General features: G+C 63.0%; 98 protein-coding genes and 1 tRNA gene. 53 read left to right on the forward strand and 46 right to left on the reverse strand.

All coding sequences use genetic code 11. The annotated features are described in order from the left end of the window. Positions 1 to 116 precede the first annotated feature (116 nt). From AAFH49_RS06090 to AAFH49_RS06120, 7 genes are all read right to left on the reverse strand, one after another. A complete protein-coding gene (locus tag AAFH49_RS06090; RefSeq protein ID WP_342296620.1) occupies positions 117 to 1,046 on the reverse strand; it encodes a methionyl-tRNA formyltransferase in 930 nt (309 codons plus the stop codon). Positions 1,047 to 1,152: 106 nt separating this feature from the next. Continuing rightward, entirely contained in the window at positions 1,153 to 1,695 is a 543-nt protein-coding gene (locus AAFH49_RS06095; RefSeq protein ID WP_342296622.1) for a phage tail protein, read from the reverse strand. A 36-nt stretch (positions 1,696 to 1,731) separates the two neighbouring features. Beyond that, positions 1,732 to 2,274, reverse strand: a complete 543-nt coding sequence (locus AAFH49_RS06100; RefSeq protein WP_342296624.1) for a phage tail protein — start codon at positions 2,272 to 2,274, stop codon at positions 1,732 to 1,734. A gap of 26 nt (positions 2,275 to 2,300) precedes the next feature. Next, positions 2,301 to 2,837 (reverse strand): phage tail protein, encoded by a 537-nt coding sequence (locus AAFH49_RS06105; protein ID WP_342296625.1) that lies wholly within the window; start codon positions 2,835 to 2,837, stop codon positions 2,301 to 2,303. A gap of 169 nt (positions 2,838 to 3,006) precedes the next feature. Next, complete coding sequence (locus AAFH49_RS06110; RefSeq protein ID WP_342296626.1) at positions 3,007 to 3,348, reverse strand: hypothetical protein; 342 nt, start codon at positions 3,346 to 3,348, stop codon at positions 3,007 to 3,009. Between the two features lie 228 nt (positions 3,349 to 3,576). Continuing rightward, positions 3,577 to 4,767 (reverse strand): phosphoglycerate kinase, encoded by a 1,191-nt coding sequence (locus tag AAFH49_RS06115; RefSeq protein ID WP_342296628.1) that lies wholly within the window; start codon positions 4,765 to 4,767, stop codon positions 3,577 to 3,579. A 76-nt stretch (positions 4,768 to 4,843) separates the two neighbouring features. Further along, the gene (locus AAFH49_RS06120; protein ID WP_342296629.1) at positions 4,844 to 5,698 is read right to left on the reverse strand and encodes an N-acetylglucosamine kinase; all 855 of its coding nucleotides are present in this window, start codon (positions 5,696 to 5,698) and stop codon (positions 4,844 to 4,846) included. 69 nt (positions 5,699 to 5,767) lie between these two features. Between AAFH49_RS06120 and AAFH49_RS06125 the strand changes: the two genes are divergently transcribed. From AAFH49_RS06125 to AAFH49_RS06145, 5 genes are all read left to right on the forward strand, one after another. Next, on the forward strand, positions 5,768 to 6,784 hold the full coding sequence (locus tag AAFH49_RS06125) for a glycosylasparaginase (RefSeq protein ID WP_342296630.1): 1,017 nt from the start codon (positions 5,768 to 5,770) through the stop codon (positions 6,782 to 6,784). Continuing rightward, positions 6,781 to 7,479, forward strand: coding sequence for a copper homeostasis protein CutC (locus tag AAFH49_RS06130; RefSeq protein ID WP_342296631.1), 699 nt, complete (start codon positions 6,781 to 6,783; stop codon positions 7,477 to 7,479). Before AAFH49_RS06125 ends, AAFH49_RS06130 begins: the two co-directional genes overlap by 4 nt. Positions 7,480 to 7,567: 88 nt before the next feature. Beyond that, positions 7,568 to 10,264, forward strand: a complete 2,697-nt coding sequence (locus AAFH49_RS06135) for a D-alanine--D-alanine ligase family protein (RefSeq protein WP_342296632.1) — start codon at positions 7,568 to 7,570, stop codon at positions 10,262 to 10,264. Between the two features lie 169 nt (positions 10,265 to 10,433). Further along, positions 10,434 to 11,195, forward strand: coding sequence for a PASTA domain-containing protein (locus AAFH49_RS06140; protein ID WP_342296633.1), 762 nt, complete (start codon positions 10,434 to 10,436; stop codon positions 11,193 to 11,195). A 147-nt stretch (positions 11,196 to 11,342) separates the two neighbouring features. Continuing rightward, positions 11,343 to 13,322 carry a T9SS type A sorting domain-containing protein gene (locus tag AAFH49_RS06145; protein WP_342296634.1) on the forward strand — a complete coding sequence of 660 codons (1,980 nt, stop codon included), beginning with the start codon at positions 11,343 to 11,345 and terminating at the stop codon, positions 13,320 to 13,322. A gap of 83 nt (positions 13,323 to 13,405) precedes the next feature. Here AAFH49_RS06145 and AAFH49_RS06150 read toward each other — a convergent pair whose 3' ends face one another. The 4 genes from AAFH49_RS06150 to AAFH49_RS06165 all read right to left on the reverse strand — a co-directional run bounded on the left by AAFH49_RS06150 (position 13,406) and on the right by AAFH49_RS06165 (position 17,096). After that, the gene (locus AAFH49_RS06150; protein ID WP_425293319.1) at positions 13,406 to 13,912 is read right to left on the reverse strand and encodes a fasciclin domain-containing protein; all 507 of its coding nucleotides are present in this window, start codon (positions 13,910 to 13,912) and stop codon (positions 13,406 to 13,408) included. A 476-nt stretch (positions 13,913 to 14,388) separates the two neighbouring features. Continuing rightward, positions 14,389 to 14,460, reverse strand: a tRNA-Arg gene (locus AAFH49_RS06155). Between the two features lie 161 nt (positions 14,461 to 14,621). Continuing rightward, positions 14,622 to 15,818, reverse strand: coding sequence for an ADP-forming succinate--CoA ligase subunit beta (gene sucC / locus AAFH49_RS06160; protein ID WP_342296636.1), 1,197 nt, complete (start codon positions 15,816 to 15,818; stop codon positions 14,622 to 14,624). A 105-nt stretch (positions 15,819 to 15,923) separates the two neighbouring features. Beyond that, positions 15,924 to 17,096, reverse strand: a complete 1,173-nt coding sequence (locus AAFH49_RS06165; protein ID WP_342296637.1) for a glycoside hydrolase family 113 — start codon at positions 17,094 to 17,096, stop codon at positions 15,924 to 15,926. Between the two features lie 135 nt (positions 17,097 to 17,231). On the opposite strand from AAFH49_RS06165, the gene AAFH49_RS06170 reads away from it, so the two are divergent. After that, entirely contained in the window at positions 17,232 to 17,891 is a 660-nt protein-coding gene (locus AAFH49_RS06170; protein ID WP_342296638.1) for an ABC transporter ATP-binding protein, read from the forward strand. Positions 17,892 to 18,010: 119 nt separating this feature from the next. On the opposite strand, the gene AAFH49_RS06175 is transcribed toward AAFH49_RS06170, so the two are convergent. Next, entirely contained in the window at positions 18,011 to 18,913 is a 903-nt protein-coding gene (locus AAFH49_RS06175; RefSeq protein ID WP_342296639.1) for a COG4315 family predicted lipoprotein, read from the reverse strand. A gap of 550 nt (positions 18,914 to 19,463) precedes the next feature. Here AAFH49_RS06175 and AAFH49_RS06180 point away from each other — a divergent pair. Together AAFH49_RS06180 and AAFH49_RS06185 are read left to right on the forward strand one after the other, a co-directional pair. Next, the gene (locus tag AAFH49_RS06180; RefSeq protein WP_342296640.1) at positions 19,464 to 20,291 is read left to right on the forward strand and encodes a hypothetical protein; all 828 of its coding nucleotides are present in this window, start codon (positions 19,464 to 19,466) and stop codon (positions 20,289 to 20,291) included. 215 nt (positions 20,292 to 20,506) lie between these two features. Next, the gene (locus AAFH49_RS06185; protein WP_342296641.1) at positions 20,507 to 21,292 is read left to right on the forward strand and encodes an MBL fold metallo-hydrolase; all 786 of its coding nucleotides are present in this window, start codon (positions 20,507 to 20,509) and stop codon (positions 21,290 to 21,292) included. An 87-nt stretch (positions 21,293 to 21,379) separates the two neighbouring features. Here AAFH49_RS06185 and AAFH49_RS06190 read toward each other — a convergent pair whose 3' ends face one another. After that, positions 21,380 to 21,772, reverse strand: a complete 393-nt coding sequence (locus AAFH49_RS06190; RefSeq protein ID WP_342296642.1) for a VOC family protein — start codon at positions 21,770 to 21,772, stop codon at positions 21,380 to 21,382. A 128-nt stretch (positions 21,773 to 21,900) separates the two neighbouring features. Between AAFH49_RS06190 and AAFH49_RS06195 the strand changes: the two genes are divergently transcribed. Then, the gene (locus AAFH49_RS06195) at positions 21,901 to 23,838 is read left to right on the forward strand and encodes a RecQ family ATP-dependent DNA helicase (protein WP_342296644.1); all 1,938 of its coding nucleotides are present in this window, start codon (positions 21,901 to 21,903) and stop codon (positions 23,836 to 23,838) included. Positions 23,839 to 23,942: 104 nt separating this feature from the next. Then, on the forward strand, positions 23,943 to 24,836 hold the full coding sequence (locus AAFH49_RS06200) for an alpha/beta hydrolase (RefSeq protein ID WP_342296646.1): 894 nt from the start codon (positions 23,943 to 23,945) through the stop codon (positions 24,834 to 24,836). 91 nt (positions 24,837 to 24,927) lie between these two features. Here AAFH49_RS06200 and AAFH49_RS06205 read toward each other — a convergent pair whose 3' ends face one another. Further along, positions 24,928 to 25,227 carry a rhodanese-like domain-containing protein gene (locus AAFH49_RS06205; protein WP_342296648.1) on the reverse strand — a complete coding sequence of 100 codons (300 nt, stop codon included), beginning with the start codon at positions 25,225 to 25,227 and terminating at the stop codon, positions 24,928 to 24,930. A gap of 173 nt (positions 25,228 to 25,400) precedes the next feature. Here AAFH49_RS06205 and AAFH49_RS06210 point away from each other — a divergent pair, with 173 nt between their 5' ends. Continuing rightward, entirely contained in the window at positions 25,401 to 27,746 is a 2,346-nt protein-coding gene (locus AAFH49_RS06210) for an endonuclease (protein WP_342296650.1), read from the forward strand. A gap of 617 nt (positions 27,747 to 28,363) precedes the next feature. Here AAFH49_RS06210 and AAFH49_RS06215 read toward each other — a convergent pair. Beyond that, positions 28,364 to 28,639 (reverse strand): GNAT family N-acetyltransferase, encoded by a 276-nt coding sequence (locus tag AAFH49_RS06215; RefSeq protein ID WP_342296651.1) that lies wholly within the window; start codon positions 28,637 to 28,639, stop codon positions 28,364 to 28,366. Positions 28,640 to 28,772: 133 nt separating this feature from the next. Here AAFH49_RS06215 and AAFH49_RS06220 point away from each other — a divergent pair, with 133 nt between their 5' ends. The 3 genes from AAFH49_RS06220 (at position 28,773) to AAFH49_RS06230 (ending at position 30,526) form a co-directional block, all read left to right on the forward strand. Next, complete coding sequence (locus AAFH49_RS06220; protein ID WP_342296652.1) at positions 28,773 to 29,219, forward strand: hypothetical protein; 447 nt, start codon at positions 28,773 to 28,775, stop codon at positions 29,217 to 29,219. A 48-nt stretch (positions 29,220 to 29,267) separates the two neighbouring features. Continuing rightward, a complete protein-coding gene (locus AAFH49_RS06225; protein ID WP_342296654.1) occupies positions 29,268 to 29,546 on the forward strand; it encodes a hypothetical protein in 279 nt (92 codons plus the stop codon). 317 nt (positions 29,547 to 29,863) lie between these two features. Beyond that, positions 29,864 to 30,526 (forward strand): hypothetical protein, encoded by a 663-nt coding sequence (locus tag AAFH49_RS06230; RefSeq protein WP_342296655.1) that lies wholly within the window; start codon positions 29,864 to 29,866, stop codon positions 30,524 to 30,526. A gap of 72 nt (positions 30,527 to 30,598) precedes the next feature. Here AAFH49_RS06230 and AAFH49_RS06235 read toward each other — a convergent pair whose 3' ends face one another. Both AAFH49_RS06235 and AAFH49_RS06240 read right to left on the reverse strand, forming a co-directional pair. Continuing rightward, a complete protein-coding gene (locus tag AAFH49_RS06235) occupies positions 30,599 to 32,704 on the reverse strand; it encodes a TonB-dependent receptor family protein (protein WP_342296656.1) in 2,106 nt (701 codons plus the stop codon). Between the two features lie 147 nt (positions 32,705 to 32,851). Next, on the reverse strand, positions 32,852 to 33,175 hold the full coding sequence (locus AAFH49_RS06240; protein WP_342296658.1) for a thioredoxin: 324 nt from the start codon (positions 33,173 to 33,175) through the stop codon (positions 32,852 to 32,854). Between the two features lie 142 nt (positions 33,176 to 33,317). Here AAFH49_RS06240 and AAFH49_RS06245 point away from each other — a divergent pair, with 142 nt between their 5' ends. Both AAFH49_RS06245 and AAFH49_RS06250 read left to right on the forward strand, forming a co-directional pair. Beyond that, positions 33,318 to 34,928 carry a sensor histidine kinase gene (locus AAFH49_RS06245; RefSeq protein WP_342296660.1) on the forward strand — a complete coding sequence of 537 codons (1,611 nt, stop codon included), beginning with the start codon at positions 33,318 to 33,320 and terminating at the stop codon, positions 34,926 to 34,928. Then, on the forward strand, positions 34,906 to 35,961 hold the full coding sequence (locus AAFH49_RS06250) for a response regulator (RefSeq protein WP_342296662.1): 1,056 nt from the start codon (positions 34,906 to 34,908) through the stop codon (positions 35,959 to 35,961). Before AAFH49_RS06245 ends, AAFH49_RS06250 begins: the two co-directional genes overlap by 23 nt. A 23-nt stretch (positions 35,962 to 35,984) precedes the next feature. On the opposite strand, the gene AAFH49_RS06255 is transcribed toward AAFH49_RS06250, so the two are convergent. Continuing rightward, on the reverse strand, positions 35,985 to 36,746 hold the full coding sequence (locus AAFH49_RS06255) for an SDR family NAD(P)-dependent oxidoreductase (protein ID WP_342296663.1): 762 nt from the start codon (positions 36,744 to 36,746) through the stop codon (positions 35,985 to 35,987). A gap of 288 nt (positions 36,747 to 37,034) precedes the next feature. On the opposite strand from AAFH49_RS06255, the gene AAFH49_RS06260 reads away from it, so the two are divergent. The 11 genes from AAFH49_RS06260 to hemF all read left to right on the forward strand — a co-directional run bounded on the left by AAFH49_RS06260 (position 37,035) and on the right by hemF (position 48,404). After that, positions 37,035 to 39,473 carry a heavy metal translocating P-type ATPase gene (locus tag AAFH49_RS06260; RefSeq protein ID WP_342296664.1) on the forward strand — a complete coding sequence of 813 codons (2,439 nt, stop codon included), beginning with the start codon at positions 37,035 to 37,037 and terminating at the stop codon, positions 39,471 to 39,473. A 12-nt stretch (positions 39,474 to 39,485) separates the two neighbouring features. After that, positions 39,486 to 39,662 (forward strand): cbb3-type cytochrome oxidase assembly protein CcoS, encoded by a 177-nt coding sequence (gene ccoS / locus AAFH49_RS06265; protein ID WP_342296665.1) that lies wholly within the window; start codon positions 39,486 to 39,488, stop codon positions 39,660 to 39,662. A 90-nt stretch (positions 39,663 to 39,752) separates the two neighbouring features. Then, positions 39,753 to 41,939 carry a cytochrome-c oxidase, cbb3-type subunit I gene (ccoN, locus tag AAFH49_RS06270; protein ID WP_425293318.1) on the forward strand — a complete coding sequence of 729 codons (2,187 nt, stop codon included), beginning with the start codon at positions 39,753 to 39,755 and terminating at the stop codon, positions 41,937 to 41,939. A gap of 67 nt (positions 41,940 to 42,006) precedes the next feature. Next, the gene (locus tag AAFH49_RS06275) at positions 42,007 to 42,210 is read left to right on the forward strand and encodes a hypothetical protein (protein WP_342296668.1); all 204 of its coding nucleotides are present in this window, start codon (positions 42,007 to 42,009) and stop codon (positions 42,208 to 42,210) included. Next, positions 42,204 to 42,536, forward strand: coding sequence for a hypothetical protein (locus tag AAFH49_RS06280; protein WP_342296669.1), 333 nt, complete (start codon positions 42,204 to 42,206; stop codon positions 42,534 to 42,536). Before AAFH49_RS06275 ends, AAFH49_RS06280 begins: the two co-directional genes overlap by 7 nt. Continuing rightward, complete coding sequence (locus AAFH49_RS06285) at positions 42,533 to 43,405, forward strand: cbb3-type cytochrome c oxidase N-terminal domain-containing protein (protein WP_342296670.1); 873 nt, start codon at positions 42,533 to 42,535, stop codon at positions 43,403 to 43,405. Before AAFH49_RS06280 ends, AAFH49_RS06285 begins: the two co-directional genes overlap by 4 nt. A 170-nt stretch (positions 43,406 to 43,575) precedes the next feature. Further along, entirely contained in the window at positions 43,576 to 44,985 is a 1,410-nt protein-coding gene (gene ccoG, locus AAFH49_RS06290) for a cytochrome c oxidase accessory protein CcoG (RefSeq protein ID WP_342296672.1), read from the forward strand. A gap of 153 nt (positions 44,986 to 45,138) precedes the next feature. Beyond that, positions 45,139 to 45,600: a FixH family protein gene (locus AAFH49_RS06295; RefSeq protein WP_342296673.1), complete on the forward strand. Its 462-nt coding sequence runs from the start codon at positions 45,139 to 45,141 to the stop codon at positions 45,598 to 45,600. A 4-nt stretch (positions 45,601 to 45,604) separates the two neighbouring features. Beyond that, the gene (locus AAFH49_RS06300) at positions 45,605 to 46,330 is read left to right on the forward strand and encodes a sulfite exporter TauE/SafE family protein (RefSeq protein ID WP_342296674.1); all 726 of its coding nucleotides are present in this window, start codon (positions 45,605 to 45,607) and stop codon (positions 46,328 to 46,330) included. A gap of 83 nt (positions 46,331 to 46,413) precedes the next feature. Then, complete coding sequence (locus AAFH49_RS06305; RefSeq protein WP_342296676.1) at positions 46,414 to 47,346, forward strand: universal stress protein; 933 nt, start codon at positions 46,414 to 46,416, stop codon at positions 47,344 to 47,346. Positions 47,347 to 47,441: 95 nt separating this feature from the next. Continuing rightward, on the forward strand, positions 47,442 to 48,404 hold the full coding sequence (gene hemF / locus AAFH49_RS06310; protein WP_342296678.1) for an oxygen-dependent coproporphyrinogen oxidase: 963 nt from the start codon (positions 47,442 to 47,444) through the stop codon (positions 48,402 to 48,404). Here hemF and AAFH49_RS06315 read toward each other — a convergent pair. The 5 genes from AAFH49_RS06315 to AAFH49_RS06335 all read right to left on the reverse strand — a co-directional run bounded on the left by AAFH49_RS06315 (position 48,401) and on the right by AAFH49_RS06335 (position 53,286). Further along, positions 48,401 to 48,565 (reverse strand): hypothetical protein, encoded by a 165-nt coding sequence (locus AAFH49_RS06315; RefSeq protein ID WP_342296680.1) that lies wholly within the window; start codon positions 48,563 to 48,565, stop codon positions 48,401 to 48,403. The two genes, hemF and AAFH49_RS06315, sit on opposite strands and share 4 nt — an antisense overlap. A 254-nt stretch (positions 48,566 to 48,819) precedes the next feature. Continuing rightward, on the reverse strand, positions 48,820 to 49,659 hold the full coding sequence (locus AAFH49_RS06320; protein ID WP_342296682.1) for a universal stress protein: 840 nt from the start codon (positions 49,657 to 49,659) through the stop codon (positions 48,820 to 48,822). 71 nt (positions 49,660 to 49,730) lie between these two features. After that, positions 49,731 to 50,594 (reverse strand): universal stress protein, encoded by an 864-nt coding sequence (locus tag AAFH49_RS06325; protein WP_342296684.1) that lies wholly within the window; start codon positions 50,592 to 50,594, stop codon positions 49,731 to 49,733. Positions 50,595 to 50,646: 52 nt separating this feature from the next. Further along, positions 50,647 to 51,465, reverse strand: coding sequence for a universal stress protein (locus AAFH49_RS06330; protein ID WP_342296686.1), 819 nt, complete (start codon positions 51,463 to 51,465; stop codon positions 50,647 to 50,649). A 351-nt stretch (positions 51,466 to 51,816) separates the two neighbouring features. After that, positions 51,817 to 53,286, reverse strand: coding sequence for a L,D-transpeptidase family protein (locus AAFH49_RS06335; RefSeq protein ID WP_342296687.1), 1,470 nt, complete (start codon positions 53,284 to 53,286; stop codon positions 51,817 to 51,819). A 221-nt stretch (positions 53,287 to 53,507) separates the two neighbouring features. Between AAFH49_RS06335 and AAFH49_RS06340 the strand changes: the two genes are divergently transcribed. Continuing rightward, entirely contained in the window at positions 53,508 to 54,320 is an 813-nt protein-coding gene (locus tag AAFH49_RS06340) for a universal stress protein (protein WP_342296688.1), read from the forward strand. Between the two features lie 70 nt (positions 54,321 to 54,390). Beyond that, positions 54,391 to 54,945, forward strand: a complete 555-nt coding sequence (locus AAFH49_RS06345; RefSeq protein WP_342296689.1) for a hypothetical protein — start codon at positions 54,391 to 54,393, stop codon at positions 54,943 to 54,945. 6 nt (positions 54,946 to 54,951) lie between these two features. Here AAFH49_RS06345 and AAFH49_RS06350 read toward each other — a convergent pair whose 3' ends face one another. Further along, on the reverse strand, positions 54,952 to 55,395 hold the full coding sequence (locus tag AAFH49_RS06350; RefSeq protein ID WP_342296691.1) for an energy transducer TonB: 444 nt from the start codon (positions 55,393 to 55,395) through the stop codon (positions 54,952 to 54,954). A 192-nt stretch (positions 55,396 to 55,587) separates the two neighbouring features. On the opposite strand from AAFH49_RS06350, the gene AAFH49_RS06355 reads away from it, so the two are divergent. The 3 genes from AAFH49_RS06355 to AAFH49_RS06365 all read left to right on the forward strand — a co-directional run bounded on the left by AAFH49_RS06355 (position 55,588) and on the right by AAFH49_RS06365 (position 59,222). Continuing rightward, positions 55,588 to 55,896, forward strand: a complete 309-nt coding sequence (locus AAFH49_RS06355) for a hypothetical protein (RefSeq protein WP_342296692.1) — start codon at positions 55,588 to 55,590, stop codon at positions 55,894 to 55,896. Positions 55,897 to 55,975: 79 nt separating this feature from the next. Continuing rightward, on the forward strand, positions 55,976 to 56,233 hold the full coding sequence (locus AAFH49_RS06360; protein WP_342296694.1) for a hypothetical protein: 258 nt from the start codon (positions 55,976 to 55,978) through the stop codon (positions 56,231 to 56,233). Positions 56,234 to 56,384: 151 nt separating this feature from the next. Then, the gene (locus AAFH49_RS06365; protein ID WP_342296696.1) at positions 56,385 to 59,222 is read left to right on the forward strand and encodes a S8 family peptidase; all 2,838 of its coding nucleotides are present in this window, start codon (positions 56,385 to 56,387) and stop codon (positions 59,220 to 59,222) included. Between the two features lie 81 nt (positions 59,223 to 59,303). On the opposite strand, the gene AAFH49_RS06370 is transcribed toward AAFH49_RS06365, so the two are convergent. Together AAFH49_RS06370 and AAFH49_RS06375 are read right to left on the reverse strand one after the other, a co-directional pair. After that, the gene (locus tag AAFH49_RS06370; protein WP_342296697.1) at positions 59,304 to 60,635 is read right to left on the reverse strand and encodes a Y-family DNA polymerase; all 1,332 of its coding nucleotides are present in this window, start codon (positions 60,633 to 60,635) and stop codon (positions 59,304 to 59,306) included. 108 nt (positions 60,636 to 60,743) lie between these two features. Next, positions 60,744 to 61,205 carry a LexA family protein gene (locus tag AAFH49_RS06375; RefSeq protein ID WP_342296698.1) on the reverse strand — a complete coding sequence of 154 codons (462 nt, stop codon included), beginning with the start codon at positions 61,203 to 61,205 and terminating at the stop codon, positions 60,744 to 60,746. A 232-nt stretch (positions 61,206 to 61,437) separates the two neighbouring features. Here AAFH49_RS06375 and AAFH49_RS06380 point away from each other — a divergent pair, with 232 nt between their 5' ends. Beyond that, the gene (locus tag AAFH49_RS06380; RefSeq protein ID WP_342296699.1) at positions 61,438 to 61,686 is read left to right on the forward strand and encodes a hypothetical protein; all 249 of its coding nucleotides are present in this window, start codon (positions 61,438 to 61,440) and stop codon (positions 61,684 to 61,686) included. A gap of 238 nt (positions 61,687 to 61,924) precedes the next feature. On the opposite strand, the gene AAFH49_RS06385 is transcribed toward AAFH49_RS06380, so the two are convergent. Both AAFH49_RS06385 and yiaA read right to left on the reverse strand, forming a co-directional pair. Further along, positions 61,925 to 62,614 carry a TIGR02117 family protein gene (locus AAFH49_RS06385; RefSeq protein ID WP_342296701.1) on the reverse strand — a complete coding sequence of 230 codons (690 nt, stop codon included), beginning with the start codon at positions 62,612 to 62,614 and terminating at the stop codon, positions 61,925 to 61,927. An 18-nt stretch (positions 62,615 to 62,632) separates the two neighbouring features. After that, the gene (gene yiaA, locus AAFH49_RS06390) at positions 62,633 to 63,037 is read right to left on the reverse strand and encodes an inner membrane protein YiaA (protein ID WP_342296703.1); all 405 of its coding nucleotides are present in this window, start codon (positions 63,035 to 63,037) and stop codon (positions 62,633 to 62,635) included. Positions 63,038 to 63,173: 136 nt separating this feature from the next. Between yiaA and AAFH49_RS06395 the strand changes: the two genes are divergently transcribed. The 4 genes from AAFH49_RS06395 to AAFH49_RS06410 all read left to right on the forward strand — a co-directional run bounded on the left by AAFH49_RS06395 (position 63,174) and on the right by AAFH49_RS06410 (position 66,818). Then, positions 63,174 to 64,757, forward strand: a complete 1,584-nt coding sequence (locus tag AAFH49_RS06395) for a MutS-related protein (protein WP_342296705.1) — start codon at positions 63,174 to 63,176, stop codon at positions 64,755 to 64,757. A gap of 65 nt (positions 64,758 to 64,822) precedes the next feature. After that, entirely contained in the window at positions 64,823 to 65,584 is a 762-nt protein-coding gene (locus AAFH49_RS06400; RefSeq protein ID WP_342296707.1) for a glycosyltransferase family 2 protein, read from the forward strand. 33 nt (positions 65,585 to 65,617) lie between these two features. Continuing rightward, positions 65,618 to 66,040 (forward strand): hypothetical protein, encoded by a 423-nt coding sequence (locus AAFH49_RS06405; protein ID WP_342296709.1) that lies wholly within the window; start codon positions 65,618 to 65,620, stop codon positions 66,038 to 66,040. A gap of 16 nt (positions 66,041 to 66,056) precedes the next feature. Beyond that, positions 66,057 to 66,818, forward strand: coding sequence for an EcsC family protein (locus AAFH49_RS06410; protein WP_342296711.1), 762 nt, complete (start codon positions 66,057 to 66,059; stop codon positions 66,816 to 66,818). Between the two features lie 419 nt (positions 66,819 to 67,237). Here AAFH49_RS06410 and AAFH49_RS06415 read toward each other — a convergent pair whose 3' ends face one another. Next, entirely contained in the window at positions 67,238 to 69,517 is a 2,280-nt protein-coding gene (locus tag AAFH49_RS06415) for an aconitate hydratase (protein WP_342296713.1), read from the reverse strand. Between the two features lie 239 nt (positions 69,518 to 69,756). Here AAFH49_RS06415 and AAFH49_RS06420 point away from each other — a divergent pair, with 239 nt between their 5' ends. Together AAFH49_RS06420 and AAFH49_RS06425 are read left to right on the forward strand one after the other, a co-directional pair. Beyond that, a complete protein-coding gene (locus tag AAFH49_RS06420; protein WP_342296715.1) occupies positions 69,757 to 71,082 on the forward strand; it encodes a peroxiredoxin family protein in 1,326 nt (441 codons plus the stop codon). Between the two features lie 240 nt (positions 71,083 to 71,322). Continuing rightward, positions 71,323 to 72,177, forward strand: a complete 855-nt coding sequence (locus AAFH49_RS06425) for a universal stress protein (RefSeq protein ID WP_342296717.1) — start codon at positions 71,323 to 71,325, stop codon at positions 72,175 to 72,177. A gap of 166 nt (positions 72,178 to 72,343) precedes the next feature. Here AAFH49_RS06425 and AAFH49_RS06430 read toward each other — a convergent pair whose 3' ends face one another. Next, the gene (locus tag AAFH49_RS06430; protein ID WP_342296719.1) at positions 72,344 to 73,759 is read right to left on the reverse strand and encodes a cytochrome P450; all 1,416 of its coding nucleotides are present in this window, start codon (positions 73,757 to 73,759) and stop codon (positions 72,344 to 72,346) included. A 139-nt stretch (positions 73,760 to 73,898) separates the two neighbouring features. Here AAFH49_RS06430 and AAFH49_RS06435 point away from each other — a divergent pair, with 139 nt between their 5' ends. Continuing rightward, positions 73,899 to 74,201, forward strand: coding sequence for a hypothetical protein (locus tag AAFH49_RS06435; RefSeq protein WP_342296720.1), 303 nt, complete (start codon positions 73,899 to 73,901; stop codon positions 74,199 to 74,201). A gap of 185 nt (positions 74,202 to 74,386) precedes the next feature. Here AAFH49_RS06435 and AAFH49_RS06440 read toward each other — a convergent pair whose 3' ends face one another. Beyond that, positions 74,387 to 75,394, reverse strand: coding sequence for a polyprenyl synthetase family protein (locus tag AAFH49_RS06440; RefSeq protein WP_342296721.1), 1,008 nt, complete (start codon positions 75,392 to 75,394; stop codon positions 74,387 to 74,389). A gap of 125 nt (positions 75,395 to 75,519) precedes the next feature. Here AAFH49_RS06440 and AAFH49_RS06445 point away from each other — a divergent pair, with 125 nt between their 5' ends. Both AAFH49_RS06445 and folK read left to right on the forward strand, forming a co-directional pair. Further along, the gene (locus tag AAFH49_RS06445) at positions 75,520 to 76,380 is read left to right on the forward strand and encodes an alpha/beta hydrolase family protein (protein ID WP_342296723.1); all 861 of its coding nucleotides are present in this window, start codon (positions 75,520 to 75,522) and stop codon (positions 76,378 to 76,380) included. Then, positions 76,377 to 76,877, forward strand: coding sequence for a 2-amino-4-hydroxy-6-hydroxymethyldihydropteridine diphosphokinase (folK, locus tag AAFH49_RS06450; RefSeq protein WP_342296724.1), 501 nt, complete (start codon positions 76,377 to 76,379; stop codon positions 76,875 to 76,877). The genes AAFH49_RS06445 and folK overlap by 4 nt, the downstream gene beginning before the upstream one ends. Here folK and AAFH49_RS06455 read toward each other — a convergent pair. The 4 genes from AAFH49_RS06455 to AAFH49_RS06470 form a co-directional block, all read right to left on the reverse strand. After that, positions 76,824 to 78,146, reverse strand: a complete 1,323-nt coding sequence (locus AAFH49_RS06455) for a hypothetical protein (protein WP_342296725.1) — start codon at positions 78,144 to 78,146, stop codon at positions 76,824 to 76,826. The genes folK and AAFH49_RS06455 overlap by 54 nt on opposite strands. 99 nt (positions 78,147 to 78,245) lie before the next feature. Then, complete coding sequence (fabD, locus tag AAFH49_RS06460; RefSeq protein WP_342296726.1) at positions 78,246 to 79,136, reverse strand: ACP S-malonyltransferase; 891 nt, start codon at positions 79,134 to 79,136, stop codon at positions 78,246 to 78,248. 182 nt (positions 79,137 to 79,318) lie between these two features. Next, positions 79,319 to 82,273: a T9SS type B sorting domain-containing protein gene (locus tag AAFH49_RS06465; protein WP_342296727.1), complete on the reverse strand. Its 2,955-nt coding sequence runs from the start codon at positions 82,271 to 82,273 to the stop codon at positions 79,319 to 79,321. Between the two features lie 249 nt (positions 82,274 to 82,522). After that, positions 82,523 to 85,456 carry a T9SS type B sorting domain-containing protein gene (locus tag AAFH49_RS06470; protein ID WP_342296728.1) on the reverse strand — a complete coding sequence of 978 codons (2,934 nt, stop codon included), beginning with the start codon at positions 85,454 to 85,456 and terminating at the stop codon, positions 82,523 to 82,525. 311 nt (positions 85,457 to 85,767) lie between these two features. Here AAFH49_RS06470 and AAFH49_RS06475 point away from each other — a divergent pair, with 311 nt between their 5' ends. The 3 genes from AAFH49_RS06475 (at position 85,768) to AAFH49_RS06485 (ending at position 89,455) form a co-directional block, all read left to right on the forward strand. After that, on the forward strand, positions 85,768 to 86,526 hold the full coding sequence (locus tag AAFH49_RS06475; RefSeq protein ID WP_342296729.1) for a succinate dehydrogenase cytochrome b subunit: 759 nt from the start codon (positions 85,768 to 85,770) through the stop codon (positions 86,524 to 86,526). Between the two features lie 102 nt (positions 86,527 to 86,628). Then, complete coding sequence (locus AAFH49_RS06480) at positions 86,629 to 88,563, forward strand: fumarate reductase/succinate dehydrogenase flavoprotein subunit (protein WP_342296730.1); 1,935 nt, start codon at positions 86,629 to 86,631, stop codon at positions 88,561 to 88,563. Positions 88,564 to 88,699: 136 nt separating this feature from the next. Continuing rightward, on the forward strand, positions 88,700 to 89,455 hold the full coding sequence (locus tag AAFH49_RS06485; protein ID WP_342296732.1) for a succinate dehydrogenase/fumarate reductase iron-sulfur subunit: 756 nt from the start codon (positions 88,700 to 88,702) through the stop codon (positions 89,453 to 89,455). Between the two features lie 93 nt (positions 89,456 to 89,548). Here the strand turns inward: AAFH49_RS06485 and AAFH49_RS06490 are convergent, their stop codons facing one another. Further along, positions 89,549 to 90,427, reverse strand: coding sequence for an aldo/keto reductase (locus tag AAFH49_RS06490; protein WP_342296733.1), 879 nt, complete (start codon positions 90,425 to 90,427; stop codon positions 89,549 to 89,551). A gap of 169 nt (positions 90,428 to 90,596) precedes the next feature. On the opposite strand from AAFH49_RS06490, the gene AAFH49_RS06495 reads away from it, so the two are divergent. Beyond that, the gene (locus AAFH49_RS06495) at positions 90,597 to 91,826 is read left to right on the forward strand and encodes an MFS transporter (RefSeq protein ID WP_342296734.1); all 1,230 of its coding nucleotides are present in this window, start codon (positions 90,597 to 90,599) and stop codon (positions 91,824 to 91,826) included. An 8-nt stretch (positions 91,827 to 91,834) separates the two neighbouring features. Here the strand turns inward: AAFH49_RS06495 and AAFH49_RS06500 are convergent, their stop codons facing one another. Next, positions 91,835 to 92,605 (reverse strand): toll/interleukin-1 receptor domain-containing protein, encoded by a 771-nt coding sequence (locus AAFH49_RS06500; protein WP_342296735.1) that lies wholly within the window; start codon positions 92,603 to 92,605, stop codon positions 91,835 to 91,837. Between the two features lie 120 nt (positions 92,606 to 92,725). Between AAFH49_RS06500 and AAFH49_RS06505 the strand changes: the two genes are divergently transcribed. Then, complete coding sequence (locus AAFH49_RS06505) at positions 92,726 to 93,253, forward strand: NADPH-dependent FMN reductase (RefSeq protein ID WP_342296736.1); 528 nt, start codon at positions 92,726 to 92,728, stop codon at positions 93,251 to 93,253. Positions 93,254 to 93,387: 134 nt separating this feature from the next. Here the strand turns inward: AAFH49_RS06505 and AAFH49_RS06510 are convergent, their stop codons facing one another. Continuing rightward, positions 93,388 to 93,927, reverse strand: coding sequence for a DUF2062 domain-containing protein (locus AAFH49_RS06510; RefSeq protein WP_342296738.1), 540 nt, complete (start codon positions 93,925 to 93,927; stop codon positions 93,388 to 93,390). Positions 93,928 to 94,033: 106 nt separating this feature from the next. Between AAFH49_RS06510 and AAFH49_RS06515 the strand changes: the two genes are divergently transcribed. The 5 genes from AAFH49_RS06515 (at position 94,034) to AAFH49_RS06535 (ending at position 99,560) form a co-directional block, all read left to right on the forward strand. Continuing rightward, on the forward strand, positions 94,034 to 94,969 hold the full coding sequence (locus AAFH49_RS06515; RefSeq protein ID WP_342296739.1) for a YihY/virulence factor BrkB family protein: 936 nt from the start codon (positions 94,034 to 94,036) through the stop codon (positions 94,967 to 94,969). 342 nt (positions 94,970 to 95,311) lie between these two features. Further along, positions 95,312 to 96,763, forward strand: coding sequence for a DEAD/DEAH box helicase (locus AAFH49_RS06520; RefSeq protein ID WP_342296740.1), 1,452 nt, complete (start codon positions 95,312 to 95,314; stop codon positions 96,761 to 96,763). Positions 96,764 to 96,924: 161 nt separating this feature from the next. After that, on the forward strand, positions 96,925 to 97,251 hold the full coding sequence (locus AAFH49_RS06525) for a low molecular weight protein tyrosine phosphatase family protein (protein ID WP_342296741.1): 327 nt from the start codon (positions 96,925 to 96,927) through the stop codon (positions 97,249 to 97,251). Between the two features lie 21 nt (positions 97,252 to 97,272). Next, positions 97,273 to 98,586, forward strand: a complete 1,314-nt coding sequence (locus AAFH49_RS06530) for a hypothetical protein (RefSeq protein ID WP_342296743.1) — start codon at positions 97,273 to 97,275, stop codon at positions 98,584 to 98,586. A 35-nt stretch (positions 98,587 to 98,621) separates the two neighbouring features. Next, on the forward strand, positions 98,622 to 99,560 hold the full coding sequence (locus AAFH49_RS06535) for a zinc-dependent peptidase (RefSeq protein ID WP_342296745.1): 939 nt from the start codon (positions 98,622 to 98,624) through the stop codon (positions 99,558 to 99,560). A gap of 151 nt (positions 99,561 to 99,711) precedes the next feature. Here the strand turns inward: AAFH49_RS06535 and AAFH49_RS06540 are convergent, their stop codons facing one another. After that, on the reverse strand, positions 99,712 to 101,301 hold the full coding sequence (locus AAFH49_RS06540) for an alpha/beta hydrolase (protein ID WP_342296746.1): 1,590 nt from the start codon (positions 101,299 to 101,301) through the stop codon (positions 99,712 to 99,714). A 92-nt stretch (positions 101,302 to 101,393) separates the two neighbouring features. Next, complete coding sequence (locus AAFH49_RS06545; protein ID WP_342296747.1) at positions 101,394 to 102,428, reverse strand: fasciclin domain-containing protein; 1,035 nt, start codon at positions 102,426 to 102,428, stop codon at positions 101,394 to 101,396. Between the two features lie 212 nt (positions 102,429 to 102,640). On the opposite strand from AAFH49_RS06545, the gene AAFH49_RS06550 reads away from it, so the two are divergent. Beyond that, on the forward strand, positions 102,641 to 103,546 hold the full coding sequence (locus tag AAFH49_RS06550) for a hypothetical protein (RefSeq protein WP_342296748.1): 906 nt from the start codon (positions 102,641 to 102,643) through the stop codon (positions 103,544 to 103,546). A gap of 90 nt (positions 103,547 to 103,636) precedes the next feature. On the opposite strand, the gene AAFH49_RS06555 is transcribed toward AAFH49_RS06550, so the two are convergent. From AAFH49_RS06555 to AAFH49_RS06580, 6 genes are all read right to left on the reverse strand, one after another. After that, positions 103,637 to 104,359 carry a pirin family protein gene (locus AAFH49_RS06555; protein ID WP_342296749.1) on the reverse strand — a complete coding sequence of 241 codons (723 nt, stop codon included), beginning with the start codon at positions 104,357 to 104,359 and terminating at the stop codon, positions 103,637 to 103,639. Between the two features lie 132 nt (positions 104,360 to 104,491). Further along, positions 104,492 to 105,325 (reverse strand): helix-turn-helix domain-containing protein, encoded by an 834-nt coding sequence (locus tag AAFH49_RS06560; RefSeq protein ID WP_342296751.1) that lies wholly within the window; start codon positions 105,323 to 105,325, stop codon positions 104,492 to 104,494. Between the two features lie 116 nt (positions 105,326 to 105,441). Continuing rightward, positions 105,442 to 106,185, reverse strand: a complete 744-nt coding sequence (locus tag AAFH49_RS06565; protein ID WP_342296752.1) for a hypothetical protein — start codon at positions 106,183 to 106,185, stop codon at positions 105,442 to 105,444. Between the two features lie 150 nt (positions 106,186 to 106,335). Then, positions 106,336 to 107,229 carry a hypothetical protein gene (locus AAFH49_RS06570; RefSeq protein ID WP_342296753.1) on the reverse strand — a complete coding sequence of 298 codons (894 nt, stop codon included), beginning with the start codon at positions 107,227 to 107,229 and terminating at the stop codon, positions 106,336 to 106,338. Beyond that, positions 107,226 to 107,909: a DUF2306 domain-containing protein gene (locus tag AAFH49_RS06575; RefSeq protein ID WP_342296754.1), complete on the reverse strand. Its 684-nt coding sequence runs from the start codon at positions 107,907 to 107,909 to the stop codon at positions 107,226 to 107,228. The genes AAFH49_RS06570 and AAFH49_RS06575 overlap by 4 nt, the downstream gene beginning before the upstream one ends. 82 nt (positions 107,910 to 107,991) lie before the next feature. Next, positions 107,992 to 108,667 (reverse strand): HRDC domain-containing protein (locus tag AAFH49_RS06580; RefSeq protein ID WP_342296755.1); only part of this gene is annotated, 676 nt, incomplete at its 5' end.

Consider the following 108,667-nt stretch of genomic DNA (forward strand, 5'->3'; position numbering starts at 1 on the left):
GGAGCAGTACCCAGAGGATTATATGTTTTTTCATAAAAAAATATTTGAAAGGATGAAACAAAGGCACTATGTAATGCAGTGATTTACTCGATTTTAGCGTTTCCTTTTTAGGGAAATCAATTCAGTACTTCGCCGACGCCCACCCCAAGCTGCAGGAGCTGCGCCCCGGTGAAATAGCCTTCTTCCAGGGCTACCATGTCAAGGCGCAGGGCTTCATTTTTGCCGCACGCTACCCAGATGCCGGCCGCCGCATCTGCGTGGAGCACCGTACCGGGGGGCACCGGGCCGGTGGCGGCGTTGGGGTGGGGCAGCACGCTCAGCAGGCGCAGCGGCTGGCCGCGCAGGGTGGTGAGCGCGCCCCGGTTCCAGGGGTTGGCAGCGCGCACCAGTCGTTCAATGGCCGCAGCCGGCTCCGTCCAGCGCACCGATACGTCGGCCAGGGCCGGGCGCGGCCAGTAGCGGGCCCGGGCCTCGTCCTGGGGCACGGGCGCCAGGGGCGGCCCCTCGCCGCGCAGGCTGGCCAGCAGGCGCAGGGCCACGGGGGCGGCCTGCAGCGCCAGGCGGGCCCGGTGCAGCCCGTGCGTATCGGCCGGCCCGATGGGTACGGGCTCGGCCAGTAGCACGGGGCCGGTGTCAAAGTCGGCGTCCATGCGGTGCACGGTCACAGCGCCGGCTGGTTCGCCGTTGCGCAGCTGCCAGAACAGGGGCTCGGGACCGCGGTAGCCGGGCAGGGCGGCCAAGTGAAAATTGAGGAAGCCCAGCGGCGGCACCGCCAGCAGCGCCGCCGGAATGCGCCAGGGCAGCGTAAACACCAGCACGGCGGCCGGCTGCAGCTCCTGCAGCCAGGCCGCCAGTTCCGTCGCCAGCCGGGGCCGGGCCAGGCGCACCACGGGCAGGCCCAGCGTGGCGGCCTGCCCCGCCAGCTGCTCGGTGGCATCGAGCGGGGCGCAGCGGGGCACGGCCACGCCCGCCACGGCGCCCTGGGCCGCCAGGGCCTGGAGAGCAGGCCAGCCCAGCTCGTTGCTGATGATAACGGCTACTTGCATGTGGTAGGAAGCAGGAAAGCCCGCCGCCAATAAACCGCGCCGGCCACCGGCAGCAGACGGGCTGCTACCCAGGCCGGCGCGGTTTATTGGCGGCGGAGCCAAAGGATTAGCCGCGCGAAGGGAAGATGCCTGTTATGGCAATGGCGTAGTTCATTGCCATCAGCGGCTGGCGGTTTTCGTGGGGCTGGCTGCCCCCGCTGTTGTCCGTGTTGCCCGTAAACTGCCCGCCCAGGGTCGTGTTGGCCGAGCCATTGGCGTACTGGTTGCCTTGGTTGAGAGGGGGAGCCGGATACGAATTGGATGGGGAGGTGCCGTCGGCCGAGTCCGCTGTCTTCACCGTGCCCGAGAAGGGGTGCACGTGCGCCGGAATCTGGTTGGCGTTCAGCGCTACCGATTCGGTGCCGGCCACTTGGCCCGGCACGTAGTTGGTGCCGCTGGCCGTCGACTGGCCCTGGCCCAGAATCACGCGGCCGCGCAGGTCGGGCAGCTTGAACGTGGTCACGCCGTCGCCGCCGTAGGTGGTGCCGAGCAGCGAAAATAGGGCCTGGTTCTGGCTAACGGGCAATGTCTGGCCCTGGCAGAGCAGCCAGCCTTTCGGAGGAAAAACGAAGCTCATGAGGCGAATCTCGCCGAGGAATATACCGTCCATATGATGGGGAGCTGATACGAGGTGGGAGAGAAGAAACTACTGTTGCGACGGGTAGATGCCGTACAGGGCGATGATGTAGTTCAGCGCCAGCACGGGCTGGATGTTGAGGTGCGGCGCGCTGCTGCCCACCGGGGTGGTTTGGCCGGTCACGGAGCCGGGGGCCAGGGTGGCATTCGCTCCCCCCGCCGGGCTGGCGTATTCACTTGCTCCATTGCTCCCGAACTGGTTGTTGACGGGCGTATTGGCGGGTGTGCCGCCGTTCATCGCGCTGATGGTGCTGCTGACCGGGTGCGTATGCGTCGCCATGTTCAGGGTGGTCAGCGTCACGTTCTCCACGCCCGCACTCATCCCCATCGGGTAATTGGTGCCCGTGGCGGCCACCCCCTGGCCTACCACCACCCGGCTCTGCAGGTTGGGCAGGGCAAAGGTCGTTTGCCCGTCGCCGCCGTAGGTCGTGCCGACCAGCTGAAACAGCGCGGGATTTTCACTGATATTGACCAGGCTGCCGTTGCAAAACGCCCAGCCTTCCGGGGCGAAGTTGCCGGCAAAAACGCGGATTTCACCAACGTAGTTATCCATAAGAAAAGCTGTTTAAATGTCAGGGGTTAGGAACGGGGCGGGAAAACGCCCACCAGGCAGATGATGTAGTTCATGGTCAGGTAGGGCATCATGTTGCTGTGCGCCTGCCCGCCCCCGCCTGGGCCGGAGGTACCCTTGATAATGCCCTGGCCCATCGTTTTGCTGCCGGCTTCTTCCCCGTACTGGCTGACGGAGGTCGTAGCCAGAAAATTATTGTCGGGAGTGCCCTTGTCCGCCAGGCCATCGAAAGCCGGCAGCGTGCCGGTGATGGTGTGGAGGTGGGCCGGAATCTGTGTCATATCCAGCGTGACGCCCTCACTGCCTACGGCCGCGCCCTGCGGGTACACCGATAGCCCCGGGCCCTTGCCCGCGTTGATGATGGCCCGGCCGCAGAGGTTCGGCAGGGCGAAGGTGGTCGTGCCATTGCCGCCGTACGTCGTGCCCAGAATCGAGAACAGGGCCGTATTCGACCGGATTTGCATAATCTGGCCCTGGCATAAGGCCCAGTTCTGCGGCGCGAAATTGAACCCGACGGCACGGATTTCGCCTACGTAAGCTTCCATGTAAGAATGAAGTGAAGAGGGTGAAAAAATGGAATGAAAAGGCTTTTGCCGGGGCAAAAGCAATGAAAGCAACCAAGTGCTGCGTGGCAGCGGCGGACGTATAAGCCAGTGCTGGCCGCACGTGGCCGAAAGCCCTGTCGGTTTTACTAGCCGGTCCTGCCCGCTTCTTTTAGTGCGCACATAAAATCACGCTGTCGATTTTGTGCAAGCTTGCAGCATTCCCGGTTTGATGCCTCATATCATTGGCTTGCCCAGCCACATGGCGCGGCAGGGCAGCCGGTTTCGGCATGATGCCAATGCGGTGGGCAGCGCCGTGGTAGAACGCGTTGAGCGGGGCCAAAGTAGCGGGTAGAATCATCGGGTGGAAATGAGGCGATGAGGAAGGCGGCATAAAGGTACACGCCGGAATCATACTGCAAATAGCTTCGTCATTATTTAATCTTATTCGCTGTTGGTCAAAGCCTTTATGCACCAATTTAGCAGCAAAAAAGAAATTTAGCGTACCAGTCATGGGCGGGGCCAGCATTGGTTTTAGCAAGTTATGTCCTGAAAACATCCAAGTGTTAACAGCCCACAAAGTAAGGCCCGTACCAACCGCCGCAATAGCGTAGAAATACCTGATTTTCCGAGCCGCTCAATTTATTTTTTGCCCGTTCGAAAACAACAAAACACCGAAAAGCCCCGGCCGCTGTGGGGGCCGGGGCTTTTCGGTGTTTTGCGGAAATAGCGGGCGGCAGCCCTAGCCAAGAGCCGTCACGCCGGGCAGTTCTTTGCCTTCCATGTACTCCAGCAGCGCGCCGCCGCCGGTGCTGATGTAGCTCACCTGGTCGCCGAAGCCGAGCTGCTGCACCGCCGCGGCCGAGTCGCCACCGCCGATGAGCGAGTAGGCACCGGCCGCCGTGGCTTCGGCAATGGCTTGGGCCACGTACTCGGTGCCGAGCGAGAAGTTGCTCATTTCGAATACGCCCATCGGGCCGTTCCAGAGGATGGTTTTGCTCTGGCGGATAACTTCGGCGAAGGCCTCGCGCGAGTCGGGGCCGAGGTCGAGGCCCATCCAGCCGTCGGGGATGCTGGTGTTGGCGGCCACGTCCACGTTGGCGTCGTTAGCGAATTTGTCGGCGATGAGCGAGTCGGACGGCAGCATCAGGTTCACGCCCTTGTCTTTGGCTTTCTGGATGAGCTGGCGGGCCAGGTCCACCTTGTCGGCCTCCAGCAGCGAGCTGCCGACGTGGCCGTTTTCGGCCACGGCAAAGGTGTAGGCCATGCCGCCACCAATGAGGAGGTTGTCCACTTTATCGAGCAGCTTTTCGATGATGAGAATCTTGTCCGAAATCTTGGCCCCGCCCATGATGGCGGTGAAGGGCCGCTCGGCATTCTCCAGCACCTTTTTGGCGTTGTCGATTTCGGACTGCAGCAGGTAGCCGCCCACGCGGTCCTGCGGAGCGAAGGAGCTGGCCATGACGGCGGTGGAAGCGTGGGCGCGGTGGGCGGTGCCGAAGGCATCGTTCACGTACACGTTGCCAAGGGCGGCCAGCTTGGCGGCGAAAGCCGGGTCGCCGGCTTCCTCTTCCTTATAGAAGCGCACGTTGTCCATGAGCAGCACCTGGCCGGGCTGCAGCGCGGCGGCTTTCTGGGCAGCCTCGGCCCCCAGCACGTCGCCGCCGAACTGTACTTCGCGGCCATATTCCTGCGAGAGGCGCGCCACGAGGGCTTCGAGGGAGTACTTCTGCTCGTAGCCGCCCTTGGGCCGGCCCAAGTGCGAGAGCAGCACCACGGAGCCGCCGTCGTTCAGGATTTTCATCACCGAGCGGGTGGCCATGCGGATGCGCGTGTCGTCGGTGATGCGCAGGTCCTTGTCGAGCGGCACGTTGAAATCGACGCGCATCACGGCGCGCTTGCCGGCAAAATTATAGGTATCGAGGGTGTTCATGGTGTTTTGGGGACTTGGGGTGATGATGGCGCAAAAGTGCAGCGCTTTCATAGATTTACCTGCTTACCGGCAAAACTCATTCAGGGTTGGGCGTGCGGTGGTAGCGGACCAGCGCTTCAATCGGGGTTTCCAGAATCTGGCCCACGGCCATGCCGTGACGGGTGGCCGCAGCGGCCAGCGCAGCCCTGAAATGGTAGCCGATGGAGCCTACACAGTTGAAGGTATAATTTTGATAATCGGGATAATGCGTGACGATTTGCGCAAAAAAAGAATCGAACGCCTCCCCTACCACTGCCTGACAATAGGGCTCGGCATAATGCTCGCCGGCAAAGCGGGCGAAGCCGGCCAGGAAGCGGTTGGGTGAGGGCTGATTGTAGAGGCGGTCCAGCACTTCGCTGATTTCGCCCAGCTGATAAGTGGCTTTGAACTGGTCGGCCAGGCCCGCAGGCAGACGGCCGCGCAGGTAGTCACGCAGCAATACCCGGCCGATGGATGTGCCCGAGCCTTCATCACCCAACGAGTAGCCCAACGACTCGACCATCTGCGTAATCCGCTGGCCATCATACAAACAGGAATTGGTGCCCGTACCCAGAATGGCTGCGAAGCCCGGCTGCCGGCCCAGCAGCGCCCGCGCCGCCGCCAGCAGGTCTTCGGCCACCTGCACCTGCCGCGCCTGCGGAAACACCTGCCGCAGTGCACCGGCCACTATCTCCGCTTTAGCTGGCGAAAGCACCCCCGAACCGTAATAATAAATGGCGCTGATGGGGGCCTGGCGCACCGCTGCCGGCACGCTCCGCGCCAGCGAGGCGGCAATAGCGGGCGTATCCCAGAAATAGGGATTGTAGCCTTCGGTGCGGAAGTAGATGGGGTTGGCATGGTCCAGCAGGCACCAGCTGCAAGTGGTCGAGCCGCCGTCGGCGAGGAGTAGCATAGTGAAGCGAAAGTACGCGGGAGCTGGCGGCTGGGTGTATCTTTCGCCGTCTCATTTCCCCTCTTTATTATGTCGTCTCGCCGGAAATTTCTGCACACTTCCGCCGCCGGGCTGGCCGGACTAGCGGCAGCCCCACTCGCCGCTGTGGCCCTGCCGGCCGCCCCGGCCCTGGGCAAACCCATCGTGATTTCGACCTGGGACGCGGGCGTGAATGCCAACAAAGGCGCGTGGCGCATCTTGGGGCCCGGCGGCTACGCCCTCGACGCCGTGGAGGCCGGCGTGATGGTGACCGAGGCCGAACAAGGCTGCTGCGTGGGCCTGGGCGGCAACCCCGACCGCGACGGCGTCGTGACGCTCGACGCCTGCATCATGGACGAAAAATTCAACTGCGGCGGCGTGGCGGCCTTGGAGCGCATCAAGCACCCCATCAGCGTGGCGCGGCGCGTGATGGAGCGCACGCCGCACGTGCTGCTGGTGGGCGAGGGTGCGCAGCAGTTTGCTATGGCGCAAGGCTTTCCGCTGGAGCCGCGCAAGCTGAGCGCCGATGCGGAAAAGGCCTACAAAAAGTGGCTCGAGACCAGCCAGTACAAGCCCGTCGTCAACATCGAGAACTCCAAAATCCGCACCAATGGCCCCGTGGGCGGCCCGCAGAACCACGACACCATCGCCATGCTGGCCCTCGATGCGCAGGGCCGCATCTGCGGCAGCTGCACCACCAGCGGCATGGCCTTCAAGATGCGCGGCCGGGTGGGCGACTCGCCCCTCATCGGCTCCGGGCTGTTTGTGGACCCGGCCGTAGGGGCCGCCGCCGCTACCGGCCAGGGCGAGGACGTGGTGCGCATCGCGGGTGCCCACACCGTGGTGGAGCTCATGCGCCAGGGCCGCTCGCCACAGGCCGCCTGCCAGGAGGCGATTGGGCGCATTGCCGCCATCAAAGGCGTGAAGGCGAAGGACATCCAAGTGGCCTTCATCGCCCTCAACAACCAGGGCCAGACGGGAGCATACGCCCTGCAAAAGGGCTTCAATTTCACGGTGAGCACCACTGATGCGCCAGTGCTGCGCGACAGCGAGTTTTTGCTAAAATGACCCGAATCCTGGAAATCTGCGCGGGGTCGCTGGCCTCGGCCCGGGCGTCACAGGCGGGCGGCGCGCACCGCATCGAGCTGTGTCAGAACCTGGAGCAGGGTGGCATCACGCCTTCCTACGGCCTGATTCGGGCGGTGCGGGCGCAGCTTCAGATTCCGGTATTTGTGCTGATTCGGCCCCGGCCGGGCGGCTTCGTGTATGATGCCGAGGAGCTGGCCATCATGCGGGCTGATATTGAAATGTGCCGCCAGCTGGGCTGCGCGGGCGTGGTACTGGGCGCGCTGGATGCTGCCGGCCACGTGGATATGGATGCCTGCCAAGGCCTCATTGAGGTTGCCGGGAATCTGCAAGTCACCTTTCACCGCGCCTTTGACGCCTGCCCCGACCAGTCCCAGGCACTGGAGGATATTATTGCTCTAGGCTGCCAGCGTGTGCTGACTTCGGGCGGGCAGCCCACAGCATTTGCGGGGCAGGAGCAGCTGGCGGCACTGGTAGCGCAGGCGGCCGGGCGCATCAGCGTGATGCCGGGCGCGGGTATCACGGAAGCTAACATTCAGGCGCTTGCCACCCGCACCGGAGCGCGGGAGTTTCATGCCAGCGCCAAGCGGCTGGTGCCGGCCGACCCGGCTGCCGGGTTATTTCAGACCGAACGTTTTGAGACGGATGCGGTTTTGGTGGCCGGGCTTGTGGCGTAGCTGTAGCGCGGACTTTTAGTCCGCGAGCGGCGGTTGTTCACCCGCGGACTAAAAGTCCGCGCTACGGGTTCTTACCTTTGCCACACTTATGAAAATCGGTATTTTTTTCGGAGGCACTTCGCGCGAGCGGGAAATTTCTTTCGCCGGCGGCCGCACCGTGTTTGATAACCTTGACAAGGCGCTGTTTCAGCCCGTGCCCATCTTCGTCGATAGCCTGGGGCAGTTCATTCTGCTCGACTGGCAGTTTATTTACAAAGGCACCATTCGGGACTTTTACCCGCCGGTGAGTTCGCAGCCGCCTTCGCTGCACCATTTGCAGGTCTACATCGAAAGCCTGGGCGAGCTGAGCCACGACGAGAAGTTCGAGGCCATTGCCAAGGTGGGCCGCAAGATTGACGCCGAGCAGCTGCCGCTGCTGATGGATTTCGCCTTCCTGGCCCTGCACGGGCCGGGCGGCGAGGACGGCGCCATTCAGGGCCTGCTGGAGTGGCTGGGCATTCCGTACTCGGGTTCCGGCATTCTGCCTTCGGCGTTTGGCATTGATAAAATCGCGCAGAAAAATCTACTGAAAGCGCTGGGCCGGCCCACGCCCGATTTCCGCGTCATCACGGCCGAGGAATGGGACCGCACCGACCACGCCGCCACCCTCTCCTACCTAGTGCGCGAGCTGGGCCTGCCGTTGGTGCTGAAAGCGCCGCGCCAGGGCTCCAGCATCGGCGTGAGCATTCTGAAAACCGATGAGTTAGCCAAGTTTGAGGCGGCCATTGACAAAAGCCTATTCCGCAAAATCGTGACGCGGGCCGACTGGCAGCGCCTCGGCGAGCAGGACCAGATTGCCTGGGTGCAGCACCTCACGGACATCCGCGAAGGCATCGGCCTACCGGTGGTTCTCGATGACGAAACCGCGCCCATTTACCACCCCGAAACGCTGCTCTTCACCCTAAATGAGCGGCTGGAAACCGCCGAGGAAGTACGCCTGACTAACATCGATGGCGAAACCCAGGTGCTAGTGGAAAGCTTCGTGGCCGGCCGCGAGTTCTCGTGCATCGTGGTGGAAGACCCGGATGGCGCACCACTGGCCCTCCCTCCTACCGAGATTGTGAAGGGCGAGGAGATGTTCGACTACCGCTCGAAATACCTGCCCGGCCTGGCCCGCAAGGTCACACCGATTGACTTGCCGGAGGATAAAATCCAGGAAATCCGCGAAGCCTGCGAGGAGATGTTCCGCACGTTCGGCTTCCAGGTTTATGCGCGGTTGGATGGCTTTGTGGGGCACGATGGCCGGCTGTTTCTCAATGACCCGAACACGACTTCGGGCATGCTGCCGGCTTCGTTCTTCTTCCATCAGGCGGCCGAAATCGGGCTGAACCCGTCGCAGTTTCTCACCTACCTCATTCGCACCTCGCTGGCGGCCCGCCGCCGCGCCGGCCTGCGCCCGGTGAAGCTGGGGACGCTGTTGGAGCAACTGGATACGGCCGTGGCCGGCCGCCAGCACGAGGCCACCGAGCGCATCCGCGTGGCGGTGATAATGGGCGGCTACTCGTCGGAGCGCCACATTTCAGTGGAAAGCGGGCGCAACATTTATGAGAAGCTGAGCTCGTCGGCCAAGTACGCGCCGGTGCCGGTGTTCCTCACCGGCTCGGCCCAGGAGCACAAGCTCTACGTGCTGCCCGTGAACGTGATGCTGAAGGACAACGCCGACGACATCCGCGAGAAAATTGAGCACGCCGAGGCCGGCGAGGCCCCGCATCCCATCCTGGCCCGCATCCGGCAGGAGGCTAGTGTTATCACCAGCACCTACGCCGGGCAGGCGCTGGCCCAGCCGCGCCGCATCTCGTTCGAGGAGTTGGCGGATATGGTCGATGAAGTCTTCATCGCCCTGCACGGCCGGCCCGGCGAGGACGGCGCGCTACAGCAGGAGTTGGAAAGCTTCAACCTGCCCTACAACGGCTCGGGCGTGGCCAGCAGCAGCGTCACCATCAATAAATTCGAAACCAACAAGCGCCTGCGCGAAGCCGGCCTGCTGGTGGCCGAGCACCGCATGGCTACCAAGCTGGAGTGGCAGGCCGACGCCGAAAGCTTCTACCGCTCACTCGAAACGCAGTTTCCCTACCCCTTCATCGCCAAGCCCGCCGACGACGGCTGCTCCTCGGCGGTGAAAAAAATTAAGAACCGCGCGGAGCTCGAAGCTTTCAGCCAACTCATCTTCCGCACCGACGAAGACCTCATGCCCGGCCCGGCCGAAGTGCTGCACCTGGGCTTCAAGGAGGAATTCCCCCGCAAGGATGCCTTCTTGGTCGAAACCCTCATCAGCCGCGACGGGGCGGCGCATTTCCTCGAAATCACGGGTGGCCTGCTCACTTCTTATGATGAGGACGGCCTGCTCGACATCGAAGTTTTTGAGGCCAGCGAGGCCCTGGCCACCGGCGAGGTGCTGAGCCTGGAGGAGAAATTCCTGGCCGGCGAAGGCCAGAACATCACCCCCGCCCGCTACGACGTGGACCCCGTGGAGCGCCAGCGCATCTCGAACGAGGTGAAGGCCGTGCTGCGCCGCGTGGCCGAAGTGCTCGACATCCAGGGCTACGCCCGGATTGACGCCTTCGTGCGCGTGCGCCAGGAGGGCGAGGTGGAGGTGCTCATCATCGAGGTAAACTCACTGCCGGGCATGACGCCGGCCACCTGCATTTTCCACCAGACGGCGCTGGCCGGCTACACGCCCTACCAGTTCATCGACCGGATTCTGGAGTTTGGCAAGGCACGGGCTGAAAAGGCCGTTGCGCAATAAAAGGTCGTCATTGACCGTCATGCAGAGCGCAGCGAAGCATCTTGTCCGCCATCAGTAATTCCTTCAATTGAATTGCGTTGAGCGGTAAAGATGCTTCGCTGCGCTCTGCATGACGGGCGATTATGACGTTCTTTGGACTCCCAATTACAATACCCACGTTACCCATTCAATGGCTTTCCTCACCTCCAATACTCCGCTCGACGTTGTGAAGCACCTCGTGCTCATTGCCGTGGCGGGCCTGCTACTCGTGCTGGGCTTTTTCTACGTGTACCTGCCCGTGAGCACGCACCACGGCGAAACCATCACCGTGCCCAAAGTGACGGGCATGAACGTGGCCGACCTGGAGAAATATCTCGAAGAGCGCAACCTGAACTACTTCGTGGACGACTCCAGCTACAGCCCTAACATCCGCCCCTTCACCGTGCTGGTGCAGGACCCCGCGCCGGGCGAAAAGGTGAAGGAAGGCCGCAAAATCTACCTCCAGGTGAGCATGAAAAACCCGCCGGTGATTAAGATGCCCAAGCTCACCGACGGCTCTTCCAAGAATGCCATGCTCATCCTCAAAAGCTACGACCTCGTGGTGGGCCAGATTCAGTTGGTGCCCGACCTGGCATCCGGCGCGGTGCTGAAGCAACTGGTGAACGGTAAGGAAATCGCGCCCGGCGCGCCCATCGCCAAAGGCACAAAAGTGGACCTCGTGGTGGGCGACGGCCAGGGCAACCAAACCTTCGCCGTGCCCAACCTTATCAATATGCCCGAGGATGAAGCCATTACGCTACTCGTAGGCCAGGGCCTGCAAAAGGGCGAAGTCTTTGAGCAGCCCGCCGAAGAAGGCCAGGTGGCGGGCACCGTGGTGCGCCAGCGCCCCGTGGCTGGCCCCGATGCCACCATCCGCATGGGCCAGCTGGTGGATATCTGGGTAGCGAAGTAAGCTATTAATTTTCAGCGCAAAGCGGTGCTTTGCGTCGCCGCGCCCGTGCAAGTTTTTTCGCCGGCTCGGCGGCGCGGGGCACCGCTTCGTCGTAATGCACTTTTCCGGACGCTTTGGTCGTTAGGCCCTCAAAATCCTACTAATCTTATGATGACACGATTCCACACGTTGTCCCGCCTGCTACTGCCGGCGCTGCTGCTGAGTGCGGGCACGGCCGCCGCCCAACTCTCCCCTTCCGAGCCCCTGCTGGCCGACCCAAGCCGGGCGGCTTACGCGCCTACGGCCGCCGCCCACACCCAGATGTACCGCACCACGGCGCTGGCCCTGCCTTTCTTCGACGACTTTACCACGCCGCTCAACGGAAACCCCAACCCGCTGAAATGGATGCCCACGGGCGGTGCCTTCGTGAGCAACCGCCTGGCCATTCAGCCCCTCACCCGCGGGGCCGCCACCCTCGACGCCCTGCGCGCCGATGGCCAGAACTACAGCGGCCAGGTGAATATTGTGTACGGGGCCCTCGATTCGCTGGTATCGCAACCCATCAACCTGGGCGGCCTCACCATCAACGATAAAGTGGCCCTCAGCTTTGCCTGGCAGGCCGGCAGCGTAGTGAGCGCCCCCGGGGCCAACGGCGGCACCACGCCCGTGCGCCTGGAGCTATTTGTGAGAACCGATGCCAACCTCTGGGAGCGGGTCTGGATGTACAATGCCCAGCGGGTGCGCACCGGCTTCCGGCAGCAGGTGGTGCTGCTGGAACAAGCCAAATACCTGCATGGCAATTTCCAATTCATGTTCATCGCCACCGGCAACAGCTCCGAAAACCGCGACAACTGGAGCGTGGACTACATCCTGCTGGACCGGGGCCGCACCGCCGGCCTGGCCGACACCACGTTTCTGGATTCGGGGGCTGGGGGCGGCCTCACCGGGGGCATTCCGGCGGGCGGCATGCGCAGCCCTTTGCGCCGCTTTTCGTCGATGCCGGTCTGGCAATTCAACGCCGCCACGCCGCCCAGCAGCGAGCTGGCGGCCAACCTCGGCGTGAACTACAGCAACCTGCGCAGCAGCCTGGCCCCCCTCAACGTGAACGTGCTGGGCACCGTGCAGCAGCTACCCACCGGCCCGGTTATCGGCACCTGGCTGCAGCGGAGCCTGCCCCTGAGCACGCTGCCCCGCCTCACGCCCGTGACCGGCGCGGCCAGCGCCGTGCCCCTGCCCACTACCCCCGATGCCAAGCGCCTGCGCTACACCATGGCCCTGAACTCGCAGGAGCAAAACCCGCTCACGCTGCCCAACGACACCATTTTCCGGGACGTGGAGCTGGCCAATTACTACGCCTATGACGACGGCAGCGCCGAAGGCTCTACCTACCTGCCCCCCTTCGCCAGCGGCCCGCCGCTGGCCTTCGCCTACCGCTTCGACCTGAACCAGCCCGACTACGTGCGCGGCCTGCGCCTGTACCCGGTTTACCCCGCCTCCAGCGTGACCAGCGGCACCCGGACCTTCGATTTCGATGCCCGCCCCGTCACCATCAGCGTGTGGCCTGATGCCAACGGCCGCCCCGCCGCCACCGCCCGGGCTTCCAAAACGGCCACCATCCCGGCTTCTTCTGCGGCTAATATTCCGACCGGCGCGCAGTACTATCAGATTGATTTCGACCAGCCCGTGCCGGTATCGGGCATTTTCTACGTGGGCTTTTCGCAGCCCTCCACCTCAGCCGGCCGCTTCCTGCCCTACGCCGTCGACTACAACAACGGCTTCCCGGCCCAGCACCTGCTGGTCCGCGACAACGCCGGCGTGTGGGACACCACCAATTTCATCTCCGGCCGCGGGGCCCTCATGATGCGCCCCGTGATGACCAACAACGTGGCCACCGCCACCACCGCCGGCCACGTCGCCGCAGCCTACAGCCTCTACCCCAACCCCGCTCACGGCACCGTGAGCATTGCCGGACCGGGCTTTGCGCGGGCCGCCCTGCTCGATGCCCTCGGCCGCGTGGTGTGGGAGCAGCCCGCCGCCCAGGCCGGCAATGCCACCCTGCCCCTGCCCGCGCTACCTGCCGGCCTATACACCGTCCGCCTAACCCTGGCCGACGGCCGCACCATCGGCCGCAAGCTGGTGCTGGAATAGCTGCTGCCATTCAATAAATAAAAAAGCCGCCCGGACAATCCGGACGGCTTTTTTATTGGGACAAGGAGTCTGATTTGGCAGAATTACTTGGCCGGCATCAGTACGGTGTCAACTACGTGCGTTACGCCGTTGCTCGACACCACGTTCGGGATGGTTACGGTGGCCATGCCGCCTTTGGCGTCTTTCAGCATCACGCTGCTGCCGGATTTCATCACCGTCAGTTGCTCGCCTTCCACGGTGGTCAGTACCTGGCCGTCTTTGAGGTCGGCGGCCATGAGGCGGCCGGGCACTACGTGGTAGGTGAGGATTTTGGTGAGCGTGGGCTTCATCTCGGGCGTCACCAGCGAGTTCACGGTGCCGGCGGGCAGCTTATCGAAGGCCGCATTGGTGGGCGCAAACACGGTGAAGGGCCCGGCACTTTTCAGGGTTTCAACTAGGCCAGCGGCTTTCACGGCCGCTACCAGGGTGGTGTGGTCGGCGCTGCCGCCGGCATTATCCACAATGTCTTTATCGGGGGTCATCATGGCCCCGCCCACCATCACTCCGCCGGTGCTGGTGGTGGTGCTCATGGCATCGCCAGTCATGACCATTTCGCCTTTGCGGGGCGTGGTTTTGGACTTCATTTTATCGCCGGCATCCGACTTGCCTTTCACTTTCATCTTGCCATCGTCGGCCATTTTGGTCTTCGTCGTCATGCCGTCGGCTTTCGTCTTGGTCTTTTCAGCGTCACTTTTGGTTTTCATATCCTGCGCGAAGGCGGTGGCCGAGCAGGCGATAGTCAGGGCGAGGGCCGCGAAGAATGGTTTCGTGTTCATGGTGGTGGGAGTTGGAGTGAGAGAAATAGTTGTTATCCAGCCTATACGGCAGCGAAGCAGCATTGGGTTTTACACTTCGGTACTCATTTGCATAAATAGTTTATATATAATATATAAAATAAATATCATTTAAAAAGCATTCATTCCCCTGATTTTCACCGGTGCTTCAAGCGCCCCAACCCTGTACAATGTCCACCCAACAGCGGATAAAATAAAAAACCCCATTTCCAGCTTGGAAATGGGGTTTTTAGTGGTGATGCTAGGAATCGAACCTAGATCAAGAGCTTCGGAAACTCTCATACTATCCGTTGTACGACATCACCAGGTCTGGATAGGACTGCAAAAGTAGCCGCAAAAGCCTCGGCAGCCAAATACCGGGGCCGTTTTTCTACTCGACAGTTGCTTCTGTGCACTAACCGAAAAGCCCAAAAAAGCCTCGCCGATACTATATCGGCGAGGCTCTTAATTTCGAAGCGTCAACGGCTTAGGCAGTGGCCAGCACTTCTTTCACGCGGGCAGCGGCGTCTTTCAGCAGGGTAGCCGAATAAACCTTCAGGCCGCTCTCGTCGATGATGCGGGCACCTTCTTCGGCGTTGGTCCCTTGCAGGCGCACGATGATGGGCACACGGATGTCGCCGATTTTCTTGTAGGCTTCCACCACGCCGTTCGCCACCCGGTCGCAGCGCACGATGCCGCCGAAGATGTTAATCAGGATGGCCTTCACGTTCGGGTCCTTCAGGATGATGCGGAAGCCCGCTTCAACCGTCTGGGCATTGGCTCCACCCCCTACGTCGAGGAAGTTGGCGGGCTCGCCACCCGAAAGCTTGATGATGTCCATGGTGGCCATGGCCAGGCCGGCACCGTTCACCATGCAGCCCACGTTGCCGTCGAGCTTTACATAGTTCAGGTTGTTCTGGCTGGCTTCTACTTCCAGGGGGTCTTCCTCGTTGAAGTCGCGCAGGGCCACGAAATCCTTGTGACGGTACAGGGCGTTTTCGTCCAGCGTCACCTTGGCGTCCACGGCCAGGATTTTGTTGTCCGACGTTTTCAGCACCGGGTTGATTTCGAACATGCTGGAATCGGTTTCGTCGTAAGCCTTGTACAGGGCGGTTACGAACTTCACCATTTCCTTCTGCGCCTCACCTTCGAGGCCCAGGTTGAAGGCAATTTTACGAGCCTGGAAGCCTTGCAGGCCCACGGCGGGGTCCACGTGCTCGTGGTGGATTTTCTCGGGGTGCGCCTCGGCCACTTCCTCGATGTCCATGCCACCCTCGGTGGTGTAGATGATGACGTTTTTGCCCAACGCACGGTCCAGCAGCACACTCATGTAGTACTCCTTCGGCTCCGAAGCGCCGGGGTAGTACACGTCCTGTGCCACGAGCACCTTGTTCACCAGGCGGCCTTCAGGGCCGGTTTGCTTGGTGATGAGCTGCATGCCAATGATGTCCTTGGCAATGTCTTTCACCTTGTCGATGCCTTTGGCGAGCTTCACTCCGCCCCCTTTGCCCCGGCCTCCGGCGTGGATTTGCGCCTTGATGACGTACCAGCTGGTGCCGGTGTCGGCGGTCAGTTTCTCGGCGGCGGCCACGGCCTCCTCGGGAGTGTCGGCCACGATGCCTTCCTGCACGCGGACGCCGTATTTTTTCAGGATTTCTTTGCCCTGATATTCGTGAATGTTCATAAAAACGGGTAAGGGGTGGTTTTGAGCTACGCGACCTTGCGGTTGGTGGCACGAAAGTACGGCGGCCGGCCCTGATTGTAGCAAACGAATGCGCGTGGCGCGAATTTACTGCCCGTACCAGCGGGCCAAAACGGCCTCGGCGGGCTTGTGCTGGGGCGTAAAGTCGGCGTGGCGGCGGGCCGGGCCATCGGCTTGCAAGCCCGGGTACCACTTCCAGATAAACATGCCTTTGAGCCACGGTAGCCCCCAGCAGGCCCGGAACAATGCCTCGTAGCAGCGGGCCTGGGTGGCCTCGTCGGGCGTTTGCAGCATGGCCGTGCGCTCGGGCCATTCCCAAGGCCGGGCGGCGGCATCGGGGGTGGTTTTATAGCCCACTTCGGTGAAGACTACCGGCTTTTTGATTTTTTTCTGCCATCGGGCCAGCTTTTGCAGGTGCGGTTGCCAGCCTATTAGTAATGTATCAAGCGACGGACTAGCAGCCACGCTCAGCGGGAAATAGGCCTGAATGCCCACGTAGTCCAACGCGTCCCAGAACCGGATTTGCTCGTACTCGCCGCTCCAGTTGGCGGCGTAGGTGAGCGGGCCGTGATACACCCGCCGAATCTGGCGAATGAGGCTGCGCCAGGCCTTTTCGTGGGCGGGCTCGGTGGCGTGCTGCAACTCAGTGCCGATGCACAACCCGTCCAGGTGCGCGGCCTCGGCCAGCGCGGCGTAGTGCAGCATAAAGGTGGCGTAACTGGCAAACCACGCATCCCAGGCGGCCGGGCTAGTCATATTAATATCGCCGGGCCAGGTGCTGCGGCCCCGCACCCACAGGTGCGGCTTGAGCAGCGTGCGGATGCCGTGCGACCGGGCCAACCGGGCGGTGGAGGCAATGCCGGCGTCGCTTTCGCCCCACAGGCCGAAGCGGCCACCGGGCCGGGCAGTGTGCATTTGCACGGCCGGCTCGGCGGCACCTGCCTGCCAGCCGAAAGGCATCTGGGCAATCCAGCCGACGTGGTCGCGCAGCAGCGGGGCTAGGTCGGCCTCGGTCACAGAATCGCCGCCCACCCAGCTCACGCCGCGCAGCCGCAGACTGTCTGACGCCACCGCACCCTGACCACGCGGCGCAAATGCCGCCCCAAAGGCCGACGGCATCGTGGCCAAATCCTGGGCTTGGCGGGCGGTTTCGGCAGGGCTGGGGGCGCGGCGCGGCCAGTGCAACAGGCCCAGCAACGGCAGCAGGGCCAGTAAAACCAGCGGCCACCAGCGGCGCACCGAAGAAATAGGAAGCGGCATGGAAGGAAAATGCGTCAAGGCGGGGAATCGGTTTGCGCTTAATTGGCTGGCTACGTATAAGACGCGGCATGGCACCGCCCGGATTGTGCGTAGCTTTGCCACTACCGCATCACTCACGTCTATCGCTGCCCGCCGTTGCTGCAAGCTATCAACATTCACAAGAGCTACAATTCCCTGAACGTACTCAAGGGCATCGATTTGACGATTGAAAAGTCGGAAATCGTGAGCATTGTCGGTTCCTCGGGGGCCGGCAAGAGCACGCTGCTGCACATTCTGGGCACGCTGGATTCGCCGGATTCGGGCGATATCCTGTTCGATGGCGAGTCGGTGAGCTCGCTGGGACGCAACGATTTGGCCCGGTTTCGCAACCGGCACATCGGCTTCATTTTCCAGTTTCACAACCTGCTGCCCGAGTTCACGGCCCTCGAAAACGTGTGCCTGCCTGCCTACCTGGCCGGCCGCTCCGAAAAAGAAGTGCGCGTGCGGGCCCGCGAGCTGCTCGGGATGCTGAACATGGAATTCCGCGCCGACCACAAGCCCAGCGAAATGAGCGGCGGCGAGCAACAGCGCGTGTCCGTGGCCCGCGCCCTGATTAATTCGCCCGAAATCATTTTCGCCGACGAGCCCAGCGGCAACCTCGACACCAAAAACGCCCAGGAGCTGCACCAGATTTTCTTCCTGCTGCGCAAGGAGCTGGGCCAGACCTTCGTCATCGTGACGCACAACGACCAGCTGGCCGAAATGGCCGACCGCAAGATTGTGATGCGCGACGGCCACATTCTGGAAGGCGGCTAAGGGCCGTTTTTCAGTCGAGAACTAAACAAAAGAACGTCAGGCTGTGCCCGCCGTCGCCCTCCTGCAATAGGGCGGCCGGTAGGTTTAGCCTGACGTTCTGGTTTTATTTGGGGCGGCCCTTAGGGCGCGGCTACGTACCACTTATCGCCGGAATCGTCGAAATCGTGGCCTTCGGCGTGGCCGCGGGTGGCGTTGTCGCCGGCATAGTAGTAGAGCGGGTGGCCTTTGTAGGTGAGCTGCTCGCGGGTGCTGGTGGTGTTGCCATAAGGCCCGGCGGTAGTGCTGGGGTCGCGGGTGATGGTGGCAAAATCAGTCGTTTTCAGGGTTGAAGGCGCAACCGGTGCGCTCAGGTAGAAGGCGGGCCAGATGGCGGCGCAGCCCCCCATGCAGTTGGTGGGCTGGGTGGTGGGGCTGCTGTTATCCTTGGCGAAGTAGTACAGGGTGCGGCCCTGACCGTCCACGAGGAAGGTTTTACTGGCCACGACGTGCGTGGTTTTATCCTCCACGTTTTTGCTGGCCAGCATGACGTTGTAGGCCGGGTTCACCACGTGCCAGATGCCGCCGATGGCATTGCCGCCGGTGAGGCCGGGGGCTTCACGGGTGTTTGCGCCGCTGGTAGCCGGGGCGTAGTAGTAGAGCGGCCAGCCTTTGTAGGTGGTTTGCGGGCGGCCGTCGGTGGTGTTCTTGGTGGCGAAATCGGCCGCTTTCAGGGCTTTGGGCACTTTCACGCTGGCTTCGTAGTACACTGGCCACTGAGGGTTGCAGGTGGCGCTGGTGCAGGTGTTGGTGCCGTCGATGTCGCGGGCGAAGAAGTAGAGCGTGTTGCCGTTGGCATCGGTGAGGTAATTGCCAAGCGTGGCCGAGGTAGCCACTTTCACGTTGGCCACGGCATCGGGGTCGTCGGGCGTGTTGGTGGAGTCCTTTTTGCAGCTGACAACCACCAGGCTCAGCAGGCACAGCAGGGCCAGCCCCAGGCTAAGCGACCACAGGCGCAACGATGGAGAATTTATTGATTTTTGCATGACTTGTAAGGTGTAAGAAGTTGGTGTAAAATGGTTTGCAGCAAGAATTTCAAGGAGAAACAGGCACAGAAAAACCCACACTCCCCCGGCCGGCAAAGCCGGGGAGCAGTCACGGCAGCGCCGGAGGCAGAAAAAAATCGGGGAAATGCAGCAGGCAGCGCCAGGAGCAGCCGGAAACGCAGCGCCGGGTTCCCAGGCCGGGCGCGGTTTGGTCGGCTTTGCTGAGCGCGTCTCCACGCGGGCTTTGGGATGGCCTGCGGGCGTCGGGGGTACAACTACCTACTCGGAGCGGGCCGGCAAAAGGTTGTTTGAGGGGTTATAAAATCAGCGAGCCCTCCCACCGCCTCCCCGCTTCAGGCCGACGGGCCGGCGGCTGGACTGTCGGCCTGAAGCCATTTTTTATCGGCACGCGGCTTATCCCAAGTATATTAGTTTTAAATTATTTTGCTAATGTAGTCAAACACCTGATATACAACAATAAAATTTACCAATATTTTTGGCAATTGTGGCACGTTTCTTTCTAGCTTTGGGTTATAAACCCGAACATCAGTTGGACACATTACTAAAGAACAAAGCCATGAACGAGGCCCCCAAAACCACCAAGGACATTACCAAAAAAGTTAAAGTCGAGAGCTACGACATTGCCCGCTCCGATGAAACGCTGGATTTGGCGAAGGACCTCGCTAAGTTCATTAAGGATAACAAGCTCACGACCAACGTACAAGGCAAGGAGTTTGTGAACGTGGAGGGCTGGCAGTACGCCGGTTCGCGCCTGGGCATCGTGCCCATCGTGGAGCACGTCATCAACGTGAGCAGCCCCGAGGAAATGAAGTATCAGGCCAAAGTGACGCTGTTTGACCTGCGCCACGGCACCACGGTGGGAGCAGGATTCGCGGTGTGCTCGAACAAGGAGAGCGGCAAGAAATTCTACCAGGAATTTGCCATCATGAGCATGGCCCAGACCCGCGCCATCGGCAAAGCCTACCGCAACTGCCTGGCTTGGATTATCCGCGCCGCTGGCTACGAGCCCACGCCCGCTGAGGAAATGGACTACAACACCAATACCCACGCGGTGGCCGCCGCGCCGGCTCCGGTTGCTGCTGCAGTAGGCCAAGCCGTGCCTACCATGCAGGTGTTGCCCGCCGAAGCGCCGGCCGCAACGGCTGAAGCTCCTGCTGCTGCGCCCGTGCAGTACGCCACGGCCTCGCAGAAGGAGGAAATCATCCGTCTGCTGAATCATCCGGTCATCACTCGTCCCGAGAAGACCAAGATGCTTCTCAACATCAACCGCCTCGATGAGGAGCGTGCGGTGCAGGCCATTGCCAAGCTGCGCAAAGCCATTGACGACCGTGAGAACGGCGAGAAAGCAGCTGCCTAATTAATTGTTCTTTCTTTCTTCTACCAGCCCGGTGCCGTGAGGTGCCGGGCTTTTTTGTGGCTGCTTGCTTCTTTGAACTGGGTGAACCGCCAGCCGGCCTGAACTTGTGCGGGGCGACTGGGTTATGGTCACGATTTTCGGTGGTAGCAGTTGCCATAGGGCCTTGCTGCTGCAACAATCCGGTTATAACGTTTAATCAACAGGCAGAAAGACAGATGAAATCTACCCTCCTATTTACGGCCGCGCTGGCCGTTTTCGCGGTTCGGGCGCAAGCCCAAACGACTACTGCGGCCACTACACGTACGGCGGCTGACCAGATTGCAACCAAAAAAGGTCCGCTTACGGTGCAGCCGATAACGCACGGCAGCATCGTGTTTACGTGGAATGGCAAAACCATTTACGTGGACCCCTACGGCGGGGCTGCGGCCTATGCCGGGTTGGCCGCGCCCGATGTTATCCTCATCACCGACATTCACGGCGACCACTTGGACCCGCAAACGCTGGCGGGCCTCTCCGTGGGCAAGGCCCTAATGGTGGTGCCGAAAGCCGTGGCCGAGAAGCTGCCGGCGGAGTACAAGTCGCAGGTCCGTATCATGAGCAACGGCCAGCGGCTCGACACGCTGGGCCTGACGGTTTCGGCCATCCCGATGTACAACCTGCCCGAAGCGACCGATGCGCCGCATACCAAAGGCCGGGGCAATGGCTATGTGCTGAACCTGGGAGGCAAGAATGTGTACCTGTCCGGCGACACTGAAGATATCCCCGAAATGCGCGCCCTCAAAGGCATCGACGTGGCGTTTGTGTGCATGAACCTGCCCTACACCATGGATGTGAACCAGGCCGCGCAGGGCGTGCTGGCCTTCAAGCCGGGCATTGTGTACCCGTACCACTACCGGGGCCAGAACGGCCTGAGTGACGTGGAAAGCTTCAAAAAGCAGGTAAATGCAGGCAACAAAAAGATTGATGTGCGGCTGCGCAACTGGTACCCGGCGGCCAAGTAAGTGCGCGTAACTTCGCAAAAAAAACGTCCGGTCAAGCCAGTGGCTTAACCGGACGTTTTTGCGTTTTGATGCACAACACGCAGTCGGTTAAACCATGTAAAACTCCCAGGAGATGCGGTCGGGGTCTTTAAATGCCACGTACTTCATCGGAGCCACGGTGTCCATTTTGACGCCGGTGTTCTCCACCCCGGCGGCCTGTAAGGCATCGGCGACCCGGTGCAGCTCGGCCTCGTCTTCGCAGGCAATGGCGATGTGGTCGAGGCCCACGTTGAAGGGCGTGAAAGTGCCGCCCCCGGGATGGGTGGGCTGCGCCTGCTTGAAGCCGATAAACGTGCTTCCGACCAGAAAGCCCAGGATTTCGGGTGTATCGAGCGCGATGGGCAAGCCCAGCAAGTCGTGGTAAAAGGCCTTAGCGCGGGCAAAATCGGTGGTGCGCAGGGCAACGTGCGCCAAGCCTTTGGTTTTTGGTTGAATGGCCATGAACAAGAAGAGAGTAAGCGTTGGCTCTGTTGAACGGTAAAGCGGAGATAGTGGCTGACCAGCCCACCGAACAAACTGCCCACTATTAGCGGGTGTCGGGTAGCATCGGTCAGCCGTAACTTCGCACCATGTCCTCCACCCCTACCGAAACCTCGCCCCTGGCCCTTTTGAGGGAGCATTGGGGGCACACGGCGTTCCGGCCGGGACAGGAAGAAATCATTGATTCCGTACTGAAAGGACACGATACGCTGGCGCTGCTGCCCACGGGCGGCGGCAAGAGCATCTGCTTCCAAGTGCCGGCGCTGGCGCGACCGGGCATCTGCATTGTGGTGTCGCCGCTGATTGCGCTGATGAAGGACCAGGTGGACAACCTGCGCAAGCGCGGGCTGAAAGCCGAAGCCATTTACGCGGGCATGAGCCACCAGGAAATCGACCATGCGCTGGACAACTGCGTGTACGGCCGCAGCGTGAAATTCCTATACGTGAGCCCCGAGCGGCTGCTCACGGAGCTGTTCCAGGTGCGGGTGGCGAAGATGAACGTGGGCCTGCTGGCCGTGGATGAAGCGCACTGCCTTTCGCAGTGGGGCTACGATTTCCGGCCGCCCTACCTGCGCATTGCCGAGCTACGCGAGAAGCTGCCGCCGGGCACGCCCGTCATCGCCCTCACGGCCACGGCCACGGCCCAGGTGCAGGCCGATATCGTGGAGAAACTGGAGTTCGGGCCAGGTTCGGGGGTATTTCGGCAGAGCTTTGCGCGGCCCAAGCTCTCGTACTCGGTGCTGCACACCGAGGACAAGCTGCGCCGGCTGCTGGAAGTGGTGCGCGGCGTGGGGCCGAACAAAACCGCCATTGTGTACGCCCGCACGCGGCGGCAGACGGAGGACACGGCGGCATTTTTGCAGCAGCACCGGTTTGCGGCGGCGGCCTACCACGCGGGCCTGCCCTCGGAGAAGCGCACCCAAGTGCAGCAGGACTGGATTGCCGACAAAGTCCGCCTGATTGTGGCCACCAACGCCTTCGGCATGGGCATCGATAAGCCCGATGTGCGCCTCGTGGCCCACCTCGATGCGCCCGATACGCTGGAGGCCTACTACCAGGAAGCCGGCCGCGCCGGGCGCGATGGCCAGTACGCCTTCGCCGTGCTGCTGGCCGGCCCCAACGATGCCGACGAGTTGCGCCGCCGCACCAGCCAGTCGTTTCCGCCGCTGGATACGGTGCGGCGCGTGTACCAGGCACTGGCCAACTACTCCAGCACGGCGGTGGGCGGCGGCGAGCTGGCGGCGTTTGAGTTCGACATTCAGCAGTTTGCCGAAACCTACCGCATCAAGGCGGTGGACGCGCACAATTCGCTCAAGATTTTGCAGCGCGAAGGCTTTGTACAGCTGAATGAGGCCGTGAACCAGCCGGCGCGGGTGCACCTGATTATGAGCCACCAGGATTTGTACGCCTTCCAGGTGGCCAATGCGCAGCACGATTTGCTGATAAAGGCGCTGCTGCGGCTACACGGTGGCGAGCTATTTTCTGACTTTCAGACCATCTCGGAGAATTCGCTGGCCACGCACCTGCGCCGCAGCGTGGTGGAAGTGCGCCAGCAGTTGCGCTACCTGCACACGGCCGGCATATTGCACTACCAGCCCAAGCAGGAATCGCCGCAGGCCATGTTCACCACGCCGCGCTTCGATGCGCCCAAGCTGCCCATCGACCAAGTGCGCATGACCGCCGCCCGCGACCTGGCCCGCGCCAAAACCCACGCCGTGGGCCAGTACCTGAGTGGCACCCGCTGCCGCCAGATTCTGCTGCTCACATATTTTGATGAGGCTGACCCGGCCCGCTGCGGCGTGTGCGACATTTGTTTGGCCGAGAAAAAAGCCGCGCAGGCCGCCGCCCAGGCCCCGTCGCTGCGCGAGCCGCTGCTGGCGCACATTCGGCAGGCGGCCGTATCGCCGCGCGAGTTGCTGGCCGCGTTTCCGCCCGCGCAGGCGGCGGCCATCACGGCGGCCGTGCGTGAGATGGTGGACCGGGGCGAGCTGGCGTATGCGGCCGATGGGCGGCTGGTGGTGCCGTAGAGACGCATATTTGCGTCTCGTCTTCCGGGCCGCGTGGCCCAGTCGTTCATCAACACCGTTCAACGACGAGACGCAAATATGCGTCTCTACATCGTTCTATCCCCATGACTTTTCTCCATTGGCTGGCCGTGTTGCCTCTTTTCGCGGCCCTCGTTAGTGATGATGCGCCCACCCCGGCCAACCCCGGCCGGCTGGAGCATCTGGCCGATTTCCCCTCCAAATTTGTGAAGGCCCGCAATGTGGATGTGTGGCTGCCCGAGGGCTACCCGCAGCCTGGCACCCGCTACGCCGTGGTGTACATGCAGGACGGCCAGAACCTCTTCGACCCCAAAAACGCCTACGGCGGCGTGGCCTGGGAAGTGGATAGCACGCTGGCCGCCCTGGGGCCAGCCGTGCGCCCGTGCATCGTGGTGGGCATCTGGAATACCGACCGGCGCTTTCCCGAATACACGCCGGCCAAGCCCTACGCGGCCATGAGCGCCGCCCACCGCGCCCAGATTGAGCAGGAGCGGCCGGGCGCACCGCTCTCCGATGCGTACCTGAAATTTGTGGTACAGGAACTGAAGCCCTACGTGGATAAGCACTTCCAGACCTCGCCCCGGCGGGCCGATACGTTCGTGGCCGGCTCTAGCATGGGCGGCCTGATTTCGCTGTACGCGGCGCTGGAATACCCCAAAGTGTTTGGCGGGGCAGCGTGTTTCTCCACGCACTGGCCGCTGAGTTTAAAGGAGAATACGTCGGACTTCACCACGGCGATGGTGCAGTATCTGAATAAGCAGCTGCCCCGCAGTGGCCAGCCCAAACTGTATTTCGACCACGGCTCGGCCACGCTGGATGCGTGGTATGAGCCGCACCAGTTGCGCATCGACAGCGTCATACGGGCTCACGGCTACGGCCCCGGCAACTGGCTAAGCCGGAGCTTTCCCGGCGCGGCCCACAACGAGGCCGCGTGGAAAAAGCGGGTGGGGCCGGCGCTGCAGTTTCTGCTGAGGCGGTAGAAACGAGTAGGGTGCGGGGCTTGCCCCCGCCCGTCGTTGAACGATGATTCTGTTCAACGACGGGCGGGGGCAAGCCCCGCACCCTACTTAATTAACCGGCCGAATACTCGGTGAACCCGCCCAGCAGATTCCGCACGTTGGTGAAGCCCTGCTGGGTGAGGTAGGCTTTGGCTTGCGAGGAGCGGGCGCCGCTTTTGCAGTGCACGATGACTTCCTGGTCCTTCCACGCGTCGAGGTCGTCGAGCTTGTCGGGCAGGGAGCTGAGGGGGATGTTCTGGGCGGTGTCGATGCGGCCTTCTTCGTACTCCCAGGGCTCGCGCACGTCGATGAGGTTCGGGGTTTCGCCGGCTTGCAGGCGCTGGCGGAGTTCGGTGGTGGTGATGTCGGCCATGAGAATAGGGCGGGGTGAGTTGGAGGGAATTGCGGGGGCAAAAGTACGGCCGAAGTCTTCTTGGTTTCGTAATGGGCGGGGCTTCAGCCACCCGGTTTGAATCCATTATCTTTACTGCTTCCCTCTGCCCCCGCGCTTATCCCTCATCCCATTATCCCCTTCTTCGGTTTCGTATGAAACAACTTTTCGCTTCGCTGCTGGTGGCGCTGGCCCTGGTGCCCGCCGCGCTGCAGGCCCAAACTTTCCCGGCCATGCCGGCGGCTCCGCCCACCAATCTTCAGGGCCAGGCCCTGCGCGACTGGCTCCGCACCAACTGGTACGACGGCAAGCGTACGGTGCTTTCCTACGCCGGGGCCCGGGCCAAAATGTATAACTACGCCGACAACTACAACAACTCGGTGACCTGCGTGTACTCCGGCTACAACACCCCGGTGCCGCTCAACTTCAGCAGCTCGAACTCTTCGCCGGCGGCCAACATCAACTGCGAGCACAGCATTCCGCAGTCGTGGTTCAGCTCGGCGAACCGCATGGTGTCGGATATGCACCACCTCTACCCCACCTACATCCAGTGGAACTCGAACCGGGGCAACAACCCCTACGCCGACATCCCGGACGCCACCACCACCCTCTGGATGCGCAACACCACCAGCCAGAGCACCATCCCCACCACCAACATCGACGAGTACAGCGAGGACACCAACTCCCAGTTTGAGCCCCGCGAAGACCACAAGGGCAACGTGGCCCGCACGGCCTTCTACTTCTACACGATGCACGACACCCAGCCGGAGCTTATCGCCACCGGCCACCAGAGCATCACGGCGCTGGCCCCGCTGGCCACCCTCTACGCCTGGCACCTAGCCGACCCGGTGGACGCCCACGAGATTGAGCGCAACCGCCGCGTGGCCGCCAGCCAGGGCAACTACAACCCCTACATCGAGCACCCCGAGCTGGTGGCACTGGCCTACGGCCTGGCGCCTCCCGGCCCGGTGTTCACGTTTGCCAGCGCTACCGGTGCCATCACCGAAGGCAACACCGGCACCAGCACCTACACCTTCACGGTGAACCTGGCCCCCGCCGCCACCACGGCTACGACGGTGCAGGTGAACTTTGATGCCATGAACTCGACCGCCACCAGTGGCACCGATTTCACCTTCGCCTCGCCCGCTACCGTGACCTTCCCGGCCGGCAGCACCAGCCAGACCGTGACCCTGACCGTGACCGGCGACACCCAGCCCGAAGCCGATGAAACCGTCGTGCTCAACCTGACCAACCCCGCCACCGGCACCAGCCTGGGCGGCCCCAACGTGCACACCCTCACCATCACCAATGACGACGGCACGCCATCCACGGTGAGCTTTGCCTCGGCCGCCGGCTCCATCATCGAAGGCAATACCGGCACCAGCACCTACACCGTGAACGTGGCCCTGACCGGCGCGGCCATCACCAGCGCCCTCACGGTGCCGGTGAGCGTGGACGTGGCCAGCAGCACCGCCACCTCGCCCTCCGACTACACCCTGAACACCGCCAGCGTGACCTTCGCCGTGGGCGGGGCCACTACCCAGGCCGTGACCGTGACCGTGAACGGCGACGTGACCTTCGAGCCCAACGAAACCGTGCGCCTGCGCCTCGGCACGCCCTCCACGGCCACCGTGCTGGTGGGCCAGCCCAATGCCCACATCCTCACCATCACCAACGACGATGCGGCCCCGGTGGGCGCGCCCTGCACCAAGCCCTACTTCACGCAGTACACTGAGTCGAGCACCGGCAACACCAAAGTCCTGGAGATTTACAACCCCACCAACGCGCCCTTGTCGCTGGCCGGCATGAGCGTGGTGCTGTATGCCAACGGCGCTACTACCGCCACCACCACCCAGGCCCTGACGGGCACCGTGGCCCCCTACGACGTGTTCGTGATTGCCAACACCGGCGTGACTGACACCGGCGTGGCCGCCCAGACCGACCTGCAAAGCGGCGTGGCATTCTTCAACGGCGACGATGCCATTGCCCTGTTCAATGGCACCGATACCCTCGACGTGATTGGCGTGATTGGCCAGCGCCCCACCGAATGGACGGTGGCCGGCGGCGGCTCGACCCTAAACAACACCATGGTGCGCCTGCCCAACACCAACCAGGGCGGCCGCTGGAACGGCCCCTACGGCGCCGCCACCTGGACCGGCAACGGCGTGGACAACTACGCCGGCGTGGGCAGCTACACCAGCACCGCCTGCGGCACCGCCACCGCCACCCGCTCCGGCGCGGCGGTGCGCAACGCCCTCGAAATATTCCCCAACCCGGCTTCTGAAACCGTGCAGGTGCGCCTGACCGGCCTGGCCACGCCCAGCATATCCACCACCGTGCAGGTGCTGGATATGCTGGGCCGCCCCGTGCGCCAGCGCACCGCCCAGCTCGGCGGCGCCGAAACCGTGGCCGTGGACCTGCGCGGCCTGCCCGCCGGCATCTACGCCGTGCGCGTGCAAACCCCCGAAGCCGACTACACCGGCCGCGTAGTGGTGCGCTAGCCGCTATAGTTTGATGACAAAAGCGCCCCCGGCCTGCTGGCCGGGGGCGCTTTTGCGTTTGGTCCGGTGGGGGCGTCGCCCATGGATAGCCCCAGGTTGCAAAGTCAATGGACTAAGCCCCGGAGGGGTCGTACCCGGAGGGCGACATATCGGTAGTGAGTAGTGCAAAAAGAACGGCAAAGCCCCGGAGGGGCGACATTCGTTGAACGAGTGTCGCCCCTCCGGGGCTTTAATTCTTCAGCAGCGGGGGTTACTACCGATATGTCGCCCTCCGGGTACGACCCCTCCGGGGCTTAACCCGCTACTCCGCAAATGGAGTTGCAAATGATAGGATACCATGCAGCTCAGCCGACAAGCTCCCTACACGTTGTAGGGTACGATACTGCTCAGGCGAAAGGCACCCTACAAGCTGTAGGGTACAATACCGCTCAGGCGAAAGGCCCTCTACAAGCTGTAGGGTACGGTACTGCTCAGATGAAAGGCACCCTACAGCTTGTAGGGTACGATACCGCTCAGACGAAAGGCACCCTACAAGCTGTAGGGTGCCTTACAGAAGTGACGACAGCCACCCTACGCTTCATAAGGTACCCGACGGCCCGGCCGCCCGGCGACCTACCTCACGCCAGCAGGTCGGCGTACTCGGCGTGGTGCTTTTTCACGAAACCATTCATAAAGGTGCAGCTGGTTTTCACCTTGAGCTGGTGCTCGCGGGCGAAGGCCAGGGCGGCGCGGGCCAGCTCGTCGGCCAAGCCTTGGCCGCGCAGGTCCTCGTCTACGAAGGTGTGGGTGAAGTCGATGATGCCCTCGGCGGGGCGGGCGTAGGCCAGCTCGCCGGTGTGGCCGTCCTGGCTGAGGGTGAATTCCTGGTTTTTGGGGTCGTGCTTGATGGGCATCGGTTTGTGGGGGGTGAAGGGCGAAAAGTTGCGGCCTATACGCAAAAGCCAACGGCCGCCGCCGAATTGCGTACAGGGATACCAAAGCGGGCCCGGCCCGTTTGGTTTTTTATCCCCCTTCATTTTCTTCTGCATGGATACGCCCACTTCCCCCCTCCCGCCCGACAACGACCACCGGCCCCTCGACCAGCAGGAACGCGCCGCCGCCGCCCGCCCCAACGCCAACGACCCGGCCGTGACGGCTGGTAGCCCCGCCTTCGGCACCTTCGGCCACGCCACCAGCGCCCCCACCAACGAAGGCCCCGGCCGCAGCGGGGCCAACGACAACCCCGACGAGTTCAGCGAATTCTCGGACCGCGAAAAGGAAGCCCAAAACGCCCCCGACGCCCCCGAGGACCAGCCCGGTCACATCACCCAAAACCAAAACCCCGAGCTGGTGCGCCAGGTGCAGGCCGAAGGCGGCGACAACGAGGAGCTGCGCAAAGCCTGGGCCGCCGATGACCCCCGCTACGCCGGCGGCGGCACCCACAACACCCGCGAGGAGCCCGCCGACGCCGACTACCCCACCAAGGACGAGTAAGCCGGCCCCGGCCGCGCGTCTCCCATCTGTTTTTTATCCCCCGACCCCATGCCCACCAATCCCAACGATACCTTCGACCAAGAGCCTTCGGAAGACGGCGCTTCGACCCCCATGCTCGACGCGGCCACCCACGGCCAGGTCCTCGACGACAACAACGCCTCGGGCCAGGAAAAAGCCGACGAGATGGACGACTCCCTCCGCTCCGATACCGCCGAGATGCGCGCTGCCAACGGCCCCGCTCCCGCCTCGTCCGATAACCTCCCCAAGGAGCTCACCGACCCCAGCGACCGTGCCTTCACCCTGCCCGAAGAGCAGGAGCAGAAGTAACCCGCTTCGCTTCCCAAAAAAAGGCTTTCATCGGTTGATGAAAGTCTTTTTTTATGCCCACTCAGCGGCTTGGCCAGCTGTTCCATGCGGCCTGCAAGCTCAACTTTAAGACCCGCGCCCAGCCCGGTGAACTTTTGCTTGGTACCGTTCGGTTTCGAATATAACCACTATTATATATTTGGAATTCGGCAGAAATAATCCCGCATCCTGGAAGCGGATTGGGAGGAAATAATTTAGCCACGGTGGTGAGCAAAATGCGTGCGCAACCACAAACCCAAGACTGTTCGTTCGTTTTTCACTCTTTTTCTCTCCTCCCAATGGATACGCCAGAAGCCCCCAACCCGGCCCCCCTGCCCACCAACCAAGCCGACCAAAACCAAGCACCAGCCGCGCAAGCCGCTGCTCCAACGGCGGAAGCCGCCCCCGCACCGACGGCGGAAGCCAACCCCGCTGCGGCTCCGACGGCAGCGGCCCCCGCCCCAACCCCGATGGCAGAAGCCAACCCCGCTGCGGCCCCAACTGCGGCAGCGGCTCCGGCGGCGGCGGCCACCGCCGCCCCGGCACCAGTTGCTGTCGTTATCACTGCTACAGCTGCCCCGGCCGCAATCGCCACGCCTGCCCCGACGGCGGCGGCCGTTGCGGCGGCCCCAGCAGCAGCCACGGCTCCTACCGCGCTTACCCCGGAGGTCACTGCCCCCAACTACGCGGAGGTTGGAAACGCAAGTGCCCCGGCAGAGCCCGCCACCAAGCTCACGTTCTCCATTCCGATTGAGATATCCGTGAGCACCCCGCTGCAACAGCCGGCCAACCCACTGGAGCAGCCCGCCAACACCGCTCCGACTCTCACCAGCCCGACTGCCGCCGCCAACGCGCCGGCCAGCGAAAAGAACGTTATTGGCTTCCAGTACGCGGCCTCCCGCAACGAGGCCCCCGATACCCCAAGCGACCAGGCTGCCCCCGCCGAGTCAGCACCCCAGTAATCGCTTGCTCATAGGAGTAAAAAAGGCTTTCATCGGAGGATGAAAGCCTTTTTTACTCCTATTCACCAGTCTCTACCACCGCCAACCCACCTGCGCCCCGCCGTACCACGCCCGCCCCGGCGCGGGCTGGAAATACCGCCCCCCGAAGGCGTTCAAATCATTGCCCAGGCTGTAGCGGCGGTCCGTAGCATTATCAATGCCCGCGTAAACGTTGGTTTCCAGATGCCGGCCCAGCGGGTGCCGCCACCCGCCCCGCGCCCCGAAAACCCAGTAGCCCGCCGCCTCCTCAGTATTGGCATCGTTGAGCACGATACGGGCCTGGTGGCTCAGGCTGGGGTTGAGGTAGAAGCCCCGGCGCTCGCTGAAATCCAGCCCCGCGCTCAGCGTGTGCGGCGTGGTGCCGGTGAGGCGGTTGCCGCTCAGGTCAGCCCCGCCGCTGGCGTAGCTGCCAAAGCGGAAGTCGTTGCAGGCGTAGCTGGCCCAGGCGCGCAGGCCGCGGCTGGTAGTTTGCGCATCGTCGGGCGTTGGGGCGTTTTCGCGCCACAGCCAGCCGCTCAGGGCCGCTTCGAGGCCGCGCTGATGGGTGCTGCCGGTGTTGCGGAAGATGACCGTGCCTTGGTCGGCGGTGCTGCTGACGATGGTTTGGCGCAGCTCCAAGTCAAAAACAGTCACCTCATAAGTCAGGCCATTGCCGAAGAGATTGCCCCGCGCGCCCACCTCGTAGCTGGTGCCGCGCTCGGCCTGCAAGTCCCCATTCAGGCTACCATCGGAGGGCCGGATTTCGTCCACCGTGGGCGGCGAGAAGCCGGTGCTCACGCTGGCATACACCGACAGATTGGGGCTGAACTCGCGCAGCAGCGCCACGCGGGGCGACACCACGGGCCGGAAATCGCGGCTGAGTTGGTAGCCGGCGGGGTTGGCGGCCGCGCTGCTCACCCGCGCGATGCGGTGGCGCAGGCGGTTGTAGCTGGCAGCCACGGTTAGCTGGAAACTGGCCGGCAGTTCATAATCGGCCTGGGCGAAGGCGAAGCCGGTGGTGGTCGTGATTTCGTCGTCGTAGCGCAGCGCGCCGGGCGTACCGCCGTTGTTCTGATAGCTGCGCCCATCGGTGAAACCAGCTTGAAACTCGCCGCCGCCCTGTAGCCGCAGCACCCGCCCGGCCAGTGCGGCGCGGTAGCTCAGGGCCGTGCGCCCGCCCACGCCCACGCCGGTATTCCGCTCGTAGTCGACCAAATACGGCGTCCGAATCACGGTACCGCTGCCGTACAGCGTGGTTTGCAGCTCCAGCTTATCAGTAAAACGGTACTCGTGCGTGAGGCCCAGCAGGCCCGTGCGCGAGGCATAGAACGCCTGCTGCGCCACCGTGCCGGGCGCGGCGGCCGTACCCGGCCGCGCCTGCCGGGGGTCGGCCGCGAACTGGGCGCGGGTGAGGCCGCCGGGCAGCTGGTAGCTGATGTCGGTGTAGAGCAGGTGGGCCGCCAGCGTGGTTTTGGGCCCAGCCACGGTGCGGGTGTCCAGGGCAAATACGTCGCGCTGCAAGGCGCTTTGCTGGCGGTAGCCGTCGAGGCTTTGGTGGGCGTACTGGGCGCGGATGCGGCTGGTGGCGCTGCCCGTTTCGGCCGTGATGGTGCTGCGGCGCAAGCCGTAGCTACCCACCGTGGCCCCGGCCGCCACCCTACTAACGCCCGCCGCCACCGCCGGCGTACCGAATAGCGCCACGCCGCCCGTACCCGCGCCGTACACGCTGCCGGCCGGCCCCTTCAGCACCTCCAAACGCCCAATAACGGCGGGGTCGAGCAGATTGAGCGGCGTGCTGCCGTCGGCCTCGGTGAAGGGGATGCCATTGTAGTACACCTTCACATTGCGCACCCCAAATGGTGAGCGCAGGGTGCTGCCCCGGATGCTGAGCCGGTAGCTGGCCGTGGCGCGCTCTTCCAGCCGCACGCCAGGCAGCGTATTCACCGCCTGCGTGAGCGCCGTGGGACTGAACTGCTCAATCACGCGGGCATCAAGTACGCCCACGGCGGCGGCGGTGCGGCGCAACGGCAGGCGCTGGCCGTAGCCGGTGATGGTGGCTTCGGGCAGGGCCACGGCGCGGGTGGTATCGGGCCGGGTTTGGGCGCGGGCGGGCAGCTGGAACAGGCCCAGAAACACTATCAATAAGTAACGAAGAGGCATAAGGGGCAGGGCAAACGGCACGACGCAGACCAGCGGAGTACGCGAATTGTTGCCGACTGACGAACTGTAGCGCGAACTAAAAGTTCGCGTCCCCGCGCCGTTCGCATCGTTTAGGTTTCCACCGGGGACGCGACCTAAAAGTTCGCGTTACTCCCCACCCCTCCCCACTAGCAGCGCGTCGATTTCATCCGCGTCGGGCAGGCCGGGGCAGCGCCAGAGCTCCGCGCCGTGGTGCATGAGCACGCTGGTGGGCAACTGGGCCGGCGCAAAGCTGCGCAGGATAGCGGGGTAGCTGGCTTCGTCGATTTGCAGCACCCGCACGGCGGGTCCCAGCCGGCTTTGCAGCGTGGCCAGGTCGACCGCCGAAACGCCCCGAGGCTGAGCCAGAGGGTACCGGGCCGGCGGCGGCAGCATAACCAGCAGCACAGCCGTTGGCGGATACTCAGATTCAACGGCTTGGGAGCCAGACATGGCAGACATAAAAAAGTGTGCGGCAAAACTAGCCCGCCTCTGCAGGCGCGGACCTGACAACCGTCAGGTCCGCGCCTGATATCTGTCAGGACGCTTCGCAGGCCGCCATTCCGGTGTTACTTTACCGAATCAATTGCCCGCCATGCCGCTCGACTTTTACCGCAACCCGCTGACCGACATCCTGTTTGAGCAGACCAGCAACTTTGTGGGCCTGTACGACGTGAACGCGGCCTGGTTTACGCGGGTGAATACCACCGGCTACCGCCAGCTGGGCTACCCCTCGGCCCAGGCCCTCTACGACGACCCCGTGCGGACCCTGCTGCTGCACCGCCTCAGCCCGGCCGAGTGGGAGCAGCTGCGCGATGAAACGCTGGCCGCCGGCCACTACGAGCGGGAAGTGGAAATCCGCCGGCACGTGGGCACCCCGTTCTGGGCCTACCTGGAGCTCACCAGCCTGGCCCTCGACGGCAAGCCTTACTTCCTGGTGCGCATCACCGACACCGGCCGGCTGCACGAGGCCGAGCGCAACCTAGCCCAGAGCGTGCGGCGCTTCGAAGCCGTGTTCACCCACGCCACCATCGGCATCATCGTGGCCACGCGGCAGGGCCACATCGTGCTGGCCAATGAAAAGTCGCATCAGCTGTTTGGCTACGCGGGCGGGCAGCTGGTGGGCCAGTCCATTGAGGTGCTGGTGCCCGATGCCGTGCGCGGCCGCCACGAGCACCTGCGCGAGTCCTTCAACGCGCACCCGGCGGTGCGGGCCATGGGCTCGAACCGGGCGCTGCTGGCCCGCCGCCGCGACGGCTCGGTGTTTCCCGTCGAAATCAGCCTGAGCTATTTTCACCTCGATGAGGAGTTGTACGTGGTGGCTTACGTGGTCGACATCAGCGCCAAGCAGGAAGCCGAGCAGGCCCTGCAGGCCGAGCGCCAGCGCGTGGACCGCCTCAACGCCGAGCTGGAGCAGAAGGTGGCCGACCGCACCCACGCCCTCATGACCACGCTGGCCCAGCTGGAGCACCGCTCCGACGAGCTGGCCCAGGCCCTGGCCGCCGAGCAGGAATTGGGCGAGCTCAAGTCACGCTTCGTGGCCATGGCCTCGCACGAGTTCCGCACACCGCTCACGGCCGTGCTCACCTCGGCCACGCTGGTGGAGAAGTACCCGGCCGCCGAGCAGCAGCCCCAGCGCCTGCGTCACCTCGACCGCATCCGGGCCTCGGTGAAGCACCTGACCGATATTCTGGAGGAGTTTCTGTCGGTGGGCAAAATCGAAGAAGGCAAGATTGAGGCCCACCCGGCCCAGCTGGCCGTGCCCACCCTGCTGCGCGAAGCCGTGGCCGAAGTGCAGGGCCTGCGCAAGCCCGGCCAGCACATCGAGCTGAGCACCGACGGCCCCGAAATGGTGTGGCTCGACGCCTCGCTGCTGCGCAAGGTCCTCGTCAATCTGTTATCGAACGCGCTGAAATATTCGGCCGAAAACACCACCGTCCGGCTCAGCGCCACCGGCCGGCCCGGCCGCCTCACGCTGCGCGTGCAGGACCAGGGCGTAGGCATTTCGGCCGAAGACCAGGAACATTTATTCCAGCGGTTTTACCGGGCCCGCAATGCGACCAATACGCCCGGCACCGGCCTGGGCCTCTACATCATCACCAAATACCTGGAGCTGATGGGCGGCACCATTGAGTTGCAGAGCGAGCTGAGCCTGGGCACCACCGTTACCATTACCATTCCCTATGAAAACCATTCTGCTGATTGAGGACAACGACGTCATCCGCGAAAACACGGCCGAGATTCTGGAGCTGGCCGGCTACGCCGTGCTCACGGCCGAAAACGGCAAAGTGGGCGTGGAAAAAGCCCTGACCACCAAGCCCGATTTGGTGGTGTGCGACATCATGATGCCCGTGCTGGACGGCTACGGCGTGCTGCACATCTTCACCCAGAACCCGCACCTGGCCGGCGTGCCCTTCATCTTCCTCACCGCCAAAACCGAGCGCACCGACCTACGCCGCGGCATGGAACTCGGGGCTGATGACTACCTGACCAAGCCCTTTGAGGAAACCGAGCTGCTCAGCGCCATCAGCAGCCGCCTCCACCGCTTCCGCCAGCTGCAGCCCGACTACGACCTGCGCGCCCCCGAGGGCCTGGGCAACTTCCTCGACGATGCCGCCGCCGCCGGTCAGCTCAGCGACCTCACCAGCGACCGCCGCCCGCACTCGCTGCGCAAAAAACAGGAAGTGTACGCCGAAGGCGACGACCCCACGCGGCTGTACTTCGTGCAAACCGGCCGCGTGAAAACCGTGCGCCGCACCCCCGGCGGCAAGGAATTAATCACGGGCGTATATGGCCCGGGCGAGTTCTTCGGCTACCTGCCCCTGCTGGAGCAGGGCCCACACGCCGACACCGCCCTGGTGCTGGACGATGCCACGCTGCTCTACATTCCGAAGGCTGATTTTATGGCCCTACTGCACCGCAACGCGGCGGTGGGCCAGCAGTTTGTGCGCCTGCTGGCGGGGCGGGTGAGCGAGCGCGAGGAGCAGCTGCTGGGCATGGCCTACGGCTCCATCCGGCGGCGCGTGGCCGACACGCTGCTGCGCCTGCACGAGCAGGCCGGAGCCGCGCCGGAAGCTACCATTCAACTCTCGCGCGATGACATGGCCGCCGTGGTGGGCACCGCCCCGGAGTCATTAATCCGCACCCTGAGCGAGTTCAAGCAAAGCGGCCTGATTGAGCTGAGCAGCCATGGCATCAAGCTATTGCGCCCCGAAAAGCTGCGCCAGCCCAACTGGTAGGTGGTGCCTTCAGCCCGCCGGTATTACTGCGCCAGGTAGCCGCCATCGACCACAATGGCCTGGCCCGTGACGAAGGACGCCTGCTCGGAGGCCAGCCACAGCAGCGTGCCCGCAATTTCTTCGGGCCGGCCCAGGCGGTGCAGGGCGTGCCTGGCGGCAAGCTGCTCATGCATCTCGTTGTGGCCTTCGATTCCGGCTTTGGTGAGCATGGGCGTTTCGATGAAGCCGGGGCACACGGCGTTGATGCGGATGCCCTGCGGGCCATATTCGAGGGCGGCGGTTTCGGTGAGGCCGATGAGGCCGTGCTTGGCCGCCACGTAGGCGCAGGCCCCGGGAAACCCGACTTTGCCCAGGATGGAGGCCATGTTGATGATGCTGCCGCGCCCGGCGGCCACCATGGCTTGCAGCTCGTATTTCTGGCAATACCACACGCCGCTCAGGTTGATGCCGAGCACGCGCTGCCATTCCTCGTCGGGGTAGTCAGCGCTGGGGGCCGAAGCACCGCCCACGCCCGCGTTGTTGATGGCCACATCGAGCCGGCCAAACTTGGCCAGCGTGCGCTGCACCAGTTGTTGCACGCTGGCGGGCGAGGCCACATCGCAGGCCACAAACAGGCTTTCCGGGCCGGTTTTGCTGAGCTGCCGGGCCAGCGCCTGTCCGGCGGCTTCGTCCACATCGGCCACCACCACGTGCGCGCCGGCTTGCGAAAAAGCCTCGGCCGCCGCCTTGCCAATACCGGACGAAGCGCCCGTGATGAGCACTACCTGGTTGTCGAATGTTTTCATATCGTGTCGTGTGAAAGGGGGAAAGGCTTCGTTGCTCCGGTCCGACCGCCCTAGGCGGTCCGACCGGTTGTCGTTGTTTACCAGAATGTGCTGACAAGAACCGGTCAGACCGCCTAGGGCAGTCGGACCGGGGCAAGCGCTAGTAACTTAAGCTACTCAGCGACACAAAATTGCCGCCCCCAGGCTGCCGGCCCGCTGAGATTAATCAGGCCATTGGGCTGACATTCATCAGGCGAGGGGCTGGTGCGGGGCCGGAGCTTTGGGGTTGCCATCAGCCCCATTTTGCCCGTGCCCTTTGCGCCTGCCCTTGCCCCTCCCCCGCCCCACGTTGGCGTAGCCTGCACGCACTGCGGCGATGCCTGCCCCGACACCCCCATCCGCCTGCTGGCAGAGCCTGAGCTGGCCTTTTGCTGCCAGGGCTGCCGGGCCGTGTATGAGCTGCTGGCCGCCAACCGCCTCTGCACCTACTACCGCCTCGACGAGCATCCCGGCCAGAAAATGAAGGCCGTGGAACTGCCCGGCCGCTTCGACTACCTCGACGCCGAGGCGGTGCAGGCGCAGCTGCTGGCCTTCCGCTCGCCCACGCTGGCGCGGCTCACCTTCAGCATTCCGCAAATGCACTGCGCCTCCTGCATCTGGCTGCTGGAGAACCTGTTCAAGCTGAACCCGGGTATTTCGGCATCGCGGGTCAATTTCCTGCGCAAGGAGCTAACGGTGAGCTACCAGCCCGCCACCACAACGCTAAAAGAAGTGGTGAAGCTGCTGGCCTCGGTAGGCTACGAGCCGCAGATTACGCTGGCCGAGCTGGGCGCGCAGCCCCACGCCGCCAGCCGCACGCTGTACTACCAGCTGGGAATCGCGGCCTTCGGCTTCGGCAACGTGATGCTGCTGGCTTTTCCGGAATACTTTTCCTTCACCGAGCAGCTGCAAAGCACGTTCGGGCGATTTTTTGGCGGGCTGAGCTTCCTGCTGGCCTTGCCGGTGCTGCTGGTGAGCGCGCGGGGCTTCTACCGCTCGGCCTGGCAGGGGCTGCGGCAGCGCTACATCAACCTCGATTTTCCCATCAGCCTGGGCCTCACGGCGCTGTTTGTGACCAGCGTGTTTGAAGTGGCGACCCAGCGCGGGCCGGGCTATTTCGATTCCTTCACGGGGCTGGTGTTTTTCATGCTAATCGGCAAGTGGGTGCAGCAGCGCAGCTACGACGCCCTGCGCTTCGACCGCGACTTCACGTCCTACTTCCCGGTGGCCGTGACGCGGCTCACGCCCGCCGGCGAAGAATCCGTGTCGGTAAAAGAACTGCGGGCCGGGCAGCGCATCCGGGTGCGACACCAGGAAATCATTCCGGCCGATGCCGTGCTGCGGCGCGGCACGGGCCAGATTGACTACAGCTTTGTATCGGGCGAAAGCGAGCCGGTGGCCCGCCAGGCCGGCGACCTGCTGTATGCCGGCGGCCGCCAAATGGGCGAGGCCGTGGAGTTGGAAGTGGTGCGCGAAGTGTCGCAGGGCTACCTCACCCAGCTCTGGAACAATCCCGCTTTTCAGAAGGAAAAACAGCCCTCGCTGGAAACCTATGCCGATAAAGTGGGCCGCTATTTCGTGGGCCTTACCCTCACACTTGCGCTGGGCGCGGTGGCCTACTGGTACCCGCAGAGCCCGGCGATGGCGCTGCGAGCCTTCACCTCGGTGCTGGTGATTGCCTGCCCGTGTGCGCTGTCGCTGGCCACGCCGTTTGCGCTGGGGGCCGCGCTGCGCGTGCTGGGCCGCCGCAAATTCTACCTCAAAAACTCCGCCGTGGTAGAAACCCTGGGCCGTGCCGATACCATCGTATTCGACAAAACCGGCACTCTCACGGATGTTAAAAAATCGGTGGTGGAATACGTGGGGCCGCCGCTCAGCCCCGCCCAGATGCAGGCCGTGGCGGCGGTGGTGCGTCAGTCCACGCACCCGCTCAGCCAGCGTCTGGCGGTGGAGTTGCCCGCCAACTCATTGGCCGTAGCGGATTTTATGGAAGTGCCCGGCCAGGGTGTGCGCGGCACCGTGGGCGGCGTGGTAGTGCGGGTGGGCACGGCCGCGTTCGTTGGAGCACCCGCTGCTGAAGACGCTGCCGAAACGGCCGAAGCACCGCAATCCGGCGTGTATTTCAGCCTCGGCGAAGTCATTGGCTGCTACCGGTTTCGCAACGTATACCGCGATAGCCTGCGGCCGGTGCTGGCCGCGCTGGGCACACGCTACCGCCTGGTCGTGCTCTCGGGCGACAACGATACCGAGCAGACTCGGCTGCGCGAGCTGTTCGGCCCGGCGGCCGAAATCCACTTCCGCCAAACGCCGCAAAACAAGCTCGATTACATCGCGCAGCTCAAGCAACGGGGCCGCACCGTGGTGATGGTAGGCGATGGCCTGAACGATGCCGGTGCCCTCCAGCGCGCCGATGCCGGCATCGCCCTCACCGACACACTCACCAACTTTTCGCCCGCCTGCGACGCCATTCTCGAAGCCGGCAATTTCGGGCAGCTGGCTACTATGTTGGGCTTTTCGCGGGCCTGCCTGCGCATTGTGCTGGCTACGTTCGCGCTGTCGTTTGCCTATAATGGCATCGGGCTCACGCTGGCGGTGCAGGGCCGGTTCACGCCCATCGTGTCGGCCATTCTCATGCCCATCAGCTCGCTGAGTGTGATGGTGTTTTCCACGCTGCTGGTGCGGCTGGCGGCGTGGCGGCGCGGGCTTTAATCAACTCCAACCATGTCTATCATCTTCCTGCTTATCGGCATCAGCCTGCTGGTGGCGCTCACCTTTCTGGCCGCGTTTTTCTGGGCCGTGCGCTCGGGGCAGTACGAGGACGACTACACGCCCGCCGTGCGGATGCTGTTTGAGGACGAAACGGAGCCGGATAGCCCGCCCGGCGGGACGCCCGCCTGACATCAATCACGCCGTCGGCCTGACTTTTGTCAGCTTTTCGGCACCAGCTGGCCGGGACCTTTGGGGTAATAATAATTCAATTCCCCCTTTATGCAGGCCGAACCGCTAGCTCCCGTTGCTGCCCCCCGAGCGCCCCTGATTCCAAGCGCTGTGAACCGGGCCGTTGACACCTTTTTCTACGATAATAAGATTGTCCGCGACTTCGGCATTGCCACCGTTATCTGGGGCATTATCGGCATGGCAGTGGGCGTTTTGGCCGCTTTCGAGCTGGCCCGGCCCGAGGTGAACATGGGCACGGCCTACACCACCTTCGGCCGCATCCGGCCCCTGCACACCAACGCGGTGATTTTCGCCTTCGTCGGCAACGGCATTTTTACGGGTGTTTACTACTCGCTGCAGCGCCTGTGCAAGGCCCGGATGTTTTCCGACGTCCTTAGCAAAATCCACTTCTGGGGTTGGCAGCTGATTATCCTTTCGGCGGTGGCCACGCTGCCGCTGGGCTTCACCACCAGCAAGGAATACGCCGAGCTGGAATGGCCGATTGACATCGCTATTACCGTGATTTGGGTGGTGTTTGGCTGGAATATGTTCGGCACCATTGCCCGGCGGCGCGAGCGGCACCTGTACGTGGGCATTTGGTTTTACATCGCCACGTTCATCACGGTGGCCGTTTTGCACCTCGTCAACTCGGCCGAAGTGCCCGTGAGCTGGCTCAAAAGCTACTCGGCCTACGCCGGCGTGCAGGATGCCCTGGTGCAGTGGTGGTATGGCCACAACGCGGTGGCCTTCTTCCTCACCACGCCCTACCTGGGCCTGATGTACTACTTCCTACCCAAGGCGGCGGAGCGGCCGGTGTATTCCTACCGCCTGAGCATCATTCACTTCTGGTCGCTGATTTTCATTTACATCTGGGCCGGGCCGCACCACTTGCTCTACACTGCCCTGCCCGACTGGGCTCAGAGCCTGGGCGTAGCTTTCAGCATCATGCTGATTGCGCCGAGCTGGGGCGGCATGATAAACGGCCTGCTCACCCTGCGCGGCGCCTGGGACAAAGTGCGCGAGGAGCCCGTGCTCAAGTTCTTTGTGGTGGCCATCACGGCTTACGGCATGGCCACTTTTGAAGGCCCGATGCTCTCGCTGAAAAACGTGAATGCCATTGCGCACTTCACCGACTGGATTGTGGCGCACGTGCACGTGGGGGCCTTGGGCTGGAACGGTTTCCTCACTTTCGGAATGCTGTACTGGCTGTGGCCACGCCTCTACAAAACGCCGCTGTTTTCGAAGAAACTGGCCACTACGCACTTCTGGCTGGGCACGCTGGGCATCCTGTTCTACGCCATTCCGATGTATTGGGCGGGCTTCACGCAGGGCTTGATGTGGAAGCAGTTCAACGCCGAGGGCATGCTACAATACCCCAACTTCCTCGAAACCGTGATTCAGCTGGTGCCCATGTACTACCTGCGCGGCATCGGTGGGGTGCTCTACCTCAGCGGCGTGTTTTTGCTGATGTATAACCTCTACAAAACCGCCCAGGCCGGCACGCTGCTGGCCAACGAAAAGGCCCAGGCCCCAGCACTGCTGCCCGAAGCCCAGGACCCGCACGTGCAGGCCGGCCACTGGCACCGCTGGCTCGAGCGCCGGCCCTTCCAGCTGGCCGTAGGCGCCACGGTGGCCATTGCCATCGGCGGGGCGGTGGAGATGATTCCGACCTTTTTGGTGAAGTCGAACGTGCCCACCATCGCCTCGGTGAAGCCCTACCGGCCGCTCGAATTGCAGGGCCGCGACCTCTACATCAAGGAAGGCTGCTCGAACTGCCACACCCAGATGGTGCGCCCCTTCCGCTCCGAAACCGAGCGCTACGGCGAGTACAGCAAGGCCGGCGAGTACGTGTATGACCGGCCTTTCCTGTGGGGCAGCAAGCGCACCGGGCCCGATTTGCAGCGCGTGGGCCAGAAATACCCCAACTCCTGGCACTACAACCACATGATGGACCCCACCAGTATGTCGCCCGGCTCCATCATGCCGCCCTACCCGTGGCTGTTCGAGAATAACATCGATTACAGCACGCTGCCCAACAAAATCCGGGTGCTGCAAAGCCTGAACACGCCCTACCCCACCGGCTTCGATAAACTGGCCGTGGCCGATGCGCAGAACCAGGCCCGGGGCATTGTGGCCGAGCTAAAAAAGGAGGACATCGAGGTGAAATCGGACAAGGAAATTGTGGCTCTGATTGCCTACCTCCAGCGCCTGGGCACGGATATCAAGGTGAAACAGTAGCGCGGACTTTTAGTCCGCGACCTCCCACAACCTCATTACTCGCGGACTAAAAGTCCGCGCTACAATCATGGACAAGAACGTTTTGCAATCCATCGCCGGGGTAGAAATCTATCCGCTTATCTCGCTGGGCATCTTCGTGCTCTTCTTCCTGGGGCTGCTGGTGTACGTGCTGCTGAGCAGCCGCCAGCACCTGCGCACCATGAGCGAGCTGCCCCTGCTCGACGACGAGGAAACCATCCAATCAACCCTAAACCACGACGTGTTATGCTAACCACCCGCACCCTCCCGCTGACTTTCCTGGGCCTGCTCAACAGCTTCGCGGCCGCCGCCCAATCTGCTACCCCAAACGAGGCTCCCAACTCAACTACCGTGCTGAGCTGGGTGGTGTGGTGGGCCGCCGGCGTGGTGCTGCTGATGGCCGTCGTGACTGCCGGTTCGGTGACTTCGGCCGCAAAATATCGGTACGAAGCGCAGCAGGCGCAGCCGGAAGCGGCAGAAGCACCAGTTGCTGCCGCGCCAGCCATTGCCCCCAGCCAAGCCACGCCGGTTGAAACCGCACCGGTCAAAATCGCCACCCAAGAAGAGGTTTACGCATGATACGCCCTCACCAATTGCTTTACGGGGCCGGGGCGGCGCTACTAGTTGCCCACCCCGCCCTGGCCCAGGCGGCCGAAGCCAGCGCACTGGCGGGCACCGACACGCAACGGACCCTGCTCTGGTTTGTGCTGAGTACGCTGGTTCTGGTGCTGATGGTGTTTTTGCTGCTATTCGTAGCCTTAGTTGCTTGGATGCGGCCGCAGCTGCGCAAGCTCTACGACCTACCCACGGTGCACGACACCTGGAGCGGCCAAGTGCTGGGCCTGCTGGTGGGCGATGCCCGCCTGGTGCAGGGAGAAGTGCGCGACGAGCTGCTCGACCACAACTACGACGGCATCCACGAGTTCGACAACGACCTGCCGCCGTGGTGGAAGTATGGCTTTTACGCCACCATCGTATTTGCCATCAGCTACGTTACGTACTACCACGTCCTCAAAACCGGCCAGCTGCAGGGTGCCGAATACGCCGCCGAAATGCAGCAGGCCGCCCTGCTCATCGCCGCCACGCCCGACGACCCCAACCAGCTCACCACCTACCAGCCCCTGCTGGTGCCGGCCGAGCTGAGCAGCGGCAAAAGCATCTTCGCCACCAATTGCGCGCCCTGCCACGGGGCCAGCGGCGAGGGCAAAGTCGGCCCCAACCTGACCGACGAATTCTGGCTGCACGGCGGCGAGGTAAACCACGTCTACAAAACCATCAAATTTGGCGTGAATGGCAAGGGCATGGTGGCCTGGAAAGGCAAGCTCTCGGGCAAGCAGATTCTGCAAGTGGCCTCTTATGTGCTGAGTTTGCAAGGCACCAAGCCAGCTAATGCCAAGCCGCCGCAGGGCGAGAAAGAGGCACCTGCAAAGGCAGTGGCAAAGCTTTAGCATAACGCTTCAGCGCCGGAACCTCACCCCCGGCCCCTCTCCAAAAAAGAGGGTAGCCGAACGACTTGTAGCGTGGACTCTGCGAGTCCGCGCATTGAACGAATCCTCTCCCATACGCGGACTCGCAGAGTCCACGCTACGGCCCGCGCCGCGCCCCAACCGTCAACACCATGCCCGCCACCCAATTCAAGCCCGACGACTCGTACCGCGACTCGCTCTCCACGATAAGTGCGGCGGGCGAGCGGGTATGGCTCTACCCCAAAAAGCCCGCTGGCCGTCTCTACCGCTACCGCAAGGCGCTGAGCTACGGCTTTCTGGCGCTGCTCTTTGCCGGGCCGTGGCTGCGCATTCACGGCCTGCCCGTGCTGCTGCTCAACCTGCCAGCCCGGCGCTTCATCATCTTCGGGCAGATTTTCTGGCCCCAGGATTTCTTCATTCTGCTGCTGGCCACGCTCACATTTCTGGTGTTCATCATCGTGTTCACCGTCGTGTATGGGAGGGTGTTTTGCGGCTGGGTGTGCCCGCAGACCATTTTTCTGGAGATGGTGTTTCGCCGCATCGAGTACTGGCTGGAAGGCGACGCGCCCCAACAAAAAGCCCTCGACCGCCGCGCGCTGGACTGGGACAAATTCTGGCGCAAAACCACCAAGCACGCGCTGTTTCTCGGCATCTCGTTTCTGATTGCCAACACCTTCCTGGCCTACATCATCGGCACCGAGGAGCTGGTGAAAATTGTAACTGATTCGCCCACGGCCCACCTGGGCGGGCTGGCGGCGCTCACGGTTTTCACCGGCCTGTTCTACGCGGTGTTTGCGCGGTTTCGGGAGCAGGTGTGCACCATTGTGTGCCCGTATGGGCGTTTGCAGGGCGTTTTGTTGGATAAGGACAGCCTCGTGGTAGCGTATGACTACCAGCGCGGCGAACCCCGCGAAAAGCTGCGCAAAACCCAGACCCGCAACGCCGGCGACTGCATCGACTGCCACCAGTGCGTTCAGGTATGCCCCACGGGCATCGACATCCGCAACGGCGCTACCCAGCTCGAATGCACCAACTGCACGGCCTGCATCGACGCTTGCAACAACATCATGGCCCTGATTGAGAAGCCTCCAGGCCTCATTCGCCACGCTTCGGTGAACGGCATTGCCGAGGGCACCAAGTTCCGCCTCACCGGCCGGGTGAAAGCCCTTTCCGGCGTGCTGGCCTTCCTGCTGATTGTGCTCACCGGCCTGTTGGTGTCGCGCTCCAACGTGGCGGCCACCGTGCTGCGCACACCCGGCCAGCTCTTCCAGAAAACCGACCACGGCACCATCACCAACCTCTACAACATATCGGTCATCAACAAAACCAACCAGCCCTATCCCCTCACCCTGCGCCTGCTGGAACCGGCGCAGGGCACCATTTCCCTGGTCAGCACCTCCACCCTCACCCTGCCCGCCCAGGGCATCGCCGAGGGCGTGTTTTTCGCCGAGCTGCCCCGCGCCGCCCTCCACCACACCAACCAGAAAATCCGCATCGGCCTGTTTAGCGGCTCCACGCTGGTGGCCGAGACGAGCACGAAATTCCTCGGGCCGGTGCAGTAGAGAAAGGATGGCGCGGGCCTGCGGCCCGTGCCGATTATTCGCAGGCCTCTGGCCTGCAATCATTGAACAACACCCGCACGGCGCGACCGCCTGCGGGCCAGAGGCCCGCCAATAAGTAGACACGGGGCAAAGCCCCGCGCCATCCGCCTATACATGATGACTCCCTCCAAACCCCGCACCATCTGGCCCTACGCCATCATTGCCGTATTCGTGGCCTTCGCCGGCTACATCGGTTTTATGGTGCAACAGGCCATGCGTACCACCGTCGACCTCGTCAGCCCCGACTACTACAAGCAAGAGCTGGCCTACCAGCAGCGCATGGAATCGGTGGCGCGCACTGCCGCACTGCCCGCGCCCGTGCAGCTGCACCACGATGCCGCCGCCCAACGCCTCACCCTGCAAATGCCCGCCACCCTGGCCGGCCAAACGGTGCGCGGCAGCATCCACTTCTTCCGCCCTTCCGACCAGAAGCTGGACTTCAACCTGCCGCTGCAAACCGGCACCAACCAACAGTTCAACACCGCCAAAATGCTGCCCGGCTACTGGCGCGTGCGGGTCGATTTCACCGCCGACAACCAGGCTTATTTCGTCGAAAAAGAATTAATTATCCGCTAGAACCATGCTTTGGGCCGGCTTTTTATTCGGGTTGCTGGGCAGTTTCCACTGCGTGGGCATGTGCGGGGCCATTGCGCTGGCGCTGCCCGGGCCGGCGGCCGGCACCAGCCGGTTCCGCTATGTGGGCGGCCGCCTGCTCTACAACCTGGGCCGGGCCAGCACCTACGCCACGCTGGGCGCGGGCGCGGGCCTGCTGGGCCAGGGGCTGCGGCTGGCGGGCGTGCAGCAGGGGCTGTCCATTGCTTCGGGCGTGCTGATTCTGCTGCTGGTGGCGGTGCCCGAGCGCCACACGGCGCGGCTGGCGGGCCTGCTGGGTTTCAGTCGGCCGCTGGCTTGGGTGAAAAACACGCTGGGCCGGTTGTTTCAGCAGTCGTCGGGGCAAGCGCTGTTTGCAACGGGCCTGCTCAATGGCTTGCTACCCTGCGGCCTGGTGTACCTCGCGTTGGCCGGGGCTTTGAGCGCGCCGGGCGTGATGGGCGCGGCGGCCTACATGGCGCTGTTCGGCCTGGGTACGCTGCCGCTGATGCTGGGCCTTTCGCTGAGCGGGCAGCTGGTGCCGCTGGTCTGGCGCAGGCGCATGCGGCAGGCGGTGCCCTACGCAGCTTCGGTGCTGGCGGTGCTGTTCATCGTGCGTGGATTGGGGCTGGGCATTCCATATCTAAGCCCGCAACTGCAGGCCCCGGCCGTAGCGGCCGGGCCTCAGCCGGCTACCGTGCATTACTGCCATTAAGGTTTTCACCAATAGCATTCTACTGCTCCAAAAGCAGATTTTCAACCATTTACAACGGCATTCTGCGCCGCCAAAATAGCCCCATGAAAACCATCCTCGTTCCCCTCGACCACACCGCCGCCACCGAAGCCACCCTCGCCTACGCCAACAAGCTGGCCGTGCGCTGGCCGGCCGAGATTGTGCTGCTCTACTGCCAGCCCGCGGATATCGTAACTACCCTCGAAGCCCAGACGCAACACCTCCAGAGCCTGGTGGAGCGCCTGCGCTACCAGCAGCTCACCCGGCAGGACGGCCGCCGTATCCGCTACCATTACCGGGTGCTGGCCGGCTGCCTGCACGACCACATCCGCGCCGAGGCCACCCGCTGCGCCGCCGACCTCGTGGTGATGGGCCTGGAGCACATCGACTGCGGCCGGCAGGAAGCACCCGGCAACCACGCCGCCGCCCTCACCGAACTCGTGACCTGCCCCGTGCTGGTAGTACCGCCGGGCCGCCGCTCGCTGCCCCAGCGCCTGGTGTTCCTGGCCGATTTTGGCACCCTCAACCCCACCGTGCTGCCCCGCCTGGCCGCCTTGGAAAGCGCCTTCCCCACCGCCCCGCTCGATTTGGTGCAGTTCTACGCGCCGGCTCAGCGGCCGCAGCGGCGCAGCCTGCGCCAGGGTCTAGCCAAAGCCGCCGCCCAGTTGGCCTGGGCGGCCCCCAGCGCCCTGCACCTGCTCGAAGACGACGCCCCTCTGGAGGGTATCAGCGAGTTCTGCGCCCACATTCAGGCCCAGCTCCTGGTAATTGCGCCCGCCAGTCCGGCCCAGCTGTTGCGCTATTTCGATGCCTGCTACACCACCACGCGGGCCTACCACACCCAGATTCCGGTGCTGGTGCTGCGCGCCGCCGAGCGCCAGCCCGCCGTGCAGTGCTGCGATAAATGCGCCGAGCGCCTGGCCCGGCAGGAAGCTCCGGCCGGGGCTACGGCCACCGCCAGCAGCCGCGCCGCCTACCACGGCGTGAACTGGGTGTAGCCGTTTGGACAATCATTTGAACGGTCATGCTTCGACTGCGCGGACGCCAGATGAAGCATGACGTTCTTTTTCTCTCAGTCTTACTGATTTCACTCATGGAACCCTCCGTTTTACAACCCCAAACCCTCCCTGTCGCTACGCCGCGCGCCATGGTTGAGCAGTGGATGCGGCAGTTTCAGGACTGGCTGTGCCACCGCCTTGAAGCCGCCGACGGCAGCGGCCACCGCTTCGTGCCCGAAGACTGGACCCACGCCGGCGGGGGCGGCGGCTGCACCCGTGTGCTCCAGCACGGCCACATTCTGGAGAAGGGCGGGGTGGCCTTCTCAGCCGTGCGGGGCGAGATGAGCGAAACCGCCGCCCGCCAACTGCTCATGCCCGACCGCCGCTATTTTGCTACCGGCGTGAGCGTGGTACAGCACCCGCGCAGCCCGCGCGTGCCCATCTCGCACATGAACGTGCGCTACTTCGAGGCCGGCAACGGCGAAGCCTGGTTCGGCGGCGGGCTCGATTTGACCCCGATTTACGTGGATGCGCAGCAGGCCCGCTGGTTCCACGAGCAGATTCGAGAAGTGTGCCAGCGCCACAATCCCGACTACTACCCGCGCTTCAAGGCCTGGGCCGATGAATACTTCTACCTGCCTCATCGCCAGGAAACGCGCGGCGTGGGCGGCATCTTTTTCGACCGCCTCACGGTGGGGCGCGACGGCCTGTTTGAGGAATTATTCGCCTTCGTGCAGGACGTGGGCGAGGTGTACGGCCGCGCCTACAGCGCCATTATGCGCAAGAATGCGCCGCTGCCCTACACCGAGCGCGAGCAGCAGTGGCAGCGCGTGCGCCGGGGGCGCTACGCCGAATTCAACCTGGCCATCGACCGTGGCACCCGCTTCGGCCTCGAAACCGGCGGCCGCACCGAATCCATCCTCATGAGCCTGCCCCCGCAGGCCGACTGGCACTACAACCTCACGCCCGAACCGGCCTCGGCCGAAGCGGCCTCGCAGCAGTGGCTCCGCCAGGGAATCGACTGGCTGGCCGTGGGCGCGGGCGGGGTGGCGGCTTAGGCCGGCACCACCGTCAGTCGCACCCGCACCGGCGTCGGGGGGATGGAAATCTGGCCCACACGCGGGGCTGGCACCGTGGTGGCCACCCACCCCACGCCCCACGCCGCCGAAACCGTGGATGCCACAAAAACCAGTTGCAGATGGTCGGCAGAAACTTGCATGTACCTGGCAGGAAGCATTTCGAAATCCTCCGCTTGATTGATAAATAAAGCCGTTCGCGTGGGCCCAGTTCCGGCCCGTTGGTTCGCTGTGCAGCCGGACTGCTGAGCACTACTCGCAAAGCTGTCGCATGCTTCCCACACATTTAATAATCAGTATCACACCAATAGCTGACTTTTATCATTTTACCTGGACTGTTGCCGGCAAACCCAGGAGCTTAAATGGCGGCGGCCAGTCTTGGCTGGCCGCCCCCACCTCAGCCGCGCGGGTGGGCCGAGAGCAGCAGCACCGGCACTTTGGTGTAGCGCAGCACATGGTCAATCACGCTGCCGCTGACCAGCTTGTGCATCCAGCCGTGGCCCTGGTCGAGCAGTACCAGCAGGTCGGCGTTCAGGTCGTGCACCGCTTGCAGCACACCGGATGCGGGCAGCTCGCTCCGCACCGGGCGCAGCTCGCTGCCGGGCGTGGTGGCGGCCAGCCCGCACGCCTGGGCCGCCGCGTAGCCGGCCCCGGTGCCGGCCGGGGCACCGGGCGGCTGCACCGTCACGGGCAGGATTTCGCACTCCAGGGCATGCAGCACCGGGATTACGGCCGTGGCCGCCGGCTCCAGGGCGAAGGCCTGGTCGGCTTCCAGGGCCAGCACCAGGCGGCGGGGCGGGTGCATGGCGGCATCGGGCAGGTGCTCGGGCACGAGCAGCAGCGGGAAGTTGGTTTGGCGCACCAAGGGCAGGGTGCGGTTGCTCAGCCACTCGTCGAGGTAGCCGCTGGTGGCCGTGAGGCCGGACACCAATAGCAGCGGGTGGTGCTCGCGCAGGGCCTGCTCGATGGCGCTGGGCCAGTCGGCTTCCAGCAGTTCGGCGGTGGCGTGCACGGGCATAGCAGCAGCCACTTGCTGGAGGCTGCGCCGGGTGGCGGGCACGTACTGCTCGTCGAGGATGGGCAGCACCGTTCCGTATTCCCCGACGATGGGCTGCGGCAGGAAGACGTGTATCAGGTGCAGGTCGGCCTTGAGGGGCGTGGCCAGAGCGGCCGCGTACACCCGGGCCCGCTCGGCCGCGAGCGAAAAATCGGTTAAGACAACGAAGTTGGGTTGCATGACGAAGCGAAAAAAAGGGAGCAGAACAGCATCATGGTCAGCAGTCCGGTAATGCCTTAGCATTCAATTCCTCAGCTCATGCTGGGCATCCAGTCGGGGATTTCGGGGGCTTCGGCGGGCAGCAGCAGCACCGGCACGGGCGTGTGGCGCAGCACCTGAGCCGTGACGCTGCGGTGAAACAGCCGCCCCAAAAAGCTGCGCGTACGGGCGATGAGCACCAGCAGGTCGATGCGCGGGCCGTAGAGCGCCTCCACGATGCCGGTGGCCGGGATGGGGTGGTGCGACTCCTGCAACACCAGCGACGTGGCGGGCGGCAGCAGGTGGCTGGCCCGCACATCGGCCAGGGCCATGCGGCTGGAGAGGGCCAGCGGCTCGGGGGCGGCCGTGACGTGCACCACGGTGTAGGAGGAGTGCCAGGCGGCCATGAGCGGGGCCAGGGCCCGGGCGGCAGCATTAAGCTGAAATGGCTCGGCATCGACGGCGATGACTACGCGGCGCGGCAGGCGGGGCTCCGGCGCGTCTTCGGGCACCAGCAGCAGGGGGCGGTGGGTGGCGCGCAGCGCGGGCAGGGCGCGGTTGTGCATCAGGTGGTCGAGCAGGGTGTGTTCCTCGCTCAGGCCCAGGGCCAGTAGCAGCGGGTGGTGCTGGTGCACGGCCGTGGCCACGGCTTCGGCGAGGGGCTCCTGGGAGATGGTGACGCCGGTGGGCATGGCCAGTTGATGCCCCAGGGCTTCGAGGGCCTGAGCGGTTTCGGCCTGGCTATTGTAAGCATGAATGCCGGCCAGCGTAGCCGGCTCGGGGTCCGACTCCGGGCCTGAGCATAGGTGCAGCAGCTCAAGCCGGGCCTGGAGCGGGGCCCCCAGCACGGCCGCCCACCGCGTGGCCTGCGCCGCCGAGTCCGACAGATTGGCGAGTACCAGAACAGATGGATTCATGACCTTGAGCCGAAAAAACAACGATTAAAACACCCCGAATACTCCTGCCACGCTACTCCTCGGCGGGCAGCACCAGCACCGGAATGGGGCTTTCCTGAATGAGCTGCGCCGTGACGCTGCGGTGGAACAGGCCGCCCAGCAGGCTGTGCCGCCGGGCCACCACCACCAGCATATCGGCCTCCATATCACCAGCTTGCTGCAACACGCCCCCCACCACGGTGGGCTGCCGCACGCGGTGCACCCGGTGGGCATCTACCTCCTTCAGCATGCCGTGCTGGTAAATGCTGGCCATTACATCGGGCGAGGCCGGCGCGTCGTCGGTGGCCACGTGCACCACATCGAGCGTACCCTGGTTGGCCTGGAGCAGGCGGGTCAGCAAGTGACGGGTTTCGGGCAGCTTGAAGGACTGGCCATCCACGGCCAGCAGCAGCCGGCGGGGCGGCAGCACGTCCCAGCCCACGGTGGGCACCACCAGCAGCGGAAAGGGCGCGTGCCGGAGCAGGTCCATGGCCGCGTTGGTCACGATTTCGGCCGGCATGGTGGCCGAGCCGGGGCGGCCCAGCACCAGCAGCAGCGGGTGGTGGCGGCGCACCACGTCCTCCACGGCTTCGGGCAGGAAGTCCTCCGAAATATCCACTTCGGTGGGCACCTCCTGGCCGGCAGCCAGGTGCTTTAGCTGCCGGGCCGTTTGCCGCTCGGTGCTGGTGCTGTGGTGGCTGTACTCGGCCGGGGCCAGCAGGCCATCGCGGCGCACGTGCAGCAGCACCAGATGGGCGTGCAGCGGCACCGCCAGCCCCGCCGCATACGAGAGTGTGCGGTTGGAAACTGCAAAAAAATCGGTGAGGACGACGAGGGCGGGCGAATGATTCATAGCTAGAAAAAGCGCAAACAGAGCAAGTAAAAAATTGAAATCCAGACCAATTCGAAGCATTAGCTGAAAATAAGCCAATCCCCCAGCCGGAGCAGGTAGCCGCTCTGGGGCGCTAGGCCGGACGGTGAGCATTGGCCTCCAGCCGCCACCCCAGCAGGGTCAGCAGGCTGGCCAGCAGCACCGAAAACAGCAGTATCAGCGGTTGCATAGGCGGCGGTTTTGGGGTGGTGAGGACAGAATTGGGTTGAGACGGCGGCAGTTCAAATATCGAGAAATCGTCCCCTCGCCGCCGTGATGTTAATCGCCTTACAATATGATTTATATCATAAACCGGACACTACCGAGCCCAAGCTAGGGCCGCAGGCCGAACAGCGCCTGGCGCAGGGCTTCGTCGCGGTGGTACACATCGGCCAGGAAGCGGAGCTGACCATTTTCGGCGGTGCAGGTGGCGTAGCGCACGTACAGGGGCAAGGGGCGGGCCAGGCGCACATCGCGGGGGCGCGGCATCTCGGCGCACTCGTCTTCGGTGGGCAGCTGCACGGGGCGGCCTTCGCGGCGCAGCAGGTAGGCCGCCAGCAGCATGGGGTTCTGCAGGCGGATGCAGCCGTGGCTAAGGGCGCGACGAGGAGACTTGAACAGCGACCGCGCCGGCGTGTCGTGCAGGTAGATGGAATACGGATTCGCAAAGCGAAACACGATGTTGCCCAAGGCATTATCGCAGCAGGCCGACTGCCGAATGGTAAAATCGAAGTTCTCCGGCGTGACGTTGGCCCAGTTGATGTGCCAGGGGTTGCGGCCCCGGCCCTGGGCATCGGTGAGGCGGTAGTTGTTGCGGTACAGGTAGCCGGGGTCCTTCTTGAGGCGGGGCAGGATTTCCTTCGTGGCAATGGACTGCGGCACGTGCCAGTCGGGGGCCAGGGTGAAGTAGCTAAGGCGGCTGCTGAGCGTGGGCGTGGGCGTTTCGGGCTTGCCCACCACCACGCGGTGGCGGCGCTGCACCGAGTCGCGGGCGATGACCTCCAACTCGTAGGCGGGCAGGTTAATGAGGATGTATTCGGCTTCCGGGATGCCATCCCAGCGCCAGCGCTCCAGGTTCAGGGCCACCTGCTCGTACTGCGCCCGCCGCCGGGCCGCCGAGTCGGGCAGCACCGGGGCGGCCAGCCACTGCGCCAGTGCCTGTTGCAGCTGGCGGTACTCGCGGTTGGCGGGCTGGCTGGCCCGCAGGGCGGCGGGCACGTTGTGGCCGGCCAGGGCGGCACGCAGCACCGAGGCCGGCTGCCGGCCCGGCCCGGCAGCCTTCTCCCCCACCGACACCGTGTAGGGCCGCAGTCGCCCGCGCCGCAAATCGCGCATAAAGGCCAGCACCGCATCGCTGAGGTACACTTCGAGGCGGGCCTGCTGGGCGGCGGCCGGGTGCCGGGCGCGGCCCAGCGAATCGCGCAGGGCCAGCAGCTGGTCCAGGTGGTAGTCGGCGGCGCTCAGGCCGTGCTCGGCGGCACGGGCCAGCAGGGCCAGGGCGGCGCGGGTGTTGAGGCTATCGGGCGCGGTGCCCCAGGCCGGAGCATAGGCGGCCCCGAAAAATGCCCGCACGGTGGCCCCCGCCTGCAGGCCCCGCGACTCGTCGGCGGCGCGCAGGCTGCCGGCGGCCGTGGTATCAAGCAGCGCCTGAATGTAGTGGGCCACGGACTCGGTGGGTGGTGGGCTGGCGGGTTCGATGACGGCCGGGGGCGACTCTGGCACGCGCCAGCCGGGCACGAGGCCGCCCCCCGGGGCCGTCAGGACCAGGCACAGGCAAACCGGCAGGAGGCGGAGAGCAACCATCGGAATCAGCAAGTATAATTCTTTATAATAGTAATTAATATATATTACTTAAGCAAATCAGCTGCCGGGCTTTCGGCCCAATGCCGGAACCCCATTATAAGGCCAACCTCACCCCGTGGAACATGATAAAAATCAGGCATTTTTACTAACTTATTATAGCTGACCGGCATAGCGCAGGCCGGTTCTTTGTCCCGCTCTCTTTCACCAGCCCTTACCCACTCATGACGTCCTCCCTGCTCATTCTCACCGACTTTTTTCAGGCCGCCAACCGCGCCCTGGACTATGCTACCAACCTGGCCCGGCCGCTCCACGCGCGCCTGGTATTGCTGCACGTGCGCCGCGATTCCGCGCTCGACCCGGAGCACTTCACGGGCAATTTTTCCAACCTGAGCAAGGAAGCCGTGGCGCTGGCTCTCAATAGCGTGGCACGCGGCCTGCCGGTGCCCGTGGTGGCCGAGGTAGGCTACGGCCGCGTTGAAGTAGCCGTAGCCGATGCCGTGGCCCGCCACCACCCCGCCCTGATAGTGCTGGGCCGCCCCGACCACTCGGACCTGCCCGATGAGCTGGTGCAAACCACGTCGCTGGACCTGCTGCGGCACCACCCCTACCCCATGCTGGTGGTGCCCCACCTGGTGGCCAGCACGGCCCCGCCCCGCCGCGTGCTGATGGCCGTGGACGGGGAGCCCTTCAGCCTGGGCGCGCACGCGGGCACCATGCAGGAAATCTTCACGAATCTGAAGGCCGAGGTGACCGTGCTGAACGTATCGGCCGGCCGCCACGAGTTGGACCCCGCCGCCCTGGAATCGGTGCGGCAAACCGGCCTGCTGCTCGACCTGCCCCCGGCCCACGCCCGCAGCGTGACCAACGCCAGCCCTGCCCGGGGCATTTTGCAGGTAGCCCAGCCCCACGACTTCGATTTGCTGGTGGTGGTGGCCCGCGAGCGCAGCTTCCTGGGGAAGCTATTTCATAACAGCGTTACGGCCGAGCTGCTGCTGGACAGTGCGTTGCCCATCCTGGTGCTGCCGGCGAAGTAGGCCCCGGGGCACCTTCCGGGCGCGGGGCGCGTAGTTTGCGGCTGAACTCCCGCCCGCGTAGCGCCACCCCATGCCCGCCCTTTCGCCCGACCTCCGCAAAGCCCTGTTGCAGCTGCCGCAAAAAGAAAAAGACCAGCTCCTGGCCCGCCTCGTGGCCCAGGACGCGGTGCTGACCGAACAACTGGCCTTCCGCCTGCTCGAAGGACCCGAGGCCTTGGAAACCCGCCGCGCCGTCCTGCGCACCCAGGTCGACGACCCCGTGCGGGGCTTCCACCAAATGCCTAACGACCTGCTGGTTATTCTGCGGCAGCTCCAGGCGCGGCTGGCTTACCACGCCAAAATCACCGATGATGCCTTCGGCGAAGCTGAGCTTAGCTGGCGGCTGCTGGCCAACGTGTTCCGGCATCAGGCCGCCAGCACGGCGCGCCTGCATGGCCCCACCCAGCCCCTGCTTCAGCACCTGGCCAAGCGCACCCAGGAAGCCCTCCGCCAAACCACCCGTCTGCACGAGGATTTCCACCTGGAGCTGGCCGAAACCGCCAACGCCGTGTTGGCTGCGCTTTGGCAGTCGGGTGCGGCCCCGCTGGCGCGGGAGTTGGGCCTGCCGCGGGCTTTTGGGGGTTGATGAATTTTACAACGCCCGGAATACGATGGGCATGGTCATGCTCACCCACACGGGCTGGCCGTGGACTTTGCCGGGCGTCCACCAAGGCATGAGGCGCACGAGGCGCAGGGCTTCTTCGTCGAGGCCGCTGCCCAGGCCGCGCACCACGCGCGGGTCGTGCAGGTGGCCGGCGGGGTCCACGGTGAAGGTGACGTGCACTTTGCCCGACAGGCTGCGGTCGAGCGCAGCGGCGGGGTATTTCACCTTGCTGCTCAGGAACTTTACCAGCGCCGCGTCGCCGCCCGGGAAGGCAGGCATCTCCTCGGCCGTGAAGTAGACGGTGGGAGCCGCCGGGGCGGCGGCAGTTCCGCTGTCGGTTTGAGCCGGCACATCGGCTGAAGCCGTCTGGGCCTGGGCCAAACCACTGGCCGCCGCAATCAATCCAGCAACCAGCGCGAAACGGCAAAGCATAAGGTGGTCCGGCTAAAGTTCTATGGTACAAAGCTACACGCCCCCGTTGCTGGCTCAGAGCCCTCAGAATTATCCTTTTGTTGTGGTAATGTTGGTAACATAGCCAGCGGGTGCGCGGCGGGTTGGGCTGGCATCCTTTCGGCCCCGAAATCAGTACAATACCCTGCTAGTCCGCCCCTTACTTCGCCGCTTATGGTTCCCTCTCCTACTTCCGATGCGTCCGCTCCGCGCGACCCGCAGCTTTCGGCCGCCAACCTGCGCCTGGCCCTCGATGAGCTGGACGCCAAAATCAAGACCCTGCACAACCGCGCCCACGCCACGGCCGCCGGCTCAACTAACACTTACGAAACCCACGCCGCTGCCCTTGAAGCCAAGCGCGCCCGCCTGGCGGCCCAGCTCACGCAGGCCGGCACTCCCGCCCCCGGCGCCGAGCCCGGCCCCTGGCAGCAGCTGCGGCAGGACATCGAAAACCTGGGCCACGACGTACAGGCCTTATTGTAGCTGATTAATGGCTTAATCCTCTTCAAAAGCACTTTCCAAAAGTATTCCCTCCCTTCAGTTCACTGTCTTTTTTACCGTCATGCACAAGATTTTCTCACTGCTGCTTCTGGGTTTCGGCCTGAGTCTGACCCTTCCGGCCACTGCGCAGTCGCGCCCCAAGCTGAAAAAGCGTGCGTTTTCCCACACTTCAGAATCGGGCCGGGGCAAAAACAACAAGGCCCACTTCCGTGCTGAGAATGGCGGCAGCCGCCCGGTTCTCGACTTGAAACCCCACAAGCTGGAGTCCTTCAAAACGACCAAATCGCCCAAGCCTTACAAATTTTACAACCCCAAGTAAGGGCCCGCCTCACGGTCCTTGCCAGCCAAAGCCGCTGCTTCTGCCGAAGCAGCGGCTTTACTTTTTCGGCCCTTACCAATTAATCCAGACCGCACAATAACTACGTAAGCACTTATCTTTAACTACAATCTCACCGCGACGCTTCTGCCTGATGAAAAACACGTTACGCGCCCTATTTTTCTTGTTGATAATTGGACTGGGGCAGTCGGTTTCGGCGTTGGCCGCACCGCCCACTATCCCCGGCCGCGTGGTGCTGAAACTACGCTCCGGCCAGTCCCCGGTTACGCTCGAAGCCGCGCTAAAATCCCTGAATGCTCACGATTTACGGCAGAAATTCCCGCGTGCCCAGGCCCCCAGCGCCGAGCGGCCCGGTAGCGTGGATTTGCGGGGCATTTATCAAATCGAGCTACCCGCCGCCGTGCCGTTTGACCGCGCCCGGGCCGTGCTGCTGGGCACCGGGGCCGTGGAGTACGTGGAGCCACTCTACATCCGTGAGCCGATGTACCAGCCCAACGACCCCCGGGCCGATTCTACGCTCACCAGCCTCACGGCCAGCCAGTTTTATCTCAAGCAAATCCGCGCCTACCGCGCCTGGGACGTGACGCGCGGCGACAGCAGCATCGTCATCGGCATCACCGACGGCGGCGTACGCCTCACCCACGAGGACCTCCGTCAGCAAATCAAGCACAACTACGCCGACCCCGTGAACGGCCGCGACGACGACGGCGACGGCTACGTGGACAATTTCACCGGCTGGGACCTGGCCAACAACGACAACGACTGTGGCTACGACATCAACATCATCCACGGCTCGCTGGTGGCCGGCGTGGCCACCGCCCGCACTGATAACGGCCTTGGTATTGCCGGCCTGGGCAACCAGTGCCGGTTTCTGCCCCTGAATATTTACCCCAACACGCCCACGGGCAGCTTTGCCGGCTACGAAGCCATCGTGTACGCCGCCGACCACGGCTGCCAGATTATCAACATGAGCTGGGGCGCGCCGGGTGGCTACTCGCGCTTCGAGCAGGATGCCATCACCTACGCCGCCGTGAACCGCGACGCCGTGGTGGTAGCCGCCGCCGGCAACACCAGCGCCGACATCCTCTTCTACCCCGCTTCCTACGACCACGTGCTGTCGGTATCGGGTGTGAGCAGCACCGACCAGAAAAGCCCCGCTGCCACCTTCAACCACCGCGTGGATATGGTGGCCCCGGGCCTGAGTATCCTCACCACGCAGGGTTACCACACGGTATCGGCCGGCGGCGTGGCCGATGCAGATTACGTGGCCGTGGGCGGCACCTCGTTTGCCGCGCCGCTGGCGGCGGCGGCGGCGGCGCTGGTGCGGTGGCGTTTCCCGCAGCTCACGGCGGCTCAGGTGATGGCCCGCCTGCGCCAGACCACCGACAACATCGACGGCCTGCCCGCCAACGCGGCCTGGGCTGGCCGCCTCGGCACCGGCCGCCTCAATGTGCTGCGCGCCCTCACCGCCAACCCCAAGGAAGCCCGCGTCATCGCCAGCACGTTCCTGCCCGCCCGGCCCGCCTACGCGCCCAGCGACACCTTGCGCCTGGCCGTGGACGTGCAGAACCTATTGCAGCCGGTGGCCGGCCTCACGGTCACGCTCACTTCGCTCTCGCCCTACATCACGGTGCGGCAAGGCAGCTTTGCGGTGGGGAATATGGCCACGCTGGCCCGCGCTACCAACTTCACCGCGCCCTTCCGGCTGGCCGTGGCCGCCAGCGGTATTCCGCTCAATACCACCGCAACGCTGCGCTACCGCATTACCGACACGGGCGGCTTTCAGTATGACCAGTACGTGGACCTGATGCTGAACCCCGACTACGTCATTCTCAACGCCAACGACCTGACCCTCACGCTCACCAGCCGGGGCAATCAGGGTTTCGATAACCTGGCCGGCACCATAGGCGCGGGCCTCACCTACCGCACCAGCGGCAACATTCTGAGCGAGGGCGGCCTGCTGCTGGCCACCACGCCCACGCGCGTTTCGGACCGGCTGCGCACCAGCGGCGGGCAGTCGCGCCAGTCGTTTTTCAGCCTGCGCCAGGCCACCCGCCAGCAGCCCGGCCCCCGCGCCGACCAGGAAGCCCGCGTGGCCTTTCAGGATACCATTCCGGTAGCCGGCAGCCGCGTGCGGAGCGTGGGCGTGGCCGTGCGCCAGCGCGCCTACGCCTGGGCCACGCCCGGCCGCCGCGACTTTGTGGTGCTGGAATATTCGCTCAAGAACCTCACCGCCGATACCCTCAAACCGCTATACGCCGGCATTTTCACCGATTGGGACCTGCCCAACCCCGACGGCGCGGCCCGCAACGCCGCCGCTTACGACACCGCCCGCGCCCTGGGCTACTGCTACGCGCTGGGCGGCCCGGCCGGCACCACGCCCCCGGTGGCCTACGCGGGCATCCGGCTGCTGCGCGGCGGCACGCCGGCCGTGTATTCCATCGATGGTGGCGCGCCCGCCGGCTCCCCCATCCGCCTGGCCGACGGCTTTTCCTTAGCCGAAAAATTCCTAACCCTGAGCAGCGGCACCGCACGCGCCCAGCGCACCGCCGGCCTGCCCAACGGTGCCGATGTATCGCAGGTAGTGGGCACCCGCCTGGCCCGACTAGCCCCCGGCGACTCTACCACGGTGGCCTTCGCCATGCTGGCCGCGCCCACGCTGGCGCAACTCCAAGCCTCAGCCGATGCGGCGGCGGCGGTTTATAGTGCGGTACTGCCCACGCGCCCAGCGACGGTTGACGGCTTCAGTATTTATCCTAACCCTGCTACCGGCTTACTGCGGGTAGAAGTAGCGGCAAATTTGGGTTTGCGTGAGCTGCTGCTGCGCAATGCGCTGGGGCAATTGGTCCGCCAACAAGCTGCCAGCGGCATCGCCGCCACTCTCGACCTGACCGGCTTGGCACCGGGGTTATATATACTGCGGGCACAGGGAACCGGCGGCGTACTTACCAAATCTGTATTGCTACGCTAAAAAGATGCCCGAATCAGCACTGATAATAGGCACTTTTATAAAAGAAAGTGACGCTTTGCCTGGCAGCCGTTTACCGACTGGTCACACCGTCCAAAGCTCGTCCCAGCCGGTGGTGTAGCGCGGCGACCGGTGAGCGGAGCGCCCCGCCCAGGCCGGGGCCAGCGGCTGGCCCGTAGCAGACTTCGCCACGCCGGCCGCCGCCAGCTGCACCAGGGGCCGGCCGTAACGCATATTCAGCGCGTCCAGAGTTGTCATCAGTTGCTGGCGGCGCTGCTGGTCGGCCGCTGGGGCACTGAACAGGGCCAATTGTGCCTGCCCTACCGGTTCTAACCCACTGAGCAGTATCCCGGCGCGGTGGTAGGCCACACCGGGCCGGCGCAATTGGAGCAAGCCGCGCAGGGCCGCCTGCGTGAGCAAGGCGGTGTCGTTTGTCGCTTCGGGCAGGCTGAGCACGGCGGTGCGGGTGGCCGGCTCGGCAGTAGGCGCATACCGGTCGGTGCCCAGAATAATGGTTACCAGGTGCGCGGCCAGTCCGTGGTGGCGCAGCTTTACGGCCGCTTTGGCAGCGAAGGTGGCCACCGCCTCGGCCAGCACGGCCGCCTCGCGCTGCGGCCGACCAAAAGAACGGGTGCAGGTGACGCTGTGGCGGCTGGCCGCACCGGGGCGCAGCTGGTCGCCGTCGTCGTCCCATTCGGCGGGGTTCCAGTCTAGGCAGGGCTGGCCGTGCAGCTCGCGCCACAGGCGCTGGCCCACCACGCCGCCCAAGTGGCGGCGCAGCCAGGGCTCGGGCAGGGCCGCCAGGGCCGCGCCGGTATCAACATTCATTTCCAACAGCTTGCGGGCGTAGCGTCGGCCGATGCCCCACACGTCGGCAATAGCGGTTTGGGTCAGGGCTGCCTCGCATTCAGTGGGCGTGGCCAGAACCAGCACGCCCTGCGTGCCCTGCTTGCGGGCCAGGCGGTTGGCCAGCTTGGCCAGCGTTTTGGTAGGGCCGATGCCTACGCAGACCGGAATACCGGTGTGCTTTATCACCGTTTTGCGCAGCTTCTGGCCGTATTTCAGCAAGTCGGGGGCCAGCAGGTTCATGCCCCGAAAATCCAGAAAGGCCTCGTCAATCGAATAGACCTCTACGCCCGCGGCAAAGTGGCTCAGCACCTGCACCACGCGTCGGCTCATGTCGCCATACAGGGCATAATTGGAGGAGAATACGCGGACCTGGTGCTGCTCCAGCAACGGGCGCACGAGATGGTAAGGCTCGCCCATTTTCAGGCCCAGGGCCTTGGCTTCGTCGGAGCGCGAAATCAGGCAGCCGTCATTGTTGGAAAGCACCACCACGGGCCGGCCTTCCAGTTGCGGCGCAAACACCCGCTCGCAGGAAACATAGAAATTATTGCAGTCGACGAGGGCATACATAGACCTGAATGTGGAGTTGGGCGGGGAAATTCAACCATCTATCGGTTTATAACCATGTGTAGGAACGCGGGACCTACGTTTGTAACGTACCCTAGCAGCGGGGCCGGGCTACTTCCGGCCCCCGCCCGTCCCATTATTACCCAGCGAATGAATAACGTGCGTGACCACGCCCCACACCACCAGCCCCATGTCGCGGCTCACGGCCAGGGGCGGGTAGCGGGCGTTTTCGGCCACCAGCCAAGGCTGGCCGGCGCGCAGCTGCAAGCGTTTGATGGTGTGCTCGCCCTCCACCACGGCCACCACAATGCTGCCGTGGCCAGGGCGCAGGGCGCGGTCCACGGCCACGAGGTCGCCGGGGTGGATGCCGGCCCCGGTCATCGAGTCACCGCTGACGCGGGCCAGGAAAGTAGAGGCCGGATTTCGGAACAAATGCTGCGTCAGGTCGAACGGCGCATCGAGTTGGTCGTCGGCGGGCGAGGGGAAGCCGGCCGGCACCGGGCAACTAAACAACGGCAGCTCCCGAGTGCTAAAAAGAGGAGCAGCGATAAAATCGCAAATAGATGCAAGCATAACAATATTCAGGTGATTTAGCGACAACAGTCCGCACCGCTAATTACTAAATAAATTAGCCAATTGTTTCACCCTACCCTACCCATTACACAACAACCTTCCATTCAAAATTTTACAACCTTCATGGGATAATCATGTTGAACATATGAAATCACCCAACTACTCCTCGAAAAAGCCTAAATAAAATTCTTTCCAAATTTTTTAGTTTACCGTAATAATTGTATCTTTGGGTATGTCAAACGTCAAGCTCCCTACGCCGCTGCCCTTGCAGCAATTTGCCCGTTGCGTGAACGACGCGCAACGTCCGGCCGACTACGTTGGCGACTGGCCCGAGGCCGGCCGCGTGTATGCCGTGCGCGTGTTGCCGCACGTGCGCACCGGCCATCCGCAGGTGCACGTCCTTGGTTTTTATGCCGAGCGTCCCTACGGGGCTTTTGCCGCCCACCGCTTCGAGCAAGTGGCGGACGTATGGTTGAACTAGGCCGCGCCGGCCGTTCGCCCGATGGTTCCATCCCTTAAGACCCCGCTGGCTTCACCGCCGGCGGGGTCGGTTTGTTTTGGGGGGTGGGTTCTGTCACGGATAAAAGAAGACCGTCATGCAGAGCGCAGCGAAGCATCTTGCCCGCAGTCAGTAATCCTTATTGATTGGATTAGTGGTGGCGGGCAAGATGCTTCGCTGCGCTCTGCATGACGGTCTGGAAATCTGTCCAATACCCCGGCTACCGGCCGTAGATGTGGAAAATCCCTTTATCGGAAGGCGTCCAAAGACAAGCGCGCTGGCCACTGGCTTTCAGGGCGTTGTTGGTCCAGGTGTTGCAGGTGTACAAGAAGCTGTAGACGCGGTGAGCTTCGTAGAAAGCATCGTCCTGACCGTAGCTGTGGCCTTTGATATGCTGGGCGTGACCGGCGGCATCAAGCGCGAAGCTGCGCTGGATGTAGGCAATCAGGCGGGCGTACTCGGCGCGGCTGAGATGGAGCGGGATGGTTTCGGGGCCGGGCGCGAGGCTGTGGAAGTAGGTGGTGTGCATGGCCGAGGAGCCCAGCCAGAACGCGGCAACAAAGGCGGTGCTGAACTTGAGGTCGGCCCAGGTGGGCGTGTCGAGGTAAAAGCCTTTATCGCCCCAGCCGAAGGCGATGTAGCGCATGGTGCTGTCCTGCGAGGGAATGTTGGCGATGGGCAGCAGCTGATTCCAGTCAATCTGGTCGGTTTTGATGGGCAGCACGATGTCGGTGTGCACGCCGTTGGTGTGCAGGAACACGGTGACGTCGGCCGGGGCGTTGGGGTCGGTTTTGGCTACCGGAATGGCCGACAGCGCCAGGGCCGAGCCGACGTAGAGCGCTGCCACGCCGATAATGCCGCCAATGGTGTAGCCAGTGAATTTTAGGGTTTTGCGAAGCGTGAGCGACATAGATTGGGGTAAGCGGATTTATTGAGCAACGCCGGAACGCTGGCTGTCGCGGGTGTTCTTCTGCACGGCAATGGCCGCGAACATGCTCAGCAGAAACGACATGGCGTAGAAGCCTTTTTCGCTCAGGGTGAGCGTGGCGTTCCAAAGCCCAACAGTGAGCAGCAGAATGCACAGTACGGTAGAAAACCAGCTCAGGCCGTAATAAATGTTGGTTACAGGGATGCCTTCGAGGCGGTCGCGCACGCTTTTTTGTAGGGAAATGGCCGAAAACAGGCCGTACATGAGCACCGTGAAGTAGTAGCCTTTCTCGTTCAGGGGCATGGCGGCGTTCCAGAGGCCGATGATGAAGGCGGCCAGGCCGGCCAGCAGGGCTACCCAGGAAGCGGCGATAAAGGCGTTGGACGGTTGCGGTTGGGGGTTCATGCTTGTGTGGAAATGGTTGAGTTTAACGCCGCCAAGTACGGCAAAAATCGGATAGGCCACGGGCCGGGGCAACCGGCGGCGGCCTGTACTTTTGTCCGGCTGCCGCCGTCTGCGGCGGCCCCTCCCCTCGCTTTCCATGTGGACTTCAACCTCCGAGCGGCTGGCCGCCCTCGATGCCGAATGGCGGCAGCCCACGGCCCGCTTTCGCAACTTCCCGCTCATTGCCCGCTACCACGCGGCAGTGCCCGCCGAACCTGCTTACCACCGGCTCGACCAGCAAACCTGGACCGACCTGAACGGCGACGAGCTGTTCACGCTGCTCGACGGCACCGTGAGCCGCGTGGGCCAGCAGTGCCTCTACCACCGCCTGCGCAGCCCGCTGGATGATGCGACGGCCCTGCGGGAGTTCGACGAAGCGGCCGGGTTCTTCGCTGCCCGGCCCACCGAGCGCGGCCGGGTGCAGCTGGCCCTCAGCCGTCTCACCTCCACCGCCGCCTACTACCTGGCCGACCTGCTGGCCGGCGAGCCCCTGCCCGAGCTGCCCTGGGCGGCGGCGGCCCCAGCGCTGGTGCTGCTGCTGCTGGCCACGGTTGTGGGCGGCTTCTGGGCGCCGGCGCTATGGCTGCTCACGGGAGGGCAGCTGCTGGTGCACACGGTATTGCACATCTGGAGCCGGGCGCGGGTGGTGGCCGGCGTGCGGCCCATGCTGCAGCTGGGCAGCCTCTATCGCACCGGGCTCGATTTAAGCCGCCTGGGCCTGCCGCTGCCTGCGCTAAGCGGACTGGCCGCGCCGCTGGGCCGGCTGGGCTCGCTCGTGAAAAAGGTGGCCTTTTTGCAGTTCGAGGGCCAGCTGCAATCCGACCTGGCCGCCCTGCCGTGGCTGATATTGGAATACATCAAGATTGTGCTGCTGCTCGATTTCATCGTGTACCACCGCTGCCGACGCGACGTGGAGCAACACGCCGACGCCATCCGGGCCGTGTACGAGGCCGTGGGCTACGCCGATTGCGCGGTGGCGGTATCCGGCTTCCGGGCAAGATTCTTACACTGCGTGCCGGTTTTTACAACCGAAGAAACCGGCTTGCACCTCACGGCGGCTTACAACCCGCTGGTGCCCGGCTGCGTGCCCAACGACCTGGTCGTGACCGAGGCCAGCGTGCTGCTCACGGGCTCGAATATGTCGGGCAAAACCACGTTCATGCGCACCATTGGGCTCAATACGCTACTGGCCCAGACCATTGCCACCTGCCCGGCGGCGGCTTACGCGGCCCCGTTCCGGCGGGTGGTGTCCAGCATCAACCTGGCCGATAACCTGCCCGAGGGCAAGAGCTATTATTTTGCCGAGGCTGAGGCGGTGCTGGGCTTTATTCAGCAGGCGGAGACGGGCGGCTACCTGTTTATTCTCGATGAGCTGTTCAAGGGCACCAATACGGTGGAGCGCATTGCGGCCACACAGGCGGTGCTGGCGCACCTGCAAGCCCACAGCCTGGTGGTGGCCTCCACGCACGATGGCGAGTTGGGTGCGCTCCTCGCCCCGGCCTTCACCGAATACCACTTCTCCGAAACCGTGACCGAAACCGACTGGTACTTCGACTACCAGCTCAAGCCCGGCCCGCTCACTACCCGCAACGCCATCCGGCTGCTGGCGCGGGCGGGCTACCCGGCCAGCATCGTGCAGCAAGCCCTGGCCCTGAGCCGCACGCTGGATGCCGCCGGATGAGCACATTACGCACTCATTCGACCCAAACGGCAACTTTTCCGGCTTCGCCAACGAACACCGGGCATATGCATTTTTCTGTCATCACCCCCACTCACCAGCGCCGGGAGCTGCTGCCCGAGGCCGTGGCCAGCGTGCGTGCCAGCATCAGCGCCCCGCTCGACTTCACTTTTGAGCACCTGATTTACGACAGCGGCTCGCGCGACGGCACGGCCGCCTACCTGCGCGAAGCCGCCGCCCAGCCCGGCCCGCCGTTGCGCCACTGGCACTCGCCCGGCCGCCAGCTGGCCGGCGCGGCCCGCAACCTCCTCATCGCGGAAGCCACACCCGATGCCTGGATTGTGCCGCTGGATGATGACGATATCATGCTCCAGCGCACGCTGCATAATTATGCCGCCCAAATTAAGGCCCACCCCGGCCGGCCGTGGTTTGTGGCCGATTTCCTGCGGGTGGACGAAACCGGCCGCTACCTGCCCAACGAGGATTACTACGCCTGGCAGTTTGAGTCACCAACAGCCATGCTCCACGCCATTTTTCGGGCCGAGCATTTCATTCAGGGCAACGTGTGCTACAGCCGGGCTTTTGTGGACAAAGTGGGCGGCTACGACGGCGAGTTGAAGATGGCCGAGGACCTCGACCTCTACGTGCGCTTTCTGCTGGCCGGGCAGCTGCCGGTGGTGTGCCCACACATCAGCCACCTGCACCGCTTCCACGCCCGCAACGTGAGCATTGGGGTGGATGCGGAGACGCACAACGCTGATTTGCGGGTGATTTATCAGAAATACGCCAAACAGCTAAAAGCCTTGGGCGTGGCCGAACCAGGGAAGTAGCATACGCCTTATTTTTGGGCTTTTGCCCGCCCCATGGCCGCCCCCGAAACCGCCGCAGAAGAAGAAGTGTACGCCATCCCGGCTGCGTACCGGAAGATGGAAAACACCCACATTCTGTTCTGGCTGCTGAAGGACATTGCCTGGTGCATGGTGTGGCGGCCCCTGGGCCTGCTCATGGTGCTGCCCACGCTGGGCATTGCCCTGGTCATTGCCTGGCGCACCCGCGCCTACACCTCGGAGCTGGCCCACAACCTGGCCATCGTGTTCTGGATTACGGCCAACTCTTACTGGATGACCAGCGAATTTTTCGGGTTCGATACTGTGCAGGTGGCCCCGCACGTCACGGGCAAGCACCTGGCGCTGGTGCCGTTTCTCATCGGGCTAGGCATTCTGCTGTACTATTACCTCGTGCAGAAGCCGCGCGAAGGGCGTGCCGACCAAGTAGCCACGCTTTAGCTTCGACCCCGAAACTATGACTTCCGACGACGAACAGCAAGCCCGTATCGAGCTCCGCGCCTGGCAGCTGAAAATGCAGCGGGCACCCTCGTTTCTCAACAACTTTGCCCGGCGCGTGCAGGTGCGGCTCAATGCTTTCCTACCCGAAAAGGTGCACCAGGCCATCACATCTGCCATCAAGCAAATGGTGCGCGGCGTGCTCTTCGGCTCGCAGCACACCACCGGCAAGGTGCTGGCCAATGCCACGTTCGCGCAGCGCGAAACCGCTGTGCGCGGCCAGATTCGCAACTACCGGACCATGGCCACCGCCGAAGGGGCCATGACCGGCGCGGGCGGCTTCCTGCTCGGCCTCGCCGATTTCCCGCTGCTACTCGGCCTTAAGCTCAAACTGCTGTTCGACGTGGCCGCCGCCTACGGCTACGACGTGCACGACTACACCGAGCGCCTCTACCTGCTCTACGTGTTCCAGCTGGCCTTCAGCAGCCAGCACACCCGCAACGCCACCTACCACCGCCTCGCCGACTGGGATGCCTACCGCCTCACCCTGCCCCTGAACCCGGAAGAATTCTACTGGCGCACCTTCCAGCAGGAATACCGCGACTACATCGACCTCGCCAAAATGGCCCAGCTCCTGCCCTTCGTGGGGGCGGCCGTGGGGGCCGTGGCCAACTACAAGCTCATCGAGCAGCTGGGCGAAACTGCCAAGAACTGCTACCGGATGCGGTACTTCGCGGCCGAAAGCTTGCAGTCGCGGCCCCTGCCCCCACGCTTGCCATAGCGCCACGGATGCTTACCGCCCCGGCCGCCGGGCCCACCAGCTCCGCTGCGGTGCTTGTCGGCTCGGCAGACACCCATGTCACCCCGGCCGCTAGGCATGTCAACTCCGCTGCTATCATTGCCAGCCCGGCTAAGGTCTTCGCGGCTACGGCAGCAATGCTTGCCACCTCGACAACATGATATGACGTCACGGCAGACATCATTACCACCCCGGCAGCATTATTAACGGCCCGTGCTACATGACATGACGTCATGAACAGCATCATAATGGGCCGTTCATTTAGTGTTGCATTGCAATCGACTCCCCGCGGGCAAGCATCTGCCACGCGCACTAGAGGGAAATGACCTGACCTCAATACAAAACGGCCGCCCCAGTTTCCTGAGGCGGCCGTTGCAACTTAAGCTACTGGCTGACGGGAATTACACCGCCTGCCCGGCTTCTTTCAAGCGAATCAAATTCAGGGCCGAGCCGGCTTTGAACCACTCAATCTGCCCTTCGTTGTAGGTGTGGTTGAGGGTGATGAGGTCGGTGTCGCCATCGGTGTGGTGCAGGCGGGCCTGCAGGGGCTTGCCTTCCTGGAAATCCGTCAGGCCGAGGATGTCGATGGTGTCGCCTTCCTCAATCAGGTCGTAATCGGCCTTGTTGGCGAAGGTGAGGCCGAGCATGCCCTGCTTTTTCAGGTTGGTTTCGTGAATGCGGGCGAAGCTCTTCACAATCACGGCGCGCACGCCGAGGTGGCGGGGCTCCATGGCGGCGTGCTCACGCGAGCTGCCTTCGCCGTAGTTCTCGTCACCAATTACCACGGTGCCGATGCCGGCGCTCTTGTATGCGCGGGCCGACTGCGGCACGGTGGTGTAGCCATCGCCCTGCACCGCGAAGTTGCGCACCGAGTTGGCCTCGCCGTTGAAGGCGTTGGTGGCTCCGATGAGCATGTTGTTCGAGATGTTATCGAGGTGGCCGCGGTATTTCAACCACGGGCCGGCCATCGAAATGTGGTCCGTCGTGCATTTACCCTGGGCTTTGATGAGCAGACGCAGGCCCATCAAATCAGTACCTTCCCAAGCCTTGAAGGGCTGGAGCAACTCCAGACGGTCGGAGGTTTCGCTCACCAGCACCTGCACGCCCGAGCCATCGGCGGCGGGAGCCTGGAAACCGGCATCTTCCACGGCGAAGCCCTGCGGGGGCATTTCCACGCCCTGGGGCTCATCCAGTTTCACGGGGCCGTTTTTGCCAGGCAGCGTGTCGGTGAGGGGGTTGAAAGTCAAATCACCAGCAATGGCGAAAGCCGTCACGATTTCGGGCGAGGCCACGAAGGCGTGGGTGTTCGGGTTGCCGTCGTTGCGCTTGGCGAAGTTGCGGTTGAAGCTCGTGATGATGGAGTTCTTGCGCTTGGGGTCGTCGGTGTGGCGGGCCCACTGGCCGATGCACGGGCCGCAGGCATTGGCCAGCACCACGCCGCCCATGTCGGCAAAGGTGTCGAGGAGGCCGTCGCGGGCCACCGTGTAGCGCACCAGCTCCGAGCCGGGCGTAATGGTGAACTCGGCGTTCACGGTCAGGCCTTTCTCCACCGCCTGCTTGGCGATGCTGGCGGCGCGGGTGATGTCTTCATAGGAAGAGTTGGTGCACGAGCCAATCAGGCCGACTTCCAGCTTCTCGGGCCAGCCGTGCTCTTTCACGGCAGCGGCGAACTCCGAAATGGGCCAGGCGGCGTCCGGCGTGAACGGGCCGTTCACGTAGGGCTCCAGCGTGTTGAGGTCGATTTCGATGAGCTGGTCGTAGTATTTCTCGGGCTGGGTGTACACCTCGTCGTCGGCGCGCAGGTGCTGGCGCACGGCGGCGGCGGCATCCGCGATTTCGGCACGGCCGGTGCCGCGCAGGTAGTCGCCCATTTTCTCGTCATAGGAGAACACCGACGTGGTCGCGCCGATTTCAGCGCCCATGTTGCAGATGGTGCCTTTGCCGGTGGCGCTCAGCGCCTCCGCGCCATCGCCGAAGTACTCGATGATGGCCCCGGTGCCGCCCTTCACGGTCAGGATGCCGGCTACTTTCAGAATCACGTCTTTGGCCGAAGTCCAGCCGCTCATCTTGCCGGTCAGCTTCACGCCGATGACTTTCGGGAATTTCAATTCCCAGGCCATGCCGGCCATTACGTCCACCGCGTCGGCACCGCCCACGCCGATGGCAATCATGCCCAGGCCGCCCGCGTTGGGGGTGTGCGAGTCGGTACCAATCATCATGCCGCCGGGGAAGGCGTAGTTTTCCAGCACTACCTGGTGGATGATGCCCGCGCCGGGCTTCCAGAAGCCGATGCCATATTTATTGGAAACCGAGGCCAGGAAGTCGTACACTTCCTTGTTCTCGGTGTTGGCTTCGGCAAGGTCAGCCGTAGCGCCGTCTTTAGCCTGGATAAGGTGGTCGCAGTGTACCGTGGAGGGCACAGCGGCCGTGGGCTTGCCGGCCTGCATGAACTGGAGCAGCGCCATTTGGGCGGTGGCATCCTGCATGGCCACGCGGTCGGGGGCGAAATCGACGTAGGAAACGCCGCGCTCGTAGGCCTGCTTTACTTCGCCGCCGTAGAGGTGGGCGTAGAGGATTTTCTCGGTGAGGGTGAGCGGGCGCGCCACGGCGGCGCGGGCCGCCTCGATGCGGGAACCCATGCCGGCGTACACCGTGCGAATCATTTCCAGGTCGAAAGCCATAGGATGCGTGTTATTATAAGTGTGGTTGCGCAAATGTAGCACTCACGGCAAGTTGGACCTAGCCCAAATGCACAGATGCGGGTTTGCATAGGGTTAACGTGGGTTTTTGGGGTTACGTTCGGATGAGCTTAACCCGCAGCGGGCGCATCAGGCTTGCGCAGATGACGCAGAGGCAGGCGGCAACCTATTGGCAGGGTTAGCGGTTTGTGGAGCTTGCCTTTGCATTTTTGCGCTTACTTATGAATAACAATCTTCTCTGCCTAATGGCTACGGCCGCGCTAGGCCTGGGCCTTGCTGGCTGCTCTTCCAACACCTCTACTTCCGAAACGGCCGCTACCGGCGGCGCGGCGGCCCCGGTGCTCACGCCCGGCCCGTGGCGCGGCGTGCTGGCCACGCAGGGCCAGGAAATCCCGTTTTTGTTTGAGGTGAAAACCGAAGCCGGGCAGCCGGTGGTCTACCTCATTAATAAAGGCCTGAACGGCGAGGAGCGGCTGCGTTGCGAGGATATCAAATCGGCCGGCGACTCGACGACGATAAGAATGCACGCCTTTGATGCAGCGCTGGTGGTGCGGGCCAATGGCTCGGATAAGCTGAAAGGCACTTGGGTGAAATACGACTCGAAAACGCCGTACCGCGTGCCAATGACGGCCACGGCCGGCGCGCAGGAGCTGTTCTCGGCCTCTGAAAAGGCTGAGCAAATTGGCAGCTTTGGGGGTACTTGGCGGGCTACTTTCCGCGACGATAGCGGCGAGAGTTACCCGGCCACGGGCGTTTTCGTTCAGCATCGCAACCGCCTCACGGGCACCTTCCTCACCACCACCGGCGACTACCGTTACCTCAGCGGCGTAGTGACTGGGCAGAAAATGGCCGTAAGCACGTTTGACGGCAGCCACGCCTTCCTGTTCACGGCCCAAAACGGGCCGAAGGAGCCCATAGACATCACCAAAGAATACGCCCCCAACACGCTGTTCGGTGACTTCTACTCCGGCAAATCCGGCCACGAAACCTGGACGGCCGTGCCCGACCCCAAGGCCAAGCTGCCTGACGCCGACACCCTCGCCTACCTCAAAAAGGGCGAAAGCCGGCTGAATTTCAAGTTCCCAAATGCAATTGAGGGCAGCTCTATCTCCCCCACCGATGCCAAATACCGGGGCAAGGTAGTAGTGCTGCAAATCCTGGGCACGTGGTGCCCCAACTGCATGGACGAAACCAATTTCCTGGCCCCGTGGTACGAGAAAAACAAAGCCCGCGGCGTGGAAATCATCGGCCTGGGCTACGAGCGCAAGCCCGAATACGCGGTATCAGCCGCCAAGCTGCGCAGCATGCGCGAGCGGTTCCACATGGGCTACGACGTGGCTTTTGCGGGTGTGGCCGATAAGGATTCGGTGGCGAAATCGCTGCCGCAGCTGGCAAAATTCCTGGCTTTCCCGACCACTATTTTCCTCGACAAAAAAGGCAATGTGCGGAAGATTCATACCGGCTTCTCGGGGCCGGGCACGGGCAAGTATTATCAGGAGGAAATCGACGGCTTCAATAAGACCGTGGATAAGCTGCTGAAAGAGTAGACTGGAGCGGTAGAGTTAGCGCCTAACCAAATAGGGCTTTTCATTCCGACGGAGGAGGAATCTGGATACAGTTTTCAGATTCCTCCTCCGTCGGAATGAAAAGCCCTATTTTAATGCGTGGCCGAGGACAACTAGGCGGCATTGCGTAGTATATTGTGATATGCTATTATTCTTCCACCCGCCGCCTGGCACGGCGGGCGGAAGAGGCGGTAATTTCCCCTCACCTCACTCATTCCGGCCATGAAGAACATCCTGGTTTGCACCGATTTTTCACCCGAAGCCCACAACGCTTTTGAGGTAGCCTTGCAGTTGGCCAAGCGCACGGGTGGCCGCATCATGCTGCTGCACGTGCTGGAAGAAGCCGAGGGCGTATCGGGTGGTTTCAGTACGATGGGCTCGTCGGCGGGCGGCCACAGCGTCGACCGGATTTTCACCATTAAGCTGCTGGAAACGACCAAGCGGCGGATGCACCTGCTGCGCGATGAAGCGGCCATGCTGGCTCCCGAAGTGCCGGTGCAGGACGAGGTGGAAATTGCCCGCGTCGGCGACGGAATTCTGCACGCCATCAACCGCGACCACCCCGACCTGGTGGTGCTGGGCGCGCGCGGCCACGGCGCGGTAGAGCATTTTTTCGTGAGTTCCACCACCGAGCGCCTTATTCGAATGGCCCCCTGCCCAGTGCTCACGGTGAAGCACCCGCACACCGATTTCGACGTGCAGAACATCGTGTTTCCGTCTGATTTTTCGGCCGATGCCGCCAGCGCCCTGGAAGGCCTGCGCCAGGTGCAGGCCGATTTCCCCAACGCCACGCTGCATCTGCTACACGTAGCGGCCGGCGGCAGCGGCCATGTCGCCCAGCAGCAAATGCAGGCCTTCGCCCAGCAACACCACCTGCTCAACTGCCAGACGGCCGAGGTGGATGCGGAGCGCACCAGCGTCGGCATCGAAGAATACGCCCAGAATGTGGGGGCTGACATGGTGGTCATTCCCACCCACGCCCGCTCGGGCCTGAGCCGCTTCCTGCGCACCAGCATTGCCGAAACCGTGGCCACCCACGCTTTCCCGCCGGTGCTGACGTACCATCTGGCGGCGTAGGAGCCGGCGGCTTAGCCGTTCAGAACGCTTTACCAGAACGTCATGCTGAGCGCAGCCGAAGCATCTCTACTGAGGAAGTAATCAGTTACTCTCGCGGTAGAGATGCTTCGGCTGCGCTCAGCATGACGTTCTGAATTAGGGCTGTTCTAAAACCTAAACCCCTCACCTACCCCCGCACCCGCAGCCGGACCTGAAAATCGTGCTTCGGCCGCAGGGTGATGAGCGGCTGCACCGTCACCGGCGGCTGGCCAGCCACCCATTCAATATCGAACTGCCGCAGCAGCTCCAGCGTCACGAGTTGCATTTCGGTGAGGGCGAACTGCATCCCGATGCACAGGCGCGGCCCGCCGCCGAAGGGCACGTAGGCGTTGGCCTGCACCGGCCTCGCCGCGCCGGGCGCAAAACGACCAGGCCGGAATTCCTCGGGTGCGGGCCAGTATTTCGCATCATGGTGGAGGCCGTGGAAGTAGAGCGAAAACAGCGTGCCTTTGGGGATTCGCAAGCCGTTGTATTCGTCATCGGCCAGGGCTACACGGTCCACCATCCAGGCGGGCGGATAGAGGCGCATGGCTTCCTGCACAGCATTCAGGGCGGTGCCGAGACGTGGGAGGTCCTCAAATGCGGGGACGCGGCCGGCCAGCACAGCGGCCATTTCCTGCTGAATGACCACGGCCTCGGCCGGGTGGTGGGCCAGCAGGTAAGTGAGCCAGGTGAGAGCGTTGGCGCTGGTTTCGTGGCCGGCCACGAGCAGGATGAGGGATTCGTCGATGAGGCGGTCCGTCGGCATGGGCTCGCCGGTATCCTCGTAGCGCACGTCGAGCAGCATTTGCAGCAGGTCGTCGGGCGGGGTGGCGTTGGGATTCGCGTTGGCCTGCTGGCGCTTGGTGATGAGGCCGCCCAGCAGCGCGCGCAGCTCGGCGGCCAGCGCATCGTGGTAGTCAAACCGCCCGCGCAGCCGGAACCACGGCTTGAGGTAGGGCTGCCGAACGGAACGCACGAAAAACGCCTGAATCTCGGTAATCAGCCCCGCCAGCCGGTCCAACTCGGCCTCCGGGAAATTGGTACTGAACACCGAGCGAGCGATGATGCGGAAGGTGAGGCGCGTCATAAGCTCGTGCACGGCCACGGTGGCAGCACCGTCCGCGCCCATGGCCTGCGCCACCAGCGGGGCCAGCGTTTCGGCCGTTATTTCCTGCATCAGGCCAGTGAGGCCCGCCACCCGCTGCCGGTGGAAACCGGGCTGAATGAGCCGGCGCTGCCGCAGCCAGTCGGGACCGTCGTTGGTTAGCAGGCCGTGGCCGATATAGCGCGAAAAGCTCCGCGTGAATTTCGACTTGGCGTAGTTCCGGTTGTTTTTCTGCAACACGTGCTGAATCAGGCCGGGGTCGCGGGTGAGAATGCTTTTTTCCACGCCACCGATGAACAGCTCCACCGTGTCGCCGTAGTGCGCCAGCGTATCATTCAGCACCGGCAGCGGGTCTTTGGCCAGCGCAAATGAGCGCAACAGGGAGCGCCAGCGCGGCAACCGGGGCAGCCGAAACGCATTTTCCGAATCCTTCTCAACAACCGGTAGCTCGCTCATGGCACGGGGCCGCACTTGGATGCAGCTCCCAAAAATAATCCGACGGCGGCGGGAAGCTCATCTTTTTTCAAACCAGCCGCGTACAGCCAGATAAGGCCACGCGCCAGCACACTTTCTTTCTCCAAACTTCCCGCTCTTTATGTGGATTCACCAGCAACCCAACGCCCCCGCCCCGCTCGCCGACCTGCAAGGCCGTACCGTCGGCCTCAAGTTTGAGTGCAACAAGTGCCACACCGAAGTCTTCACCGACCTCATCGGTGTGCCCGCCCCCAACGACCAGGCCGACTCGCCCGCCCACGCCGACAATCACGAAATCGAGGAAATAAAGTGCCCCGGCTGCGACATGACCCACACCCTGGAAGTCGACAGCACTTTCGATGGCGTCACGTTCAAAGTGAGTGATGTGAAGCCGGGCAGCGTGAGCTATCAGGTGTCGAAGTAAGGACCACGGATTCGCTCGGATTCGCTCGGATTTCCCGGATTTTGTAGTCGACTGCTGATTTCAGTCAATGACATTTTCAGAACAAAAAAGCCTCTCATGCGAGAGGCTTTTTTTATGATTTAGATTTGAAAATCCGGAAATAAATTCGACTACAAAATTCGTGAAATCCGAGCGAATCCGTGGTCCTATTTCTCGCGCTCAATCGTGTAATTAATCAACCCTTCCAACGACGTGCGGCTGGGCGATTCCGGGAAGGTGTGCAGGATGGCGAGGGCCTCGTCGCGGTAGCGTTTCATGGTTTGCACGGCGTAGTCCAGGCCGCCCGATTTTTTCACGAATTCAATTACCTGCTGCACCCGGTCGCGGTGACCGTCGTTGTTTTTTACGTTAAAAATAACTTTGCGCTTTTCCAGCCACGAAGCCTGTTGCAGGGCATAAATGAGCGGAAGCGTCATCTTCTTTTCTTTAATATCAATGCCCACAGGCTTGCCGATTTCGGCGGTGCCGTAATCGAATAAATCGTCTTTAATCTGAAAGGCAATTCCGACTTTTTCACCGAATAATCGGGCGCGTTCGATGACCTCTTTATCAGCGCCAACGGAGGCCGCGCCCACGGCCGTGCAGGAGGCAATTAGGGATGCCGTTTTTTGCCGGATAATGTCGAAATAAACGTCTTCGGTGATGTCTAATTTGCGGGCTTTTTCGATTTGCAATAATTCGCCTTCGCTCAATTCGCGCACGGCGTTGCTCACGATTTTCAGCAGGTCGAAATCGTCGTTTTCGAGGGCTAATAGCAGGCCGCGCGAGAGCAGGTAATCACCGACTAAAACGGCGATTTTATTTTTCCAGAGCGCGTTGATGGAGAAGAAGCCGCGCCGGTAGTTGCTCTCGTCTACCACGTCGTCGTGCACGAGGGTGGCAGTGTGCAGCAGCTCGATGAGGGCGGCCCCGCGGAAGCTGGCGTCGGGCAGTGGGTCGCCGGTGGCGGGCTCGGGGCGGGTGGCGCGGGCCGTGAGAAACACGAACATGGGCCGGATTTGCTTGCCCTTGCGCTTCACGATGTAGCCCATTATCTTGTCGAGCAGCAGCGCTTTGGTGCGCATCGACTGGCGGAATTTGTGCTCAAACTCTTCCATTTCGGCCGCGATGGGGGCCTGAATCTGGTCGAGGGACAAGGGGGAGTATTGGGGCATTGCGGCGACAATGATACGGCAGAACGGCGGAGAGAACACCTAGGAAGCGCCAACCTTTTGGGCCGGCTACGAATTATAACCGCAGCGGCGGCCAATTGGCTGCGCTTCGCTCCTACCTTCGCCATATGCTCACTCACGCCTCCTTCCTGCTCTCGGGCGCTGCCCACGGCCGGCCCTTCGAGGCCGATGCCACCTACTACGCCACCGGCCATCCCAAGCCCGTGCTGCTGTTCGTGCACGGCTTCAAGGGGTTTAAGGACTGGGGGCACTTCCCGCTACTGGCCGATTATTTCGCGGAGCAGGGCTTCGTGTTTGTGAAGCTGAACCTGTCGCACAACGGCATCGTGGTGGGCGGCACCGGCGATTTGGAGGATTTGGATGCCTTCGGGCGCAATAATTTCAGTATTGAGCTTGATGACATCGGGCAGGTAATCGATGCGCTTTTTACGCCCGGGGCCACGCCCGTGCCGGCTGCCGAGATGGATTTGCAGCGGTTTTTCCTGGCCGGCCATAGCCGGGGCGGCGGCCTGGCACTGCTGAAAGCCGCCGAAGACCCGCGCGTGCGGGCCGTGGCGACGTGGGCCGCCATTGCCGAAGTGCACCCGCAGTGGCCGCAGTCGGTGTTTGACGAGTGGCAGCGCACGGGCGTGCTACACGTGCCCAACACCCGCACCGGCGTGGAACTGCCCATGCACTACCAGATTGTGGAGAACTACCACGCCAACCGCCCGCGCCTCGATATTCCACACAACGTGCGCCGCAAGCTGAAGCAGCCGCTGCTCATCATCCACGGCGACCAGGATGAGACGGTGTCGGTGGATGCGGCCCACAAGCTGCACCAGCTCAAGCCCAATGCCGAGCTGCTGCTGGTGCCGGACGCCACGCACATGTTTGGCGGCGCGCACCCCTGGCCCGAGACGGAATTGCCCGCGCCCGCCCGGCACGTTGCGGAGGTGACGGCAGCCTTTTTCAAGCGGCAGAAATGAGTGATGCCCCCGTGTTGGCCTACCTGCTGCTGGGCTCGAACCTGGGCGACCGCGCCGCGCTGCTGGCGCAGGCCCGCGCCCGGCTGGCCGCAACTGCGGGTGAAATTGTAGCCGAATCCGGGATTTATGAAACGGCCGCCTGGGGGCGCGAAGACCAGCCGGCATTTTTGAATCAGGCGCTGGCATTGCGCACGGTTTTATCGCCCGAGGAATTGCTGGCTACCTGCTTGGCCACGGAACAAGCCGCCGGCCGTGAGCGGCGCGAACAATGGGGCAGCCGCACACTGGATGTTGACATCTTGTTTTTCGGGCCGAAAATCATTGCTACGCCGACGCTGAGCGTGCCGCACCCGCGCCTGGCCGAGCGCCGGTTTGCACTGGTGCCGCTGGCCGAAATCGCTGGTTCGCTGGTTCATCCGCAATTGGGCGAAACAGTGGCCTCGCTACTCGCCCGCTGCCCCGACCCCTTGCCCGTGCGGCCCTGGCCCGGCGAATGAGTCGACCGGCATTGGCGGCACCCGGCGCAGCTCCTGCGCTACGTGCCCTACTCGCACCGCCGCGCCCAGCAGCCAGACGGCCAGCAGTCCCGCTCCCAGCCAGTGCGGAGCCCGGGCCGGCCACGCCGCCAGCACCAGCACCACCACGGGCGCAAACAGCACGCTGGCGTATCGCTCGGCATCGTGAATGCCGGCGGCGCTCTGGGCAAACACCGTGAGGGCCGCCACCAGGACTACCAAGGCTACACTGGCGCTCCATAGCGTTTGCAGCATCAGCTGAAGGCGGAAATCCGGTTCAGCTTGTGAGTTAGAAAGCGTTGTTGAAGTAGCTTCTGGAAGAGCTTCAGGAGCATAAGCAGCAGCTGTTTCAGCCGAGGTAGACTTATGACGCGGCCACAGCAGACAACCGATTATCAACAGCCCAGCAGCCCACGCAAATTCCGGCAGCAGAGTTCGGCCCGAAACAGGCAGCGGCAGCAGCCAGCGCCCCAGCACGAAGCCATAATCAGCGGCTGAACTTAGCAATTGTCCCCAACCCCGGCCGGGGTGGTAGCGACTGGGGCCGGCCACCAGCAGCGCATACCACTGCCACAGTACGCCCGCCAAGCCACTTATCAGCAGGTGTAAAAAAAGCCTTGTCCGGCCACGGGCTGAAAGCCTGCGCCACCCGCCCACCAGCAGCCCCGCCCCTACTCCGGCCAGCAGAAAAAGCCCCAAAGTGCGCTGCAAAGGCAACAAAATTCCAACAGCCGTGAGCACACCCCACCACTGCCAGCGGGCCGTGTGCAGCCATTGCCACATCGCCACCGCATACGCCGCAAACAGCAGCAGAAAAACGCTTTCGGCCCACACGAATTTACTCACCAGCAGCCACGGCGTGTTCAGCGCCAGCAGGATGGGCAACGCCAGCGCCCGGCCGGCCGGCAGCAGCCGCCGGCCCAGCCAGCTCCACAGCAGCAGGCTGACCAGCAGGCACGCGCCGTGCAAAAGCCGCACACACGCCAGCGAGCTGCAGGCGCTCAGCAGCAGCGGGAACAGCGGCGGCCAGTAGCGGTACGGCGTGCCGTCGGGGTTGAGCAGGTGGCCGGTTTCGCGTAGCGTGTGGGCGGCGTAGAGGTAGTAGCGCGAGTCACCGGTGCTGGCCAGGCCGGGCGCGGTGGCGTAGGCAAACAGCGCCAACTGCAACAGCCCGGCCGCCAGCAGCAGCCCCGCGAAGGGCCACCGGTAGCGCCGGGCTGCGGCAGAATCAGAGGGAAAAGTTTGGACCATCGGAAGCGGAATGTAGCGCGAACTTTTAGCTCGTGCCCCCGCGCCGTTAGAATCGTTCGGGTTTCGTTCGGGGGCGCGAACTGAAAGTCCGCGCTACGGCTAGAAGCTTCCTACCGTGGCCGTGGGCACAATTTTCTTCACCAGGCCTTGCAGCACCTTGCCGGGGCCGCATTCCACGAAGTCGGTGGCACCGTCGGCGGCCATGCGCTGCACCAGCTGCGTCCAGCGCACGGGGGCGGTGAGCTGGGCCAGCAGGTTGGCTTTGATTTCGGCCGGGTCGGTGTGGGGCAGCGCGTCCACGTTCTGGTACACGGGGCAGCGGGCGGGGCTGAATGTGGTTTTTTCGATGGCTTCGGCTAGGGCAGCGGCGGCGCTTTGCATCAGGGGCGAGTGGAAGGCGCCGCCCACGGGCAGCGGCAGGGCGCGCTTGGCCCCGGCAGCTTTCAGGGCTTCGCAGGCCTGGGCCACGCCTTCGGCCGAGCCGGAAATGACGAGCTGGCCGGGGCAGTTGTAGTTGGCGGCTACTACCACGTTGCCGGCTTCCATGATTTCCTGGCAGATGCGCTCCACCGTGGCATCGTCGAGGCCAAGGATGGCGGCCATGGTGCCGGGCTGCTCCTCGCAGGCGGCTTGCATGGCCTGGGCGCGGCGGGATACGAGCGGCAGCGCGTCTTCAAATTTCAATACGCCGGCGGCTACCAGGGCCGAGAATTCGCCCAGCGAATGGCCCGCCGTGCTGGCCGGCTGGAAATCGGGCCGCGCCACAAACTGCGCCACCGAATGCACGAAAATGGCGGGCTGGGTAACGTCGGTGCGGCGCAGGTCCTCCTCGGAGCCGCTGAACATGATGTCGGTAAGGCTGAAGCCCAGGATGTCGTTGGCGCGGGTGAGCAGGGCGCGGGCGTCGAGGTTCTGGTCGAACAGCTCGCGGGCCATGCCGGGAAACTGGCTGCCCTGGCCGGGAAATAGCACGGATTGAGTCGGATTCATCGGAAGTCGCGGATTGGTGGTTTTCGGGTGGTGGGAATTGGCAAATGATGGCCGGCCGCTCCTTCAGAAGCGGCAAAGCGGGCGCAAGCTGCACAAAAAGCCGCATTGCCCAAAAAAAAGCGGAGCCGACCTAATGGTCGGCTCCGCTTCAGGGCGAGTTATGAATCAGCCTAAATCCGTGATTAGCGGACGATTTCGACCCAGCCCTTGTAGGTGCGTTTGGTGTTGGCAAAGTCGGCAAACTCCACCTCGACTAGGTAGAAATACACGCCGCCCACGTTTTTCACCTTCGTGTTGGCTTCGCCCGTGGGACCGCCGCCATCCCAGTTGATGAGGATGGGGTCGTCGGCCGTGGTGGTGTTCTCGAATACTTTAGTGCCCCAGCGGTTGAAGGCCTGGAAGTGTACGCGCCGCACCGGGCTACTGTTTTTGGGCCGGAACTGGTCGTTGGAGCCGTCGCCGTTGGGCGTGAAAATATTGGGCAGCTTAAAGAATACACAATTGTCCTGGCAGACCACGTTGCTCGTGTCGCTCAACGCGCCGCTGCTGGCTACAGCCTGAATGGCGTAGCAGCCGCCCGAAAAGGCCAGGTTGCCGTGCACGTAGCTGGTGGTGGTGGTCGTGCCCAGCAGCGTGAAGCGCCCCGTGGGCGTAGGCCGGTAGAATACCTTGTAGCTCACCGGGGCCACGTCGCAGCCGGCCGGCGTGTTGCCCACCGTCCAGCGCAGGCGGTTGCTGTATTTTTCATTCTGGCGCGGGAATTCGGGCAGATTGGCCAGGCTGTCGCAGTTGGTGGCCAGCGGCCTGAGCACCGGCGTGCAGGGCGGCGAGATGAGCGTGAGGCAGCGTTCCTGGCTGCGGTTCAGCAGCGAGCTCAGGAAGGTGAAGCCAGCGTAGCGCCCGTTCGTTTCCACGTAGTAGCAGTAGTCCTGGCCTTTCACCAGCGCGGGGTCGCGGTCGGCGTAGGTGCCGCCGGCGGCCGTGGAAGTGGCCGTGCCGATGCGCACGTAGGCCCCGGTATTGCCGTTGCGGCGGTAGATGGTGGTAGGCTGCGCGGCGTTGTCCCAAGGCACATTAAAGGTCCAGTTCACCGTGATGGCCGAGGCGGCCACGTTGGCGGGCAGCGCACTCACGCGCACGCTGCTGGCGGTGGGCGAAAACTCACTGATTGGCGTGGCCAGCGCCTGCACAAACTCCAGCTTGTAGGTGTATTGCTTGTTCTGGGTGTCGAGGCCGGAGTCGACGTAGCTCGTATCGGCCAACGTGATGAACGGGCCATGCGCCACCGGTACAAACGCCGTAGCCGCCGGGGTCAGCCCCTCGGCCCGCGACAGGTTGTAGCGCACCGGGCTGGTGAAAGTGCCACTCACCGGGCGGGGCTGGGTCCAGCGCACGTTTATCTGGCCGGTGGTGGCGCTGGTGGTGGCCACGTCCACGTTGGTCAGCATGGCTCCGCGCCCGGCCACCTGGGAGCAGGCTTCGTTCGAGGCCAGGCTTTCGCCACCGGCCGGCAGCGAGAAGTCAGCGTAAATACGGTAGCAGTAGTTCTGGCCCCGGTCCAGGCCGCGGTTGGTGTTGGTGGCATCCGTGTTCAGGTCGGTGAACGTGGTCACGGTAGGCCCTACCGTGCCAATGCGCACGTAGCCCGATGAGGCCGGAATACCCGTTTGGCACGCTCCCGGCGCGGTTCCAGGGTTCACTTTGCGGTAGATGTAAATATTGGCCGCATTGCCGCATGTGTAGGCATCCCAGTTCAGCACCATACTGTTGAGGCCGCCCGTTGCCACGGCGGGCGTGGCCCGCAGGTTTTGTGGGGCCGGCCCTACCACCGTAATGCGCCAGGTTTTCTCGTCAATCAGCGCCGGGTTGGTGGTGGAGGGCACCGCTGGGTTGTCCTGGGCCTTAAACACCACCAGATATGGCACTTTGGCCACGTTGCTGCACGTGGTTTGCCAGCTGAACGTGCCGGCGGCCTGCGGCGGGCCGGTCGTCGTTTGGCGGAACGTGGCGGGCGGGAAAATTCCACCGTAGGCAAACAGCGTGATGGGCGACTGCGGACTGCTGGCAGTCACGCCGTCCACGGCCGTTACGGTGCCCGTTATGCGCTGCCCGGCCACCACGCAGATGTCCTGCGGAATGGTGATGGTGGGGCGAATGTTGACCGAGGCCGTCACGATTATCTGCATGTCCCGAATCACCTTGCCGATAAGCCGACGCCCCAGCGGCACGCGCCGCCATTCCTCCACTTCAAACGCGACGTTGTAGAAACCCACCGCCACGGGCGCGTTCCAGGTAATCTGGCCGGTGTTCACGTCCTGAAAGAAAATGGCATCGTCATTAACCACTCCCGCCGGCACGCCGCCATAGGCCACCTGCACGGCCCGCGGATTACCGGCGGTGATGGCCTGGTCGTTGGGAAAGCGGAAATTGGGCACGGGCTGGGCCACGGGCATATTGGTCCCCGTGCCGGCTCCCGGGCCGGTGCAGGGCGAACCACCCACCGAACCGCGAATGCCGGCCGGCACCTGCTGACTGGCTCGCAGGTGAAAAGCCAGCGAATCATTGTCGGCATCGTAGGCCCCGGGGTTATGCAAAAACACCTGGCTGGTAGCGGCCTTGTCGATGGCCGGAGCCGTGAAGATGGGCGAATGATTCAGCCCCAGCGACGGGTCGATGTAGACATAGGTTCGGATGTAGAACGACTGATTTTTTGAGTCGGTCATATTTATCACCCCATCGTTGCGGTTTTCGCCGATAAACTCCACGTTGTAGCCACCCGTGGACGGGTAAATGTGCTCGAAATAATAAATATTAACGCTGGTGTCGGTGTTGCCCGGAATGGCCCGCTTCAGGAAGCGGGGCACACCATCGACGCAGCTGGAGGTGCCATCACCAAAGAAGATGGTGGCCGTCGGCTGGTCCACCGGCGAGCTATTGTCCGTGTACAGCACCATCTTGAAGAAGATGCGGCGCGGGTTGGGGCTGGCCGTGGTGTCCACCTTGGCCTGAATGTCGCCGGCGCGCAGGTGCGATGCCTGGGCCACATTCGGGCGCACACTCAGCCCGGTCATTATTGTCAGCAGTAGCAGCGCCAGCCGCGCACCGGCCCCACCCCGGAGTAGAAGAAATTGTATCATATAATCTCGAACGGAAGAAAGAAAATTCGCTAGCCTTACGCTGATTCGGACCTTAAAGGCTGGCCCGGCAACGCGAAGCTATACGAGAAGTAACGGGAGAAGGAAAAGTTACGCTGCCTTCGGCCGAAGGCGAATAGCAGCCTGCCTCATTCAGCGGATTCAGTAAAGCCGACAACCCCGCAAAAACCGCTCCGAGCAGGGCAGTTTTTGCGGGGCAGTCATTTTATTTAAGCCAAAAAATACGCGGCGCTAACGAACGATTTCGACCCAACCCTTATACGTGCGCTTCGTGTTGGCAAAGTCGGCAAATTCCACTTCGGCCAGGTAGAAATACACGCCATCGCCCACTTTGGCGCTGGTGCCGTTGCCCGATTCGCCCGTGGGCCCGCCGCCGTCCCAGTTGATGAGCACGGGGTCATCGGCGGTGGTGGTGTTCTCAAACACCTTGGTGCCCCAGCGGTTGAAGGCCTGGAAGTGGATGCGCCGCACCGGGCTGTTGTTCTTGGGCCGGAACACCGAGTTCTGGCCGTCGCCGTTGGGCGTAAAGATATTGGGCAGCTTGAAAAACAGGCAATTATCCTGGCAGGCCACGTTGCTCGTGTCGCTCACCGCGCCGCTGGCCACCACGGCCTGCAAGGCGTAGCACCCGCCCGAAAAAGACAGGTCGGAATGCACGAAGCTGGTGGCCGAGGTAGTGCCCAGCAGGGTAAAGCGGCCCGTGGGCGTGGGCCGGTAATACACCCGGTAATTGATGATGTTGGCATCGCAGCCGGCGGGCGTGGTGCCCACCGTCCAGCGCAGGCGATTGGTGTAGCGCTCCCGCAGGCCCGGGAATTCGGGCAGGTTGGCCAGGCTGTCGCAGTTGGTGGGCAGCAGGGTGAGCACCGGCGCACATGGCGGCGAGTTGAGGGTGAGGCACTGCACCTGGCTGCGGTTCAGCAGCGAGCTCAGGAAGGGGAAGCCGGCATAGCTGCCCTCGGTCTGCAAATAGTAGCAATAGTTCTCGCCCTTCACCAGCGTGGGGTCGCGGTCGGTAAACGTGCCGCTGGTGGCCCCAGTCGGAGCAGTAGCCACCGGCACCAGTGCGCCCGTGGCCCCGGTGCGGCGATAGATGGTAACCGGTTTGCCCGAATTATTCCACGGCACCTGATAGGTCCAGCTCAGGGTGATGGACGTGGGCGGGTTGTTGGGCAACGCCGTGAGCCGGACGCTACTGGCCGTGGGCGAGGCCTCGGTGAGCGTGGTACCCTGGCCCGGGGCGAAGGTGCGCACAAACTCCAGCTTGTAAGTGTATTGCTTGCTCTGCGTGTCGAGCCCCAGGTCCACGTAGCTGGTATCAGTGAGGGCGGTGAACGGACCGTGGGCCACTGGTACAAACGCCGTAGCCACCGGGTTCAGCCCCTCAGCCCGCGACAGCATATAAGATGGCGTGCCCGTGAACGTGCCCCCGCCAATCGGGCGGGGCTGGGTCCAGCGCACGGCAATCTGGCCGGTGGTGGCACTGGTGGTGGCCACGTCCACGTTGGTGAGCATGGCGCCCCGGCCCGATATCTGAGCGCAGACCTCGTTCGAGGCAATGCTCTCGCCGCCAGCCGGCAGCGGAAAATCAGCATAAATGCGGTAGCAGTAGTTCTGCCCCCGGCTCAAGCCGATGGTAGTACCAGTTGCCGGGTCCACGTTCAAGTCAGTGAAGGTCGTCACGCCGGGCGCTACTGTGCCAATGCGCACATAGCCCGCCGAGGCCGGAATGCCGGTATCGCACGGCCCCGGGGTGAACGTGGAGGGGTTCACCTTGCGGTAGATGTAGATGTGGGCCGCATTAGCGCAGGTGTAAGCGTCCCAGTTCAGCACCATGCCGTTGTAGCCGCCCGGGGCGGCGGTGGGTGTGACCCGCAGGTTTTGGGGCGGCGGCCCCACCACCGTGATGCGCCAGGTTTTCTCGTCTATCAGTATCGGCGTAGGAGACGCTGGGCTGTCCTGCGCTTTAAATACCACTAAGTACGGCAGCCCGGCCACGTTGCTGCACGTAGTTTGCCAGCTAAAGGTGCCGGCGGCCTGCGGCGGGCCGGTCGTCGTTTGGCGAAAGCTGGCGGGCGGAAGAATTCCACCGTAGGCAAACAGCGTAATCGGGGTTTGGGCGCTGCCGGCGGTCACACCGTCCACGGCGGTCACACTGCCGGTCACGGTTTGCCCGGCCACCACGCAGATATCGGGCGGAATGGTCAGCGTTGGGCGCTGGTTGTTGGTCGCCGTCACGATTATCTGCATGTCCCGAATCACCTCCCCGATAAGCCGGCGGCCGAGGGGCGTGCGCCGCCATTCCTCCACCACCATCGCCACGTTGTAGAAGCCCACCGCCACGGGCGCGTTCCAGGTAATCTGGCCGGTGTGCACGTCCTGCACGAAAATGGCGGGGTTGCCCCCGGTGGGGTCGCCCGGCACGCCACCATAGGGCACGGTCACGGGGTTGGCCGCAATGGCCGGGTCGTTGGGGTATTTAAAGTCGGGCACCGTCACGGGCCGGGGCGTGTTGTCGCCGGTAGCGCCGGGGCAGGGCGGCCCGACAATGTTGGATGCCAGGCGGGGCTCCTTCTGGCTGGTGCGCAGGTGAAAGGCCAGCGAGTCGTGGTCGGCATCATATGCCGCCGGATTGTGCAGATACACCTGCCCTACGGCCCCCTTATCAATGGCCGGAGCCGTGAGCACCGGCGAATGGTTCAGCCCCAGCGCCGGGTCGATGGTGATGCGGGTGCTGATGTAGAACGACTGGTCGAGCGGATTGCTCATGTTGACGACGCCCCCGTTGCGGTTTTCGCCCACGAAGCTGACCGTGTAGTTGCCCGTAGACGGGTAAGTATGCTCGAAATAATAGATACTGAGCGCCGTATCGGAGTTGCCGGGAATGGGCAGCCGGCCGCCCGGCCGGGCAATGCCCGGGTTGCAGCTCGACGTGCCGTCGCCAAAAAAGATAACCGCGTTGGGCTGGTCTACTGAATTTGGCCCGCGGCTAATGTCGAGGTAGAGAATCATCTTGAAGAAGATGCGCCGCGGGTTGGGGTTGGCCGTGGTGTCCACCTTGGCCTGAATGTCGCCCGCCCGGATGTGGGTGGCCTGCGCCACCTCGGGCCGCAGGCCCAAACCTGCCAATAGCACCACCAACAGCAGTGCAGCCCGCACCAGCATTCCAGCCCGCGGAAGAGTAAACTGTACCATACCAATTCAGTTACAAGAAAGGAAAACCGTAATGCAGGCCCGGGCACCCAGCGAAGAAGCCAGCTTTTGAAGCCGGCCCTGGCAGAATTTGTTGCTGGTTAAGCCACACGCCCTTGCGTGTTTAACGATGCCAGCCGTGGATAGATTCACCACGCCTCCGCAATGTTTTTCGGAAGCGCGGCACTTGCACGAATCAAGCCCGACCGTTGCCCGGTTAGCGGGTGGGGGCTACCTTTGGGCGACCTAAACACACCTCTTCACTTCCCTAGTTTGGCAACTTTATGAGTTGGATAACAAAAACATTAACCAGCAGCATCGGCCGGAAGATAATTATGGCCGTTACCGGCCTGTTTCTGTGCTCGTTCCTGGTGGTTCACCTGATTGGCAACCTGCAGTTATTCAAGCACGACCAGGGTGCGGCCTTCAACACCTATTCTCACTTCATGGGTACCAACCCCATCATCCGCACCATCGAGTGGGGCCTGGTGCTGGGTTTCGGCTTTCATATTTTTGAAGCCCTCGTGCTCACCCGCCGCAACAAAGCGGCCCGTGGCGCACAAGGCTACGTGAGCAACCACTCGGAGCAGAACTCGGAATGGACCTCGCGCAACATGGGCATTCTGGGCAGCATCATCCTGATTTTCCTGATTGTCCACCTCTACAATTTCTTCTGGCGCGCCCGCTTCGCCGGCGACCTGCCCAAAATGGGCGGTGCCGACCCGCTGACCAGCGACTACGACAACCTGTATATGGCCGTAGTGTCGTCGTTCCACATCTGGTGGTACGTGCTGCTGTATGTGGCCGCCCAAATCAGCCTCGGCTACCACTTGTGGCACGGCTTCCGCTCGGGCTTCCAGACCCTGGGCCTGAACCACCGCAAGTACACCCCGCTCATTAAGTATGTGGGCTACACCTTCGCGGTAGTGGTTTCGGCGGGCTTCGCCTCCATGCCGCTCTACTTCTTCCTGTTCACCAATGCACAGGGCGAAATGGCTGCTAACGCGCCAGCATTCCTTCACACCGTGGCTTCGGCTTTTTAATTGATTAGGAGCAATAAAACCGGCCGGCCGCGCTAACACCTGCGGCGTTCGGCGGTTACCTTATTGTTCTATCACTCAGTCATTCCATCACTCCGTCGCTCTATGCTGTTGGATTCCAAAATTCCCGAAGGCTCCCTCGCCGAAAAATGGGACAAGCACAAGTTTAACGTCAAGCTCGTGAACCCCGCCAACAAGCGGAAATACGACGTAATTGTGGTCGGCACGGGCCTGGCCGGCGGCGCTGCCGCCGCCTCGCTGGCCGAGCTGGGCTACAACGTTAAAGCCTTCACGTACCACGATTCGCCCCGCCGCGCGCACTCCATCGCCGCACAGGGTGGCATCAATGCCGCTAAGAACTACCAGAACGACGGCGACTCCGTGTTCCGTTTGTTCTACGATACCATCAAGGGCGGCGACTACCGCGCCCGCGAAGCCAACGTGTACCGCCTGGCCCAGGTATCGGTCAACATCATCGACCAGTGCGTAGCCCAAGGCGTGCCCTTCGCCCGCGAATACGGCGGCCTGCTGGCCAACCGCTCCTTCGGTGGTGCCCAGGTGAGCCGAACCTTCTACGCCCGGGGCCAGACCGGACAGCAGCTGCTGCTGGGAGCCTACTCAGCCCTGAGCCGCCAGATTGCCTACGGCAAGGTGAAGATGTACACCCGCTCGGAAATGCTCGACGTGGTGATTGTGGACGGGCAGGCGCGCGGCATCGTGACGCGTAACCTGGTGACCGGCGAGATTGAAACCCACGCCGCCCACGCGGTGGTACTGGCCACTGGCGGCTACGGCAACGTGTTCTACCTGAGCACTAATGCCAAGTATTGCAACGTGACGGCCGCCTGGCGTGCCCACAAAAAAGGCGCATTCTTCGCCAACCCCTGCTTTACCCAGATTCACCCCACCTGCATCCCCGTGAGCGGCGACTATCAGTCGAAGCTTACGCTGATGTCGGAATCGCTCCGCAACGACGGCCGCGTGTGGGTGCCCAAAACGGTGGAAATGGCTGAGCGCGTGCGCAAAGGCCAGGTGAAACCTCAGGACATTGCCGAGGATGACCGCGACTACTTCTTGGAGCGCAAGTATCCCGCTTTCGGCAACCTGGTGCCGCGCGACGTGGCTTCGCGCAACGCCAAGATGATGTGCGACGAGAACCGTGGCGTGGGCAGCACCGGCCTGGCCGTGTACCTCGATTTCTCCGATATCATCAAGCGCACGGGCGCTGAAGCGGTGAGCCAGAAGTACGGCAACCTCTTCGACATGTACGCCAAAATCACCGACGAGAATCCGTATGAGATGCCCATGCGCATCTACCCGGCGGTGCACTACACTATGGGCGGCCTGTGGGTTGACTACAACCTGCAAACCACCGTGCCCGGCCTGTACGCCACCGGCGAGTGCAACTTCTCGGACCACGGAGCCAACCGCCTCGGTGCTTCGGCCCTGATGCAGGGCCTGGCCGATGGCTACTTCGTAATCCCTTACACCATTGGTGATTACCTGGCCCAAACGCCGCCCAAGCCGGTGGATACCAGCCACCCCGCTTTCGCCGAATCGAAAGCCTACGTGCAGGCCCGCACCGAGCAGCTACTAGGCATCAAAGGCAACCGCACGCCCGACGAATTCCATAAGGCGCTGGGCCACATCATGTGGGAATACTGCGGCATGGCCCGTACGGCCGAAGGCTTGCGCCACGCCAAAGCTGAGATTCAGAAGCTCAAAAAAGGCTTCTGGAGCGACGTGAAAGTGGTAGGCACGGGCGAAGAAATGAACCAGGCGCTGGAGAAAGCCGGCCGCGTAGCCGACTTCATCGAACTGGGCGAGCTGATGGTGGACGACGCGCTGAACCGCAACGAAAGCTGCGGTGGCCACTTCCGCGAGGAATACCAGACCCCCGAGGGCGAGGCCCTGCGCGACGACGAAAACTACGCCTACGTGGCAGCCTGGGAGTATCAGGGCGACAACCAGCCCGAGAAGCTCAACAAGGAAGAGCTTGTATTTGAAAACGTGAAGCTGACCCAGCGCAGCTACAAATAAATTTGATTTTTAGTAGTCAGTATTGGGTAGCCAGTAGTCAGTCCGTTTCGCCTGACGAATTATCCATCCGACTACTGACTACCCAATACTGACTACTAGAAAAAAGATGGCCGGTTCCAACCCCAACGCTAAACCGATGAACCTGACCCTGAAAGTGTGGCGGCAGCCCAACCGCCAGGCTCAGGGGAATATTGTGGAGTACCACGTGAAAGACATTTCGCCCGATATGTCGTTCCTGGAAATGCTCGACGTGCTGAACGAGGACCTGCTGCACGCCGGCCAGGACCCGGTGGCCTTCGACCACGACTGCCGCGAAGGCATCTGCGGCTCGTGCGACTTGTTCATCAACGGCCGCTCGCACGGCCCCGAGAAGGGCACCACCACCTGCCAGCTGCATATGCGCAAGTTCTCGGATGGCGACACCATCACCATCGAGCCCTGGCGCGCCGCATCGTTCCCCGTAAATAAAGACCTGAGCGTAGACCGCTCGGCGTTCGACCGCATCATTCAGGCCGGCGGCTACGTGAGCGTGAACACCGGCGGCGCACCCGACGGCAACGAGATTCCGATTCCGAAGGAGATTTCCGACCGCGCTTTCGAGGCGGCTACCTGCATCGGCTGCGGTGCCTGCGTGGCGGCTTGCAAGAATGCTTCGGCGATGCTGTTCGTATCGGCCAAGGTTTCGCAGCTTTCGTTGCTGCCGCAAGGTCATGTGGAGCGCAAAACCCGCGTCGAAAACATGGTGGCGCAGATGGACAAGGAAGGCTTTGGGGCCTGCACCAACATCGGCTCGTGCGCGGCCGAGTGCCCGGTGGGCATCTCGCTGGAGAACATTGCTATCCTGAACCGCGAGTTCCTGGCGGCCAAGGCTACGTCGAATAATCTGGCTTAAGTCAGTCGAAACGTTAGACGCAAAAGGCCCCGGCAGTAGCTACTGCCGGGGCTTTCTATTTAATGTCGGGTGCGGGGCTTGCCCCCTACTCTGTTAAGCTGTTACGGCATCCAGCGCTTTCATATCCTCGGCCGAAAGGTGGATATCGGCCGTTTTCATGTTCTCTTCCAAGTGGTTCACTTTGGACGTGCCGGGGATGAGCAGGATGTTGGGCGAGTGGTGCAGGAGCCAGCTCAGGGCAATTTGCTGGGGTTTCACGCCATGTTTGGCAGAAATCTGGTCCAGCGCTTTGAGGGCATCGGCGTTGCCGCCGCCCAGCGGGAACCACGGAATGAAGGCGATATTTTGCTCGCGGGTGTAGGTGAGCTCGGCTTCCCACTTGCGGTTTTCGACACTGTACATGTTCTGCACCGACACGATGGGCACGAATTCCTGGGCCTTTTTGATGTCAGCCACGCTTACTTCGGACAGGCCGATGTGCTTGATGCGACCGTCCTGCTGGGCTTTTTGCAGGAATTCCAGGGTATCCTCGAAGGGCACATTAGGGTCGATGCGGTGGAGTTGGTAGAGGTCGATTTGCTCGACTTTCAGGCGTTTGAGGCTGCCGTTGAGGGCTTCTTCGAGGTGTTTGGGGCTGGCATCAATGGGCCACTGGTTGGGGCCGGTGCGGAGCAGGCCGCCTTTGGTGGCGATAACGAGGCCTTTGGCATAGGGGTGCAGGGCTTCGGCAATCAGCTCTTCCGACACGTTAGGGCCGTAGCTGTCGGCGGTATCGATGAAGTTGACGCCCAATTCCACGGCCCGCTTCAGCACGCGGATGGATTCGTCGTGGTCGGCGGGCGGGCCCCAGATGCCTTCGCCGGTGATGCGCATGGCCCCGTAGCCGAGTCGATTGACGGTGAGGTCGCCGCCGATGGTGAAGGTGGTGGGGTAAGTGGTGGGGTAAGTGGTGGCAGTGGTTTTATCGGACATGAGAATTGACATTGAATGAAATACCCCGGCGCAGGTAGTGGCGGGGCGCTTTGTAAGACGATTGAGGAACCGAATTGTTTGAAGAGAGCTGTAGCGCAGACTTTGTAGTCCGCGTTTTCGGACGATATTATCAGGCGCGGACTACAAAGTCCGCGCTACTTTTACCGCCGTGCCCCTGCTTCCCCCCGACCGTCGCCTACCGCTGCTTTACGCTATTATTCTGGTCGATGTGATTGTGGGGGCGGCGGTGGGGCCCGTGCTGCCGGAGTTTGTGCGAGGGCTGCGGCAGCCGCAGCTGTGGCTGAGCGTGGGCACGGGCGTATTTTTGGGAGTGCAGCTGTTTTCAGCCCCGCTGCTGGGGCGGCTGAGCGATGGGTATGGGCGGCGGCCCATCTTCATCATTTCGGCAGTTGGTACGCTGCTGGCCAATGCATTGCTGCTGCCGGTGCGGGCGGGCCTGTACTTCGTGAACCGCGTTTCCGACGGCCTCACCAATGGCATGTACGCCACGGTGCGCTCGGCCATTACCGACATTTCACCGCCCGGGCGGCTCTTTCGTAACCTCGGCATTGAGGGCGCGATTATCTCGCTGGGCTTCGTGCTGGGGCCGATGGCATCGGGCTTGATGCTGACCTTTTTGCAGGTACCGCCGGCCCAGCAGGCCACTTACGTGGTGCGGCTGGCCGTGGCCCTGGCCGCCCTCAACATCGGGCTGAGTTTGTGGCTGCCCGAAACCCACGCCGGGCGCGGGGGAGTGCGCGGAGCCGAGCTACGCGCCGAGTTGGCCCGTAGCGTCAACCCGCTCACGCTCTGGGCGCGGCTGCGCGAGAAGAACGTGCAGAACCCCGGCGTGCGGCGCATTGTGCTCACGCAGGTGGCCCTCACGCTCAGCACGGGGTATTATTTCTACTTTGTGGCCTTTGCCAGCCTAGGGCCGCTGCGCCTCGATGCACGGCAGATTTCCTATTTTTTCATGTATTTCGGGGCGCTGAGCGTGGGGCTTAACTACGTGTTCTACGGCTATTTTGCCGACCGCATCAACCAGCGCCGGGCCATTGTGTGGCTGGCCGCGCTGGGCGCACCGGTACTGGCCGGCTACGGCCTGATGGGCACCTCGAAAGTGGCCCTCTACGTGCTGGTGACGCTGGACTGCCTCACACTCTCGCTCATCCAGGGCTTGCTGGAGGGGCGGCTGGCCCGCCGCACTACGGAGGCCGACCGGGGTGAAATCTTTGGACTGAATCAGGCCTTTCAGTCATTGGCCAGCTTCGGCACGGCACTGGTATTTGGGGGGCTGTCGGTGCTCGATTTGCGGCTGCCGTGGGCGTGGTTTGCGCTGTGCCTGGCGGCGGTAGCAGGGTTGGCAGCTACGGACCGGGATGCCAAAAGCCCCGCGTAAGGCGTGAGTTATTTGCCGGTGCGGGGCGCGGCTTTTTTAGCTGGGGCTTTGGACGCAGCTTTCGCGGCTGGTTTGGCGGTGGGCTTGGGGGCCGCCTTCACTGCTTTGGCATTGGACCGGGTAGTGGGTTTGGCCGCCGGGGTAGCGGCTTTATTTTTGGCAATGGCCTTGCTTCTGGCAATGGCTTTCGATTTAGCCGCAGCATCTGAATCGGGTTCTGCGGTAGTGACCGCTACACGCTTGGAGGCCGGGACAGCGGGTTTCTTAGCGACGGGCCTGGAGGCAGCAGTGGGCTTGCGCCGGGCCGGGCGCGCGGCCGATGCTCGAAAAAGGCTGCGCAACTCGTTGTAAACCTCTACCATCACCTGCTCGCGCTGGGTCCGGCTCATCCCGCTGAGGGGCGTGCGCGGTCCGTTCATGGACTGGAGCTGGCTCAGCGGCGAATCCTGAAACGCGCCCTCGCAGGGCCGCACAATGATGGTGAGCAGGGTGGCCCCCTCGCGGTCGGCCGCCTTCAGCAACGGGGGCAATTCTTCGGCGTGAATAAAGTCGGAGGCCAGAAAATCGGCACTCACCAGGAAAATACCGACCCGCGCCATGGCCATCTGCTGGTGAATGCGGTCGCGCCACCGCTCGCCCTTGCGGATTTTCTGGTCGCTCCAGATTTCCAGGTTCTGGTCGCGGACCAGTGGTTTGAGGTGGGTATTCAGCAGGTTCAGCCATTGGCTATCGGCGTGGCTGTAGCTGATAAAAACGCTGGTGCGGGCAGATGCTGGCATGGGACGAAAGTACCCACAAGGGACTGCATAAACTAGCCGCGCCGGGGCCGGGCCGCGCAACCTCTGCCCCACCCAAGAGGTTAAGCAGCATATTTGCACCTCGTCTTACCGCGCCTCCCCTTGATTACCATCCTTGCCGGCACCAACCGGCCCCACTCGCGCGCCCGCCGCATTGCCGACTACTACCGCGCCCTGCTCACGGAGCTGGGGGCCGACAGCCACATTCTGGACCTGGCCGAGCTGCCTGTCGACTTCATTACCACGGCGCTCTACGCCAACGTGGGCACGCACCCGGAGTTCAACCGCCTGGCCACCATGCTCGATGCGAGTGATAAGGTCGTCATTGTGGTGCCCGAGTACAATGCGTCGTTTCCCGGCGTGCTGAAGGCGTTTATCGACGGCCTCACCTACCCCGGCGGCATTCAGGGCAAAAAGGTGGCGCTGGTGGGCCTGAGTAGCGGTGGCCAGGGCGGCCTGCTGGCTATGGCCCACCTCACCGATGTGCTGATGTACCTCGGCACCACGGTACTGCCCCAGCGCGTGCGCCTGCCCTTCATCAACCAAGATTTGAACGCAGAGCACGGCCTGAACCACGACCTGTCGCGGCAGCTGCTGCGCGAGCAGGCGGCGGCGCTGCTGGCGTTTTAGTATCGGGGCTTTTAAAGAATCGCCTGTCATCCTGAGCGCAGCGAAGGACCTTATTACGTTAGAACAGCTGGCAGTAATTCAACTGTTGCGAACGTGATAAGGTCCTTCGCTGCGCTCAGGATGACAGGCGTTTTCTAGTCCTCCAACACCGCCTGCCGCGCCAGCACCCGCCGGAACACCACCCGCAGCACGAAGTACAGCACCGCCACCAGCGGCACCATGGCTACGGCCCATAGCAGCAGCGCGCCCAACTCAGCCCGCCACAATAATTTACCTACCGCTTCCCAACCTTCGTGGTCGATGAGCTGGCGCAGGCTGGCTACCGTGAGGTGGGCCACTTTATCGCCCTGGCCCATGATTATGGCCCCGGCGCGTAGGAAAGGAATGAGCAGCGCCAGCTGAAAAAACGTCATCAGGTGGGTGGCCAGCTGCATGGCGGCCACGTTGAGGCGCAGGCGCAGGGCCACGGCGGCGCTCAGTATGGTGGTGATGCCGAGGGCGGGAATCAGCCCGATGGCTACGCCCAGGCCTACGGTGAGGGCTAGTTTTTCGGGCGATAGGCCGGTTTTGAGCAGGTCCAGCAGCGGGTCGGCCACGCGGCGGCGCAGCCAGGAGCGCGGCGGCAGCGGGGCGGGCGGGACTAGCGGCGGCAATTGGGTTTCAGAAGGCGACATACAGAAAAATAACGGGGCCGAAAGCCGGGCCACACGGCAGCCCGTACCTTCGTTGGGGGCCTGCTTCTTACGGCTACGGCCCGAAATGTTGCGCCCCGGGTATTGTATGACAAAGTTAGATTCCCCGGCCGAGTTGCCGGGTCCGTGGTGGCGCGAGCTGCCCATCTTGCTGCACCGCGCCGGCCGCGAGCTGGGCCAGAACGACCCGCTGCGGCTGGGCGCGGCCACGGCGTTTTTCACCTCGTTTGCCCTGCCGCCCATCCTCATCATTCTGGTACAGTTGCTGAGCTCGCTCTACCCCTCGTCCATCGTGCGGGTGATGCTGCTGGGCAAGGTCAGCAACCTGGTGGGGGCCCCGGCGGCGGGGCTGGTTTCGCAGATTGTGATGAACGTGGCCGACCCCAGCCGCAGCCGGCTGGTGACGGTGGTGGGCTTCGCGTTTCTGCTCTTTGTGGCCACCACGCTGTTCACCATCATCCAGCATTCGCTCAATCAGCTCTGGCAAATCCGACCCAAGCGCGGCACCGGCAAGGTGTCGCAGGCCGTGCACGAGCGGGTGCGCTCGGGCGGCGTGCTGCTGGCCACGGCGGTGCTTACCCTGCTGGCCTTCGGGGCTGATGCCGCCCTGAGCTTGTTTGCCGAAAGCATCCGCGACTTCGATGCCACCTTCGCCTATTTCATCGTTCGCGGGCTGAATGCCGTCATTGCCTGGCTGATTCTGGCGGCCTGGTTCGGCGTCACTTTCCGCACGCTGAGTTTGGCCAAAGTGCCGTGGCGGGCGGTCACGCGCGGGGCGGCGCTCACGGCCCTGCTCATCAGCCTGGGCGAAGTGGTGCTGGGACAATTACTGGTCGCGCGGGATTTGGGACCAGTCTACGGCCCGGCATCCAGCCTGGTACTGGTGCTGCTGTTCGTGTTCTATTGCGCCATGATATTCTACTTCGGGGCGGCGTTCACGAAGGCCTACGCCCACCGGATTGGGCTGGACATCCGACCCAAGAAATCGGCCGTGCGCTACCGGCTGGTGAACGTGGAGGAGTAGCGGGGCGGGCCGACGGGTTTATTGCCGATGCAGTTTACATTAGCTCCCGGCGCGGCCAGCTTACTGCCAATGTAAGTTACATCGGTGCCCGGCGCTGCCAATCCACTGCCGATGTAAGTTGCATTAGCACCCGGCACCGCAGGCTGGGAGTCGATGTATCTTACATTGATGCTTGGCTCGGCGTACCGGGTACTAATGTAAGTTTCATGCGGTAGGGTGCGGGGCTTGCCCCCGCCCGCCGTTGAACGGGCTCGTTGCATAGGCGCGCGGGCGGGGGCAAGCCCCGCACCCTACGATACCACAGCCTGCGCCGTCAGGGGAAGCAAGCCGTACCTTTGTCCCGTGCAAACTCCTGATACCTCCGCCGCTGCCGGTGCCTCATCGGCCCAGCCCACCGCCAAGCCCAACCTCCAATTCGCCGATTTCGGCCTCTCCCCCGCCCTGCTGGCCGGCGTGGCCGAGCTGAATTTCACCCAGCCCACCCCCGTGCAGCAGCTGGTGCTGGCCCCCGCCCTCGAAGGGCAGGACGTGGCCGGGCAGGCCCCCACCGGCTCGGGCAAAACCGCCGCCTACGGCCTGGCCGTGTTGCAGCAGGTCGATGTGACCTCGGCCACCATGCAGGCCCTGGTGCTGGTGCCCGCCCGCGAGCTGGTGATGCAGGTGCGCGACGCCCTCCAGCGCCTCGGCAAGCACGTCCCGAACCTGCGCGTGGCCGGCTACTACGGCGGCCACGCCATGCGCGAAGAAGTGAAAGGCCTCCAGCAAATGCCCCACATCGTGGTGGCCACCCCCGGCCGCATGCTCGACCACCTGGAGCGCCGCACCATCGTGCCCAACCGCCTGAAAGTGCTGGTGCTGGACGAAGCCGACAAGCTGCTGGAGCTGGGTTTTCAGGAAGAAATGGCTACCATCATCAGCCGCCTGCCGCAGCGCCGGCAGACGCTGCTGTTCTCCGCCACCATGCCCGATAAGGTGCTGAACCTCGTGCGCGAGTACCTCACCCGGCCCCGCGTGATGAACGTGGGCGGCTCCAACGCCACCACCCTGCCCGAGAGCCTGGTGCTGCGCGGCCACGTAGTGAGCGCCGCCGACCAGAAGCCCGCCGCCCTCTACCACCTCATCAGCCAGCCCACCGCCGGCCGCTCCCTCGTCTTCGCCAATACCCGCGACCGGGTGGAAGAATTGACCCGCTTCCTGCGCGGCCGGGGCCTGGCCGCCGAGGCCCTGCACGGCAAAATGCTTCAGCCCGAGCGCGACAAAAGCATGATGAAGCTGCGCAACGGCTCGGCCACCGTGCTGGTAGCAACTGACGTGGCCGCCCGGGGCCTCGACGTGAACGAGCTCGACACCGTGGTGCAGTTCGACCCGCCCCACGAAACCGACACCTTCCAGCACCGCGCCGGCCGCACCGCCCGCGCCGGGGCCGTGGGCACTGCCCACCTCATCGTAACCTCCCACGAGCAGCAGAAAATCCAGCAGTGGCCCACCGCCAGAGGCGTGCAATGGGCGGCCCTGCGCCCGCCCGCCCTCCCCGATGCCCTGCCCAAAGCCCCGCGCCCCAGCACCGTCACCCTCCACGTATCGGCCGGCAAGAGCGAGAAAATCAGCCGGGGCGACCTGGCCGGAGCCTTTGTGAGCGTGGGCGGCCTGGAGCGCGACGCCGTGGGCCGCATTGAGGTATTCGACCACCACAGCTTCGTGGCCGTGCCCGAGGCGCTGGCCGAAGAAGTGCTGGCCCGCATGCAGGGCGCGAAGGTGAAAGGCAAGAAAGTGAAAGTGGCGCTGATTCGGTAGTAGCACACTCTCTGAACGATGCCCGGAACGTCATGCTGAGCGTAGCCGAAGCATCTCTACCGCAGTAGTAATCCTTTCGATTGGATTGCGTTGTGCGGTAGAGATGCTTTGGCTGCGCTCAGCATGACGTTTTTTTTACCCTTATTATCCAACTGCCCCCCATGCGCCTCCTTTTCATCTGCAGCCAGAACAAGTGGCGCAGCCTCACCGCCGAGCGGCTTTTTGACGACCACCCGCACCACGAGGCCCGCTCGGCCGGCACCGAGCCGGGGGCTAGGGTGCGCGTGGCGGCCGGCCACCTGGGCTGGGCCGAAATCATCTTCGTGATGGAGCGCCGCCACGCCGACCGCCTGCGGGAGAAATTCGCGGCCGAGCTGGCGGGCAAGACCGTAGTCACGTTGCGCATTCCCGATAAATACCCGTTTCAGCACCCCACGCTGGTGGCGCTGCTGCGCGAGAAGCTGGCGGCGCATTTGCCGTTACTTTAGTAGCCACATTATCTACCCTCTATGCTGCAACGACTATTACTGCTGCTGGCCGCCGCGCCACTTTTCACTCTCCAAACCCACGCCCAAGTATATGAGCCGGGCCTGCTGGTGCGCGCCAACGGCGACACGCTACGGGGTGAAATCGAGAACGGGTTCTGGGTCGAGCCGCCCGCCTCCATCCGGTTTAGGCCCGGCCCCACAGCCGCCATTGAGACGCTGAAACCCCGGCAGTTGCGGGCCGTGCTGCTCACCAACGGCCGGTACTTCCGCTACGAGGGCCTGCCCATCAACCACGCCGACGTAACGGAACTGGCACGATTGCCACACGGCTACGCCACCAATGTGCAGGTTGATTCGCTACTGGCCGAGGTACTGGTGGAGGGACCGATGACGCTGTTCCGGGTGGTACGCCCCGGTAGCCTGCACTTGCTGCTGCACCGCGCAGGCCAGCCCGTAGTGGACCTGTGCGAACGTCAATACCTGCGGCACGCCCCCAACGGCGGCTGGGAAGTCACGGATGGTAATAATTACCGCAATCAACTGGCCTTGTACTTGGCCGATTGCCCGGAGGCAAGCCAAGCGGCAAAGTCGGCGGCGTTTACACCGGCCGGGCTGGTGGCCGTTGTGCAGCGCTACAATCAGGCCTGCGGCCCGGCCCGGCAAGCGGGCCGCTCGTGGCTGGCGGTGGCCGCGCCCCGCCGCCGGGTGTCGGTGCAAGGCGGCGCACTGGCCGGGGTGCGCTACAATCACTCAGAAAACAGCAACGTCAATCTCGCTGACTGTACCGACTGCGAAGCCCGGCCCTTCGGTGGGCTGTATGCCGAGGTACTGCTGCCCAGCCGGCGAACCGCTGTGTACGGCGAACTAAATCTGGGGAATTTTCGCAACCAGCTTTCGCAGTTTGTGACGGTTGTAAACACTATTCCTGACCCGCGCTGTGCGGGCTGCACCCGCACAGAATTAGCCGTTGTCGCCGCCACCTACCATTACCAGGCCCTGATGAGCACGGCCCGCATCGGTGTGCGCTACTTTGTCTGGCTACCGCACGAGCAGCAATTGTTGTTTGGCCTGAGCTACGAGCTGAATTCGCTGTGGAACGTGCGGGGCAATTTCCAGCCAGGTCCCGATTTTACGCTCCGTGACGAGGACTTAGTTTACCATTCCGTCCCACTGTTGCCCGCCCTCACGGCCGGCTGGCGCTGGAACCGCGTGAGCGTGGCCGCCGATGTTCACTCGTGGTTCGTTATTGGTGGGCTGTTCGTGGTGCGGGGCAGCCTGGCTTACCGCCTGAGCCGGAACCACGACCAGCCAGCGCCCCAAACCCACCAGCCCTGAGCCAACCTCCCGGCCCGGCGGCCGTACCAACGGCCATGCCCTATCTGATTTCCCTGGCCGTTTTGGCGGCCATTATCTACGCGTTTTACCAATACGCCACCGCCGATTCGCGCCGCCGTACGGCCGCGCTGGCCCAAGACTTTCCCGCCGCCTGGCGGCAGATTTTATCCGAACAGGTGGCCTTCTATCTGGCCCTGACGGATGATGAAAAAGTTCGGTTCGAGAAGCAAACGCAGGTGTTCCTGGCCAGTACCCGCATCACCGGCGTGCAAACGGAAGTGGATGATACCACGCGCCTGCTGGTAGCGGCTTCGGCGCTTATTCCGGTATTCGGCTTCCCCGATTGGGAGTACCGCAACCTGGGCGAAGTCCTCATCGTGCCCGATGCCTGGCAGCTGGACAACGACCCCACCAAAGAAGTAAAACCCTTGCAGGGCACGCTGCTGGGTTCGGTGCAGGGCTTCCAGAATCAGCACTATATGCGTCTCTCGAAAGCCTCCCTGGAGCAAGGCTTCCGCGACGCGGTGGACCGCCAGAACGTGGGCATCCACGAATTTGCGCACCTGCTGGACGAGGCCGATGGCGTGATTGACGGCCTGCCCAAAGCCGCCCTGCCGCCCACGCTGCTCCAATCCTGGACGGCGGTGATGCAGCGCGAAATCGCGGCCATTCAGGCCGGCAAGTCGGAAATCAACCCCTACGCCGCCACCAACGAGGCCGAGTTTTTCGCCGTGGTCACCGAATACTTTTTCGAGAAGCCCGAGAAGCTCCAGGAGCATCACCCCGAGCTGTACGAGCTGCTCAACCAGGCCTTCCGCCAGAACCCCAAAAACCGTTTCCTCCGCTTCGCCACCGACCCGCGCGAGTGGCTGAAAACCCTGCGCAGCCGCCGCAAATTCGGCCGCAACGCACCCTGCCCCTGCGGCAGCGGCCGGAAGTACAAGGACTGCCATTTGGCCGCTCAAACGGTGTAGGTTTTGGCGCTGGTGTTGGCCTGATGGGTCGTCATGCTGAGCGCAGCCGAAGCATCTCTACCGCGTAACTAATCCTTTCGATTGGATTACCATTGCGGTAGAGATGCTTCGGCTGCGCTCAGCATGACGACCTACTTCAGGTGTGACCGCGCTACTTGCTCCCCTGCTGCAACACCCAGTCGCGCACCGTAGTGAGCAGCACCGGGGCAACCACGGGGTCAACCGTTCCATCATCGGCGACAATGAGTTCGGCGGTGGGGGTTTGAAACCAATGATTGAGGCCCGGCAGCCGGCGTGAGCTGACGCGCTTATTGCCTTTGAGGCCTTTTTCCAGCGCCGTCAGGTTGGTGGCGGCATTCACCTCGGCATCGTCGGTACCGTTGAGCAGCAGCACCGGGCACTGCACATCGGCAAGGCTGGCCTGGGGGTCAAATTTGAGATAGTAGCGGTACCAGGGCGTGAGCAGGTCGGTGGCGCGGGCGCGGGCCAGGGCGGGGTCCTGGTCGGGGTAGCGCTGGCGCAGCATGTTCACCACAATGGCCTGGGCTTGGTCGTTGCTGGCCGTCTGGCGCACAATTTCCAGCATAGTCCGCCGGAATTTGAGGGTCGCTTCCGCCTGCTTGCGCGCCTCGCTTTTGATTTTGAGCCGCTGCTGCGCCACGTAGGTTTCTACCTGCGCCGAGTTGGAGCCGCTGGTCCGGAGCTTAGCGGCTTTGGCCAAGACCTCGGCCCAGGCCTGGCGGCGGGCTGCGCCGATGCGGGCCGTGTCGGCGGTGCTCAGCGGCTCGGCCTGGCTGGCCAGCAGGTCCAACCCTACCAAGCCAGACGCGGCCATCGCCACCACAAAGCCGGGCGGCACGGGCTGGGCCGCCGCCAGCAGGGCCACGTTACCGCCCTCGCCGTGCCCGATGAGGCCGGTACGGGCCGGGTCGATGCTCGGCCGGACGCGCAGGTAGTTGAGGCCGGCCAGGGCATCGCGCACCAGGTCGGCGGTGGTGGCCAGGGTGCCGTTGCCGCCGCTCTGGCCCACGCCCCGGTCGTCGAGCCGCAGCACGGCAATGCCCTGACGGGCCAGCGTGGCGGCGATATCGGCAAAAAATCGGTAGCTGCCCTGCCGGGAGTCGCGGTCCTGGCTGCCCATATCGGACAAGAGCACTGCGGCCGGAAACGGCCCGGCCCCGTCCGGAATGCTGAGGGTGCCGGCCAGGGCCACGTTGCCGGGCTGGCTGGTCAGGCTCACGGTTTCGATGTGGTAGGTAGTGGCTTTCACGGCCACGGTTTTTTCCGTGCTCGCCGGGCCGGCACCGTTGGCGGCGGCCCGTTGCAGCACCAGCGGCACCCGCAGGCCGGGCTGCGACCACACGCCGCGTAGTTCCTGGCCCGCCTCACCAGCCTGGGTGCACACAAAGCGGCAGTCCACGGTGGCGGCGTAGAAGATGAGCGTATCGCCCCGCAGCGTGAGCGAGGCCGGCACTTTATTCAGGCGCTTGGCAGGCAGGTCGAGCGTGGCAATCAGCTTATTAGCGCCCGGCTGGATGATGCTGATTTGGACGGGCAATGTCCCACCGGGAATAGACAGCGGCCCTTTCCAAACTCCGGTCAGGCTGGGCTTGCCAACCACTGCTGCCGTCGCATGTTGGGCCGCCGAGTCGGGGCGGGTGGGCGTGCTGGTTTGCCCCAGCACCGCCGCCGGCCACAGTCCCATCCCAACTATCAACTTTCCCGCGTTGCGGAGAAACATCCTTGTCATATCAATTTTAAACAACCTCCTAGCCGCATCGGCTGCGGTTTTTTGGCCCCTTGCGAGAACAATAGAGCCGCGCCTGCGGCAAGTTAGGGCAGCAGCACGCGGTCAATCACGTGCACCACGCCGTTGGTACATTGCACATCGGGAATCACCATGTTGGCGGGCGTCGTAATGCCCCGCGACTTTACTGTCAGGACACCGTTTGTGAAGGTTCCGAGTTGCAGCGAACCCGTACCAAAGCTAGTTACGGAGGTGCCATCCGGCAGTTCCGGCGTGAATTTATCACCCAGGCTACCAGCCAGTACATGGTTTGCCAGAATGCCCGTCAGCGCGGCTACTTGGGTGGCATTCATGTTGTTGATGGCATCTACGCTTGGAATACCGGCATCGATAAACGCTTGGTCGGTAGGCGCAAACACAGTGTACGGGCCGGCCGCCGACAGCAGCCCGGCCAAGTTGCACTTCACCACGGCCGCCACCAGAAACGTCAACTCGGGCTTCACAAATACCTGCGCTGTTTGCAGCGCAATGGCCGATTGCACCACGTTGCCGCCCGTGGCCAGTAATACCTTATCAATAGGATGAATCAGGCCATTGGCCGCCTTCACATCAGTACCCAGAATTTTGGAACCGTTGACATACAGCGTGCCATCGGCCCGCCGGATGATACGCCTGGTGGGCGTCACCGGCTGAATTGCCGGGGTGGTTGCAGTAGCAGGAATGAGTTTGGTCGTGAACACCCCTGGCGACGGGCTGCTGCCCGGCGTTAGCGCGCTGCCCGGCAATAGGCCACTGAAGACATGATAATAAAGCGTGTTTTGTAAAAACGACTGTTGCAACGCCCCCAAATCCTGGGCCGTGTTGAGGCCTAGGCGGCTGAAAGCGGCATTGGTTGGCGCAAAAACAGTGAAGTTTCCGCCGCTGGCGGGGTCGGTGTTTTTGTTGCCGAGCAGCACGGCCACGTTGCCGCGAATAGCCGCATCTTCCAACTCCTGAAAATCGGGATTGGTGACGGCAATATTCGTGATGGACGGTTCAACTTCTTTGTTTTTGGCGCAGCTATTCACAGCCAAAAGGCCCAAGGCCAGCAACCCGGCTTTAATGGGAAAATATTTTTTCATCGGGCAAATTATTGTTTTTATCGTGCTGACAAGTGCGTTCAACTCAAATCGCTGAATATAAACGATTTTATAAAGCCATCGGATTGCGCTAAGGTAAATCCGCTCCCCCAAACTCACCCGTAGATTGCGTCAAAATAGACTGATTAAGCCGTTTTTGTTTGGCTGTTTCCAATCAGTCTGCTCCTTATAGTAATTCCTTATTTGTTGCTTTTATGCAAAATCTCTCCACCCTGTTTTGTAGTGCTCTTCTAGTTGCTGGCGTTGCCACCACCGCGCAGGCTCAGAGTCTGGTGAGCGGTTTCATGGCGGGCAAGGGCCACGGCTCAGTGGTGGTGTCAGGCACGGCCGAGCGCTACGACGATGTGTACCTGGCCCCCGAAAAAGTCTCCGGCGTGCCTATTTTTCAGGAGGTGCGCGTTAATTCTCTCAACCTGTACGGCACCTACGGCCTCTCCGACAAGATTGACGCCGTTATAAGCCTGCCCTACATCCAGTCGAAAGGCCGGGCACCGGGCGCGGTGATTGATAACCTGAACTCCTACTACTCCACGCAGGGCTATACCAACGTGCGCCAGGGCCTGCAGGACCTCACCGCGCTGTTCAAGTTCAAGTCCTACAGCCGCGAAATCGGCAGCAGCATTCTGGATTTGTTGGGCGTGGTCAGCTTCAGCACCCCGGTCAGCGACTACCAGACCAACACCGGCTACGGCTACATCATCGCCATCGGCAACCGGGCCACCAAGTACACGGCCGCCGGCGTGGCGCATCTCAAAACCAGCTCGGGGGTGTTTGCCACGGGCCAGGTAGGCTACAGCCTGCGCACCGGCCCCGTGCCCGATGCCCTCGTGGGCGAGGTCAAATTGGGCTACGCCGGCCCCAAAGTATACCTGGAAGGCAACGCTTCATTTCAGGAGTCCAACGGCGGCACCGACATTGCCGCCCAGAATTTCACTGGCTTTTTCCCCTCCACGCGCGTCAACTACATCCGTCTGGGAGCCAGCGCCTACCGGCCCATCACCAACGGCTTTGGCCTGACGCTGGGGGCCAGCACCTACGTGGCCGGCCGCAACATTGGCAAATCCACGGGCTACTCGGCCGGCATCACGTATAACTTCTAATTCGTTAGCCGTCTTTGTTTTAAGCAAACGAGAAAGCGCCCCCAAAACCGGAAGTCATCCGGTTTTGGGGGCGCTTTCTCGTTTGCTTGGTTAATAATTCGACTCGGCCGAAGGCAGGTCAATCAGAATAAACTGGGCATCTTTTGCGGCGCGGATTTGCACCACGTCGTCATCGGTCATGCGGGCCTGGTCGTTGGGGCCGAGTTCCGTGCCATTCACGAAAATGGTGCCCTGCTTCACGTAAATGAAGGTGAGGCGGATGGGGAAAGTTTTAAATTCAATCTCCTCGTCCTCGTCCAAGTTAGCCCAGTAAATGGTGCTGTTGGAATTCATGTATACCACGTCTTCCAGCACTTTCTGGCCGGTCACGAGGGGCACCAGCTTGTTTTTATTGCCGCTGGTGAAGCCCAGGTCCTTCTGCTCATAGCTGGGGGCCAGGCCCTTCTGGCCAGGAATAAACCACAGCTGGTACAGGTGCAGGGGCTTGTCCTGGCGGTTGAACTCGGAATGGGCCAGGCCGGTGCCGGCAGTCATGCGCTGTACCTCGCCGGCTTTAATGGTCGTTTTGTTGCCCATCGTGTCCTGGTGCGTGATTTCGCCATCCAGCACCAGCGTCACGATTTCCATTTCGGAGTGCGGGTGCTGCGGGAAGCCCGACTGGGCGGCCACATTATCGTCGTTGAACACGCGCAACGGCCCGAAGTGCATGTTGGTGCGGTCAAAATAATCGGCAAACGAAAACAGGAAGTAGCTGCTGAGCCAAGCGGCGGGAGCAGCGTGATGGCGGTCGGCGGCGGAAATGTATTTGAGCATAGCTTGGGAGCGAGAGGATATGGCGTGCCTCCCATACGCGCAGGCCGGGCCGGAAGTTGGCCCCATACCACACAGCAAAGCCCTTCCGGGATACGGAAGGGCTTGCGGTATTTCCAACTAAGCAGCGCGGCGCTAGGCTTTTCTCAGCAGAGCCACTTGCTGTTGCAGGTCGAGCACGAGGCTGGCCACGCGCTCCAGCGAGAGCTCAGCAATTGGGAATGTGCTGCTGATGTAGCTTTTGGCTTCCCATATTTCGAGCACGTCGTCGGCCTTCACGTCGTAGGGCGAGAAATTCGGGTTGTCGGAATGCAGCACGAACATGGCCCCGGAGCGCATTTTATTGAAGACGCGCTTGAACACAATGCCGTCGCGGGAGCTCACCACGATGCAAGGTGTACCGTCTTTGATGTTGGCCCACTCTTCCACGTAGCGGCCCACGATGACGGTGCCGCTGGCAATGGGCAGCATCGAATCGCCGGCGATTTCAAAGGCGCGGTAGGTGCCCGTTTGCGAGAGCATGGGCAGACGGAACTTGGGCAGAACCTCCAGGTATTCGCGGTCGGCATAGCCATTGAGGTAACCGGCAGCGGCTTTCTGGGGCACCAGCTCGATGTTCTCGTTCTGGTCTTTGTCCACGGTGAAGGCCAGCACGCGGAGCTTGCCGCCGGCGGCCGGCGTGGGCGGCTCGGGGTTGTCGTCGGCATCGGCCCCGGGCGCGTTGGGGTCAGGCGCGGGCAGGGAGCCGATGATTTTGGTGTTCTTCTTCTTGCTGAAATCGGTGGTCACGAGCTGGTCGAGCGTGATGCCGAACAGGCGGGCCATGTTGACCAGGGTGGCAAGGCGGGGCTCGGCGCGGCCCTCTTCGTAGGCACCCACCAGGGAACGTTTGATGCCGAGCTTCTCGGCCATCTGGGCCTGCGTGAGGGCGAGCTCGCGCCGGCAAAATTTGAGGTTGGTATTAATCATCGGTGGGGGCAGCAGCCGGGAGTGGCGTTGGATTTAACGCAGATTCGGCTGGTGAAGTTAGCAACGCAAGCGCGAAGTTACTAATTCACTTAGCTAATAAATTTCTGCCCACCACTTTAGCGTTGAGCAATTTGTCTTTCTACCCACCATTCGTCGTTTTTCCAGAAATTATTCCAACCCACGCGGGCATATTTGGGGTTGATGTGAGAATCCCGCTCGCCGATTTCGAAGCGCGTGAGTACCTCGTGCGTCACGGCAATTCCCTGTTTCCAGACCACGGGCGTGGTTTCGCTGCCCGGCCCGTCGGCCCAGCTGCCTTCAAACAACAGGCCGCCGTTGCGGGTGGCAGGATTAGCGGTATTTGTCATCAGCACGGCTCGGCGGCTGGGTGTGAGCTGAAAGTCGAGCGCAATGCGGCCCGTAAACTGGCCGCCCAGCCCGTGGCGGCTGGTGGCCTGCAGCGCAAAACCGCCCGTGGCGCAATACGTTGGCGCGGCCGACTCCTCATAATCAGGCGCAATCACTTTCATACCTGCCGGCAGGCGCTGTACCTGTTGCAATTCGACGCTGCCCCGAAAGGGCGTCACGTCGCCGTAGCAGCGAAACTTGCCGGCCACGAGGTAGCGGCCAGGGCTTTTGCCATCGGCCTGCACGGTGGTGAACACGAATTCCAGCCGCCGCCCATCGTAGCCGAAACAGCCGTTGAGCACGTCTTCGGTGCCGGCCTGGGGCTGGTGCTGCCATAGTTTCCCTAAGTTGGTGCGGGCCAGCAGGGCGGTGCGGGTGGCGTTGGTGAGCACCGCGCCGGGGGCAGCCAGCGGGGCAGCTGGGCTGGCAGTTGGCCCCGAAAAGCTGGGCAAGTGTTGGGGTTGGGGCGCAGCGAAGAGCAGCGCAGGCGCTGTGAGAAGCAGAAAGTACCGCATACAACCGAAAGAGAAGGGTTTTTAAGGCCAGCTATATTGCTAGATGGCGCTTATGCTTTCCCAACGGTGATGGTGGCTGGTTTAGTATTAGAGGTTGAGCTTTGGCTTGGGCGAGTCGGCCCACCATTCCTCATTCTCCCACAGTTCATTCCAGCCCAGCTTAGCGTATTTAGGGTTGATTTCTCCGCCCCGGTCGCCGATGGCGAAGTCTTTGTACACTTCGGGAGCAGCTGCGAAGAAATCGGTCGAAATGACAAATTTCTTCACCTGCTTGGTCGAACGGTTCAGCCGGTTTCCACGCACAAGTAAACCACTGCCCCGGGTGGGCATGCTTTCGTCGATACCCATCACGGCCGTTACGTAGTCCACTTTTTTCGACTTGGCCAAGGTATAGAAATCGAGTATGGCTTCTCCTTCAAAAAGGCCACTATTATCACTATTTTCCTCGGTTAGTTGGAGTTGAGCACGCGCCGTATACGTTTGGGCTGCTGCCGTATCTAGCAATTCACTGCCCGCTCCGGCGATGAAAAAATATCCCCGCGGCAAGTCCTGCACCTGCCGCATGGTTAGGGTACCGGCAAATTTTCGGACGTTTTTCCGGTAATGGCATTTCCCTTGAACATGGTAGATGGCTGGATGCTGCTCATCGCGCCGCACTTGACTAAAAACCAATGCAAAACGGTAGTGGTCAGGGCCAAAAAAACCTTCCAAAGCTGGATTTCCCTGCTTATCCTTCGTATCGCCCTGCCAAAGGTTGGCTAAGTTGTACTGGCTCACCAAGCGGCGCATAGGGGCCGTCAACGTATCTGAAGCCGCGAATAATGAAGGCAATGATGGTTGGGCCGTCATCGCCGCAACATCTGCGGCCGCAGGGGCTCCTTTGGCTGCTTGCGGAACTGTTGCGGCCTGCGCAACCGGCGCTTTCTGATGACATGCCGGGGCGGACACCGCTAATACAAGCATCCAAATCAGATTTTTCATGCCGCCAATTTACGCCGCAGGTCCGGCATGAACTCCTGCAGAAAATACCGTCCTAAGCCTGCCTCCAATAGGATTTCAATCACAACTAAATTACCTACCCACGAGAGCCACGTCACCGTCAGATACGTCTCAATCGGCTTGGTTTCGAACACGTAGTACATGATGTAGCTCTCGCCGCGCAGGGCCAGGGCGGCCAGGGTCACGGCGTAGGAGCGCAGCATCCAATCCACATGCAGGCTCCACTGGCGCTGGCGGGCGGCACGGTAGGCGCGCCAGGTGCACAGCCACCACACGAGGCATTGCAGCGTGAAACCGACCTGCGCGGCCAGCCCGCCATTTGCAAAGTGCGCCAGAATGAGGCCCGACGGGGCCGCCAGCGCCAGAATGCCGATGATGTAAAACTTGCCCAGCTGCCGGTGCAGCCCCGGCCCGCGCCGCGCCAGCACCGGCAGAAACTGCATCAGCCCCGCCACCAGCACCAGCAGACTGGTGGTGATGTGCACATAGAAACCCAGCCGAAACACGGGGCTGTCGTTGGTTTCGTCGCTCTTGGTGGTGAGGAAATGGATGCCCTTCTCGAAGGTATAGTAGGGCAGCGTTTTGGTGAGCATCAGGCCCGCGAAGGCAGCGATGACGAGGGCCGCGAGGGCCGCGAGGGCGAGCAAGAGTTTTCGGGCCATGAAGCGCGGCAGTTTCGAACGGGAACCTGCAAATAAAGAGGCCCGCCGTGGGTAACGGCGGGCCTCTTTATTTTATTGGCTTCTACTGACCCCGAAGGCGCTTGTGGTAGAGCGCGGCCATGCGCAGCTGGAAGTAGTCGTACTTCTCGCGCAGGTGGTCGAACAGGTCGCGGAGCGTAGGGTCGCCGCCGAGCTGGGCGCGGGCGGAGAAGATTTCGGCCAGTTCGGCATCGCTCACGAAGTCGTGGATGCGCAACTCGCGGCCTTTGGCGTAGGCGTTGTAGAGGTGGGTTTTGACGGTGCTCAGGGCCAAGCCGCGGCGCTCGGAAATGTCCTCGGGCGTGAGGCCCATCTGGTGGAACTGTATGGTGGCGTCCTCGGAGTCGCTCACGGGCTTGTCGGCTTTTTCGGCGGCCGTCAGGCGGGGGCGCGGCTCGCTGAACATATTGTCCGAATCGGATGGCATGGCCCCGCCGCCTTCTTCCAGAATAAGACGGATGAAGGCCTCGCCGTAGGTTTCGAATTTCTTCATGCCCACGCCCGAGATACCCAGCATGCCCACGCGGCTCACAGGCCGCTCGGCGGCCATTTCCTGGAGCGTGGCATCGGAGAACACCACGTAGGGCGGCACGCCCTGCTCATCGGCAATATGCTTGCGGAGCTTGCGGAGCTTGTCGAACAGCTGAGCTTCGGGCGTGCCGAAGGCGGCTGCGGCAGTGGCATTGGCGGCTTTTTTGCCGGCGCGGGTGGGCTTCTCG

The sequence above is a fragment of the Hymenobacter segetis genome (assembly GCF_038448715.1).
In the GTDB taxonomy this organism is placed as follows: domain Bacteria; phylum Bacteroidota; class Bacteroidia; order Cytophagales; family Hymenobacteraceae; genus Hymenobacter; species Hymenobacter segetis.

Bases quoted from the DNA above. Each gene is read 5' to 3' on its own strand.
- AAFH49_RS06445 (WP_342296723.1), top strand. From the start codon at position 75,520: ATGCTCACTCACGCCTCCTTCCTGCTCTCGGGCGCTGCCCACGGCCGG.
- AAFH49_RS06120 (WP_342296629.1), bottom strand. From the start codon at position 5,698: ATGCTACTCCTCGCCGACGGCGGCTCGACCACTTGCAGCTGGTGCCTG.
- AAFH49_RS06250 (WP_342296662.1), top strand. From the start codon at position 34,906: ATGAAAACCATTCTGCTGATTGAGGACAACGACGTCATCCGCGAAAAC.
- AAFH49_RS06195 (WP_342296644.1), top strand. From the start codon at position 21,901: ATGTCCTCCACCCCTACCGAAACCTCGCCCCTGGCCCTTTTGAGGGAG.
- AAFH49_RS06490 (WP_342296733.1), bottom strand. From the start codon at position 90,427: ATGTCCGATAAAACCACTGCCACCACTTACCCCACCACTTACCCCACC.
- AAFH49_RS06420 (WP_342296715.1), top strand. From the start codon at position 69,757: ATGAATAACAATCTTCTCTGCCTAATGGCTACGGCCGCGCTAGGCCTG.
- AAFH49_RS06415 (WP_342296713.1), bottom strand. From the start codon at position 69,517: ATGGCTTTCGACCTGGAAATGATTCGCACGGTGTACGCCGGCATGGGT.
- AAFH49_RS06435 (WP_342296720.1), top strand. From the start codon at position 73,899: ATGTGGATTCACCAGCAACCCAACGCCCCCGCCCCGCTCGCCGACCTG.
- AAFH49_RS06560 (WP_342296751.1), bottom strand. From the start codon at position 105,325: ATGATTAATACCAACCTCAAATTTTGCCGGCGCGAGCTCGCCCTCACG.
- AAFH49_RS06345 (WP_342296689.1), top strand. From the start codon at position 54,391: ATGCCCGCCCTTTCGCCCGACCTCCGCAAAGCCCTGTTGCAGCTGCCG.
- AAFH49_RS06555 (WP_342296749.1), bottom strand. From the start codon at position 104,359: ATGCTCAAATACATTTCCGCCGCCGACCGCCATCACGCTGCTCCCGCC.
- AAFH49_RS06440 (WP_342296721.1), bottom strand. From the start codon at position 75,394: ATGCCCCAATACTCCCCCTTGTCCCTCGACCAGATTCAGGCCCCCATC.
- AAFH49_RS06455 (WP_342296725.1), bottom strand. From the start codon at position 78,146: ATGGTCCAAACTTTTCCCTCTGATTCTGCCGCAGCCCGGCGCTACCGG.
- AAFH49_RS06185 (WP_342296641.1), top strand. From the start codon at position 20,507: ATGAAATCTACCCTCCTATTTACGGCCGCGCTGGCCGTTTTCGCGGTT.
- AAFH49_RS06130 (WP_342296631.1), top strand. From the start codon at position 6,781: ATGACCCGAATCCTGGAAATCTGCGCGGGGTCGCTGGCCTCGGCCCGG.
- AAFH49_RS06375 (WP_342296698.1), bottom strand. From the start codon at position 61,205: ATGCTTGCATCTATTTGCGATTTTATCGCTGCTCCTCTTTTTAGCACT.
- AAFH49_RS06530 (WP_342296743.1), top strand. From the start codon at position 97,273: ATGCTGCAACGACTATTACTGCTGCTGGCCGCCGCGCCACTTTTCACT.
- AAFH49_RS06350 (WP_342296691.1), bottom strand. From the start codon at position 55,395: ATGCTTTGCCGTTTCGCGCTGGTTGCTGGATTGATTGCGGCGGCCAGT.
- AAFH49_RS06145 (WP_342296634.1), top strand. From the start codon at position 11,343: ATGATGACACGATTCCACACGTTGTCCCGCCTGCTACTGCCGGCGCTG.
- AAFH49_RS06240 (WP_342296658.1), bottom strand. From the start codon at position 33,175: ATGTCTGGCTCCCAAGCCGTTGAATCTGAGTATCCGCCAACGGCTGTG.
- AAFH49_RS06480 (WP_342296730.1), top strand. From the start codon at position 86,629: ATGCTGTTGGATTCCAAAATTCCCGAAGGCTCCCTCGCCGAAAAATGG.
- AAFH49_RS06150 (WP_425293319.1), bottom strand. From the start codon at position 13,912: ATGGTCATGACTGGCGATGCCATGAGCACCACCACCAGCACCGGCGGA.
- AAFH49_RS06325 (WP_342296684.1), bottom strand. From the start codon at position 50,594: ATGAATCCATCTGTTCTGGTACTCGCCAATCTGTCGGACTCGGCGGCG.
- AAFH49_RS06370 (WP_342296697.1), bottom strand. From the start codon at position 60,635: ATGTATGCCCTCGTCGACTGCAATAATTTCTATGTTTCCTGCGAGCGG.
- AAFH49_RS06280 (WP_342296669.1), top strand. From the start codon at position 42,204: ATGCTAACCACCCGCACCCTCCCGCTGACTTTCCTGGGCCTGCTCAAC.
- AAFH49_RS06340 (WP_342296688.1), top strand. From the start codon at position 53,508: ATGACGTCCTCCCTGCTCATTCTCACCGACTTTTTTCAGGCCGCCAAC.
- fabD (WP_342296726.1), bottom strand. From the start codon at position 79,136: ATGAATCCGACTCAATCCGTGCTATTTCCCGGCCAGGGCAGCCAGTTT.
- AAFH49_RS06385 (WP_342296701.1), bottom strand. From the start codon at position 62,614: ATGTCGCTCACGCTTCGCAAAACCCTAAAATTCACTGGCTACACCATT.
- AAFH49_RS06205 (WP_342296648.1), bottom strand. From the start codon at position 25,227: ATGGCCGACATCACCACCACCGAACTCCGCCAGCGCCTGCAAGCCGGC.
- AAFH49_RS06475 (WP_342296729.1), top strand. From the start codon at position 85,768: ATGAGTTGGATAACAAAAACATTAACCAGCAGCATCGGCCGGAAGATA.
- AAFH49_RS06105 (WP_342296625.1), bottom strand. From the start codon at position 2,837: ATGGAAGCTTACGTAGGCGAAATCCGTGCCGTCGGGTTCAATTTCGCG.
- AAFH49_RS06125 (WP_342296630.1), top strand. From the start codon at position 5,768: ATGTCGTCTCGCCGGAAATTTCTGCACACTTCCGCCGCCGGGCTGGCC.
- AAFH49_RS06400 (WP_342296707.1), top strand. From the start codon at position 64,823: ATGCATTTTTCTGTCATCACCCCCACTCACCAGCGCCGGGAGCTGCTG.
- AAFH49_RS06315 (WP_342296680.1), bottom strand. From the start codon at position 48,565: ATGCAAGTTTCTGCCGACCATCTGCAACTGGTTTTTGTGGCATCCACG.
- ccoN (WP_425293318.1), top strand. From the start codon at position 39,753: ATGCAGGCCGAACCGCTAGCTCCCGTTGCTGCCCCCCGAGCGCCCCTG.
- AAFH49_RS06175 (WP_342296639.1), bottom strand. From the start codon at position 18,913: ATGCAAAAATCAATAAATTCTCCATCGTTGCGCCTGTGGTCGCTTAGC.
- AAFH49_RS06225 (WP_342296654.1), top strand. From the start codon at position 29,268: ATGCCCACCAATCCCAACGATACCTTCGACCAAGAGCCTTCGGAAGAC.
- sucC (WP_342296636.1), bottom strand. From the start codon at position 15,818: ATGAACATTCACGAATATCAGGGCAAAGAAATCCTGAAAAAATACGGC.
- AAFH49_RS06200 (WP_342296646.1), top strand. From the start codon at position 23,943: ATGACTTTTCTCCATTGGCTGGCCGTGTTGCCTCTTTTCGCGGCCCTC.
- AAFH49_RS06525 (WP_342296741.1), top strand. From the start codon at position 96,925: ATGCGCCTCCTTTTCATCTGCAGCCAGAACAAGTGGCGCAGCCTCACC.
- AAFH49_RS06365 (WP_342296696.1), top strand. From the start codon at position 56,385: ATGAAAAACACGTTACGCGCCCTATTTTTCTTGTTGATAATTGGACTG.
- AAFH49_RS06545 (WP_342296747.1), bottom strand. From the start codon at position 102,428: ATGAAAAAATATTTTCCCATTAAAGCCGGGTTGCTGGCCTTGGGCCTT.
- AAFH49_RS06430 (WP_342296719.1), bottom strand. From the start codon at position 73,759: ATGAGCGAGCTACCGGTTGTTGAGAAGGATTCGGAAAATGCGTTTCGG.
- ccoS (WP_342296665.1), top strand. From the start codon at position 39,486: ATGTCTATCATCTTCCTGCTTATCGGCATCAGCCTGCTGGTGGCGCTC.
- AAFH49_RS06140 (WP_342296633.1), top strand. From the start codon at position 10,434: ATGGCTTTCCTCACCTCCAATACTCCGCTCGACGTTGTGAAGCACCTC.
- AAFH49_RS06405 (WP_342296709.1), top strand. From the start codon at position 65,618: ATGGCCGCCCCCGAAACCGCCGCAGAAGAAGAAGTGTACGCCATCCCG.
- AAFH49_RS06190 (WP_342296642.1), bottom strand. From the start codon at position 21,772: ATGGCCATTCAACCAAAAACCAAAGGCTTGGCGCACGTTGCCCTGCGC.
- AAFH49_RS06235 (WP_342296656.1), bottom strand. From the start codon at position 32,704: ATGCCTCTTCGTTACTTATTGATAGTGTTTCTGGGCCTGTTCCAGCTG.
- AAFH49_RS06165 (WP_342296637.1), bottom strand. From the start codon at position 17,096: ATGCCGCTTCCTATTTCTTCGGTGCGCCGCTGGTGGCCGCTGGTTTTA.
- folK (WP_342296724.1), top strand. From the start codon at position 76,377: ATGAGTGATGCCCCCGTGTTGGCCTACCTGCTGCTGGGCTCGAACCTG.
- AAFH49_RS06425 (WP_342296717.1), top strand. From the start codon at position 71,323: ATGAAGAACATCCTGGTTTGCACCGATTTTTCACCCGAAGCCCACAAC.
- AAFH49_RS06330 (WP_342296686.1), bottom strand. From the start codon at position 51,465: ATGAATCATTCGCCCGCCCTCGTCGTCCTCACCGATTTTTTTGCAGTT.
- hemF (WP_342296678.1), top strand. From the start codon at position 47,442: ATGGAACCCTCCGTTTTACAACCCCAAACCCTCCCTGTCGCTACGCCG.
- AAFH49_RS06275 (WP_342296668.1), top strand. From the start codon at position 42,007: ATGGACAAGAACGTTTTGCAATCCATCGCCGGGGTAGAAATCTATCCG.
- AAFH49_RS06515 (WP_342296739.1), top strand. From the start codon at position 94,034: ATGACAAAGTTAGATTCCCCGGCCGAGTTGCCGGGTCCGTGGTGGCGC.
- AAFH49_RS06540 (WP_342296746.1), bottom strand. From the start codon at position 101,301: ATGTTTCTCCGCAACGCGGGAAAGTTGATAGTTGGGATGGGACTGTGG.
- AAFH49_RS06115 (WP_342296628.1), bottom strand. From the start codon at position 4,767: ATGAACACCCTCGATACCTATAATTTTGCCGGCAAGCGCGCCGTGATG.
- AAFH49_RS06215 (WP_342296651.1), bottom strand. From the start codon at position 28,639: ATGCCCATCAAGCACGACCCCAAAAACCAGGAATTCACCCTCAGCCAG.
- AAFH49_RS06360 (WP_342296694.1), top strand. From the start codon at position 55,976: ATGCACAAGATTTTCTCACTGCTGCTTCTGGGTTTCGGCCTGAGTCTG.
- AAFH49_RS06535 (WP_342296745.1), top strand. From the start codon at position 98,622: ATGCCCTATCTGATTTCCCTGGCCGTTTTGGCGGCCATTATCTACGCG.
- AAFH49_RS06410 (WP_342296711.1), top strand. From the start codon at position 66,057: ATGACTTCCGACGACGAACAGCAAGCCCGTATCGAGCTCCGCGCCTGG.
- AAFH49_RS06465 (WP_342296727.1), bottom strand. From the start codon at position 82,273: ATGATACAATTTCTTCTACTCCGGGGTGGGGCCGGTGCGCGGCTGGCG.
- AAFH49_RS06095 (WP_342296622.1), bottom strand. From the start codon at position 1,695: ATGGACGGTATATTCCTCGGCGAGATTCGCCTCATGAGCTTCGTTTTT.
- AAFH49_RS06335 (WP_342296687.1), bottom strand. From the start codon at position 53,286: ATGGTTGCTCTCCGCCTCCTGCCGGTTTGCCTGTGCCTGGTCCTGACG.
- AAFH49_RS06320 (WP_342296682.1), bottom strand. From the start codon at position 49,659: ATGCAACCCAACTTCGTTGTCTTAACCGATTTTTCGCTCGCGGCCGAG.
- AAFH49_RS06300 (WP_342296674.1), top strand. From the start codon at position 45,605: ATGCTTTGGGCCGGCTTTTTATTCGGGTTGCTGGGCAGTTTCCACTGC.
- AAFH49_RS06500 (WP_342296735.1), bottom strand. From the start codon at position 92,605: ATGCCAGCATCTGCCCGCACCAGCGTTTTTATCAGCTACAGCCACGCC.
- AAFH49_RS06100 (WP_342296624.1), bottom strand. From the start codon at position 2,274: ATGGATAACTACGTTGGTGAAATCCGCGTTTTTGCCGGCAACTTCGCC.
- AAFH49_RS06485 (WP_342296732.1), top strand. From the start codon at position 88,700: ATGAACCTGACCCTGAAAGTGTGGCGGCAGCCCAACCGCCAGGCTCAG.
- AAFH49_RS06220 (WP_342296652.1), top strand. From the start codon at position 28,773: ATGGATACGCCCACTTCCCCCCTCCCGCCCGACAACGACCACCGGCCC.
- AAFH49_RS06135 (WP_342296632.1), top strand. From the start codon at position 7,568: ATGAAAATCGGTATTTTTTTCGGAGGCACTTCGCGCGAGCGGGAAATT.
- AAFH49_RS06570 (WP_342296753.1), bottom strand. From the start codon at position 107,229: ATGAAAAATCTGATTTGGATGCTTGTATTAGCGGTGTCCGCCCCGGCA.
- AAFH49_RS06395 (WP_342296705.1), top strand. From the start codon at position 63,174: ATGTGGACTTCAACCTCCGAGCGGCTGGCCGCCCTCGATGCCGAATGG.
- ccoG (WP_342296672.1), top strand. From the start codon at position 43,576: ATGCCCGCCACCCAATTCAAGCCCGACGACTCGTACCGCGACTCGCTC.
- AAFH49_RS06245 (WP_342296660.1), top strand. From the start codon at position 33,318: ATGCCGCTCGACTTTTACCGCAACCCGCTGACCGACATCCTGTTTGAG.
- yiaA (WP_342296703.1), bottom strand. From the start codon at position 63,037: ATGAACCCCCAACCGCAACCGTCCAACGCCTTTATCGCCGCTTCCTGG.
- AAFH49_RS06295 (WP_342296673.1), top strand. From the start codon at position 45,139: ATGATGACTCCCTCCAAACCCCGCACCATCTGGCCCTACGCCATCATT.
- AAFH49_RS06510 (WP_342296738.1), bottom strand. From the start codon at position 93,927: ATGTCGCCTTCTGAAACCCAATTGCCGCCGCTAGTCCCGCCCGCCCCG.
- AAFH49_RS06255 (WP_342296663.1), bottom strand. From the start codon at position 36,746: ATGAAAACATTCGACAACCAGGTAGTGCTCATCACGGGCGCTTCGTCC.
- AAFH49_RS06230 (WP_342296655.1), top strand. From the start codon at position 29,864: ATGGATACGCCAGAAGCCCCCAACCCGGCCCCCCTGCCCACCAACCAA.
- AAFH49_RS06305 (WP_342296676.1), top strand. From the start codon at position 46,414: ATGAAAACCATCCTCGTTCCCCTCGACCACACCGCCGCCACCGAAGCC.
- AAFH49_RS06210 (WP_342296650.1), top strand. From the start codon at position 25,401: ATGAAACAACTTTTCGCTTCGCTGCTGGTGGCGCTGGCCCTGGTGCCC.
- AAFH49_RS06090 (WP_342296620.1), bottom strand. From the start codon at position 1,046: ATGCAAGTAGCCGTTATCATCAGCAACGAGCTGGGCTGGCCTGCTCTC.
- AAFH49_RS06380 (WP_342296699.1), top strand. From the start codon at position 61,438: ATGTCAAACGTCAAGCTCCCTACGCCGCTGCCCTTGCAGCAATTTGCC.
- AAFH49_RS06550 (WP_342296748.1), top strand. From the start codon at position 102,641: ATGCAAAATCTCTCCACCCTGTTTTGTAGTGCTCTTCTAGTTGCTGGC.
- AAFH49_RS06110 (WP_342296626.1), bottom strand. From the start codon at position 3,348: ATGACTGGTACGCTAAATTTCTTTTTTGCTGCTAAATTGGTGCATAAA.
- AAFH49_RS06355 (WP_342296692.1), top strand. From the start codon at position 55,588: ATGGTTCCCTCTCCTACTTCCGATGCGTCCGCTCCGCGCGACCCGCAG.
- AAFH49_RS06575 (WP_342296754.1), bottom strand. From the start codon at position 107,909: ATGGCCCGAAAACTCTTGCTCGCCCTCGCGGCCCTCGCGGCCCTCGTC.
- AAFH49_RS06285 (WP_342296670.1), top strand. From the start codon at position 42,533: ATGATACGCCCTCACCAATTGCTTTACGGGGCCGGGGCGGCGCTACTA.
- AAFH49_RS06470 (WP_342296728.1), bottom strand. From the start codon at position 85,456: ATGCTGGTGCGGGCTGCACTGCTGTTGGTGGTGCTATTGGCAGGTTTG.